Genomic DNA, 115,343 nt, shown 5'->3' with positions numbered 1-115,343 from the left:
CTTTTTTAGGGACATGGTCTTATTTGTAGATTATAGCACTCAATCAGAAAACTAGCTATAAAGAAAGGCGCCACTTAGCTACAATCAATAGAGAAACAACTAAAAATTCATGAAACAGAAGAGAGAGTGGGGAAAAATGAGCAATAAAAAATTAATTATCAACGCTGATGATTTTGGTTACACGCCAGCGGTAACGCAAGGAATTATTGAAGCACACAAACGTGGCGTGGTTACTTCAACAACCGCATTACCAACTTCTCCTTATTTTTTAGAGGCCATGGAGAGTGCTCGAATCAGTGCACCGACTTTAGCTATCGGTGTCCATTTAACATTGACATTGAACCAAGCAAAACCTATTTTACCTCGAGAAATGGTTCCTTCCTTAGTAGATGAAGCTGGTTATTTTTGGCATCAATCGATTTTTGAAGAAAAAGTCAATTTAGAAGAGGTTTATAACGAATGGGATGCTCAAATTATTTCATTTATGAAAAGTGGTAGACGCCCTGATCATATTGATTCTCATCATAACGTTCATGGAAAAAATGAAAAGTTATTGGGCGTAGCTTTGGCACTTGCTCGCAAATATCAATTACCTTTACGTAACGCCTCGAGAAGTATTGAAACAAAAGACTATTTAGAGTTATATCAGGATGTTCACACGCCAGATGAAATGTTGTACCAATTTTATGACAAGGCGATTTCAACTGAAACCATCTTGCAATTGCTTGATATGGTTGTTTGTAGTGAAGGAGAGGTCTTTGAAATCAATTGTCATCCTGCGTTTATCGATACTATTTTACAAAAGCAATCAGGGTATTGTATGCCTCGAATTCGTGAAGTGGAAATATTAACGTCCCAAGAAGTCAAAGAAGCGATTGAAGAACGCGGCATCTTGTTAGCCAATTATGAATCGCTAGCAATGTAAATCAAAGAAGCGTGAATAGCGTGTGAGTAAGTTCTTAATCCGAGCGCTTACTTACACGCTAAATTATTGAAAGAAAGAGGACGTACATGAGTAAAGAACAACCAATAAATCTGAATATCAGTGATTTTTTAAAAGTTTTCGCTGTAGCATCAGTTATTTTACAAACGGTTTTATCATATGTGTTGACACATTCTCCGCAAACGGAAGCAATGAATTCAATCGGTAGTTTTTACCGAATGTCTAAATATTCGGCACCCATGTTTATTTTTGCAATTATTTACAACATGGTGTTAAAGAGTCAAGCTGAATCGTATCTTGAATTTTTAAAGGAAAAATTTTATGAATTGGTGCTTCCTTATGTGGTCTGGTCCAGTCTCTATCTATACGCTTTTCCTAGTTTACAACAACGAATGCCCTATGAAACGCCCCTAGGATTTCTAGGAAAAGTTCTCAGTGGTGATGGCGCGGCACATCTATGGTATGCCGTAATGATGTTGCAATTCCAATTATTTATGCCGTATTTTATTTGGTTGGCAACAAGAATTACAAAAAACAAAAAAGTGATTTTACCAATTATTTTTTTACAATCGGTGCGCATATCCTTTGGTGCTTCTGGTACCAGAAAATGATTTTTCCATATGCAGAAACTTCTCTTTGGTACTTAATAGATCGTTCAGGGCTTAGTTATCTCATTTATGGTATTTTCGGGGTCATCGCAGCGAAGTATCAGGGGGAAATTTTTACTTTCTTGAAAAAGACGAGAGTGGTGCTATTTCTGTTGTTTCTTTTTATTTTTTGGCAGGCAGTCCAAGGGAATTTATTTGATGGAACACAGATGACACCGAACGATCTACCTTATTTGGATCCTCTTCAAAGTGCCTATTGTTTACTGATTATCGGGTTGGTTTTTTATTTGGGAACGCAAGGAATAGCCAAAAAGATTCGTCTTTTACCAATGGTTAAATGGGTAGCCACTTATGCGTATCGCAGTTATTTAGCGAATGTTTTTATTTTTCAAGTGGTCTTGAAACTGGTCCACCCGTTTTTAACCAATCAACCAGTCAGCTTGGTTATTCTTGTGTTGTATATGGGTACATTTTTTGGCTCATTTGGGTTAACGGTTGTAATCGAGCATTTTTTCAAAAGCATATTTAAGTTGGGACGCCTTGTATCTGTATAGGGACATGTTCTTAAATAGAAATCATCGTCCAAAATCATGGGAAAGCATACTCAATTGTTACAAGAATTGTTACACTCTTTGAGGAATAAGTTCTGCTTATCCAATTAAATAGTAAGCTCAGTAAATAGTTAGGGGAGAAAGAATAAATGATAGGTCTTATTTTAACGGGACATGGGGTATTTTCAACTGGAATGCATCAATCAGTTAGTATGATTGCAGGAGAGCAAGCAAATGTTCAGGCAGTCCCTTTTTTCAATGATACAGGGCTTGATGTATTAGAGTCAAACATTCGTAAAGCCGTTGACTCTATGCTGGAGACGTGTCCAGCAGTGGTCATTTTAACTGACCTTTTAGGTGGCACACCGTTTAGAATTTCAATGACTGTCGCAAGTAATTATCCAAATGTCGAAGTGCTAGCAGGAACAAATTTACCGATGGTTCTTGAAGGGCTTGCATTACGCACAATCAGCACGAACGTAGAAGATTTTGTTTCAATGGTCACAGATTCAGCCAGAGACGGGATTGTTCATAAAAAACTAGAACAACCACAAGCAAATACTCAAGAAGAAGCAGACGGAATTTAACCAATTAGAAAAGAGGAGGAAGCACTATGCCGAATATTTTATTAACAAGAATTGATAATCGCTTGATTCATGGTCAAGTCGCAACACAATGGAACGGTTCTTTAGGCGCCAACTTAATTTTAGTCGCAAATGATGCAATTTCTGAGGATACAATGCGCCAACAATTGTTAAACATGGCGGCCCCTGCAGAAGTACAAACCCGTTTTTTCTCCATTAAGAAAACGATTGAGGTCATTCATAAAGCCTCAGAAAGACAAAAGATTTTTCTGTTAGTTGATAATCCTGTTGATGCATTGCGCTTGGTAGAGGGTGGTGTGCCAATTGAAAAATTAAACATTGGTAATATGCATATGGAAGAAGGCAAAAAACAAGTAGCTACCGCTGTTGCCGTTAATAAAACAGATGTAGACGCCTTTAAAAAGCTACAAGAATTAGGTGTTAAACTTTCGATTCAACGTGTACCGTCAACGCCAGAAGAAAGTTTAGATGCATTATTTTCATAAAAAAGTAATGTTGGACAATAATTTTGAAGAGAAGAAGTGGGAAGAATGATTATTCAAAGTAAAAACGTATGGATTAACGAACAATTTCAACCAGCTCAAGTTGAAGTGTCAGAACAACGAATTGTTGCAATTCTACCGTACAATGAAAAAGCTGTCGATAAAGAATACGGAGCAAATCGCATTCTTCCAGGATTTATTGATATTCATGATCATGGTTGGCATGGTGGGGATGCCAATCATGCCAATCATGAATTTATCAAAGAGTGGCAAGCTTACCTTCCAGAAGAGGGGATTACAGCTTTTTTACCAACAACGTCAACAACATTTCCAAAAGACTTGGAACATTCATTTGAAGTGATTGGTTCATTTATTGAGGAAGACCAAGGAACCAACGGGGCACAAATCATAGGGATTCATGCGGAAGGACCAATGATTTCTGAAGAATTTCGTGGCTCTCATAATCCAGAGTTATTAGTAAAACCATCCGTTGAGACATTTAAAAAATGGCAAGAGTTAGCAAAAGGGCACATAAAATTAATGACGTTGGCACCAGAAAATGATGTAGAGAATGCCTTGACTACATATTGTCATGAACATGATGTAGTCATTTCAATTGGCCATACGGCTGCAACCTATGAACAAGCAATGGCAGCTGTCGAAGCAGGTGCAAAAAGTTTTACCCATACGTTTAATGGAATGGAAGATATCAGTCACCGGAAACCAACCGCAGTAGTTGCTGCTTTGGATAGTGAAGAAACGTTTGCTGAAATTATTGCTGATGGGGTACATGTTGATTATTCATTAGTACGTGTGTTAGCCAAACTAAAAGGCAAGGACTATTTAATTGCTGTGACAGATTCTATCTGGGCCAAAGGGTGTCAACCAGGCGTTTATCCAAAACCAGAAAAAGGGATCGAAATGGTTATTGATGAACAAAATGTGGTCCGTTTAGCCAATGGCAAGTTAGCTGGAAGTACGAACCATTTAAATAATATGGTTCGCAATCTTGTTGAAAAAGCGTTGCTTCCAGAAGTGATTGCTATTAATTCAGTCACGAAAAATCCAGCTCGTTTGTTGAATGTGAACGAATCTATGGGAGAAATCAAACTAGGGCTTTTAGGTAATTTTACAATTATTGATGAGAAATACGAAGTGCTAGAAACCTTAGTAAATGGTGAAACAGTTTATAAAAAGTAGACGAAGTCTAATAGGAGGAAAAAAATGTTAGTACAGGCAATTTTGGTAGGAATTTGGGCTGGGATAGCAGGGGTTGATAAGCTTGTCTTACAGACACATATTCATCGTCCGATTGTTACAGGGCTGATTGTTGGTTTAATATTGGGAGATGTCAACACAGGGTTAATCACTGGAGCAACGCTAGAGTTAGTTTGGATTGGTGCAGTAGCAATCGGCGGTGCGCAACCACCCAACGTAGTAATTGGGGGAGTTATTGGAACAGCGTTAGCAATTATCACAAAATCTGACCCGCAAGTAACCGTAGGGTTGGCTGTTCCTTTCGCAGTTGCAGCGCAAGCGTTAATTACCTTGTTATATACAGCGATGTCACCAATTATGCATAAATTTGATGCTTATGCAAAAAAAGCAGATACAAGAGGGATCGAAAGATTGTCTAATTTTGTCCCAATCGTTTTATTCATTTGTTATTTTTTTGTAGTGTTTTTATGTATTTTCTTTGGTGCTGATAAAGCATCTAGTTTCATTTCTATTCTACCTGAATGGAGTATTCATGGCTTGAGCGTTGCAGGTGGTATGATGCCAGCAGTAGGTTTCGCCATGTTATTAAAAACGATGTGGGAAACATCCTACGTGCCGTTCTTTATTTTTGGGTTTGTTATGGCTGCCTATTTAGGATTAGATACATTAGCGGTTGCAGGTTTAGCTGTCGCAATTGCTTTATATGAATTTTACGCACAAAGAAATAATACAGTCACTGCATCAAATAATAATGGAGGGTTTGAAGAAGATGGCATCTGAAGAAACATATAATGATACGATATCCGAAAAAGTAATAACAAAAAAAGAGTTAAAAAAAATAATGTTCCGTTCGTATCTGCTACAATCTTCATTTAATTATGAAAGAATGCAAGCAGGCGGCTGGACCTACTCATTAATTCCAGGATTGAAAAAGATTCATCGTGATAAAGAAGACTTAGCTCTTTCTTTGGAAAATCATTTACAATTTATGAACACGAATCCACAATTGGTGACATTCATGCATGGTGTGATTATTGCAATGGAAGAGTCAAAAGAATCACCAAAATCCATTCAAGCGATTAAAACAGCGTTGATGGGCCCGTTAGGCGGAATTGGGGATGCGCTATTTTATTTAACCGTTTTGCCGATTGCAGCAGCGATTGGTTCACAACTATCATTAGAAGGCAATATCTTAGGACCAATTGTTTTCTTGTTGTTATTTAATATTCCGTATATGGCTGCCAAAATTGGGTTAATTAATCTAGGTTATAAAATGGGCGTCAAAGCAATTTCAGTTTTAAGCGAAAGTACCAAAAAATTATCTCGTTCAGCAACAATTGTAGGAATTTCCGTGGTGGGCGCGTTGATTCCGAAGAGTGTACAATTAACGACAACTTTTGTTTTTCGCTTGAAAGATACTAAGTTAGACCTTCAAACACAATTGTTTGATACAATCATGCCCAATTTATTACCGTTAGTGTTTACGCTGTTTTGTTTTATTATGTTGAAAAAAGGACGTACGCCGATTGCTTTAATTATTTTTACTGTGATTTTTGGGTTGTTAGGTTCTTTAATCGGGATTATATAAAAAAGATTTGGAACAATAGCGATTTTGGCTATTGTTCCAAATCTTTTTCTAAATTTAATCGAGTGATTATTCTTTATACGCCCACTTGAAGTCGTATTTAGCACCTGTTGGATGATAAATAATTTCTTTCACGTTTGGTGCACGTAAGTGTGATTCTGCTTTTTGGTAAATTGGCACAACACCCATATCAGCAATTACTGTTTTTTCAGCGTTGATTAGATCTTCCCAGCGTTTTTCAGGATCGTTAACATCTGTGGTTTTGGACGCAGCAATGAATTTATCGTATTCAGGATTGCTGTAACGTCCACGGTTATTAGAAGTTGAGCTTTCTAATAAATCTAAGAAGTTAATTGGGTCTGAATAGTCGGCACTCCAACCACGAACAGCGATTTGGAAATCCCCTTTTAAGGTACGATCTAAGCGAACAGCCATAGGGACAGGTGTCACAGTTACTTTTAAGCCTTCCAAAGTATCAGACAGTGATCCTTGAAGATATTCGCCCATTTTTTTAGCGCCTTCAGAGTCGTCTACCATTAAATCAACCGTTAAGTTGGAAACACCAAGTTCTTGTTTCGCTTTGTTCCAGTATTCCACAGCTTTTTTCTTGTCGTATTTGACTAATTTGTCGCTACCAGCTTCTTTAACAAAGTCTTCACCCGTTTTTGGTGATTTCGCGACATCCACAGGAACGAAGCCTTGTGAAGGAAGAGAGCCATTGGCTAAAATGTTTTTAGCTAATGAATCGCGATCGATGGCATAAGACATAGCACGACGTAAGTTTGCGTTGGTCAATGGTGATTTTTCATCTGCTTGATTCATTTCTAAATAGAAAGAAGAAGCGGCTTTTAATTGGACCAAGTCAGGCGAGTTTTGCATTTGTTGGGCCAGTTCGCCAGATAAATACGTATCATCCACTTCACCGGTTTCATAAAGATTTAAGGCAGTTGGGGCTTCTTTCACCACGTTGATAGCGACTTTATCTAACTTGACAGTCTCTTTATCCCAATATTCTTCATTTTTAGTTAGAGACCATTTAGTATCTGTTCCAGGACCATCAAACTCAGTTAGCGTAAACGGACCATTGTAGACTGCTTTATCGCTACTCTTTGTATAATCTTTACCAAAACGTTCAACGATATCTTGACGTTGCGGCAAGAAAGAAGGGAAAGCCAATAAATCGTCAAAATATGGTGTTGCTGTTTCTAAGGTGATTTCTAATTCATGATCATTGATTGCTTTAATGCCCAATTCTTCTTTAGGTAGTTCCCCTTTAGAAATTTTTTCAGCATTTTTTACTGGTTCAAACATGTAGGCATATTCTGAAGCAGTGGCAGGATCCACTGTTCGTTGCCAACCGTAAACGTAATCTGCAGCAGTAACTGGTTTGCCATCAGACCATTTTGATTCTTCACGTAATTTAACTTTGTAAACTAAACCGTCTTCTGAAACAGTCGCTTTTTCGGCTGCACCAGCAGGCGCGGGTTTGTTGTCTTTATCTAAACGATAGATTCCTTCGTAGACATTATTTAAAGTGGTAAAACTCACTTCATCTGTCGCAAGGGACGGATCGGCACTAGGCATTTCTTGGGATTCAACCATTGTGTATACTTGGTTGTCGCTGCCGCCGTTGCTTGCTCCTTTATCGTCACTGCCACCGCCGCAGGCCGCTAAAGCTAAGCTTGATAATACAAGTAATGAAGTAAATAAAACAGATTTCTTCATTTGACACGCTCCTTTTCATTTTTAGCAATACTCTCAGTATAATGTAAAAATGAAAAGGAGAAATTAAAAAATCGTTAGAAATGATTATTCTTTTATCAATTTTTAAAAAATGTCTAATCTTTTTTATGAAAAAAGTGGACAAACGTTGATAAGTAAAGATTTAAGCTGATTTCCATGCAGAAAGCATTCGATTTTTGAGTATTTATTCATCATTGATTTGATTTTTTTGACATAAAATAAACATCCCTTTTACAAAAAACAAATGAGAAGAAAAAAAGATTGTTACAAAAGCAAATAAGTGCTTTTGTAACAATCTTTTTAATCTTTTAATCGTTGAATGTCAATGACAGTTCCTGTGTAGGCATCTGCAGTGAATTCGTATTGAACAATGCCGTCGTCTTCAATGCGGCAAATTCCTCCAGTATATGTTTTGGAGTGGATGGCGAATTTCCGCAAGGGCTTTTTCTCAAACTCAATCCACGAACCTTCAATCGGTCCTTCTTTTAAAAAAGCAGCTTTTACATTTTCTAAGACGAGATCAGCGGAGATTGTTTTTTTCTTATGGTAGAACAAGGTTGAGGCAATGCCGCCTACTAAACCAAGACCAACGCCTAGCGCTAAGCCGCCTTTAAAGTATGTCAACTCATTTTCTTCGTTCATTTGTATGACCTCCCTTGGTCGGTTTCTGCTTACTATTACTTTTGTCAGTATCACTCTTATTTTACCATAGAGAAGGGGCCGCTGAGAAATAAAAAAAGTTTTTCAATCATTCTTTTAGGGCATTCTCATTGTCACGTTTAAAAAGAGAAAGCGATGTGCATTTTCTAGTATTTGCGTTATAATAAGAGTGAAATCATATGAAAGGAGTACCTATTTTTATCGACAGGATAAAGTGACTTTTTAGAGAAAAAGTGACGCTTGGTTGGCGTAATTTCCAACAAATCAAAAGCAATAGGACATACATCTATGGAAGAAAAAACATTTCAACGAATCAAGGAATTAACTGAATTACAAGGAACCAGCGGATTTGAAGACGACATTCGCGCGTACATGAAAGAACATATCACCCCGTTAGTGGACGATGTTCAATATGATGGTTTAGGTGGTATTTTTGGGATTAAACGTTCAAAAGTGGAAGCAGCGCCACGCGTAATGGTAGCAGCCCACATGGACGAAGTTGGCTTCATGTTAACTCAAATTAACGATAATGGTTTATTCCAAGTAGTTCCTTTAGGTGGCTGGAATCCCTATGTTGTTTCAGCACAACGTTTTACGTTAAAAACAAGTAAAGGGAACTATCCATGTATTTCTTCATCTATTCCACCACACTTGTTGCGTGGTACGAGTGGTCAAAAACAATTAGAAGTCTCTGATGTGTTATTTGATGCAGGCTTCTCTTCAAAAGAAGAAGCTGAAAGCTTTGGTGTTCGTCCAGGGGATTCCATTGTTCCACAAACAGAAACGATTAAAACAGCTAATGGCAAAAATATTATCAGTAAATCATGGGATAACCGCTATGGTTGTACGTTGGTATTAGATGCATTGGAAACGTTACAAAATGAAGAATTAGGCCACACATTAATTGCTGGGGCAAACGTACAAGAAGAAGTCGGGTTACGTGGTTCTAAACCATCTGTTCATAAATTTAATCCAGATATCTTCTTTGCGGTGGATTGTTCAGCGGCAGATGATATTCACACGAAAAAAGGGACATATGGTCATTTAGGTGAAGGAACGTTATTACGGATTTTCGACCCAGGTTTGATCACATTGCCTCGCTTACGTGAATATTTATTGGATACAGCAGCGACACACAATATTCCGTATCAATATTTTGTTTCTAAAGGCGGAACGGATGCTGGGGCAGCGCACACAACTAATAACGGTGTACCAAGTACAGTCATCGGCGTTTGTGGTCGTTACATCCATACGCATCAAACAATGTTTAGTATTGCGGATTATGAAGCAGCGCGGGAAATGTTGTTACAAGCATTACGTGGCTTGGATAAATCAACAGTTAATACAATTGTTTACGGAAAGTAGAGGATGTTTAAATGATTTATCCCAATTCATTAGAAGAACTAGCAACTTATGTTGAAAAAGGTAAAAATGTTTTCTTCTTTACTGCTGATTGGTGCGGAGACTGTCGTTTCATTAAACCAGTCATGCCTGAAATTGAAGAAGCATTTCCAGCTTTTCAATTTATCGAAGTCGACCGTGATCAGTTTATTGACGTGGCTGCCGAGTGGAATATTTTTGGTATTCCGAGTTTTGTCGTAATTGAAAACGGTCAAGAGTTAGGACGCTTAGTAAATAAAGACCGAAAAACAAAAGAAGAAATCAGTGCATTTTTAACTAGCTTAGGCTAATTTTCATGAACCAGAGGAACCATTAAATTAAGAGAGAATCAGCTGGACAAAAGGGCGTTCTGCGTAAGGGTCCTAAATTCATTTTTGACTCTAGTTTCTTAGTCAAAGAAGCCTTTTAGATCAGCCTCCATCGGGAAGGTGACGAAAATGGAAGAACAAATGTATAAAAATATTCTTGTCGGCGTAGACGGTAGTGATCAAGCCAATTTAGCTTATGAACGTGCAATTGAGGTTGCTCGTCGAAACGGAAGCCGAGTCATTGTTGCAAATATTTTAGAAAATCAAGTGTATACAATGATGGGGTATTCGACGTTAAATGATCAATTAATTGATCAAGAAACAGCCGCTGCGGAAGAATTAATGGCCGATTGTAAAAAGTATGCTGAAAGCGTTGATTTTCATAATGTTGAAACAGTTACCATGTTTGGTTCACCCAAAGAAGTCATGAGTCATGAACTACCTGAAAAATACAATGTTGATTTAATTATGGTGGGACAATCAGGATTAAACGCAGTCGAACGTGTGGTCATGGGAAGCGTCAGTAGCTACATTATTCGTCAAGCCCCTTGCGATGTCTTAATTGTTCACTCTGAAGAAAAATAAGCAAAAAGAGTTATTGATTGAATAGAGAGTTGACCTAACGTTTCTTTTGTTTTTTCAAAGGATCAGCGGCTTGTCACTCAAAATTGAGGACTTGGAGAATAAGTCGTAGTGACATATTTTCCAAGTCTTTTAGTTTTTCGACAAAAAAGTATGCACAATGGGTCAATTTTTGATAAGATAAGACAGGAAAACGACAGAGGAGGAACAAAAATGATTTTTGCATATAATAAAGAACACGTTGGCGATGTCTTACTTGTCATCGTTGCGGACGATCAAGGTGCGGAAAACCAAATAAAACGTGTCGGCGATGTGGCACGTGTAAGTTTAGTTGAGGCGCCAGAAACAGTGGTAGCTTGGAATATTTTCAATGCTTCAGCGCTTCTAGGTGACATTAATGGCACCGGCCAAGTGACTTTAACAGACGAACAAATCAAAAAAGTCAATACAGCGATTAAAGATGCGGGATTTTCAGAAACCCTTGAAAAAGACGACAACCCTAAAATTGTGGTCGGCTTTGTCAAATCATGTAAAAAACACCCAGATTCAGATCATTTATCTATCACACAAACAGAAGTAGACAACGGCGAAATCTTACAAATTGTTTGTGGCGCACCGAACATCAAAGCAGGACAAAAAGTAGTTGTGGCCAAACCAGGCGCAATGATGCCTGATGGTTTAATGATTTGGCCAGGGGTTTTACGTGGGGAAGAAAGTTTTGGAATGATTTGCTCAGCAAAAGAATTACGTTTACCAAATGCACCTGCTAAAAAAGGAATCTTAGAATTGCCTTTTGATGCAGAAGTTGGTTCTGCATTTGCGGTAGGAGAATAAAAGAAAGAAACGACCTGTTGTTCAGACAACAGGTCGTTTCTTTCTTTTATTGATTGCTTCGATTATTTTGTTGTGTTAAAGCTGATTTATCAATGGTTAAATCGATGGTTGCTTTCATTTCTTTAGAACCACGATAATAAGTCACTTCCATTTTATCGCCAACTTTTTTCTTGTAAAGCGCGCTTTGTAAATCTGTAGTAGAGCTTACGTCTTGGCCGTCAACTTTCGTGATAACATCGTATTTTTCCAATCCAGCCTTTTCAGCAGGGGTCGCTGCTTCAACACCACGAACCACTACGCCAGTTTTTACAGAAGCTGGAATTTTTAAAATTTGTTCTTGTTGTTGTGAAGAGATACCTGTTAAATCAGACATCGTAATCCCAAGAGCTGGCCGTGTCACTTTACCATCTTTTTCTAATTGGTTGATAATGTTGACTACGTCATTACTTGGAATGGCAAAGCCCATCCCTTCAACGCTCACTTGACTAGTTGATTGCACAATTTTTACTGAGTTAATGCCAATGACTTGTCCTTCAATATTGATTAGTGGACCACCAGAGTTTCCTGGATTAATGGCAGCATCGGTTTGAATGGCATTAATATTGATGGTTTCACCGGATTCGTTTTTATTGGTAATATTTCTATTCACAGAAGAGATGATTCCTTGTGTGACAGAGTTAGCATAATCAGAACCTAGCGGGGAACCAATCGCAATCGCAGGCTCACCGACTGTGATTTTACTAGAGTTCCCAAACTCAGCGACTTGATCAACTTTGTCGGAAGAAATTTTAATCACGGCTAAATCCGTGTAAGCATCGGTTCCGACTAACTCGCCTTTCACTTTGGTACCATCAGATAAAACAACTTCCAATCCTTGTGCTTTATCCACGACGTGGTTATTTGTCACGACATAAGCCGTTTTACCATCTTTCTTATAAATAACCCCACTACCTTCACTGGCTGCTTCTAAATCGTTACCATTGTTGCCGGAAGAGTCTTGAGTACCTTCATTCCCACCGAACAATCCCCCAAAAGGATCATCTGCCGAAGAATTGTTGCTAGCACTTTGCATATTAATGACAGAAACCACAGAATTTTGAACTTTTTTCACGGCTTTTGTGACATCGCTAGAAACATTGTAACTCACATTGCTGACTTTTGTGTCGCCGTGATTAGTGGACGTCGTCGTCGCCGCATTATTTCCGCCGTTGGGTGTGGGAATAATCCCAGAATAAGCGCCTCCTAGAATAAGGGCGCCACCAAGTAAGCCGCCAGCTAAACCAATCCCAAATTTTTGCAATAAACTTTTTTTATCTGAATTAGGTGTAACATCTTTTCGTTGCATAAAATAACCTCCCAATAAGTGCATCTGAATTTTCTATATTAAGTATATCTGTTTCCTACTCCTTTAGTCTATCGAATAGCTTTGAATTTTTTATGAACAACTTAGGGAAAAATTACAGAAAAAATACGAATGAAAAAGTTATACACAGAAAAATGTGAACAAATCGGGAATAACTCTGTGTATAGTTTTTAAGAAAGTTATCCACAGAATGTGGATAATGTGGACAAATCAGTGGCGAATATGTGTTTGTATTGAAAAAGCTGTTAAATAAAGTAATTTTTTAGTTTGTTCTGTGGATAACTCTGTGTATATGTGTATAAGTATGTGGAAACGTTGTGGAAAGTAGCCAAACTTCGTGCTAAAATAAGAAAGAAGAGAAAACGAGAAAGTAGTGGAATAGGTGAAAATTAAACTAGTAACAGTCGGAAAACTGAAAGAAAAATACCTGATTCAAGGCATTAATGAATATCTGAAACGTTTAAATAGCTATGCCAAGATGGAAATCATTGAAGTACCAGATGAAAAAGCCCCAGAAAAACTCAGTGACGCTGAAATGCTTCAGGTCAAAGAAAAAGAAGGCCAACGTATTTTGGGGAAAATTAATGACAACGAATACGTCTTTGTTTTAGCCATTAATGGCAAACAATTATCTAGTGAAGAATTTTCAAAAGAAATTGAACAATTAGGGATTAGTGGTAAAAGTAATCTAACCTTTGTCATTGGTGGCTCCTTAGGTCTCAGTGATTCAGTCCTTCAGCGAAGTAACCAACAAATTTCTTTTGGCCGCTTAACTTATCCACATCAGTTAATGCGTTTGGTATTAGTGGAACAAATTTATCGCGGTTTTCGGATTATGAAAGGGGAACCGTATCATAAGTAGGGGGATGTTTATTTGTAAAGTTCAATTTTAGATGTTGAAAAAATAAAAATCAAAAAATTATGGAGGATTCATATGCCAAATTACAATTTTGAAGATATTTACGTTTTGCAAAATATTCTTAATAAACCTGTACTAAAAGCGAATTCGAAAAAGCTAGTTACTGGAGGGGCTTTTTGTCTTTATCTAAGAAATAAGGAAATTAATATTGCTAAAAGCATTTCGAAGCTTTTAGATGCTGAATTTATACGGGAAAGTACACCAAAAGAATTTTTAAAGTATTTCACTGTCTCAGAATTAAATCAACTTTTAAATAAAAAACCTGGACTAACAAAGAGTTTACTGATATCAGAAGCAAAAGCAATACTTACTGATGAAGAAATCAAGAAACATAATAAATATATGACTTTTTATATAGTAAGTGATTTAGGAAATGATATTCTAACAAAGTACAAGAATCTAATTTTATTTTTTGAAAAAAGTAACGACATTTTTCTTTATGGAGAAAGTAATGGAAGATTTGATGCTTCCTTTTTTTTCAAAAATTATACGCTTAATCCTTTAGATGAAATATTTAATTATTATAAGGATAAAAGACCTGATATAGCAGGACGTATATGTTATATCAAAGAGGATTATAATATAGGCATTTTATATGCTGTACAGTCAATATCTAAAATAGTGGCAACTGGAATAGATGATATGAAAGAGCGTTCGTACTTTTTTGATAGTTTCAACTTGAGAAGAAGATTTGTTGATGAGTGGATACTCGAAACATATTCTCGAGTAGATTTGAGTGAAGATAATATAATAGATTTAATTAAGCATGAATACAATCAACAGTTTCAATATGGTAATTTAATTAGCTATAACCTTTTTGAGGAATTACAATTCGCTACTATGATGAATGAATCTGAGAAACTAGAAAAAATATCATCAGAAATTAGTGAGTTAGTTTCTAATGAATACTTCAGGAAATCTACAGAGTCAGAATTAATGGAAAATGATAGAGATAGTTCTAGCATAATTGAAGAATACTATAAAAAAACTGCAAAAGATCTTGCCTTACTAGATATATTAATTGGTCACCTCGATTTAGAACTTCTATATGGTCTGAGAAATCGAGTGGACATAATGATTAACGAAAAAGAAGAAATAGAAAATTAATTTATACCCTTATTTTTATAAAGAAACAGAGCGGAATTTCCGCTCTGTTTAATATGATTTTGAGTCCTATCCATACAAGAAGTCTGCTTTTTCATTAATTACTCCGCTTCCGCATTTTGCAAGTCAGCGACATCAGTCAGATAAGTGGCTTCATCCAACAAATCTTCCGAATGTGCGACATAAATCGCAGTGGCGCTATCACCAACCACGTTTAGGCTAGTAACGAGCATTTCGATTGGACGATTAATGGCTAAAATCAATGAATACGTCGCAATCGCAATCTCATTGTTATAGTTTAAACCAGTTAAAATAGTGAAAAGGATAATTCCGCCAGCGCCAGGTGCCGCCGGTGTACCAATAGATGACATTAAAGCTAAAATGGCAATCAAGGCAATATTAGCTGGTGTCACTTCATAACCAGCTACGCCCGCCACAAAAATAGCCGCAATTACTTGCATAATCGCTGTGCCGTTCATATTAATAGTCATTCCTAACGGCAAGACAAAGGCGGCAACATCGCTGTCGACACCTAACTCTTCAACCGTTGTTTTTGTATTTAACGGTAAAGTGGCTGCCGAAGAAGAAGTAGAAAATCCAAAGACCACAACTTTCATAATCTTTTTAATAAAAGGAATAGGATTTAATTTTGTCGCAAATAAGATAAATAATGGGTAACCGATCATCAAAAAGGCTAAGAGCGTCGCTGTCGTTGTTACGACGTAGACTAACGCTGGTTTTAAATAATCAATCCCGTAAGAAGCAAACGTCCGAACTAACAACATAAAGACGGCGATAGGAGCAAATTTAGTAATTACAAAGGTTAAAAATAACGTGACCATCGCATTGACTTCTTCAATTAATTTTTTGAAAACACGAATTTTATCCCCTAATGCATTAATACATAAACCAGTAATCACTGCCAACACAACAACAGCTAAAATCGCACCATTGTCGCTAAATGCAGAACCGATATTTTTCGTGACAGCATTGACTATCACCATTAATGGGTTGCCGCTTGTACTTACTTCGACAGGAGCTAGCGTTTCAGATAACGACACATTAAAAGCGCCAGTTAAATATACGCTATAGCCCACAATTCCTGCCGTTAATAGAGCAATCAGTGACATCGATAAAAAGCCAAAAATTGTTTTATAAGAAATTCGTCCTAATTTTTGCGTATCGGTAATATGACAAATGGCTAAAGTAATTGAAGTAAAGACCATCGGCACAATCACTAATTGTAGGCCGTTGATAAATAGTTGACCAATAATATAGAAAAGCCCAATCGCAGATTGTCCTTTTTCAGGATCTGAAATATCTTGGAAAAGAATCTGATTGATTGTCTGCCACACAGCGCCTTGATTGCTGCGAATAAGGTGCTCTCTTAAAAATAAAAAGCCGAGCCCAACGATTAAACCTCCCACCAATGAAATCACCATTTTTTTGGTAAATGAGATACCTTTCACTTCACGTTTTTTCTTTTCCACTTTGTTGCCTCCCAAATAAATTGATTAAGCACCGCGCAAAAAAAGCCTTGCACACAAAAAAAGGGCAAGACATCTCGTATCATTCACTATACAAAAATACAGAATTTTACAGAACTTTGCCTTGTTAGCCTCTCGGACTATCTTAAAGGTACTTTTCCACATACTAAGGGAAACTACGAGAATTGTCAATTCTTTTTTACTTAGGGGGGTGTTATTTTTGAAGAAAGAAAGTGATCTTTACCCTTTCCGCAGATACCGCAGCCAAAAAAGAACTACAACGGATTCTTTTGCAGTATAATAGAAAATAGAAACGAAAGAACAGGCACCAACACAAAGGAGGTATTTTTATGAAAGTCACTCAACTTTCTAGTGAAACCCTTGACCGAGCGCACGAACGTTTTGAAGAAACACTTGCGCAAATGACCGTTGCCGAAGCAAACACGATGCCCGCACCATTAATTAAGTCTGTTACTTGGCTAATGTGGCACACAGCCAGAGAATTAGACCTACAAATTTCCGCACTTAATCATAGTGAGCCGTTATGGCTTAGCCAACACTGGACAGAAAAATTTGCCTTGGATTTGCCAGATGAAACAGAAGACTGGCATCACACACCAGAAGAAGCGGCGAAAGTCGTGGTGGCAGAAAAGCAATTGCTTAGTGACTATTTGGCTGCCAGTGTGGCACTTACCAAAAGCTATTTAGACCAAGTCAAAGAAGAACAATTGTCAGACGTGATTGATAAAAATTGGACCCCGCCGGTGACTAGACAAGTGCGTTTAGTTTCAGCGATTGATGATGCAGTGATGCATTCTGGGCAAGCCGTTTATACACGAAGATTAGTCATTGGAAAATGATAAATAAGAAAAAACAAAAAATGCTTCTGCCTAAGCAGGAGTATTTTTTATTGAGAGAAAAAATACATAAAAATAATGAACGAAGGACTGTCCACTTTTTCCCTAGTTGAAACGTTGTATAAGTGAAAGGAGAAATCAGATGAAAAAGGAGGCAAATTTTGACGAAGTACTATTTTCTTTGGGGCAAGAAGTCATCCAAGTCTTGATTCGCCGAGGAGCAAGTCTTGAAGATGCACAAGATGCAGTGTCGCAAACGTATACAACGATTTTTTCAATATTACCTGAAATTACATCAGAAAATCTACGCCCGTGGTTTTTCCGAGTAACATTTAATTACTACATTACGATGTATCGAAAAAAGAAACGAGAACGCACTTTTGTGGCAAACAGCCATCCTGTGCAATCAATAGAAAAAATGGAAGGGCAAGAGTTATTATTATTGATTGATTCCTTAAAAGATGAGGAACAAGAACTATTGCTTTTGAAATATTATTATCAATTATCGTATGCCGAGATTGCGTTGATTTTAGAATTATCTGTTGAAAATGTTCGCAAAAAATTGTATCGCACACGTCAAAAATTAAAAAAAGAACTGGAGGAATAGAAGTGGATTTAAAAAAAAGTATTCGTAAAGCGAAAAGAAAACAATTTATCGTGATTGGTGCCATAACCGTTGTTAGTTTTGCCGTATTGTTTGTCGGTTTTTTTGTGGGAATGGATAAACTTTCGACGAAAAACTATCATACCCTACTAGAAGTAATTAATGATCAAGAAATGATTGCTTCACCAAACACTCAATTAGATTCCCAAGTAATTGCTAATAGTTCGCCTTTTGGGGGCGAAGTTGTAACTAATCGTTCAAAAAATATTGATGGTTACACGGTGGAGTGGAGTAATTTACGTAGCAGATATAGCTTTTTCAGAAATTCGATTGACTGGAATGAAGTCTATCCTGGTAGCTATTATTCTTCTAAGAATTTTTATGAATACAACCGACAAACCAAGCAGAAAGTAGCATCTTTTTATAACCCAGCGATTACCAATTACTATGGTGGTATCAAAAACGAATTAAGTGAATTAGATAAAATGGAAAACCAAGTAGCGGAAGTGGCGATTTCTTTTGATAAACCTTATCCATATGAAGAAGTCCGCAAAATGTTACCGAGCAATGTCAACTTAGTTTGGCTCTATGTTTACTCCGAAACGGTTAATGAAAAAGAGGGTCCTTCTGGTACTCTGCCTTATGGTTTTCAATTAAGCATGGACGATCAAAACGAAATATTTGATCCTGAAAACGACAAGCAACACTTTTTTGAAACCTTAGAAAAATCCCCGTTGTTTGCTGACAATCAAGAAGGCCAAAAGTTTATCCAACAAAATAAAAATAAAAAAGTCGAAAAATTACCTATTTGGGGAGTCATGCTCACCGGACAAACCAAAAATTTCAAAGCCTTACAAAATGAACCTTTTGTTCGTGGGGCTTCAATTGGCGTGACCGCACCTATCGTTCCTTATATTCAGCCAGAGAAATAAACATTCTTCCAAACTCTAAGCCTTCCGACTGATTTTGCTTCAACGATATTGTCAGTAAAAATAGAAAACGTTATAATAGAATGGATCACAGGAAGTGCTTCTACAATGCGTGGGAGCACTTTTTTTACTTATCTATGAGGAGGGCAAGTGAATGTTTTTTAATTTTATTGGGTTAACGTTATTTTTTGGTATCGGGATCTTAGTTGCGAATGGCGCCAAAATTGTAGCGAATAAAGGGAAAAAGAGTAAGGGGACCATTCTATTAATGGTGATGGAATTGCTCTTGTTAGGTATCTTTTTATTTGTGACTTTGCCAAGTAAAAATCTTTCAACCGTGTTATGGATTAATCTGATTGGCGCAGTGATTGCTAGTGGGGTGTTATTAAGTACACGCTTAGCTAGTAAAGTCGAAGTTCCTGGTATCCAAAAGGGCCGCAAAGAAGTAGGGAAGAATACCAACAAAACGGCTAACAAAGACTGGTCTGGCAAAATTTTGGGTGTTGCCGTTTTGGCAATGATTTTGTTGACTATTGTCAGTAGTATTACCAGAATCTCTTCTATTGATGAAATTTATCAAACGATTCCTTTAAAAACGGAAGAAAAAGCTGAAGTTTTAACTTCGGCGAAAGAAACACCCATTGCGATTGCACCACAAACGGCGAAACGAAAAATGTTACAGAAATTTTCTGTCATTCCCAATTCCAATATGTTTACTTTGGATGGTATAACGGCACAAGTTGTCAATGGCGAGTATGTTTATGTAGCAACAGTCGAATTTAATGGCTTCTTTAAATGGCTAAAACTGGGGGAAGTACCTGGCTATTTCATCATTAGTGCGACAGATATCAACGCACAGCCAGAATTTGTAGAAAAACCAATTGTTTATACTCCTTCAGCTTACTTTGGCAAAGATGCCGCACGAAAAATTTACTCCGCTTATCCAGGTTATGCAGCAACTGGCACAATCAATTTAGAGCTGGACGACCAAGGGAATCCTTACTATATTCAAACGCTTTACAAAGAGTATGGGGTTTCTGGTCGCATGCACTATAATGAATTTAAAACGGCGGTATTAAATGCTACAACAGGAGAAGTTAACGTTTATGACAGTCAAAAAGCCCCAAGTTTCGTTGATGCGCCGATTACTAGCTCAGCGGCGAATAGCTTAAATGAATTCTTTGGTCGTTACAGTCAAGGCTGGTGGAACCAGACAATGTTTGGTGCCAAAAAAGATGTTAAAATTCCAACTGAAAATGGTATTTATGCATCAGGACAAATTACGCCGATGATGAACAAGGAAGGGAACCAGTTGCTTTATTTTACGGACTTTACAAGTAGTGAAAAAGACCAAGATTCCGCTTTAGGTTACTCCTTAATCAATGCCCGAACAGGTCAAGTTACGTATTATCGTGATACTAAAGTCGGCATTATGGATAGTGATGGCGCCATTTCTATCGCCTCAAAAATTTATCCAGAAAAGAAATGGAAAGCTAGTATGCCAGTCCTTTATAACATTGATGGCGTGCCAACGTGGATTGTTTCGTTAATGGACAGTAAAGGGATTTTCAAAAAATATGTTTATATAAACGCTGTAGATAATGATATTGTAATTGATGCAGACACGGCACAAGGCGCATTAGACGCTTATCGAATTGAGTTAGTAACCAAAGGAAGTAACAATGAAAATACAGACAAAGCCAACTTGAAAACGATGCAAGGTAAAGTAGCTCGTGTCTCAGTAGTAGCTGGGGAAGCGCAAACGGTAGTTTCATTTTTACTAGAAGATGAAAAAACCATTTTTAGCGTAACAACTAATAACAGTCCGCTGGCGCTATTCCTAAAAGAGGGCGACCAAGTGACATTTAAAGCCGTAGTGACTGAAAATGCTAAAGCAGCGAATGTTGAAGAATTGAAAATTGCAGGATTAAACTAAGAGGTCGGGACAGAAGTGTTTAACTCCGAGAAATAAGAAGGAATTTCCGAAAATTGTTCTTTAATTTTTGGAGAATTTCGGCTTATTTCCGAAGGAGTTGCTTTTGTTCCCGCCGTTTATCAATTTTTAAGCCTGGAACAAAAATCCAAAGTGATTTTTGTCCCAGGCTCTCTTGGAAAAGAAGAAAAATCCACCTATTTCTGCTATGATAAGAGAGAAAAAGAATACGAAGGAGCTTCGCCCATGCGCAACATAAAATTAACCATTGAATATGATGGTAAAAGATACTCAGGTTGGCAACGACTAGGCAATTCAGAGAAAACGATTCAAGGGAAAATTGAAAGTATTTTAACACAAATGACGGGTGAACTGATTGAAATTATTGGCTCAGGCAGAACGGATGCCGGCACACATGCACGTGGTCAAGTAGCGAATTTTAAAACGACTAGTTCACTAACAACAACCGAAATGTTATCCTTTTTAAATCGATATTTACCTGGCGATATTGTTGTTAAAGAAGTTACAGAAATGCCTGAACGTTTTCATGCACGGTATAACGCCACAGGCAAACAATACAGCTACTATGTTTGGAATAGCCCAATTCCTAATGCCTTTGAACGGTATCATAGTTTTCACTTTCCCAAAGCGTTGGATCAAGAAAAAATGGAACAAGCTTGCCAAAAATTAATAGGGACCCATGATTTTATTGGTTTTTCAGCATTGAAAAAAACCAAAAAATCGACTACTCGAACGATTGAAAAGATTACGATTGAAAGAAACGGCGAAATGTTACAGTTCACTTTTGTGGGCAATGGTTTCTTGCATAAAATGGTCCGCATCCTCGTTGGGACACTTTTAGAAATTGGTGCAGGCACCAAAGAATTAGCGATAATTGATGAATTGTTCGCAACAAAAGTCCGAGAAGGCGCAGGTGAAACGGCTCCTGCACAAGGGTTGTTTTTAGATGAAGTGTATTATAAATAACAAAAAAATAAATTTTCTTTAACCACACCAATTAAAAAGTTGAACTTCATCTAAAAAGTGCTAACGTTAAGAAGAGATTAACAATAGAAAGAGGTCATTTTTTTGCTATCTTTACTTATTTCTGTCAAAAAATTATTTTCATCTTTTTTAGGTATCTTAAAAAAAGAAGACACTCGTGCCTTGTTCTTTTTACTGGCAACCACGTTGTTGAGTGGGACTATTTTTTATTCAACAGTGGAAAAATTGTCGCCATTAGATTCGTTATATTTAAGTTTCATGACGTTAACCACGATTGGTTATGGAGATGTGCATCCAGTTACTGACTTGGGAAAAATTTTCACCATGATTTATGCTACAGTAGGCTTGGGGATTATGGCTATGTTTATTTCGGTCGTAGCAAAATCCTACTTGTATTCTAAACAAAGTCATCACCACCATCACCATAAAAACAAAGAACATTCAGCGGAAAAGTCTTCAGAAAAATAGACGAAATTGATGAGTTGACCAAGTGTTTCTCGAAAAATGAAAGTTTTTTGAGAAACACTCTTTTTTTATCTTAATAATTATGGTAGTATGTCCCAAACTGTATTTTATTTTAAAGGAGCGTGAAGTGAATGGTCAAAGCGATTCGGAAATTATCGTTAATTCAAAAAATCATGATAGGGATTGTGATTGGAACCACCTTGGGTTTCTTGGTGCCGGAATGGACCTTCATCAGCGTTCTTGGTGAATTGTTTGTGGGCGCCTTAAAAGCAATTGCGCCGATTTTAGTTTTTGTCTTAATTATTGCGTCGCTAGCCCAACAAAAGGCTGGGGCGAAAACATATGTTGGATCAATTTTAGTTGTGTATCTGTTAGCGACATTTTTGGCAGCTGTTGTTGCCGTGACGGCAAGCTATCTGTTTCCCGTTAAGATTGTCTTGGAGGCGGCGCAGGAAGCGCAAGCAGCCCCAACGCAACTTAGTGATGTTTTAAGCAATGTGTTAACAAGCGTTGTCCAAAATCCGATTCAAGCGATGATTGAAGGCAATTATTTATCTGTTTTATTTTGGTCCTCATTAATCGGTATTGGGTTACGTCAAAGTTCGGTCGCTACCAAGGATGTGATTGCCAATCTTTCAACAGGGATTACCACGGTCGTTCAAATGATTATCGGCATTGCGCCAATTGGAATTCTAGGTTTGGTGTTTCATTCGGTGGCAACAACAGGCATTGCAGGGTTAGCCAAGTATGGTCAGTTACTATTATTGTTAATTGGTACGATGGCCGTGGTTGCTTTAGTCGTTTATCCAGCGATTGTTTTTTGGAATATTCGGCAAAATCCGTATCCGTTAGTCTTTTTTGTATTAAAGGAAAGTGCGATTCCCGCATTCTTTACACGCAGTTCTGCGGCCAATATTCCCATTAATATGGAATTGGCGAAAGCAATGGATTTAAATGAAGAATCTTATGCGGTCTCTATTCCGCTAGGCGCAACGATTAATATGGGTGGCGCAGCCATTACGATTACCATTATGACATTGGCGGCAGTCCACACATTAGGCATGTCCGTACCAATCTATTTAGCATTATTGTTGAGCATCATCGCCGCTGTTTCTGCTTGTGGGGCTTCAGGAATTGCTGGCGGCTCCTTGTTGTTAATTCCGCTTGCATGTAGTTTGTTTGGCATTTCCAATGACATTGCCATGCAAGTCGTCGGCGTTGGCTTTATCGTCGGCGTAGTCCAAGATTCCATTGAAACAGCGTTGAACTCTTCTAGTGACTTGTTGTTTACCACCTCAGTTGAGTTAGCAGACCGACGTAAAAATGGTGAAATTATTGATGTCAAAGCATTAATTGGCAAAAGTCAATTGGTGGTCGAACAAGAAAATATTTAAAAGAAAGGAACAACCCGCTAAAATGCTGGTTGTTCTTTTCTTTAATAATCTCGGCCCCATTTTTTTCAGGGGCCACTGAAATTATCGACCATTTTGTGAAGAAAATCCTCTCTATAATAAAGGTATCAAGTAAATAGGAGGTACACGAAATGAAATGGTATCAACTTTCCTCAACAAAAGTAATCGAGCAGACTAAGACGAAGCAAACGGGTCTTTCTAGCGAAGAACGTCAGCAACGTTTACAAACGAATGGTCCAAATAAAATTGAAGAAAAACAACAACTGAAAACGTGGCAAAAGCTAGCCAAACATTTTACAGATTTACTAATGATGGTCTTACTCGCTGCCGCAATTCTAAAATTTGCCACAGGCGAAGTGGTCGAAGGAAGTATCATTTTTCTAGTGGTGCTTGTCAATGGCTTTGTCGGTTATTGGCAAGAGCGTAAAGCAGAAGAATCATTAGACGGCCTTAAACAGATGATGGGCCAAGAGGCAGTCGTTCTAATTGATGGACAAAAAACAACCGTTTCTTCTGAAACATTGGTTCTGGGAGATGTAGTCACGTTACAAGCTGGTGATGTAGTCCCAGCAGATTTGCGCTTATTTGATGTTCATAATCTGATGATTGAAGAATCAATTTTGACAGGTGAATCAGAAGCCGTGGAGAAAATTACCAGTTCCTTGAATGAAGAATTGCCAACAGGCGATCAAAAGAATTTGGCTTTTTCAGGAACACTTGTCCAAGCAGGTTCGGCCTTAGGTGTTGTAGTAGAAACAGGAGATTCCACTGAAGTTGGAAAAATTAATCACGCGTTGCAGTCAGTAGATCAAAAAACAACGCCGCTCGTACGGAAAATGCACCAATTAAACAAGCAAATTTTCCAAGGGATTATGGTCTTGATCGTGTTTCTGATTTTCTTTACCACTTTTCGTCATGGCATGGAATGGAGCCTCTTATTTTCTGCGATGATTGCATTAATTGTAGCAATGATCCCAGAAGGCTTACCTGCTGTGTTAACGATGATTTTATCGATGGGTGTTCATGAGATGGCTAGAGAAAATGCGATTATTAAAGGCATGCCTTCCGTTGAAACATTAGGTTCAATGACAGTTATCTGTTCAGACAAAACAGGAACACTAACTAAAAATGAAATGACGGTAATGGATGTAGTGACTGAAGAAATGACCATTGTCAAAGAGATTATGGCCAACTGTCAAGAATTGAAATTACAAGACCAACAAAAAATCGCCGACTTGCAAGGGAATCCTACCGAGTTAGCTTTACTACAATATGTTGATCAGGATCAACTGTCTTTACGCCCTGTAGAAAAGAAAATTCCGTTTAGTTCAAGTTACAAATACATGGCCACTCGCCATCCGCAAGCAGAAGGTTCAATTATTTATGTCAAAGGTGCGCCAGAAGTATTGTTACAACTTTCTACGTTATCTGATAATCAAAAAGGTGCTTGGCAAGCACAAGCTGCGCAATTAGCGCAAAAAGGACAACGGGTATTAGGTTTCGCTTATAAGGCAGTTACGTCACAACAGGAACTGACACATGAAACATTGTCAGGATTGACGTTTGCTGGACTGGCAGGCATCATCGATCCGCCAAAAGAAAGTGCCATTCAAGCCGTCAAAGAATCTCAAGAAGCAGGTATTTCCGTCAAAATGATTACCGGAGACCATAAAGATACAGCGCAAGCCATTGGCGAGCAAGTTGGTTTAAAGCATACGAAAAAAGTCCTTGAAGGATTAGAAATTGATGCTATGTCAGATGAAGAATTAGCTCAGCATGTTCAAAAAGTCGATGTATTTGCACGAACGACGCCAGAACATAAATTACGAATTGTCACGGCGTTACAAAACAATGGCGAAATTGTCGGAATGACCGGCGATGGCGTGAACGATGCGCCAGCACTAAAGAAAGCCGATGTCGGAATTGCCATGGGAATTAAAGGAAGTGAAGTAACCAAACAAGCCGCAGATATGGTTTTGGCAGATGATAATTTCCATACGATTGCTAAAGCCGTGAAAGAAGGACGCCGCATTTTTGATAACTTGAAAAAGACGATTACCTTCTTCTTGCCAACTTCTTTGGCACAAGGCTTAATTGTTGTCTGGGCGCTTTTAATGAATCATCCTCTACCGTTGACACCTGTCCAGATATTATGGGTAAACATGGTAACTACGATTACTTTGTCTTATGCATTAGGTTTTGAAAAAGCGAGTGCTGATACCATGAAACGACCACCAAGAGATGTCAACGAAGGCATTTTAACAAAGTACAGTATTTTTAGAATCGTCTATGTGTCGGTACTCATTATGGTACCAGGTTACCTTATGGCATTACAATTTGAGGGCCAAGCCTTACAGCAAACGTTCCTCTTACAAAGTATCGTCTTAGCGCAAGCAGCGTATATGATCAACTGTCGTAAGTTGGTTGATCCATCGTTAAGCACAGGCTTTTTCCAAAATAAAGTGTTGTTTGCTTCATTAGGAATCCTCTTTTTACTGCAAGCGCTAGTAGTTTACTGGCCAGTAGCGCAGCAATTAATTGGTACAACTTCTTTAAATGGCCTTCAATTAGCAATGATTTTCGTCCATGTTGTGAGTCTGTTTTTCCTTGTTGAAGGGGAAAAATATATAACCAAACGATTCATGACGAAAGAAAGCCAAAAAACTAGCGAATGTCCTCGCTAGTTCCTTTAAAAATAAGAATGAAGAGTGAGCTCTGCTAGTCGGCGGAGTTCATTTTTTGTTGGAATTAAAGAGAGATAAAAGACAGGAAAATCAAGATGATCCAAGGGGAAATTGGAAATAATTATGTCGGCTTCATTTAACGTCAACTGGCTTAGTTCCACATATTCAATGGCTTGTAATTTCACACGAGTACCTAAATAAGCAGCTAATTCTTGTTGCAAAAAAGCTTTCCAAGCAGGTTCCCCTTGAAAGAGGAAATAGGCGGTCATCGTTTGCGCCTGAATAGAATAACTGGCTTGTTTTTCTAACAAAGAAGCCAAACTAAGAAAATAAGTTGGTTCTTCAATCGTGGTGTAGCGAGATAAAATCTCCAAAAGTTCTTGGTTGCTCTTTGATAACGCAAGGTCCTCCGCGGCTTGTTCGGTCATTAATTCTTGATATTCCAATTGAAATTGCTCAGAAAGTGTTGGGGACTCGGTATATTTAATGAATAACAATAACAGATTATCCAATAAATTTGTTTGGATTAAATCTGGCCGGGCTTCTTCAGTGGACAAATTAGTGACAAACTGCTGTAACGACTTTCGCAGTTGACTGTAATGAGTGTGGAGCGCAGAAGCCAACGTTTCGCCATAGACATTATCGTAATTCCAGCTTTCTAAGAAACAAAAGAAGGCGAAAAAACTTTCTTCTCCTTGCAAATAGATGCCTTCAGAAGCATAAAGTTTTGCCAAGGACGGTTGATAAAGTTGAAACAAGACATCTTTTGAGTCAAAAGAAAATTGACTCACTCGGCAATTGGCTTTGTTGCGAATCGTGTTAATAAAAAACCAACAAGCGCCAAAAATTTCTTCCGTTTCCACCGTCAACTCACTACTGTAAACTTGTTTCAAAAATTGAAAATAATGCTCCTCATGAATAGAATAATCGTCAAAAAAATAATTATTATGAGTAAAAGGCACCAACAAACGATGATAAAAAATCCGAATATTGCTTTCTTCCCCGATTAGCTGAATGGTCGTCGTGGTTAGTTGAATCGTTAAATGAAAATCACGTAAGGCCTGATTCATTTTTTTGATATGTCGCTTCAAAGTTTCATAAGAAACACCACTAGTGCTCAAAAAAGAAGTTGTTACTAACTCTTTCGTAAATAGTAGCTCTTTTAATAGTTGAATACTAATGGATTGAGGTAAAAATAATGACCAAAGCTCATTGGTTTGCGCATTCCCCTGATTGCGTAACCGAATACCACTGCTATCGGTTTCAATGGACCAGTCGGCGGGTAATTGACTGCGAATATACTGTAAATCCGAAAAAACGGTTCGCTCTGTCGTCTGGATTTGCGTGGCTAAACGCTTGGCTGTCAGCTGGGGAACATTTAACAACTGTTCCAACAAACGAATTTGCCGAAGCAAATCTTTTTCCGTTATCACACGTTTTAACATGGAGTACATGGCAAAACCTCCTTTTGCTTAAGAATACGGATAAAAAGGGGATTGGTCAATTAAAAAAAGAAGCGAATCGTCATTCGCTTCTTTTTATTCACTATACAAAAATATCAAATGTATGCAAAACGGCTGACAATAAAATGGTTACAATAGCCATTCCTGATACAAAGCCGACAGCACCAGGAACAAACGGAGGTAATCGTTTAGCAATATAGCTACCGACAGGGGCCGCACTGATTCCTGCTAAAACGGCGATGGTCAGGGAAAGCCAAAAGCCACCACCCATCATTAAAATCACACCAGGAACAATGCTGACCAGTGGCATAAACGTTGGATACCAACCTTCTTCAGCGAAATGTTTTCGATAAAGAAAAACACCAACAGCCGAAGCAATCATTTGTCCCATTAAAATGTCAGGAACCAAGCCAGAACCATTTGTAATATGATTAATATTGACAAACCAATCTGTTAAAACGCCTAGAATTACCAAACCTCCAACTAACTCATTTCCATAAAACCAAGCTTCGGAGAAGTCAGCAAAAGTGCGTCGTATTGACCATTGAAAGGTTTGCGTATTTTCAATTTTAGGTTGTTTTTGCCGCTTCTGAGCGATTGGTGCAACAGAAGGAACCATCCAAGGAAGTTGATGACAGATGGCTGAAACAATCCAGCCAACAAAAGCCATTGTGGTAACGTTGGAAACTGTCCCAGGTACATTTAAAAGGGGCATCAATTGCGCATTCAGCCAATTGGCAAACGGAAAGGTGAAAAGCGCACTCAACAGAGAAATCGTTCCTAATTTTTTCCAGCCAGGACCATAAACGAGCGTTAAAGCTGGCGGCGTGCCGACAACCACAATAAACGTTGGTAACCACAACACTTCTTTTGTAAAAAAGCGTGTAAAATCAAAAACATAAATAGTTAAAAAGAGGGAAAGTAGCTGAGAAGCAAGTACCCAAGGCCAAGCACCAGAACCACCAGCAATTGCAAATCCCTGCCATTTTGAATTTTTCCGATAAAGTTGCCAAGCAATCAGACCGCCGATTAGTAAGAAAAGCGTTGTAAAAAGTCCACCGTAAAATTCCCCTTCCGTGAAGTTCATAACAAAATAGATAAATTTGTAAAATCCCTGCTGATTCACTTTGGTAACTACGTCATTGTAAGGAAAAAAGTTAGACACATGTCGAAAGTCATTCATGATCCAATACAGGAACATTCCCAAAAAAATTTTTACAACAAGAGCTAAAACGGCTTCGTAATTGATCGATTTATTTTTCATATGATCGCTCCAAAAAAATGACATTTTACTAAGTTTTTGAAATTAGTTTATTTTAGCTACTAAAGCTTTTAGTGCCTCGTTAAAGACATTTGCTGGCGGATTAGTCAATCCAGCGCCAATCATACCAATCCCCGGTTCTTTATGAGCAATAGCAGTATTAATGACAGGCAGCATCCCTGTTTCTAAGACTTTTAAGACATCGATGCCTGAAGGAATCCCCATAAAATCTAAAACAGGAATCGTGACATTGGGATTTTCTTTCGTAGTAATTTCCAGCATTTCTTTTGAATAATTCAATGCTTCTGCCACTGTTCCGCCAACTAATGGGACAATTGCTGGTGCAGCTGCCATGGCAAATCCGCCAACACCATACGTTTCTGTAATAGCACTATCGCCCATATCCAAACCAGCATCTTCTTGTGTGTAACCAGCAAACATCGGACCAATCACCCGTTGGGCAGGCCCCGTAAACCAGTGATTTCCACCAATCCCACTGACACGAATTCCAAATTCGACCCCATTGCGACACATGGTGGTGACAATTGTACTATTCTCCACATTATGCCCAGCATCTAACGCACATTTAGCGGCGCCCATCCAAGTTGGACCAGAAAAATAGTCAGAACTGCCAAGAAATTCAAATACTTCTTTTAATTGTTCACGAGAAAAATCAGTTTGAACCATGTAAGGCGTTAATGCTTGGACTAACAACGTACTTCCAGCTACATTGCGATTATGACACTCATCGCCCATATGCAAGGCTTGCGAAAGCATTAAGCGTAAATCAATGCCTTCTGGACAAAAAGTCATGGCATCATGAAGTAATGGACCTAAAACATCGCGCATCCAAATCAGGCGATCCACGACGGATTGATCATTTGCACCAAATCGTAAAACTTTCGCCAATTGTTCACTTAAATTAGTAAAAGCCGTGTTGCCGTACGTTTCATTTTTGATAATATGAACGTACATATTCGGAGAAGTCACGCCAGCCATGGAACCAACGGCATCATGTTCATGACAAGGAGAAAACGTAATCGCGCCAGAACGAGCAACCCGATCGGCATCAGCTAGATCTTTTGCTAATCCTTCAAAAACAAGCGCTCCTTGAACGGCACCTTTCATCGGTCCGCACATATTTTCATAAGTAATGGGTGGCCCAGCATGTAAAATGGTCGTTTCAGTCATATCGGGCATGACATTAATTGCTTTATCAAATCCCACTAAAATAGGTTTTGATTGAATAATGCGGGTAACCGCTTCTTCGTTGGCTTGTTGGATTTTTTCATAAAGTGTTGGATTTTTTAATTGATCCAATAATTTCAATAGCTCTGGGTCACCATTGGCTGGCGGTGCCCAATTTACTTGATGTGAAGGAATCCCTTGTTTTTTCATATCTTCATGAATAAAGTCAATGCCTACATTGATCGTATCTAAAGGCTGTTTAAAAAGATCATTTCTGCTCATGTTCGTTCGCTCCTTTTACAAAAGTTTTGGTGGCTTCGCAAAGTTGATGACTGCTGTCGACAACGAGAACCTCTAAATCTTCTAAAATTTTCCGCTGTTCATGAATATCTTGTGGATCTTCTTCGGTCCCTAAAACATAGCCAATAATGGCTAACTCACGACCATCTGCTTTCGCTATTGCTTTGGCTTCCTTTAACGCCTCCGCTAACACGCCAACGGGATTTTCGTGAGAACCATAACCTAATTCAAAATCTAACGCTAAAACTGTCACTTCAGGATCTTTGGCTTCTTGAAGAATACGAGTAATCCGAGAAGTCGGATCGATCATTGGATGTGGGCGGCCTTCTGTGAAACGATCATCACCGAAATCAATCAATGTATGTGCTTGGCTGTGGTCAGGATTTGCTAATTGTCGTTCAGGAATTTTATGAATATTACTATAAACATCATCAGAGACTTCTGTTAAAGCATATAAAAGTTCATCACAAAGAGTGCCACCACAGAACAACCCACGAACAAATTTTTGAGAAGGGGATTGTTGCTGTTGGATGGCTGTTAACGTTGCGCCTGTCGGATTTTGATAGAGGCTGGTTTCCGCTTCCTGTGTTTGACTAAATTGAATCACCTTTTGAACTGCATCCAGAGAAGAAGTAGCAAAAGTGACGTTGTCTATTTTTCGTTCCGTTTGTTCATTACCGATAAAATAAATAACAACTGGTTTAGTTGAAACAGCTAATTTTTTTAAAATTTTCTCTGTTACTTCTGGAGCAGGCGGTTTAGAAATAAGTAAAATTGCCTTAGTTTGTTCGTCAGCCATTAAAGCATCCAGCCCGTCAAGCATCATCAGCCCACCAATTTCAGCAGACAAATCACGGCCGCCAGTACCAATTAATTGTGAAATCCCATAACCATATTTATGGATTTGAACACTAACTTCTTGGCTGCCTGTACCAGAAGCGCCGACAATTCCAATATCTCCTGAACGTACCTCGTTAGCAAAACATAACCCAACGCCATTAATAATCGCTGTTCCACAATCAGGGCCCATCACAAACAGTTCTTTTTCGTGTGCTTTTTGTTTTAACGCTAATTCCTCGTCAACCGTCACGTTATCACTAAAGAGCATGACGTGTTTTTGCTGATCTAAAGCTTTATGCGCTTCTCGTGCAGCAAATTTTCCATTGACAGAAATTACAACTAAGTTGGCATCAGGCTCTTCATGAAAGGCTGAATCTAACGTCTTATAGGTTACTTCAGAAGAAGCGGTTTTCTTTTTCTTCGTAAATAACTCGTCGACTTGCTGTAAAATTTCTTCTGAGTTCGCTTGGTCATCAAGATCTAAAACAATTAATAAATCACCTGTTGTAACATGATCCAAGGCGGGTGTATATAAACCAACATTCCGAATCACTTCAAGATTCATGTCGGTTCCCATCCCAATCATTGCAGTTTTAACTCCAGCCAGTTCATTGGCTCGTGTTGAAATGGTCATTAAAGTAACTGAATCAAAATAGGCGTTCTCTTTAATTACTGTTTGAATTGTCATGATTATTCTCCTCACAAAATAGTTTTAAACCAAAAATAATGCCGCAAAGTATGTCGCTTCCTGAAGTTGAGCCCACCTCCTCTAAAGCTGAAACTTCTTGAGCCATTTCGTTTGTATTTCCGCTTTCAATTGATAAAAAAACACGCTGAACTAGCTGAGAAAACCGTCCGTTCACTGCTTCATGGATTTCCGCATAACTGACCGCATTCGTTCGTTCCTTGGCTAGCACAGCCAGCTGTTGGAAATTCGAGGGAAGCTGCTGTAAAGCAGAAAAACTAGCAAGTAATCCTGTGATAAAATCATCGCCAGTGGGAGTTAAACCAATCCCCAATCCCAAAATCTTCGTTAAACAATCAAGAGCTATTTTAAAAGATTTTTGCTCCCAAGCCTGTTGAAAATGAATCATTTCTTTTTGAATCTGGGTCCGACTATAAGAATCAAAAAGAAAGGTTGACGACGAAGCAGGAAAAAGCGTTTGCCAAGGATTGAAACGAGTTTGCTGAATATACGTTAAAAAAATAGCTATTTTTGTTTTACTGGGTGTTAAATAAAGTGGCGTTGGTTGCCAAATTTGGGCATCGGCTAGGGTTAATTGTCGTCGGCCTAACCGGATAAACAGGGGCTCAATTTGGACAGGTAAATCAGCGAAATGGCTAAGTTTTTTTTCATCGAGTATAATCGTGTTAGGTGCCATATGTTCGGGATGCGTTGAAATGGTCAAGAGAATTTCTTGGGTGTCTACATGACCATAATTAATAGCGTGCGTAAAACATTGCAAACTAGTCAATATTTGATGAGGGAGTTTCGATAAAATCGTTTGGTCATAAGCTAAAATTTTTGTCATTCCAACGACCTCCTTTTTAATAGCGCTTTCACGACTTCATAATAAAAGAATCCAGCACGCTAAACAATTGCTAAAAATGACATTGATTTACAAGTTTGAATGGACAATTTGTACATTGGGAGGATAAATGATGTTAAAAGTGAGTGATTTATTAACGTTAGAAGAATTACCTGGCATTACCTTAGTGGCAGGACATAAAAATCAGGACCAACCGATTTTAAAAGTCAATATTTTAGAAAATCCTGATATTTTAGATTGGCTAACAGCAGGTGAGCTGCTGTTAACGACAGGGTACATATTTAAAGATGATCGGAAATTACAGAAAAATTTTTTGAAAGAACTAGCCAAACACCATTGTGCTGCCTTGGGATTTAAAACCCAACGTTATTTTGAAGAAGTTCCACCAGACCTAATCAAATTAGCAGATGAAATGAACGTTCCTATTTTAGCAATTCCTTACAATTATACCTTTTCGCAAATTGCTGACGTGTTGAAAAGTCGTGTCACGTTAGAACAATTTGACATGAATGCGCAAGAAACCGCATTGCATAATAAAATTTATCAAATCTTAGAAACGGGAAGTAGCAGTTTTCATTTGCTGCAGGATCTAGCAGAAACCATTCAAAATCCTGTCTTGTTATTGAATGACCACTTTGAAGGAGTTAATTTTTTTGACTTGCCTAAAAATCCAATTCGTATTTCTAGCATTTTAGAAGATAGAAAAGAAACCTCAGAGTTCCAAAAACAATTACTTGAACAAAGTCATCCATCATTACGCTTTTATCAAGAACCGATTCATTTACAGTTGAAACTCCAGAACCAAGTGGTGCCAATTGAAATTTATCCAATTAAAAAGAAAAATGTTATTTTATATTATTTGCTCGTCTGGAACACCTTGGCCCCATTACGACCAGTCGACGTGGCTCATTTTAAAATCACAGCTCATTACTTACTTTTACAATTGCAATTGGAATACTCACGGAAATTTGAAGAATACCAACAACGAAACGAATTATTTTTTAAGCTGATTGCGCATGAAAAGAGGGACCAAGCTGTCTTCCAACAATTTCAACAATATTATCGCTTGGCAATAGATAAGCCCTATGCGATTTTGCTAATTTCATTAACCTTAAATGAACGCCAAAGGCAAGAAAGAATGTCTATTTTAGGTAACCAGCTAAACCAAGTTATCTTAGGGGACAAACAAAAAATTGTTTGTATTGAAATTGACAGTTCCTTTGTCTTATTAGTTGAAGATCCACCTGAAAAAGAAGGCGATTATCTGAAAATGATGCAACGCCTAGCGCAAAGTAGCATAAATCAGTTAATGAAAGTACAAGAAGATGTGGAACTTTTCCTAACAATAGGACCTAAGATTCAAGGTCTGACCCAGATTCATGAATCTTATCAACAAGCGATTGACGTTTTAGCCTTTCAACGCCAATTCATTGCAGAAAAACCTGAAATGAGGATTGCTTCCTACGCGAATTTTCATCTTAGACAGACATTGCAACGTTATTTTTTAGCAGAAGGACAAGCAACCCTCAGAAAAAAATATCTTCAACCATTGCAGAAAAGTGATCAACAGCAACATACCGACTTTGTCCATACACTGAATGTCTATTTTCAATCAAAACGAAACTTGTCTCAAACAGCCAAAAAGCTCTTTATTCATCGTAATACTTTGTTACAACGATTGGAGAAAATTGAACAGCTAGTGCTGTTGGATTTTGATAAGGAAGTGGACTTGTTGGCGCTGGAAGTGGCGTTGTTTGTGGGAACTTAAGAAGCAATATAAGTGGCGGTTTTTAATTTAATGGAATATATATATAGCTAAAAGAAACGATTATACAAGAAGAATAATTTAATCAATAAAAAATGGAATCTTTTCATAACCTTAATTTTTCAAAAAAACTAATCCTTCCCAAAATCTTCAAACACAAACCACTAACTATCTGCTACTATAAAAGAAACAACTATCATTTGGAGGAAGTATGCGTAACAGAAAAATGTGGACAATTATCGTCAGTGGGTTATTTTTAAGTAGTATCATCGCGGGAATTTCAGGAGCATTTTTAATCATTGAAGGAGAGCTAACGACTCTGCTCTGGGAGGTGTTGCCAGCGCAAATGAAATGGCCAATTCTCTATTATTTTGTCTTGTGTGTGCTAGGAGCGTTGGTATTGAGTTATCTGAAGAAACGCTTCGGGCAAGTACCACAAACGGCGCATGAGGCTCTGACAGAATTGAAGGCGAAACAATCGGTCGATTATTCAGGTGTGTTTAGAAATTTATTGGCCGCCTTGGTAATTTTAATTTTCGGGGCTGGTGTCGGTCCTGAAGCTGCATTGTTGGGAGCAATTATTTCGTTGTCAGTCTGGCAATCTGATAAGTTACGGTACCTTTATTTTCATTATGACGAGCAAGAACAGCAAGTATTTTGGACAAAAATTCAGCGCTTGCTACATCCGCAACAGTTTGTTCAGCGCTACGATACGAGGCTCGCTCCTGCGGATAAAAAGAAACTGAAACAAGTGATGAACGGGTTATTTATTGTGAACGGGTTGGTGGTGTTTACCTTTTTAATGAAATTGGTGGGACACCCATCGTTTATTACGAAGTTAGGAACTGGAAAAATTGAAATGGCTTCGTTATGGCTGATTTTACCAGCTTTATTAACTGCTTTTGTGATTGGTAACGCCTATCAATGGTTGCAAGCTGCTCTGGCTAAACTATGCCAACCTTTTGAAGAAAAGCAAAGCATACTGGTAAGCTTTGGTGCAGCCTGTATTTTTCTCTTTGTTATTTTAATGCCAAGATTACTATTTTCAGGACAATCTTTTATGCATTTAGTTCCTAGTTTTGGTAGTCAACAAGCTTGGTATATCTTGGTGATCGCTGCGATAATGAAACTAGTATTTCTACAAGTTTGTTTACAGACAGGTTGGATAGGTGGCGATATTTTTCCCGTCGTTTTTTCAGCTATTTTAATCGGGTTTGCGGTCGCGCAATTTTTTCCAACAATTGACTCACTTTTTGTTGTCGCAATTTTTGCTACGAGTTTAACAACCCAGATCTTAGGGACGATTCTTGTACCGGGTATTTTTGTGGGGCTCTTTTTCCCAATCACGCTTTGGCCAATTGTAGTCCTTGTGTTATTTTTACAATGGCTATTGAAAAATAAAATTATTAAGAATAACTAGAAGATACTAAAAAGAGGGAATAAAATGAACCTAACCCATCAAGACTTCAATCTATTCAACCGAGAAATCTTCACATTTAAACAACTCAAAGAGCAACAAACATCAGCAGAAATCGATGACTTAAAGCAAACCTACAAGCAACATTGGGAAAAGTGGAAAGCCTTAAACCTCGCAATCGCTCAAGGTTTACCAGCTGAACTCGGCATCACTAAGCCGAAAATCGAAAGCTGGACCAACGGCTGGAATTTACGCAGTCATTTCTGGGCTGCGTATCGCAGTGAGCAACGCCAAGCGGAAAATGCTTGTCTGGCGTTGTTATTAAATAAAAAGCAATTTCAAGTATATTTGATGTTTCAACATTACAAAAGTGAGGAGCGGGCAGGCTCAGTCGTCGCTTACAATCAATTGCTTAATCGTTTAGAAGCTTGGAGTCAAACCATCGACTGCGAAGGCTATTATATTTGGCCGCAGGAAGAGCATGAACTAGTGGACCATTTGCCTTTAAAAGATTATTTAGCAGATGAAAAACAACGGAAAATTTTAGAAGAGCGGATAGGCAATCGCTCATTTCAGATCGGTAAGTTGTGGTTTGCGACGGAAAAGCTTGAAACGATTGAAGAAAAAAGTTGTCAGGCACTTCAAGAATTAGCGCCGTTGTATAACGCATTATCTGAAAAATGAACGAAACAACGTCTTTGACCAAGTACCTGGTCAGAGACGTTGTTTGTGTTTTTATTGATTTAAATCTGTTAGTAGTAGCTCGTTAGAAACAGCAAAAGTAGTAACTTCTGTTACAGCTGGATCCAAAGTGTATTTTGTAAATGAGGTAGTACTTTCTGGTTGGACATACATGGTTAGATTAGTCACATCATATCCTGACCAATAATGTGTGAAATCAGACAGAGAATTACTTTGACCTAAATGGCCAATCCCCCGAGGAATCATCACTGTTTGGAAGGCGCGATAGAGTTGCATAATCCCTTCAGAGCTATCAAATTCTTGGAGATTGTCAGAATAGTATAACGCACGAATGAAGCGTGACGGCGAAGTGAAGTCTCCTGGGATTCCTAATAGTCCGTAAGAAGTCCCACCTTCAATTGGGTCAAGTGTTGCGCCTGATTTTAAAGTGTAAGGTTCCTTAATAGCATAGTTGCGCATCCCGATATAGTTTCGTGCATTGGTTAAATGATAATTGTATTCTGGGCTGTTTGTGACTACGCCAAGCGAATCATAAATGACGAACGCTCCGTTATCTGTTGGTTGCAAAACGATACTATTATTATTTTTATCATTAATGGTCCAGTGTAAGGTAAAATGAACTTCCCCCAATGAATCAAGTTGGAATTTTTGATCTAACAGGCCGATTTTTTCAAAAGCTACTTTTACTTCGTCAACGCTTTCAAAATTACTCAAAATATAAGCGAGTACTTCTTCTGCAATATGAGGTGTTAAACCACGATCTGCTAAACTTTCAGCTGGTGCTGTTGAAGATTCCATTAAATATTGAATATCACCAGATAAGCCGGCTTCGTTGATACCATCTGTGATAGCAAGGCTGACGGTTTTACCATCGTTCGCTGGTTGATCTGTGCCTGACATTGCTAGTCCCATAAAGGCATATTTTGCCGTCCAAGGATTTAGTTGGCTGTTTAGAACTGTACCTTTTGGAAATTGAGCAATTAGAGTAGGGATTTTTGGTGCAATTGGATCTTCGTTGCCAAAAAAGTCAAACGTAAAATCCATCGTACGTCCATAAAAAATATCATTTGTTTTGGAAATAATCTTGATGCCTGTACACATAATAGTTTCCCCCAATTAATGTAAGTTTGTGAAGCCTGTTTACTAGTTAAGCATATCATACTCTAGGAAACAGCGGTGGCTAAATTCCTAAAATATTAGACAATTTTGTCTAAATGAGGTGAAAAAAATTTTTTAGCGATTTCCTTCACAAAACACCTTATTATCTTTCCGAAAATATGATATCTTTAGAATGGAAATTTCATGAAAAGAGGATGCGAATGTTTAAAAAGTACACACAAATGATAAGGGATGAATTTAAAGGGTATAATCAAAAAAAATTGAAAAAAGATTTCTTGGCAGGTTTGACTGTCGCAGCCGTCGCGTTGCCGTTAGCGTTAGCGTTTGGGGTCTCTAGCGGCGCCACTGCAGCAGCTGGCATGATCACGGCGATTATCGCTGGAATTGTGATTGGGAGCCTTTCAGGTGGGTTTTATCAAATTTCAGGACCAACAGGTGCGATGGCAGCTATTTTAATGTCAATTGCGGCAGTGCATGGCATGCAAGGGATTTTGTTGGCCACCTTTTTGGCGGGAATTTTCTTGCTTTTGGCAGGGATTTTGCGCTTAGGGAGCTTGACTTCTTTTATTCCGTCACCGGTCATTACCGGGTTTACTTCAGGAATTGCTATTATTATTGCGTTGGGGCAGCTTGATAATTTCTTTGGGGTTCGTTCAGAAGGCCACAATTTAATTGAGAAAATCAGCAGTTATCGTTCATTGGGCTTTGATTTAAGTATACCAACGACGGTTATGTCGATTTTAGTGGTGCTTGGATTAGTATTCTTTCCGAAAAAGTGGAATGCGATGATACCAGCTTCATTGGTGATGATTATTTTAGCTACTTTAGCAACAGTGGTTTTTCAACTGCCAGTGGCCACTGTAGGGAAAATTCCGACAAGTATTTTTAGTGATACACGTTTGGAACTTGGTTCGCTTCAATTAAGTGCGTTTCAGGATATTTTGGTGCCTTCGATTAGCATTGCTATGTTAGGTATGATTGAAAGTTTGCTTTGTGGCGCTTCGGCTGGTCGCATGACAGGGAAGCCATTAGACAGTAATCAGGAACTAGTGGCACAAGGAATTGGCAACTTAATTTTGCCATTTTTCGGTGGCGTGCCTGCGACGGCAGCGATTGCCCGCACGAGCGTAGTGATTAAATCTGGTGCGCAAACACGTTTAGCGGGTATTTTTCATGCAGTCTTTTTATTGTTATCGATGTTGCTTTTATCGCCAGTCATGTCTAAAATTCCCATGCCTGCGTTAGCTGGTGTTTTAGTGGTGACAGCGTGGCGAATGAATGAATGGTCGGTGATTAAAGAATTCTTCCAGAAACGTTTCCACACAGCCTTATGTTTATTCTTTTTAACGATGGTAGCGACCGTTATTTTTGACTTGAGTTTAGCGATTGTTTTAGGGGTCTTAGCGGGTTGCCTGTTTTTCATTGCGAAAAGTGCCGTGATTACGATTAATGTCGAGGAAGTTGATTGGTCAAGAATGGGGCTAGTACCGACCGAGTGTACAGAAAATTGGGTGGTGGTTTATTTGAGTGGCCCGTTATTTTTCATGTCTTCTGAACGATTGAAACAAACGTTACTGCAATTGGAAACAAAAAGTGGTGTAGTATTTTCAATGCGAGGAGTTCCTAGCATTGATAGTACGGCGCTAGATATTTTAGAAGAATTTTGTCTCGCAGCAGAAGGTCGTGGACAACAAGTTCAATTTGCCGCTCTGCAACCAGAAGTTGAAAAAATGATTCGAACCATTCAAGGAAATCAAGAGAAAGAATACCATTTCTCAGTCGCAGAATTTTTACAAACGGTGCATGTTGCAGAACAATAATTCATTTTCAAATGAAATGTTCTATTTTCTATCGCGGGCTTAATGGGTGAAGAAATAAGAAAAATAAGTGGGGACTAAAACGAGTTTCTAGATGAGTTCCTAAAAAATAATGAAGAGAAAACTTCTAAGTATGAAGTTTTCTCTTTATTATTTTTTTTAGGTTATTTATTGAATTACTTCTAGCATAACGTCTTTTTGATCATCCGTAACATTGCCTGCGTAGTTAGGAGTGATTAAAGATATCGAACTATTTTTATTGTTGAATAAGTATAAAGTACCCGATCTATTTTGTTCATCGTTTGAAGAAATATTAGTTCCTAAAATTAACTCTGTATTTACTTTAACGGTGCGAATACTGTTATCGGCCGCTGAAAATATTCTAATCTCTTTTGTAGGAATTGTATTTATAGATAGCTCATATTTATTAATGGCTTCTTTCACTTGATCATTTCCAGCCCCAAACAATTTAGTTCGGAAGGTAGCAGTTGGTGTTGAATTTAAGTTCTCTAACGTAATTGAAGTTGGCACATTCATTCCTTTAAAATTAAATACTAGTGGATTGTTTAAGCTACTAAGATCGACAGCATAAGGTGTTGCTTCTAAAGAATTTGCTTCTTCGACATTTGTGGATACTTCATTTTTAGACTTTGCCGAAGCTTGAGTGGTACTGGCACTTTTTGAAGTTTCTTTTAGTTTATTATTAGAGCTTGTTTCTGTGCTAGAACTGTAATGATTAGCACTGCTTTTCATTGATGTTGTATGATTGGTAGAATTTTCTTGTTTTTTAGGTTCATTCGCTTTTTGAGAACTACAACCTGTTAAAAAAATAACTAAAATAACACAAAATAATTTTTTCATACTATTCCTCCTATAGACGCTATAACTAATTTTATCTTACTTGTTAATATAACAAAAGAAATAATTATTTTATTTTCACGAATGCTCAAATTGTTTAAATCTGTAGTTTTTATACTTATTTTTGTTGCATTTGCAACAAAAATAAGTTAAAGTAATGACAATCATAAAATATTAGCGAAAGGAAGTGTCCTAGTGACAGATATTTTAAGAGAAATTGGCATGATTGCGCGGGCCTTAGATTCAATCAGTAATATTGAATTTAAGGAATTATCTTTAACACGAGGACAATATCTTTATTTGGTCAGGGTCTGTGAAAATCCTGGAATTATCCAAGAAAAGATCGCCGAACTGATTAAAGTTGATCGAACCACAGCGGCGCGGGCGATTAAGCGTTTGGAAGAACAAGGCTTTATTTATCGTCAAGAAGATGCAATCAACAAAAAAATTAAGCGGATTTATGCCACAGAAAAAGGGAAAAACGTTTATCCAATCATTGTGCGCGAAAATCAACACTCGAATCAAGTTGCTTTGCAAGGCTTGTCAGAAGTGGAAATTTCACAATTGGCAGATTACTTAGTCCGGATGCGTAAAAATGTCAGCGAAGATTGGGAATTTGTCAAAAAAGGGAACACTCGAAATTATTAAGGAAAGGACGACTGATTGATGGGAGAAATAAAAAAATTAACAATAGAAGATGCACCAGCGTTACAAGAAATCAGCATTGAAACTTATACAGATACTTTCGGACCATATAATACCCCAGAAAATATGCAAGCCTATTTAGTAGAAGCCTACAATTTAGAAAAATTACAAAAGGAATTGGCTAATCCCCACTCTGACTTTTATTTTATCTTTGTCGATAATCAATTAGCTGGCTACATGAAATTAAATCGTGAGAAGGCACAAACGGAACCGATGGGGCCAGAAAAGCTCGAGGTTGAGCGATTGTATATTTTGCCTGCGTTTAAAGGAAAGAAGCTGGGAACACAATTGTTAGAACTGGCGGAAGAAAAAGCTCGTGAATTTGGTAAAAACGCACTGTGGCTAGGTGTCTGGGAACACAATGATGCGGCGCGGTCATTTTATAAAACGATTGGCTACCGCTATTACAGTCAACATTCATTTTTTATGGGAGACGATGAACAGACGGATTTTATTTTGTTAAAGGAATTATAGCAAGAAAATTTAGAAACAAAGATTTCTGATTTTATCAGAAATCTTTGTTTATTTTTTTGATTAAAATTAAGCAATTTTTTATTTTCAAAATGTTATTTTTAAAAACGTAAAAATTGAAAAAGAAGATTTTGAATCTGTGAAAAGTTGTCGATCTTGTGAGAAAACTCTTTTGTCAGTGTCTTTTTTCAGGATGGGTCTCTTCCTGAAAATCCACTTCAGTTTATCTGTTTTGTGTGTTTTTGATTAAAAAACGTTGTGTTGGATTTCATTTAACTGTATAATTTATTTATGTCATTTTTAATAATAAGCGTATTTTAGCATTTGAAAAGAGAAGTTGTACATAATATGTGAATAAAAAGATTTGTTTCTTACTTTCTAGAGTGAGAGGACGATATAAAAAAGGTTGCTATTTTTTCGTTCAAAGTGAACAAAGAATCGTTTGTTATTTAGTTGGGGTAACTAATGATTGTTGTTATAAAAAGCGCTTACAATTCGTGTGATGAGAGTAGTACGCATGTTTGTGCAAAAGTGACAAAAAAGAGAAGGCAGGGTGTTTTAATAGAAAAAAATTTTTAATAAAAAGGAGAGTTTGTCGTGGAGAAAAATGTGTCTCAAGTAACAGCTCAAGAAGAAACAGCGCTGAAAGCACGTGGCTACAATGAGGATTTGTTGCCAAGTAGCCCGAAACAACGGACGATGGGCGCGCGCAATTTTTTTACATTATGGATGGGTTCGATTCATAATATCCCGAATTATGCAGCAGTGGGCGGCTTTATTTTCTTAGGTTTATCGCCGCTGCAAGTTATGCTGGCAGTTGTGTTAAGCTCATTCATTGTAGCAACTTTCATGAATTTGAATGGCGTGGCTGGCTCTAAATATGGGATTCCTTTTGCGATGCACTTACAGTCTACTTACGGCAGTCTCGGAGCAAAACTGCCAGGGTTCTTAAGAGGTTGTGTGGCCGCGATTGCTTGGTTTGGTCTGCAAACATTTACAGGATCGCTGGCTTTATTAATTATTCTCGGGAAATTTTGGCCGAACTTTTTACAAATTGGTGGATCATTCCAGTTTTTTGGTCTTAGGCTACCTGAATTAATGGCGTTTACTCTTTTTTGGCTCTTAAATGTGGCAATAGGTTTCGGTGGTAGCAAAATTTTGAACCGTTTTACCGCCATTTTAAGTCCGTTGATTTATGTCGTTATTATTGGATTAACGATTTGGGCCATTCGAGCTGGGGGCGGTTTAACACCAATTTTGTCCTATCAAGTTTCTGGTGCGATTCGTTCAGTCAATCCACTGGTGGCGTATCTGATTATTTTTAACTCGGTTGTGGCCGTTTGGTCAGCGCCTGGTGCGAGTGTGGCGGATTTTACTAAGAATGCGCGCTCGACACGTGCTCAGGTTGTGGGGCAAACAGCAGGTTTAGTTGTTGGTTATGGGATTTTCGCTTTTTCCAGTGTGGTTATTCTGTTAGGTGGTTCGCTGTATTTTGGGATTCAAGAATGGAATATTTTAAACATTATTGATCGTTTAGATAATGTGGCAGTGGTGGTCTTAGCCATGTCGGTTTTCTTATTAACGACTATTTCAACGAATGCAACGGGGAACATCATTCCGGCAGGTTATCAATTGGCGGCGCTATTTCCTAAAAAAATGACATATAAAAAAGGCGTCATGATTGCCAGTGTTATTAGCTTTCTTATTATGCCTTGGAAACTGATGGAAAACGCCGATAGTATTTTTATTTTTCTGAACGCAATTGGGGCTGTTTTAGGACCAGTCGCTGGTGTGATGATTGCGAATTATTATTTTGTTCAAAAGCAACAAATTGATTTAAATGCTTTATACGTAGATAAACACAAAAAAGAGGAAGCCAATCCTTTTTACGGATTAAACAAGCCGGCATATGTTGCTACTATTCTAGCGTTGGTTCTTTCCTTAAGTGGTCAATTTATTCCGCAGGTTAAAATCATTGCTGATATTTCGTGGTTTGTGGGCTTTGCCACAGGTTTTGTGCTGTACTTAGTGTTAAAAAAATGGACTTGGGATTCAAAAAAAGTGAAAGAAACAGCTTATCAGGAGGGAAAATAAATGCAAGCAGAGTTAGTGATTAAAAACGGGTTAGTTATTTTAGAAACTGGAGAAGTCATTACGGATGTCGCCGTTCAAGGAGGAAAAATCGTAGCGATTGGGCAAGACTTGTCAGGAGAACGTGTGATTGATGCGACGGGTTTAGTCGTTAGTCCTGGGATGGTGGATGCTCATGTTCATATTACCGATCCTGGTGGTGGTTACCGCGATGAATGGGAAGGGTATGTCACAGGAACGGCCGCTTGTGCCAAAGGGGGCGTGACGACCTTTATGGAAATGCCTTTAAATCAGATTCCAGCAACTGTGGATAAGACCTCTCTTGAGATCAAATACAAGGCAGGAGAAAATAAACTAAAAGTAGATGTAGGGTCATTTGGCGGCGTGGTCCCGACCAACTTGGCTGGCGGGATTCAGGAACTTGATGAAGGAGGCGTTTCCGGCTATAAATGCTTTTTAGGAACGTGCGGCGATCGTTCAATTGAAGGAGATTTTCAAAATGTCGACGATTATTCGCTATATGAAGGAATGAAACAAGTCGCCAAAACTGGCAAAGTGCTAGCAATCCATGCAGAAAATGCGCCAATTACGGATAAATTAGGCGCGTTAGCTTATCAAAATGGCGAAACGACTTTAGCAGCATATGTAGCTACACGTCCTGTGTTTACCGAAGTTGAAGCGATTCAAAAATCTATTTTATTTGCCAAAGAAACAGGTTGTCGGATTCATATTTGTCATGTGGCTTGTCAAGAAGGCGTGGAAGAAGTTTTAAAAGCCCAAGCAGAAGGGGTAGATGTGACTTGTGAAACATGTACGCATTATTTATATTTTACCACGGATGAACTTGATGCCATTGGTCCAGTTGTCAAATGTTCACCGCCGATTCGTGACGCGGACCAACAAGCCGCATTATGGAACCACGTGCAAACAGGCGGCATCGCGTTTGTAACCTCTGACCATTCTCCTTGTACGCCAGACTTAAAAGATACAACCAATGCTTTTGAAGCTTGGGGCGGCATTTCTGGTGTTCAAAATAACGTCGATGTGTTATTCGATGAAGCCGTCCAAAAACGTGGTTTATCCTTGAAACAATTCGCGGATATGATTGCAGCAAACCCAGCTGACCGTTATCACTTAGCACAAAAGGGCCGCATCAGCATTGGTAAGGATGCCGATTTTGTACTAATTAAACCTAATGCGCCGTATATCTTAAAAGCAGAAGATTTAGAATATCGAAATAAAATTAGTCCTTACATTGGTCGTGAAATTGGGGCCCAAGTGATTCAAACAATTTTAAGAGGCGAAACAATTTACGCACAAGAAACTGGGGTAACCGAGGCGTTTAACGGCGTATTTATCAAAAATTAAACACTTATTTTAGAAATGTAAAGGGACAGAAGCGTGATTGAATTAGCACCTCTGTCCACGAGTTAGAGAATGTTCATTGGCTATTTTGCACAAAAAAGGCTTAATTTTGTTTGATAAGTACAATGAAGATAGCTAGGGAAACGTTTACAATCAGAGTGTAATCAGTCAGGAGGTTTTGTGATGGACTTGGAAAAAGTTTTAAAACAAAGAATCGAAGAGTTGTCAGCAATTGGGAGTGATCCTGCAGGAGGGATGACACGCTTACTTTATACAGATTCGTGGTTGGCAGCACAAAAGTATGTGCAAAGCCAAACTGAGGCGTTTGGACTGGAAACGCAATTTGACGAAGTTGGGAATCTGTTTTGTCGAGTGGCAGGAACGGAATTTCCTCAGGAAACGATTTTAACTGGGTCACATATCGACACCGTAGTTAATGGTGGGACCTTAGATGGTCAATATGGTGTTATTGCTTCCATGACAGCTGTTCAATATTTATTAGACAAATATGGGAAACCACGGCGTTCTTTAGAAGTGCTTTCCATGGCTGAAGAAGAAGGGAGTCGTTTTCCAACGGTTTTCTGGGGAAGCAAAAATGTCGTTGGTGAAGCCAAACGTGAAGAAGTAGTCGATATCTCTGACAACGAAGGCAAAAAGTTTGTTGATGAGATGCATCGCCAAGGCTTTGATTTTCGGCAAGAGCAAACTAGACGTGAGGACATTGAAGCATTTGTCGAAATTCATATTGAACAAGGCAATATTTTAGAGAACGAAAAGCTCCAAGTCGGTGTTGTTCATAGTATTGTAGGGCAACGTCGCTACACGGTTAACTTAAAAGGGCAAGCCAATCATGCAGGTACTACGCCAATGAGTTACCGTCATGATGCGGTATATGGCTTTGCTAAAATTTGTGCAGAAGCCATTGATCGTGCGAACGAAATTGGGGATCCGTTAGTTTTAACATTCGGTAAAGTCATTCCGAAACCCAATACAGTCAATGTGGTGCCTGGAGAAGTGGAATTTACAATTGACTGCCGTCATACCGACGCTGCTTTTTTACGACATTTTACAGGTGAATTAGAAGAACGGATGAAGACAATTGCTCAAGAATTAGGCTTGACGATTGCAATTGACCGCTGGATGGATGAAGCCCCTGTACCGATGAATCAAGCAATTGTAGAAGTTATTGAACAAAAAGCCAAAGAAGGCAAGTATCAGTATCGTATGATGCATAGTGGCGCTGGGCATGATTCGCAAATTATTGCGCCCCATTACCCGACAGCGATGATATTTGTGCCAAGTATTGGTGGGATTAGTCATAATCCAGCAGAAGCAACGGCATTTCCAGATTTGGTTGAAGGTGTCAAGCTTTTAGCAGATACCTTATATGAATTAGCGTATAAATAAGATAGAAAAGGAAGAATTGTGATGGGTTATAAAAATAATCGAGTTGGTTACCAAAAAGAATTGTTAACATCAAGAGCTGTGATAAAAAAAGACAATTACGCCATTATTCCCCATGATGGTTTGGTGCAAAATGCAGTACCTGGTTTTGAAAATGTCGATATTTCCATTTTGGGATCGCCTAAATTAGGTGCGACATTTGTGGATTACATTGCTACGTTTCATAAAAATGGTCAACAAACAACTGGTTTTGGTGGCGACGGGATCCAAACGTTGGTTTATGTCATTGACGGTCGTTTGCGCGTTTCAGATGGTCAAGAAACTCATGAACTTGAAGCCGGGGGCTACGCCTACTTTACGCCTGAAATGAAAATGTATTTAGCGAACGCACAGGAAGCGGACACAGAAGTTTTCTTATATAAAAAACGCTATCAGCCGTTGGCAGGCCATCAACCTTATAAAGTGGTTGGGTCAATTCATGACCAACAACCCGAAGAATATGAAGGAATGACAGACGTTTTACTTTGGAGTTTATTGCCGAAAGAGTTTGACTTTGATATGAATATGCATATCTTATCTTTTGAACCAGGTGCTAGTCATGCCTACATTGAAACGCATGTCCAAGAGCATGGCGCGTATTTAATTAGTGGCCAAGGGATGTACAATTTGGACAACGAATGGTATCCAGTGGAAAAAGGGGACTATATTTTCATGAGTGCCTATGTGCCACAAGCAGCCTATGCGGTTGGTCGTGAAGAACCGCTAATGTACGTTTATTCCAAAGATGCCAATCGTGAACCAGAATTATAAAGAAAAGCCGAATGTAAAGTAATGACCTCGGAACAATAGGATTTGAACACGCAGTGGTGAACGGTAGAGTCCTTTTTCTTGGTAGACGTTACTTTTATTCGGCTATTTTCCTGTTAATTATTTTTCTGAAAGTTCCAGCGCTACCCGTAAGAGTAAACTCGTCTCAGGCTCTTGAATAGAGGTGCCTAATAACTTTTCACATTGATTCATGCGATATTTAATGGTGTTTCTGTGAAGGTAAAGAGCGTTAGCCGTTTTAGTAATTTCGCAATTGAAATCTAAAAAAACTTTCAAGGTTTTTCGTAATTCTTGTAACGTCGGTTCCGTCGGATAGGCCAACTCTTTCAATTGTTGCTGGCAAAAGTATTCAACATCTTCAGTGCCAATCTTTTCGAAAAGTCCAGCTAGGCCTTTGGGATGGAACAATTGCACAGTCGCTGGTTTTTGAGCGTGTAAAGAAGCCTCTAATGTCGAGGAAGCTTCAATATAAGAATTAGGCAAATCTTCTAGGTTTTCATAAGCATTGCCTAAAGCAAAGCGAATGGTAATAGGCAAAGTCTGTTGCAAACGTTCAGCGAGGTTTTGCAAAATCATCAAATGGTCATTTTTCTTTGATTGAAAAATCAAGATACTTTTATTTTGATTTTTTAATTTAAACAAGGCGACATCTGGCAGGATTTCCGGCAATTGTTCTTTGAGCCATTGGAAAATTAGTTGCCCTTCTGCTTGCTGATAACGAATATGGGTTTCATTTTCTGGTTTAGTCACGCCGTAGACAATCGCTAATTGATAATAATCACTGTTGATTAAACGATAATTTTTCCAAAGTTCCAACCAATTTTGATGTTTACTCAGCGCTTCTTGATGTGTATCAAGCAAGCGGTCCAAAAAGTCTGTTTTGAGATGTTCAAAAGATTCAGCAATTTTCTGGTTTTTAAATAACATAAAAGTCAAAACTAAAATGGCCTGATCAATGGCAAATTCAGAAATAGGGTAAGGAATCTGTTCAGGAGATAAGACCAATAAATAATAGGGAAAATAATCGTTCACACGAATTGGAAAGCCAGCTACTTGAATGTTTTCTTGTCGCTCATCCTGTAAACGAAAGATTTTCTTTTCTTGTGCCAATTGTTGAAAGTGGTCTTTTGATAATTGTTCGATGAAAAACTCCGCCGATTTTTGATTGCCATAAAAATAATTCGAGTGGGCAATCACCTGTTGCCAAGGACTTAATAAAATAATTGGCGCATTTAAAATTTTCGCAAATTCAGCGATGAAGCGCGTAGCATCAACATCTTGCATTAATAATGTTGAAAAACGCTTTTGTATGTCAAATGCTACAGACATCTGTTCGGTTTTGCTATCACGAAGATAGCCTACAATTTCATGCAACAACCCGCCTAGTGGCTGTGTGCTAGGAATTTTAATCAGGGGCAAATCAACGGCACTGGCATAGGCAACAATTTCTGGTGAAATTTCGTCAAGGAACCGCCCAACTTTGATTCCTAAAGCCGTACACTCTGCTTGTTTTAGCGAGTCAATAAAAGGTTTCAATTTTTCTTGATCATCTTTATAAATCATTGCCGTTGTTAAAATCATGACATTTTTAGGGATAAAATCAGCCACATCAGGTGTTTCCGTGATTTCTACACTTTCCAAGGGCTGTGTTAAGTTTGAGTGAGACGATAATAATTGTAAGTCAGAAAATCTTGGTAAAGCCAAGACCTCAGCTAATATTTTCATCACAACAACCTCCTTTTTTTATAGTATATCGAAGAATAAAAAGGAGTACAAAAGATAGTTATTGAATATGTCTAAAAAACAAAGTCAAAATAGTGCAAATTGAACAATGAATTTCTGGGTTTTTCCAAAGATAATAAAAGAGAAGAATTAAAAATGAAGTGAGGGATTACTATGTATCAACAACCAAATTTTGTACGGCGAACAATCATGACGCCGGGACCAGTCGAAGCCCATCCATCGGTACTTCGTCAAATGGGTCAACCAATTTTAGGGCAATTTGATCCAGAATTTCTACAGATTATGGACGAAGTTCGGGAAATGATTAAAGTACCTTTTGCCACAAAGAATCAACAAGCCTTTGCCATTGATGGCACGTCACGTTCAGGCTTAGAAGCGGGGTTATTTGCATTGATTGAGCCAGGTGACAAAGTGCTTGTGCCTGCGTATGGCCGGTTTGCTTATTTATTAGGTGAAATTTGCGAACGCGCCCGGGCCGAAGTCATTTATTTAGAAAAGGACTGGCTCGCACCGTTTGAACAAACAACGGTGATTGAAGCGATTAAAGAACATCAACCAAAAATTGTTGCGATGGTCCACGGCGAAACGGCGAATGCACAAATGCAACCGCTGGATCAAATTGGCGCCTTTTGTCGGGAAAATGAAATTTTCTTCGTAGTAGATATGGTGGCGACTTACGGCGGTGTCGAAACAAAGGTCGATGATTGGAAGATTGATATTGCGGTAGCAGGCACTCAAAAATGTGTCAGTGTACCTTCAGGCCTTTCTTTGATTACTTACAACCAACGTGTGGCCGACTATCTGGCGGGCCGTTACCAAAAAGAGTTAGGGCTTGGCGCGGATGCGCGGAATGAACGGTTCATTCAAAGTAACTACTTGGATTTATCGCAATTAGAAAAATATTGGGGACCAGAGCGCTTAAATCACCATACAGAAGCGACTACAATGATTTATGGGCTACATGAAGGGCTGCGCTTGTTACTTCAAGAAGGCATGGAAAATGTCTACGCACGCCATCGGAAAAACGATCGTATTTTAGTTGAAAGTCTGCAAAAAATGGGCTTAGAAATTTTCGGGAAGTTAGACACAAAAACACCAACAGTCATTCCTGTGGTCATTCCAGAAGGAATTGATGGTGAAAAAGTGCGGAGCTTATTACTGGATCATTTTAAAGTTGAAATTGCCTCTTCCTTCGGTGATTTAAAAGGAAAAATTTGGCGGGTCGGTAATATGGGTTACAGCAGTCGCGAAGACAATGTGTTGCATTTCTTAAGTGCCTTTGAGACTGTATTGAAACACCAAGGTTATCAATTTGAAGGCGGTAGCGGTAGTACTCATGCATTGGCTGAGTATTTAAACTAAAAAAGAAGGTAGGACAAAGGTCACTACGTAAAAAAAGCGTAGTGCTTTTGTTCCTTGTGAAACGTTAACCAAAAAAATGATTGGTGGAGGAAAAGAAAATGACAGACAAGACAAAAAGTTCGTTGGCTTATTGGAAAAAAATCGTTATTTTACTATGTATGGGCTGGGTAACAATCTGGATTTATCGTTCCGCGCTTTCTCCCGTTTATCCACAAATTCGCGCGTCTCTAAATGGTAACGCTTCCGATACGGCACTAGGGTCCATTTCTAGCTTTTATTTTCTCGGTTACGTAGTCATGCAGATCCCTGCAGGCTTCTTGGTAGACAAGATTGGGAAAAAACGTGTATTAATTCCAGGATTTATCTTGTTTGCGCTGGCAGCATTACTGATTGCCCAAGCCCAAACGATTGGAACAATTTACTTAGGTAGCTTATTGGCAGGCTTAGGATGTGGTTCTTTCTATGGCTCGGCTTACTCGTTGACGTCGCAAAACATTCCTCAAGCCAAAAAAAGTTTTGCAACAGCTATTGTCAACAGTGGTTCAGCAGTTGGTTCAGGTTTAGGGATGATTTTATCTAGTTATTTAGTTGCCCAAAAAGGATTACCTTGGCAAGTGATGATGTACATTTCCGCCTTTATGATTATTTGTATGTTAGTGGCTTTTCAAGTGATTATTCGCAATCATAAAGAAGACATGGCCTTGATTCAGCCAACCGTTGTTGATGAAAAAGATAACGGAGCGGTAAAAGAAAAAGTGCCCTTTAAAAAACTGTTTGCGCCACATATGCTATTTGCGTATATTTTATATTTTGGCACTTGTTATGCATATTATATGATTGTGACTTGGTTACCTAATTTTTTAAGTACCGAACGCGGTTTCCAAGGAGCGGCAATTGGATTGTCCTCTTCGCTGGTCGCATTTGCCTCTATTCCAGGAGCGTTATTTTTTAGTCGGTTGGCGGATAAGTACATGCATAAAAAAGTTCAATTCATCGTTGTTTTAGAATTTTTAGCAACAGCTATGCTCTTGTTAACTGTACAAGTAAGTAATGCAACGTTGTTATTAATTGCTTTAATTATGTATGGGTTCTTAGGAAAATTAGCTGTAGAACCGATTATTATTTCTTGGCTAGGTGAAAATGCACCAAAAATTGGAATTGGCACTACTTTGGGCGTGTTTAACTTTTTCGGCATGATGTCATCTGTGATTGCCCCAGCTTTAACTGGGAAAATTTCTGACACAACGGGTTCGAAAGTCATGGGCTTTTATATCGCCGTCGTGATTTTACTAATTGGCACGATTCTTTTTATGCTTGTTAATTTAAAAAAACGCGGGGCAGATTCGTCTAATAAATAAAAAAACAACGCAAACTTATCTTTCGTTGAATAAGTTTGCGTTGTTTTACTTTTTGACAATCATATTAATCGCTTGTGCTAATCGCTCTTCTTGTTCTTTAGGATCTTTTTCAGGATTTTCAAAGCAATGCTTTAGATTCTCCGCAACTATCATTCCCATTACGCGATCAATACTAGAACGGACCGCACTCAACTGAGTGATAACATCGATACATTCTTTTTCTTCATCAATCATTTTTTGAATCCCGCGAATTTGACCTTCTGTGCGGCGTAAACGATTCAGCACTTTCTTTTTTTCTTCAGTCATTTTGCCCCTCCTTAAGAGTAGTGATTGGTTTAAAATATACCTATACGAGGTATTTTTGTCAACTATCTTTTCTTTGAATCTAAAAAGGGCAGAAATCTCTTCAGTTGACAAGTCTAACTTTTTCATGTTAAACATACCCCATAAGGTATATAAGAGAAGGAGAAAAAGATGTTATTTCAATTGTTTAAAAAAACGCCAAGTATTTCAACAAAAGAATTGCAGTCACGTTTATCTAAAGAGATAACGTTATTAGATGTCCGAACACCTAGCGAATACCGCACAGGGCATATTCCACAAGCGATTAATGTCCCACTTAACAAAATTCCCGCCTACAACAAATCCGCTAACGAAGTCTATGTGATTTGCCAGTCCGGCATGCGCAGCAAAAATGCGGCCAAAATTTTAGCGAGAAAAAACTATCACGTGATTAACGTTCGTGGCGGGATGTCCCAATGGTCTGGTCAAATTAAAGGAGGAAAATAAATGAAAATTGTAATTATCGGAGGCGTGGCTGGTGGTATGTCAGCAGCGACGCGTTTACGTCGCTTAATGGAAGATGCTGAAATTGTTGTCATGGAAAAAGGCCCTTTTGTTTCATTTGCAAACTGTGGTTTGCCTTACTACGTTTCTGGCGAAATCGCAGAAAGAGAGCAACTGCTTGTTCAAACACCCGAAGCGTTAAAGGCACGGTTTAATTTAGATGTTCGTCCTCACCATGAAGTCGTGGCTATTGATCCAATAGAAAAAGTGATCACAGTGAAACATGAAACAGAAATTTTAACAGAACACTATGACAAATTAATTTTATCACCAGGGGCGAAACCTTTTGTGCCACCAATTACAGGATTGGCAGAAGCCAAAAATGTTTTTTCATTAAGAAATGTTCCTGATTTAGATCAAATTATGACAGCCTTGACACCAGAAACAAAACGATCCGTCGTAATTGGCGCAGGCTTCATTGGCTTGGAAATGGCAGAAAACTTGCAAAAACGCGGATTAGAAGTCACTCTCGTGGAAAAAGCGCCTCATGTTTTACCGCTATTAGACGAAGAAATGGCCGCTTTTGTCAAAGCTGAATTAAGCAAAAACAATGTTCAAGTAATTACGGGACAATCTGCGGTTGCTTTTGAAGAAGAAGGGCAAGTGATTCGCTTAGAAGACGGTCAAACATTAGCTTCTGATTTAACCATTTTGTCGGTGGGGGTCCAACCAGAAAATACCTTAGCAGTTGAAGCAGGTGTAGCAACTGGTTTACGTGGCGGTATTGTTGTTGATGAACACTATCAAACGAATCAACCCGATATTTATGCGGTTGGGGATGCTATTGTAGTGAAACAACAAATCACTCAAGAAGATGCGCTGATTTCTTTAGCTTCTCCCGCCAATCGCCAAGGACGTCAAGTAGCGGATGTGATTGCTGGGTTAGATAGAAAAAATCAAGGAAGCATTGGGACCGCCATTGTGCGAGTCTTTGATTTAACCGCTGCTTCAACTGGTTTAAGCGAACGGGCTGCTAAAGCTGCTGGACTAACAACAGCTGTTGTGCATATCAGTGGAAAAGACCATGCGGGGTATTATCCTGGCGCAACAGATCTTCAGTTAAAATTAGTTTTCCATCCTACGACAGGGGAAATTTATGGCGCACAAGGAATTGGGGCAAAGGGCGTAGATAAGCGAATTGATATTCTTGCGACCGCTATTAAAGGACAGTTAACTATTTTTGATTTGCCTGAATTAGAGTTTACCTATGCGCCGCCGTTTGGTTCAGCGAAAGATCCTGTGAACATGTTAGGCTATGCAGCGATGAACCTTGTAGAAGGATTGAGTGAAAACGTTCAATGGTATGAGTTATCCAACGAATTAGCTAATGGAGCTGTTTTATTAGATGTCCGTAATCCCGCCGAACGAGCCAATGGTCAATTTAAAAATGCTGTGTCTATTCCTTTAAATGAGTTAAGAGAACGTTTGGAGGAATTAGACAAGTCAACGAAGTACATTGTTAGTTGTCACAGCGGTTTGCGTAGTTATATTGCAGAACGGATGCTAAAACAAGCAGGCATCTCAGCCAAAAATTTAGATGGTGCTTTTGCGCTATATCGAATGGTAAAACCGGAGGAACTAGAAAATGTATAACACGATTGGCATGCCTGAATTTTATCAGGAAGCAAAACGAAAAAAATTATCGATTATTGATGTACGAGAAGAAATGGAATACCAACTGGGGCATGTCCCCCAGGCCATCAACTTACCTTTAAGTACTTTAACCGAAAATTATCAGCAATTAGATAAAAAACAACCCTATTACCTGATTTGTCAAATGGGGTCGCGCTCCGCACAAGCATGTGCGTTTCTCAGTCAACAAGGGTATCAAGTAACCAATGTTCTAGGCGGTACATCTGGCTGGTTGGGTCAATTAGAACAATAAAATAACAAAAAACGTTTATCCTTTTACACAGGATAAACGTTTTTTTGTTAGATAAAGATGTGTCAAAACTGTAAGAGGAATGATAGGAAGATGAAGGGACCAGTTTTTTTATTCATTATATACTAAATAAAATGACAAACTCGTCAACAGAAATCAAGGAGGAACAAATAAATGAAAAAGTCAGGCCAGAAGAAGCGAAATAAAAAAGTGTGGTTCGGTATTGGTGCCGCAGTGGTCGTCGTCGGATTTATCGGAGCAAAAACAGTTTTTTCTTCAAAAGAAGTTGAACCTGAATACACAACGTATACCATTACAGAAATGGCCTCATTAAAATTAGATGGTCAAGTGAGTTTTCTAGATACTCGGGATATTTTCTTTGATCCTTCTTTAGGAAAAATTGCCGAAATAAATGTTGAAAATGGTAAAGAAGTCAAGAAAGATAGTCCATTGTTAACGTACAATAACTCAGACATCCAAGCCACAGAAACAGAACAAGCGAATGCCGTTAATCGGAACAATCTTCAAGTCCAACAAGCACAAGAGAACGTTAACTTAGCCACTCAAAAATACAATGAAGCCTTAAACAAAGTTGCTGCAGCCAAGCAAAAATTAAACACCGCAAAAGAGGCTGAAGAGAAAGAAACACTAAATGCGGAAATTCAGCAATTGAATGAAGCTGTTAGTGCTGCGAATAGTGAAGTCGCCCAAGCTAACCAAGCCCTTCAATTAGCCAACAGTGATGCCGTCGGAGCAGCAAACACGCTTGAACAAACACGTGGCAAAGTCAACACAGTCGTTACAGCACCAATTGATGGCCAAGTCACTGTCGATGCTAGTGCCATGAGTAGTACCGACAAACCAGTCATTAAAATTGCAACACAAAAGAAAAATATTCAAGGAAAAGTAACCGAATATGATTACGATAAATTACAGACAGGGGAAGAAGTAACAGTGACGACCGTTGGTTCAGGTAAATCAGCGCCAGGCAAAATTGTTTCCATTGCGCAAACCCCAATAGCTAAAAATGAAGGCAATCCAGTAGTGAGTTATCAATTTACAGTAGAAGGTGATTTTCCTTGGGCAGAAGGCTTGTCTACTAGCATCGCTGTGCCACAAAAGCAAATGATTATACCGACAGCAGCAATCCAAAAAGAAGGCGAAAAAGAATTTGTCTATGTTTACAAAGCGGGCAAAGCGAAAAAAACACCGATTGAAACAGAAACAAATTTAGGTCGTAAAGTTGTCAAAAGTGGCTTGAACTGGAAAGACCAAGTGATTGCCAATCCCAATAAAGAATTAAAAGATAATCAAGATGTTCAGGTAGCTGCCAATGATTAAGCTAGCCCATATTCATAAATATTATTATTCCGAAGAAGAAACACTGCATGTGTTAGATGATATTAACCTCCAAGTAGACGCTGGAGAATTTTTAGCGATTATGGGTCCTTCTGGTTCTGGGAAATCGACTTTGATTAATTTGCTAGGTTTTATTGATAAAAAGTTTGAAGGAACGTATTTATTTGAAGACCGTGAAATTGGCGACTTTTCTGATAAGGAATTATCCCGAATTAGAAATGAAGCAGTCGGCTTTGTCTTTCAGAATTTTAGTTTAATTGAAACACTAACAGTTGAAGAAAACATTGAATTACCTCTTTTATATAGTGGGTTAACCCCAAAAGAAGCCAAAGATCGTGTCCACGAAGTTCTGACAAAAGTCGGCTTGCCAGATAAAGGCAAGAAGCATCCAAAACAACTTTCGGGCGGACAACAACAACGTGTGGCCATTGCGCGTGCGATTGTCAATCGGCCAAGTTTTATTATTGCAGATGAACCAACTGGGGCTTTAGATAGTAAAACATCGGAAGAAATTTTAACGCTCTTTCAGCAATTAAACAATGAAGGTGTCACCATTATTTTAGTGACACATGATGAAGAAACAATTGAATACTGCAATCGTTTGATTAAAGTTCGTGATGGAAAGATTTTAGAGGAGGTGCTGACATGAAACGTTCAATTATTTGGAAAACCGCCTTCCGTTCCATTTTGAAAAATAAGCGACGCAGCTTGTTAACGATGCTAGGGATTGTCATCGGGATCGCTTCGGTGATTACCATCGTGGCTATCGGTAACGGCTTTAAAGAAGACATGGTCGATAAATTATCCGCTGAAAAACAAAAAGAAAATGTGAAAAAGATTTCTTTTTCGGCCTACAACACTTCGGATATGTTTAGTGACCAAGCGATGTTTACCGACAATGATTTAGGGGTCGTGCGCATGGTTCCTGGCGTAGAAAAAATTGATTTTGATCAAAGAGAAGTTGATGGCGCCCAAAAAGGTACACTGAATTTTCAAGCAGGACCGAAAAATCTTTCCGTAACCTATGAACTTGCCGACAAAACCACCAAAGAATTGTTGGTGGGACGCCAACTGAATGATGGAGACAATGCAAAACTGGATAAAACAGTTGTGGTGGATGAACTGGTTGCCAAAGAACTCTACCAAGACCCAACTGCAGCAGTTAATCGAACTTTTCCATATAAAGAGCAACTTTTTACCATTGTTGGCGTGACAACCAATACCAGCGGTGCCATTGGTCCAGGTAATGATGACTCATTGCTTTATTTTCCCAAAAAGACCTATGAACATTATTTCGGCAAGCTAAAAGATACATCTACATTGAAGCTAACAGTAGCACCTGGCTATCAACCAGATCAAGTATTGAAAGAAACAATAAAAACTCTCTCTCAACAAGGAACCATGAAAAACAGCGGGACGTATCAAGAATATAATGTTAAAGATACCATCAAAGAAATGGGCTCTTTATTAAATAATTTAACCTTGTTTATTTCCGCAATTGCGGCTATTTCACTGGTAATTGCTGGGGTCGGCGTTATGAATATGATGTACATTTCGGTCTCAGAACGGATTAAGGAAATTGGTATCCGACGTGCATTGGGCGGGACAGCCAGTGATATTAAAAAGCAATTCTTAACAGAAGGGATTGCCTTGACCTTAATCGGCGGAATTACTGGTTATCTTTTAGGAATGATTATTGCCTACTTAGCATCAATGGCACTACCGTTTTCTGTTCGTCCAGATTTAATGACGGTTTCATTAGCCATCGGGATTTCTGTCTTTATCGGGGTTGTATTTAGCTATTTCCCTGCCTCGGCAGCTTCAAAAAAAGACTTAATCGATATTATGAAATAAATATAAATAGCAAAGAAACAGCCATTTTTGGCTGTTTTTTTTAGTGAAAGTAGAAAAAAATCCAAAGATTTCAAGAGAAAGTAGCTAACAAACGTCAAAAGGTTGGTATTAGCTACCAACCTTTTGACGTTTGTTAGCTAAATAAAAAAGAAAAAAATTAAAAAAATAGCACGTTGAGGATTAAATAACAAACATTTTTTAAATAAGACTATTGGAAATCCTTTATAAATCGGGGATTACAGGAATGACTGTTAATGACTGATTTGCTTGTAAATTTCTAAATTTTAATTCGAAAAATTTCCAGTATACTAAATATATCAAAACAAAACACAAAAATTGAGAAAATTTTGAACTAAAAAAGAATTAAGGAGGAATCAAGAATGAAAATAATGGTCATCACAAAAAATATTTTATCAGAAACTGCTTTTCAAAACCGCTTACAGCATTTAGATCACCAAGTTTTTTGTACGACGTGTCTGATTGGTGAAATTAAGGAAAGTCATTTGTTTTATCGAAAATTTGATGCCATCATTCTCAGCGAAACGATTCCTCGCAAAGAACAATATTTATATCTAAAGGAATTAGCCAGAGTTAAAACGCCGTTGTTTCTTCGCTCGGAAGACATTCCTACCTCGGAAGAATTGAGCATTAGCTATCAATATGGCATTCTCAATTGGTTATGATTGGATGCGACTTTGGATACATTAAGAGAAAATCTCCTTTTGGCAGAATTAAATAAACCCATCCAACGAGAAGATGAAAAGTTAGATGTAGAGGGGATAAAGCTAACAGCCGCAGAACGTGCACTACTGGCTGTCTTGTATAGTACGCCAAAAGAACACTTACCAATGGAACGCCTTTGTAAATTAATATATGACACAGAAGAAACAGCCAATAATCGAAAAAAAATGACCAAACAGCTGACAAAATTAAATAAAAAAATTCAAGTAGGGGGCTTTAAAAAACAAGGTATCCAAAATACACGTTATAAAGGCTACAAACTGCATCCGCAGTTGCTTCCTTATATTGGCGAATTATTTACTTAAAATAGAGAAGCACTTGACGAATGAAAATCACCATCACAGGATGACCCCTAAAAACCATGCTATACTAATAAGGAATAGTATAGGAGGTGGGTCTGTATGAAAGACGGACTATATTGGGTACAACAATTAAAAGAACAGAAAGTAAGTCACACAGAACTCTTAAAGGATATTGAGAAAAAAGTCCAAAAGTTAAATCCAAAGATCAATGGCTTTGTAACCTTTGACAGCCAAGAAGCAGTAGTAACTTATCAAAAAAATGAACAGCAGGACACACTATTTGCTGGTTTGCCATTTCCTTTGAAAATGTTAGGCCAAGAAAAAGCGGGGTGGTCAGCAACGGCCGGCTCGCAACTTTTTAAAAATAGTACTGCAACAACGACCTCTAACTTTGTCAAACAAGCAGAAACGATTGGTTTGATGCCCTTAGGACAAACCAACGCCCCAGAGTTTGGCTTTAAAAATATTACGGATCCTGCGCTTTACGGGCCAGCCCGCAATCCTTGGAACCTGGAACATTCGCCAGGCGGTTCCAGTGGCGGCGCTGCCGCAGTTGTCGCTAGCGGGATTGTTCCTATAGCCGGCGCTAGCGATGGCGGTGGCTCCATCCGAATTCCCGCCTCTTTTAGTGGCTTAATTGGCTTAAAACCTAGCCGTGGCTCCATGCCTGTCGGCCCTGAAGGCTGGCGAGGCTGGCAAGGTGCCTCGATTGACTTTGCGTTGACTATTTCTATGAGAGACACCAAAGCGTTATTCTATGGCCTACGTGGTAGCCACAGTGGCGCCCCCTACCAAGCGCCCTTGGCAGAATGGCAAACACACCCTAAAAAACAACGGCTAAAAATTGCTCTGTGTACCGCTTCGCCTATCGGCTCAATGATTTCGCCAGAAGCAACACTAGCGGCGAAACAAGCGGCTGATTTTCTGGCAGCCGCTGGCCATGAAATCATTGAAATTCCTTATCCAGTCGATGGTGCAGCGCTGATTCGCTCCTATTATCAAATGAACGGCGCAGAAACTACAGCGATGATGAACAGCATTCAACAGGGGCTCGGGCGCCCAATTCGTAAAGAAGAAATCGAACCTTTTTCATGGACCATGCATCAATTCGGCCAAAAGATTCCAGCAGCCACCTATGTTCATTCATTACAGTTGTGGGATCAAGCAGCAGTAACGATGGAAGAACTTTTTCAAAAATTTGATCTGTTTTTATCACCAACAACGGCTTTTTCAGCACCAAAAATTAACGAAGATTTGCAAAGTGAGCACATTCGTCAACGAATGGCGCAAGCAGCAGAATTAACAGAAGCAGAATTAGCTGAATTAATCTATGATTATTTTGATAAAAGTTTACAGCTAACACCGTATACTCAACTAGCTAACTTGACAGGACAACCAGCCATCAGCTTGCCCACACATGTTACGGCAACGGGGTTACCCTTAGGCATTCAATTGCTGGCTGCTCGTGGACGTGAAGATCTCTTATTCCAAGTAGGCGAACAGTTTGAGCAAGAAGGCAAATTTAAATTACCAGAAAGTTACCGCTAAATAGGGTGTTATTGTGACCAAATTTCAGATAAAATAGACACAAGACAAAAAACTGAGGTGGAAAAATGCTGTACGTAGTGAGACATGGTGAAACAGATTATAATGTGGCCCGTAGAATTTGTGGTCATGCGGAAGCGCAATTGACCGAAAAAGGCTATCAACAAGCAGAATTGGTAGCTGAAAAAATTGCCAAACAAGGAATTCAAATCGACCGTTTACTGGCGTCGCCTTTAAAACGGGCGCAAGAAACAGCACGTAAAATTGCGGAACGAAATCAATTGACGATTGAAACAGAACCTCGTTTAATTGAGATGAATTTTGGTATTTATGATGGTGAACCGATTGAAACAACGGCTTTCCAAGAAAATCGTTCTGAGATTTCCTTGCCGTTTCCAGAAGGGGAATCAGTCCTAGATGTCGCGGGTCGAATTTATCCCTTGATTGAGGAAGTCTTGGCTTCAGAGGAAACTTACCTATTTGTTTGCCACAATGCGGTCATGCGAGTCATTGATAACTACTTCAATGGTAAAAAAATCCAAGATTTCTTGGACTTTCATTGTGAAAATACACAACTTGTACAATACGGAGAATAAAAATCAAGTCTTTAATCTTTTGGTTAAAGACTTGATTTTTTTATGGTAGATAAGAAACCGCTTCCGTTTTAATGTATAATAAATTAACTTTTGGATCAAAAAAGAAATGGGGAAAAGACTATGAGAATTGATAATATTCATCAAGCGTTAAAACAGTTTCACGTACAAAATCCAAGTAGCAAAGCAACCTTGTTGCCCGCAACGGCTTCGCAATTAAGTCAGGCCTCTGGCTATACCCGAACCGCTGTTAGTGAAGAGCTTTCAGAATTAGTGAGAAAAGACCAAGTCGTTAAAGTTAAATCTAGACCAGTGTTATTTTTTGATAAAGACTACTTAGAGGAACAGTTTCCTTTTTTTAAAAGTAGCACGTGCTACGATTCCCTCGCTTCGCTGCAAGAGGACATTTATCAACAGACAGAACAGATACATAAGAAAAAGCAGCTACTGAAAATGAATCCATTTGCGAACGTAATTGGTTTTGATGGGAGCTTAGCAGACGCCATCAAGAAGTTGAAAGCCGCTATTTTATATCCGCCTAATGGCTTGAATATTTTACTTACTGGAGAATCTGGGGTGGGGAAAACCTTAATTGCAGAACAATTACACCAATTTTATCAAGTTAAAATGAACCAAGAAGTTCCGTTTATTTATTTTAATTGTGCAGAATATTTCAACAATCCAGAATTATTAACTTCGCATCTGTTTGGCTATAAAAAAGGCAGTTTCACTGGTGCCGTCAATGACCAAAAAGGCTTAGTGGAGTTGGCAGATGGCGGTTTTTTATTTTTAGATGAAGTCCATCGATTAACGAGCGAAGGCCAAGAAAAATTGTTTACAGTTTTGGATAAAGGGTATTTTACACGGATGGGCGAAGCCGAAAAACAAAGAAATGTATCGATAAAATTTATTTTTGCAACAACCGAAGCCGTCAATCAACATTTTTTGAAAACGTTTTTAAGAAGGATCCCTGTGACATTAGCCATTCCAGCTTTAGCCGAGCGCTCTTTGAAAGAAAAAATTCAATTGATTTTGTCCTTTTTCTTAGAAGAAAGTCAACGGATTCAAAAGAATATCCATATTCGTTATGAGGCGTTGAAACAATTAACGTTTACTCATTTTGAAGCCAACGTTGGCGAATTGAAAGCGGCGATTCAATTTATGAGCGCACAAGCCTATTTAGAGGTGTTCGATCAATTAACGGAAACTATTTGCATTGAAGCAAACGAGGGGACAGTCAAAGAGCAACCTGATGTAGAAAGTCTGCTGGCTTTTAATGAGTGGATACCTAACGATGGCCTCACGATTCAATACAACCATTTTTATTTAAGCAGTCAAGAGTTACTTAAATCAGAAAGTCTGAAAAATGATCGTTTTTATAATTTTCTATTGAAAGAATATGCGGATTTGAAAAAATTAACTCTTTCGACAGAGGATGCGCTAGCAATCATGCAAAACAAAGTCGAGCAACTTTATGATATGGATATTTTTGCTCAAGAACCGCTAGCCTTAGAGGCCATTGACGAAACATTGCAGCCAAAAATTCAAGAAGCCATTGTCTTTTTTGAACAATTAATCCAAGAAAAATTGACAGAGGATTTCCAGAATATTTTAATTGTCCACCTTTATTCTGCTGTTTTTTATTCTGCACAAATGAATGAAACATTTTATTCAGATACCAAAAATATCTATTCTGGCAAAGTAACCCAGTATCAAGCTGCTAAGGCCATGGTGGACTTTCTACAAACGTTGTTTGGGATTTCTTTTGCTGATACGGAAATCCTCTTTTTTGATCTATTTATTCGTAAAGTCACAGCTAAAAAAAGAGCGCACTCAGTTGAAGAAAACTGTGGCGTTATCGTCGTTGCACATGGTGCCGCGACGGCTAGCAGCATGGTTGAGTACACCAACCTTCTGTTCTCAACAACTGTCATGCGTGCAGTTGATATGCCGATTAATCAATCAGTGGAAGAAACATTAGAAAAAGTCCGTACAATTGTAAAGCAAAATCAGTATAAAAAAATTATTTTGATGGTGGACATCGGTTCCCTGGTTTACTTTGGTAATGCTATCAGTCAAACGTTTCAAATGGAAGTGCTGCTAATTAGCAATATCAATCTCTTAACATTGCTAGAAGTGGCGCGAGAAGTCATTTATGAATCGACGGCGTTTGAGTATCTATTACCAGTCTTAAAAGAAAAAAATCATCGCGCCTTGATTTGCAGTAAAGGTCGCTTCAACGAGGCAAAAGTTCTCATTATTTCCTGTCTAACTGGCATGGGGACTGCTATTAAAATTGAACAGTTGTTACTAAAAACTTTTCCTAATGAATTACTAACGAATGTACGCATCATTACTTTAGAGAAAAGAGAAGTAGAAGACATTGATCGTTTGCATTCTTTTGTTCGGAAAGAAGAGAAAATCGTTGGCATCATTGGCACCGTAAAGACAGAAGTGCCAGATATTCCGTTTATTTCTTTACAAGATTTACTATCGAAGCGGGGCATTCAGCTAGTTTTTGAATTATTAGGCCATCATTTAGAAGAAAAACAAAACCAAGAGTTACTAAAGAAAGTTTCAGCTAAATACATTCAAGGATTATCAATCGAAGCTATTACAGACTTACTAACGGTTTTGAATCCTACAACCATTTCAATCGAATTAGCTAAGATTTATTCAGACATTTGCTTGCAAACCAAAATAAAAAGTGACGAAAAGATTTTACTTCGTTTTATCATTCATTGTGCCTGTATGTTAGAACGGCAATTATTGAATCCAGAATATGACCCGACAGCTTATGAAGTGTCATACCGAGAGTTGCCAGAAGCAGTATCTGTCATAAAAATGGCGTTTCGACCGCTTGAAGTGTCCTATAATTTGTTGATTCCACCTTTGGAAGTGCGCTATATTTATGAATTGCTCTTTGAAAAGGCTTAATTCAAACGGAAATGAAAGTTGGCACACTTATTGCTTTTAATAAAATGATTAATTAGCAAAGGAGTTTGTTTATGGAAAATGAACCAATTTTACTTTTAACACACAATGGTTGGGGCTTGGAATTAGTCAAAAGCGTCCAGATGATTGTTGGAGAAGTCACAAATGTACATGAAGTTGCATTACAAGCAGAGGATTCACTGGGGGATTATTTAGAACGAGTCACAGAAAAAATTGACCAATTAACGTGGCACAACCAGTTGCTAATTTTAACAGATGTTAAAGGCGGCACACCTAGTAATGTTGCATTGCGTTTATCAAAAGATTATGACCTCCTGATTGTGTCCGGATTATGTACATCGTTATTATTAGAATCCGTCATGAAACAAAGTGGTTCTGGATTTCGTTTACAAGATGCAGAGATGATTCAACAAGCAGCAGTAGACAGTTGTCAAATTTTAGAAATTCCAAAATAAGAAAGTACAGGTGAACAGAATGTCAAAAATCGTATTAACAAGAGTCGATAGCCGTTTAATCCATGGACAAGTAGTGACTAAATGGTTACAACAATCAGGTGCAAATGAAATTTTGGTAGTGAGTGATGAACTAGAGCAAGATGAATTTTTACAAAGTATTTATTTAATGGCGGCGCCTCCAGGGGTTTCTGTAGTAATTAAAGGGATTGAAAGTGCCAAAGAATATTGGGAATCGCAAGAAAATGAAGAGAAAAAGGTGTTATTTTTAGTGCCAGATTTAACGACTTTAAAAGCGATGGTGGACCAAGAAATTATTAAAGAGGAGATTCAAGTTGGTGGCTTAGGTGGCGGACCAAATCGGAAAAATGTTTTAAAAAATATCAATTTATCTGAAGAAGATGTTGCAATTTTGACTGAACTTTTAACGAAGGGCATTCATGTTTTCTTCCAAGCGATTCCCGAAGAAAATCCCCTACCAATTCAAAAATTAATTGAAAAATATCAATCACTATAATCAGAGAAAAAGGAGAGAATCATATGGGCATTTTAGGTGTTTCAATTATTATGGGACTTTATTATTGGTTTGCACGTTTGCGTTTTGGGTACACATTTTCAGGCATGCTGTCTCAGCCATTAGGTGCAGCGTTGGTGGCTGGTTTAGCAACAGGAAAACTTAGTGAAGCAATGGTTGTGGGTGCGGGGATTCAACTTGTTTATCTAGGAGTCACCTCCACACCGGGCGGCAATGTACCTAGTGATCCGGCTTTAGCTTCAGCAATTGCGATTCCAATTGCTTTAGGTGTGGGAATGAATGCCGAGGCGGCTGTTGCACTAGCTGTTCCTTTTGGTGTGTTAGGCGTCTTTATGGATCAATTACGGCGCACCATCAATGCGACGTGGGTGCATATGGCTGATAAATATGCGGAAGAGTTAAATTATGGGGGGATTTACCGAGCTGCGTTTGTTTATCCAGCTTTAGCGGGATTTTTAATTCGCTTTCCGTTAGTTTTTGCGGCGAACTTTTTTGGTCAATCCGTGGTGAATAAAGTCTTAGAAGTTATCCCAGCATGGTTGATGCACGGCTTTGAAGTAATGGGTGGTATTTTACCAGCGTTAGGATTCGCCTTAACAATTATGGTAATTGGCAAGAAAAATTTGATTCCTTATTTTTTAATCGGTTTTGTTGCAGTAGTATATTTTGGCGCAGAAGTTATGGCCGTCGCTATTTTAGGAATCTGTATTGCCTTTTTAGTTAGAAACAAGGCATTGAGTGAGGAGGCAGCATAATGGAACAAATGACACAAGCAAATGAACAACAATTGGAACAGAAAAAAATTACTAAAAAAGAATTATCCAAAGCCTTTTGGATTTATCAACTAGGCTGTGAATTATCAAATTCTTATGAACGTCTTCAAAGTTTAGTTTTTTGTGCATCGATGATTCCTGCAATTAAAAAACTTTACGCAGACGATGAAGAACAACAAAGAGAAGCTCTGAAACGTCATTTGAATTTTTTTAATACTGAAGGAACAGTAGGGGCTTCCATTCAAGGGATTGCAATTGCTATGGAGGAAGAAAAATCCAATGGCGCAGCGATCTCTGATACGGCGATCACATCGATTAAAACTGGGCTGATGGGTCCACTGGCTGGGATTGGCGATTCGATTATTTGGGCAGCATTAATGCCGTTAATCATTTCCATTTTTATTCCAATGGCTAAAGGAGGTAACGTGATTGGAAGTATCGGTCCGTTGGTTCTGTACACAGCCATTACATTATACATCAGTTGGACGTTAGTGAATAAGTCCTATACATTAGGGCGTAATTCAATCTTAAGTTTGTTAAAAGACGGCAAAATTAAGCAAGTCATTTATTCAGCGAATGTTTTAGGAATGATGATGATGGGCGCTTTAAGTGCGAGTTATGTTAAAATTGCTAGCCCGATGACGTTTAAAGTTACTGGCGGTGCCACAATTGTTTTACAAGATATCCTAGATCAAATTATGAAAGGCTTACTTCCTTTAGCAGCAGTCATGGCTATTTATTTTTTCATGGTAAAAAAAGGCCCACGTTACGGTATCATTATCGGCACGATAGTCTTAGTTAGTTTGGTCACTTCATTCTTTGGTTTGTTATAAAGGAGAAAATAATGAATAGTTACGAAAAATTTTACTTAAAAGAAGTCATTAATGCTTCTGGCAAAATGACCATTCTAGGTGTCTCCAAAGTTTCGGAGGCAGTCCTCGCGGCTCAACGATTCGGTGGTGAACATTTCTTTGAAATGAGTGAACTTAGTCTGCAAACAGGGGCCTTTTTAGCCAACTTGTTGAAGGTAGAAGATGCCCAAATCGTTTCCTCGGCTTCGGCGGGGATTGCCCAATCGGTGGCTGCCCTGATTGGAAAAGGCAGCTTGTACCACGCGTATCATCCCTATACAGAAAAAATTGAACAGCGGGAGATTGTTTTACCTAAAGGGCACAACGTGGACTACGGCACGCCTGTAGAAGTCATGGTAGCGCAAGGCGGCGGCCAAGTAGTGGAAGCTGGCTACGCCAACATGTGCAGTCCAGAACACGTGGAAATGATGATTTCCGAAAAAACAGCGGCCATTCTATACATCAAAAGCCATCATACCGTGCAAAAAAGTATGCTGACGGTGGCCGAAGCGGCCAAAGTGGCGCAACGCCACAAGGTGCCGCTAATTGTTGACGCGGCAGCAGAAGAAGATCTTTTCAAATACACCGAAGCAGGCGCTGATTTGGTGATTTACAGCGGCGCCAAAGCCATTGAAGGGCCAAGTGCCGGTTTAGTGGTCGGGAAAAAAGAATACATTGACTGGGTGCGCCTACAAGGCAAAGGCATTGGTCGAGCAATGAAAATTGGCAAAGACAATATCTTGGGCTTTACGCAAGCAGTGGAAGAATACTTGGCACATGGCAGTGAATCAGGGGCTTCGATGCAAGAGCGCTTAAAACCGTTTGTTGAAGCTATCAACAACTTGTCAGATTTAACCGCCAAAATCGTCCAAGATGGCGCTGGCCGAGACATTTATCGCGCCAGTGTCAAAGTAGACGGCAGAAAAACCGCTAAGGAAGTCATCCAAGCATTAAAAGCAGAAAGTCCAGCCATTTATACGCGAGAATATCAAGCCAACAATGGCATCATTGAATTTGACATTCGTTCTGTCAATCAAGAAGAAATGAACAAAATCGTGCAACGATTACAAGAAATTATGGACACAAAGGAGAAATAAGTCATGTCATTAAAACCTAATTATTTAGAAGAACGCATTTGTTTAAACGTCTTAGCCAATTCAGTAGAAAATGCCCAAGCCTGTTATGAAGCAGCAGAAGGGCATGTTGTGTTAGGCGTCCTTTCAAAAAACTATGAAACCGATGAAGCAGCCATTGACGATATGAAAAAATACCAAGCAGCAACCAACAACGCTTTATCTGTCGGCTTAGGGGCTGGCGATCCTAATCAAAGTCAAATGGTGGCTCGCTTATCAGAAGTTCTACAACCGCAACACGTGAACCAAGTCTTCACAGGTGTCGGCGCTTCGCGGGCCTTACTTGGTCAAGACGAAACAGTGATTAATGGCTTAGTTTCACCCACAGGCAAAGTTGGCTATGTCAACATTGCGACAGGTCCGTTAAGCTCGGGTGCGCCAGCGGCGGAAGTGCCTATCGAAACTGCCATCAAATTGTTGAAAGACATGGGGGGCAGTTCCATTAAATATTTCCCGATGAAAGGCTTGGCTCACAAAGAAGAATACCAAGCAGTAGCAGCAGCTTGTGCCAAGTATGACTTTTATTTAGAACCAACAGGGGGCATTGATTTAGAAAACTTTGAAGAAATTGTTCAAATTGCGGTGGATGCCGGCGTTAAAAAAATCATTCCTCATGTCTACAGCTCAATTATTGATCAAGAAACAGGGGACACTAGAATAGAAGACGTGAAAACGTTACTAACCATGATGAAAAAGACATTGAATAAGTAAAGGGCCAATCTTTATTTGACTTTCTTCGCCAGATTTGCTACTCTCAAGTGGAGAATAAATAAAAACCAACAAATGAATGTGGGGTATTTTGGTGAGTGTCGTAGGTATCTAATTGATAAGTTGAATAACCAGTGAACCAAGCAAGGTTTATTTGGTGTGCTCAGAAAGTGATACCTGTCAGTCATCTCAATTACTAAATACCTCCTTTAAAAGAGGTTTCTTTAGTAACCTTTATCCAATGATAAAGAGGACAGCGGTAGAACGCTGTCCTCTTTTTTCTGTAGAAACTGGTTTTTATTTAAAGGCGCCAGGTATTCTTTTCGTGATAGAAAGGAAGAAAAAACAAATGAACCATGAAACCATTCAAAAATTACAATTTACAACAATTCTTAAAGAAGTTCAAACACGTGCGATTGGCGAGTATAGTAAAGAACGGTTGGCGAAAATGGTCCCTGCAACACGTTTAGAAACAGTGCAGTCCCGCTTAACGGAAACAACCGAGGCCCGCTTAATTATTGATAGCGGACAACACGTCCCTTTCATGGGCTTGAGCCAAATTACCCGCTTGCTTCAACAAGTGAAAAAAGGCTTAATCCTTACACCAAACGAATTGATTGAGGTCGCTGACTTTTTAAGAAGTAGTCAGCGAATCCAGAAGTTTTTTGAAAAAAATCAATACCAAACACCACGCCTATTTAGTTACAGTCAGCACTTAGCTGATTTCAGAGCAATCGAAGAACAAATTTATACGAAAATCCATAACCAAAAAGTTGCCACCGATGCTTCTCGACAACTTCGGAAAATCCGGCGTCAAATCAATGAATGCCAACAAGAAATTGAAACAAAAGTCACCAAATTTTTACGCAATAAAAATAATCAACTGTATATTCAAGAAAATATGATGGTGAAAAAAGGGGAACATTACACGGTACCAATCAAAGCTAGCTATAAAAATAAGGTTTCAGGCACAATCATTGAGCAATCCAATAAAGGACAAACGGTCTTTATTGAACCTGTAGCAATTAGTAAATTAAATGAACAATTGACACTCTTAAAAGCGGAAGAAACAGCGGAAGAATATCAAATTTTGGCAGAACTAACAGGGTTAATCAATGAGCAAGAACGACTAGTCGATCAAGCCGTCGATACAATGACCACCTTAGATATTATTTTTGCACGAGGAAAGTATAGTCGCGAAATTGGTGGGATTACGCCAAAAGTAAACAAAGAAGAACGCTTGCGCATTGTTCAAGGAAAACACCCTCTTTTATTAGAACACGCAGTACCATTGACGTTTTCTTTAGGAGCAGAGTATCGAGGACTTGTCATTACAGGTGCCAATGCTGGTGGTAAAACGGTTGTCTTGAAAACAGTTGGCTTATTGACTGTCATGACACAATTTGGGTTGCAAATTCCAGCACAAGCGGGCACAGAGATTCCAGTATTAGATGAAATTTTTGTCGATATTGGTGATCAGCAAAATCTGGAAAATGCGTTAAGCACTTTTTCTGGGCACATGAAAAATATTGCGGAAATGTTGCGTAATGTTAAGCGACACACGCTTGTTTTATTAGATGAAATTGGCAGTGGTACCGAGCCGAACGAAGGAGCTGGCTTAGCGATTGCTATCATGGAAACGATGTATCAAAAGGGAGCCTTGGTAGTTGCAACGACCCATTATGGTGAAATTAAACGTTTTGCCCAAGAGCATGACGATTTTGTGCCCGCCGCAATGGCCTTCGATCGTGAAACATTAACGCCCAAATATCAATTGAAAATTGGTGAAGTTGGCGATAGTCAGGCGCTTTGGATTGCACGTAAAATGAAGATGGAGCCACAGCTCATTGAAAAGGCGGCCCATTATATTCAGCGGAAAGAATACCCTACTAATCGAAGTTTATTTAAATCCCTGAAAGCAAGAGAAACGACCTTTGCCACGTTTGTAGAAGAAACACACCGTTATCAAAAAGGTGATCGTGTCCTATTGACAGAAACACAACAAATTGGGTTGGTTTTTACAGATGAGGGTGAACAAGAAATCCAAGTATTTGTGAATGATAAAATTGAAAATGTACCACGAAGACGGTTGAAATTACAAGCGAAAGCACAAGATCTATATCCGCAAGACTATGATTTAGAAAGTTTATTTACAGATTTCCATGAACGAAAGAAACTCAAAGATATTGAACGCGGCTCAAAAAAAGCGCAGAAACAATTACGCAAAGAAGCCGAAAAAAGAGCAGCAAGACGCGACAAATAAGTAACTTAACAGAAGCAATATAACAACTTAACACTTTGTTTACTTGTTATTTATCAGAAATCAACTAAGACTTGTTATAGTCAATGTATGGACAGATATGAAGGAGGAAACAAGGAAATGAAGAAAAGAGCTTTGCTAGGGGTTACCTTATTAACATTCACAACATTAGCGGGTTGTACAAATTTATCTGAACAAAAAAGCGGCGAAAAACAAACAGAAGTTGCTGAAGCGAAGGCAAATGAATCTGAAAAAGCACCAGTAAAAAATGTTATTTTTATGATTGGAGATGGCATGGGGAATCCGTATACAACGGGCTATCGCTATTTCAAAGCCAATCACTCAGACAAGCGTGTTCCTCAAACAGCTTTTGATACCTATTTGGTCGGACAGCAAGCCACTTATCCAGAAGATGAAGAAGAGAATGTCACTGATTCAGCGTCCGCAGCGACAGCGATGGCTGCTGGAGTGAAAACCTACAATAATGCTATTGCACTCGATAATGACAAGTCCAAAACAGAAACAGTGCTCGAACGTGCGAAAAAAGTGGGGAAATCAACGGGGCTTGTAGCAACATCTGAAATAACACATGCAACCCCTGCTGCATATGGCGCCCATAATGTTTCACGCAAAAATATGGCAGAAATCGCCGATGACTATTTTGATGATCAAATCGACGGACAACACAAAGTCGATGTGTTACTTGGCGGTGGCTCCGAATTATTTGCGCGGAAAGATCGTGATTTAGTCAAAGAATTTTCCAAAGCGGGTTATGGTCATGTCACAGACAAAAAGTCGTTAAATGAGAACCAAGACGACAAAATTTTAGGCTTGTTTGCACCAGGCGGGCTACCTAAAATGATTGACCGAACGGAAGAAGTCCCTTCATTAGCTGATATGACAGAAGCGGCTCTTCAACGATTAGATAAAAATGAAAAAGGTTTCTTTTTAATGGTTGAAGGTAGTCAAATCGATTGGGCCGGGCATAGCAATGATATTGTTGGCGCGATGAGCGAAATGCAAGACTTCGAAGCGGCGTTTGAAAAGGCCATCGATTTTGCCAAAAAAGATGGTGAAACATTGGTGGTTACAACTGCAGATCATTCAACAGGGGGCTTGTCTTTAGGCAAAGGAGATCAATACAACTGGTTGACGGAGCCTTTACATGCGGCAAAACGCACGCCTGATTTCATGGCAGAAGAAATTATTAAAAATGGTAATGTGGAAAAAACAGTGACTGAGTATATTGATTTTCAATTAAGTGAGGCTGAATTGAAAGCAGTGAAAACAGCGGCGGAGTCAAAAGATGTTGAAAAAATCGCTCAGGCATTAAGAAAGATTTTTGATGAACGTTCGAATACTGGTTGGACTACTGGCGGACACACAGGAGAAGATGTAAATGTCTATGCTTATGGCCCACAAGCAGAAGCTTTTTCAGGACAAATTGATAATACAGACCAAGCGAAGATTATTTTTGGCTTAGTAGATGGCACCGGGCAAAAAGCTGAGATTAAAGATAAAGGTATTGGCAAATAACAAAATGAAGAAAAAGCAGAACGTATAGAAGTTCTGCTTTTTCTTCATTGAAGGCATAAAAATTTTATCTCTGTTATAATGAAGGTAACCAGATAAAAGTGAGGTCAAATAATGAAAAAAATGCATGTTGAAAGTGAATTTGCACCGTTACGTTCAGTTGTTTTAGCACAATCGCAATTTTGTTTACCAGATAAATTTGATGAAGCGGATACGACTTTTTTAACAGAGGAAAATGCCCGTTTAACACAGAATAATGAAGGGCGCGATTTAGCAGACTTTGCACCAGAACAACAAGTGCGTTGGGAAAAAGAAAAAGAAGTCATGCAAGGAGTATTAGAATCTTATGGCGTAGAAGTATTTCGTCCGCGTTTATTGACAACCTATGAAAAAGAACATGGCAAGGAATTGGGCGTAGGATATAGTAACTTCTTTTCACGAGACCCTTTTTTTACAATTGGCAATCTCTTAATAGAAGGAAACTTAAGATTTCAACACCGTCGACAAGAAATTTTACCAATTCGTCCGATTATTCAGCAGTGGACACAAGAAGCAGAAGGCTATTATTTTGCTGCGCCACAACCTGACATTTCTGAAGGGGCTTTAAGTGAAGCAGGTCCCTTTATTGAAGGCGGCGATGTTTTAGTTCTAGGAACAATAATTTTTGTGGGCTACTCTGGCTTGGCAAGTAACCTAGCAGGAATTCAGTGGTTAGCCAATATGATTGGTCATTTTGGTTATGAAGTGGTGCCGGTTCGGTTACATCCTCATATTCTCCACTTAGATTGTGCGTTAAGCTTGTTGAGAGAAGGCTTGATGATTGTTTGTGAAGAGGCCTTTTTGGATGGACTTCCTGCGCAATTAGCCAACTGGGAAAAAATTCACGTTACTTTGCAAGAAGCAGCGTATTTAGTGACAAATGGTCTACCGCTTAACGAAGAAACGTATATAACGGACCAATCGTTTACAACCTTAATTCCTCAAATAGAAGCAAAAGGTATCAAAGTTGAGGCAATTGATTACCATGTTTCTAGAATGTTAGGTGGTTCTTTCCGTTGTACAACGCAAGCTTTGATTAGAGAATAGTCAGCGAGTGATTATCAATTTTCGTAAGAAAAAATGTACGTTTTGTCTATGAAAACGATATAATTTTAGTTTTCACTATTTTTTTTAAAAATATTGAGGAAATTTTGATTTAATAAATGCGAGAAAACGTCAAAATGTTAGTGTTTGTTACTAATGTTTTGACGTTTTCTCGCTGTTTTTTTATAAAATTACCACTTTATATATGAAAAAAAACAATATCTTTTTTGAAAATTACGTTTTCAAAGACACAAAAAGTCGTTGGAACCTTGCTGTTATAGTAAATTCATTTTTTTTGCATGAGGTGTTTAAAATTTGAAATCACAAGCAGTCTTTTTTTCGCTATACTTAGTTTACGTTCTACTGAGATAGAAAAGTTTTTCACTTTTTTATTCATTAATTAACCAAGATATAAAGGAGAGAGTAAAATGAAGAAAAAAACATTGGTAACTTTATTTGCAGGAACGGCAATTTTAGGGGCAAGCATTGCTCCTGCAGCAGCACATGCAACAACGACTGGTACAACACCAGCAAACGTAGAGATGACAAGTGGTTCATTACCAGGCGGTACGGGTGATGGAGATGACGGAAGCACACAAGAGCCAGGACCAGGTACGAATACTAACTTTGATTTGTTATATGTTCCAACAGAATTCAAATTTGCTTCGACAGAAGTTAGTTCTGATTTATCAGCGATTTCGTTAGATGCGACAGGTACTCAAACAAAACGTTATGGTGTCGGAGATGTTCGTGGAACACAAGCGGGTTGGTCAGTTACTGCAGGCGTTGCTGAAATGAAAAACGGTACTGCTACGTTAGAAGGTTCAATTACCTTTGCACAAACAGGAGCAGTAGCGAAATACGATGAAACAGCAAAAACATACTCACGTGATGTAGCTGCCTTTGCAGCAGATCCAGGAAGTCCTGAATTTGCTGGAACAACTATTCCAGTAGGTGGAGCAGCTGTATCAATTGCTACAGCAGCAGTTGGTAAAGGTCAAGGTACATGGGATTCTGAATTATCAAATGTAAAATTAAACATTACAACACCTAGTTCACAAATTACAAATGGTGCGTATACAGGTAACGTAACTTGGACATTAGTGGCTGCGCCATAAACAGTTACTAACGAGAATACTGCATTACTAGAAAAGGAGCTGCGCAGTGGTGCACGGCTCCTTTTCGATACATAGGAGGAACAAATAATGAAGACAATGCGCTGGCTAATCGTCACAATTTTTATTTGTGTGATGGCATTAAGCATCCCTTCTGCTGTACAAGCAGAAGAAGCGGATGACAACATGAATACAAAATTTACAGTTAAACCCAATATTCCTGAGAATCAAGCGAAAAATACGCAATCCTACTACGATCTCATTGTAAAACCAGGACAGAAACAAGAAGTCGAATTATCATTAATTAATAAAACAGATGAAGAATTGACGATTGATTTAAATTTGGCGAATGCTGTGACGAATGACAATGGTTTAATTGTGTACAATGATTTCGAGAAAAAACCAGATTCAAGTTTAAAAGTACCCTTGACAACATTAATTAAATTACCTGAGGAACATGTAAAAGTTCCCGCTAAGAAAACCGTAACAGCTAAAATGACTGTCGAAATTCCAGCGAATGGTTTCCAAGGATTAGTTTTGGGTGGTGTTTATGCTTCGCTTGCAGAAGATGAAAAGGAAGAAAAAGGAAAATCAACGGGTTTAACCAGTCGATATGGATTTAATGTAGCAATTGCTTTACGAATGTCAGAAGATACACCGATGTATCTAGCAGAGACTCTTCAATTAGTTAAATTAGTTCCGACCATTGCTTTAGGAAATAAATCGGTCCAAGCGGTTATTCAGAATCCGACATCCGCTATTTTTCCTGAAGTACGTTTAGAAGGAAAAGTAACGAAAAAAGGCGAAACGAAAGAATATGCCAAACGGATTTTACCAAGTGTTCGTTTTGCACCAAATTCGACGATGAACTTCCATTTAGATTTCGGGAAAGAAGATGTTCGTCCAGGAACCTATATTTTTGAAGGAAAAGCGGTCTTGAAAGAAGATGAACAACAAGTGTGGCCGTTTAAGCAAGAATTTACCATCAGTAGTCAAGAAGCCAAAAAATTAAATAAAGAAGCAGTAGTGAAATTGGTCCTACCGACTTGGTGGAATCAAGCTTTTTATGGCTTGTTAGCTGCAACAATTGTGAGTCTAATTCTAGCTATTTGGCGTTTTACGCAACAGAAAGCAACACTGAAACAACAAGCCTATTTACAACAAGAAAAACAGGCAGCCTTGAAAAATAGACAAGGAGCACGCTATGATGACAATGAAAAGTAAAGGGTCACTTCTGGTGACATTGGGAATACTTTTAACCGTCAGCATTGCGATTCTGACCGCTTCTTCTGAGAGCTTTGCAGAAGAAGCGGGACAAACGAATATCGGTGTGACGTTTTATGGAGGGAAGGCACCCCTAAGAACGAAAGGTGGCACTAAGTCAACAGAACAACCAGTCACTAATAAAGATAAAAAAACGTCACAACAACAAGACAAAGTGAGCAGAAAAACCACTGCTAAAACGAATCCGACTAATGCACAGACGTCATTACCAAGGACAGGTGAACGAAATAGCACGTGGCTTTACAGCCTTGGTATTGCATGTTTACTCGTAGTACTAACAAGTTTCTATTATTTGAATAAAAAAAGGAAAAAGGAAAAATAATGTGCTGTTTTTATAAACAGAGTCAATTGTAGAAGGAGGAATATAGATGGAGATTACGATGTGGATTTGGATTTGTGCTGGCTTGGCCGTCCTTTGTTTTGCTTTATTTTTACTGTTCTTAGTAAATAGCATGAATTTTGTTCATCAAGCAAAGCCTAAGCAGTCTTTAGTAAAACAATCAATGTTTAGTTGGCTGCTTCTGGTGATGTGTGGTGGCTGGGTAGCAATAGCTATCTTGCTGAATATCGCATTACAAACACAATTAACATAAAGAAAACCCGTTGTAAGTTTTTAAGAAACTTGCAACGGGTTTTTGTTAACTTTAAAATAAAGAACGGTACAATTTATCAAAAAAGTACAGTAGACATTTGTACCCAACTTAGATAGAAAATAAAGCGCTATCATTATATGATGATTACAGGAGGAGGACACAGCTGTGAATTATAAAATAAGTTATCTCCTTGACGAGTATGCAGGGCAAAAAATTGCGCTCTCTTTGGCTCAACAAATAACCGATCTTTCGCAACGAGAATTAGTGACACAACTTTCGACAATAGGCGGAGCAGTTCAACAGAATACCGTCAGCATTCCAAACCTTTCCGCAAATGAATGGGGAAAACAACTTTTTCAACAACGTCAAGTGATTTATAGCGAAACAGAAAGACAAGCACTTATTTTTTTACTCACTTATTCAGAAATCGAAGAACTATCGGTGTATCATTACCAAAATTTTTTAGATGTTTCGAAAGGTACTATTTTAGCGGACATCAAAAAAGTACGACACCAACTAGCAACTGAAAACATTGCTTTATCCTACGAACGAAAACGAGGGTTTTACCTAGAAGGAGATGAATTTCGGATTCGTCGTTTCGGGAAAAATTGGCTTGCCCGCCTCTTACAACAAAAGTCGGGCACCTTCGCTTTATTTTGCTGGCTCAGTCAGCATCAAATGAGCCAATACGCAAAAATGCGTGACGGCATTCAATTAGCCGTCCAGGAAGCGCAGCTTCAACTGGTACCCAGCAGATTGGATGAAATTAGTTACTTTCTTGCTTTTTCTCAAAAAAGATTAGGCAAATATGGAACAGTCGTCTGGCCTGAGAACCAGTTAATTCAGTCCTTACGCGCTTATCCCGTCAGTCGTCGTATTTTAAGTGATTTAGTTGGGCCAGTGGCGAATGTAGAAACTGAGAGTCTTTTTTTCACGATTTGTTTAATGACAGCCTTGCAAGGAGAATTGCGAGATACGAAGTTAGAGTTTTTATTAGATATTTCTGGTGAAATTATTCGGAAAATGGAATTGTTGGCCGTTGTTCAATTTGAACAGCCTCGTGAATTGCTCATGAATGTGTATTATCATCTGGTTCCTGCCTATTTTCGGATTAACTATGGCTTTTACTTGCCGAATGTTTTAATCAAGGATATTCGACAATCGTATCGGTCGCTTTATCATCTTTGTGAACAAGCGTTAACTCCTTTAGAAAAATTAACGAAACGGTCAATCCCGTCAGAGGAAATCGGTTTTTTTACCATATTATTTGGTGGAGAAATTTTCGGCCAAAAAAATGAGCAGCGGCAAGAAAAGCTAAAAGCGCTAATTGTTTGTCCCAGTGGTATCAGTTCTTCGTTGATTTTGCAATCGGAATTGCGTCGGCTATTTCCAATGATTGAATTTAAAGAAACGAATGCGGTGAGGGAAATAGAGAATGTATCTGAAAAAAGCTATGACATCATTTTCTCAACGGTCCCTATTGAAACAGCCAAAAAGGTTTATCTTACCAAGCCCATTATGAGCTCTTTGGAGAAAAATCAATTGATGCACCAAGTTCAATCAGATTGGCTATTGCCAGGTATTTCCATGCCAGATGTTAAAGATATTTTAGATGCGTTAAAACCTTATATTTCCTTAAAAAAAGGAGTCACAGAAGCGCAGTTATATCGTGTCTTGCATCGTAAAATGAACAAAATTTTAGAAAAAGAGGAGGATCTGCGTCCAATGTTATCGGAATTATTAACAACAGAAACAGTCCAAGTCCTGCCTGAAGTTGCAGACTGGCGAGCGGGAATTACAGAAGCTGCCAAGCCGTTATTAAAAAATGGCAGTATTACGGAAAAGTACATTGATGCGATGATTCAAAAAGTCGAATCGTTTGGGCCATTTATCCATATCTGTCCAGACGTAGCATTGCCTCATGCGCGACCAGAAGATGGCGTTAATCAGTTAGGCATGTCATTACTAAAAATCCAAAAAAGTGTCGATTTATTAGAAGATCCTAAGCATGAAATTCACCTTTTTATTTGTTTAGCTGCTTCAGATAACGAAACACATTTACGGGCCTTATCTAGTCTGACAAAAATTCTATCAAAAAAAGAATCATTACATCGCTTAGTGGCGGCTGAAACCGTCCCAGAAATACTATCAATTATCCAAGAAGGAGAGAAATAAGATGAAGATTTTTACAGTTTGTCAAAGTGGTTTAGGAACAAGTTTTATGGTGCAAATGAATATCCAACAAATTTTAGAGGAAGTCGGTGTTGATACAGATAATTTTCAAATTGATCACACAGATGTCGGGAGTGCCAGTGGTGATATGGCTGATTACTTCTTTGTCGAAAAAACATTGCAAGATGCTTTAGGGTCAATTCCTGCTGAAAAAATCATTCCTTTAAATGCGATTATTGATTACGAGGAAACGAAGGAGAAAGTCTTGAAAGTTTTAGATGACAATGGCATTGCACATCAATAAGAAGGAGGAAAAACATGGAAACTTTATTGAATTTATTTGTTTCAATTGTTAGCCAGCCAGCGATTCTGGTTTCATTAATTGCTTTGTTGGGATTAGTTTTACAGAAAAAGAAATTTTCTGATGTTGTTCAAGGAACGTTGAAAACATTCGTCGGCTTCTTAGTTTTAATTGGTGGCGCAGGGCTATTGGCGAACTCATTAACGCCCTTTGCGGAGATGTTCCAAACCGCATTAAATACACAAGGCGTGGTACCTAGTAATGAAGCAGTTGTAGCGATTGCCTTGCAACAATATGGGACACCAACTGCTCTGATTATGTTGGTGGGCATGGTTGTTAATATTCTGTTGGCGCGTTTTACACGTTTTAAATATATCTTTTTGACAGGTCAAGCGATGATGTACGTTTCGTGTTTGACAGCCGTTATTTTAGTGGGGGCCGGTTTTAGCGTTAGTTTACCAATGATTCTTTTAGGTGGTTTATTTGAAGGAACTTTATTAACAGTGACACCTGCTCTTTGTCAGCCCTTTATGAAACAAATTACTGGAAATGATAAAGTAGCAATGGGGCATACAGGGAATATTGGTTATGCGGCAAGTGGCTTTATTGGAAAAGTCTTTGGGAATAAAGAAAAGTCAACGGAAGATATTAAAATTCCTAAAAGTTTTGGTTTTTTAAGAGACTCAACCATCTCAATTATGATTTTGATGTCGATTGTCTATGTGATTTTGGCTTTGCTGGCTGGGACAGGCTATGTCGAGCATGAGTTAAGCAATGGCGAAAATGCGATTATCTTTTCATTAATTCAAGCAGGAACCTTTACGGCTGGTTTCGTAGTGGTTTTACAGGGTGTGCGGATGGTTTTAGGAGAAATTGTGCCAGCTTTCCAAGGAATTGCTAAAAAATTAGTGCCTAATTCTAAACCAGCACTTGATGTTCCCATTATCTTTCCTTATGCGCCAAATGCTGTCTTGATTGGGTTCTTTGTGAGCTTTATTGTGGGAACTATTTCAATGTTAGCGATGGTTGGTCTGAATACCACCGTGATTATACCAGGCGTTGTTGGGCACTTTTTCTGTGGTGCCGCGGCAGGTGTTTTTGGAAATTCCACAGGGGGACGTCGGGGAGCGATTTTAGGGGCTGCGTTTAATGGCTTATTAATTAGTTGGTTACCGTTATTCATTTTACCAGTCTTGGGTGATCTACAGTTAGCATCCTCAACGTTTGCGGATACGGATTATTTAATCCCAGGCCTATTTTTAGGCAAATTAGGTGAGGCAGGTCCGAGTCTTTTAGTAGGAGGAATCATTGCTTTTGTAGTGGTTGTTCTTTTGGCTAGCGCTGTTTTGACTATGCGGGAGAAAAAAGTCGCCGAAGAAAACTAAGTGTTTTGTTCTAAAAAGGCAAGTGGGACAGAAGTCGTTTTGACTTCTGTCCCATTTGCCTTTTACCATTGTTCTTGGATAAATTGTGCAATTTGTTTCCGCGCTTGTCGTCCTTCTGGCAAGTACTGTTTCATTGCGAAAACGTGTTGCATGCCAGGCACCAATCGGCAAGTATCTTGTGGTCGTGGCCCTAATTGTTTTAAAAATTGGTGATAGGAAGGGCAAAAAACTTCATGTGTGCCGCCCACGAAAAAAAGTGGCGGAAATTTTTGATAATCAAAGGACAAGCAATTTAAAGAAAGCGTGGAGTGATTGGCTGTGTCGTCAATCTCTTGGGCAATTAATTGTAAATAGTTCATGCCAATCATTTTGTCCTTTTTTTGATAACTTTTGGCAACGGGAATGTCTAAATGTCCATCTAACCAAGGAGAAATTAAAACAGCAGCTTTGGGTAAGCGTTCAGGGAAATCGATGGCTAAATTCTGCAATACGTTTAAAACCAATGTACCACCAGCAGAATCACCTAATAAAATAACATCTTCGGGATCATAATGCTGTAAAATTTCTTGGTAAGCAGCATAGCAATGATTATAAATATCAGCAAAAGACTTATTTGGTGCTAATGGATATACAGGGATAAAATAATCTGTTGCAAAAGAGAGATCTTCAATTAGTTTATAACTAAAGTCTAATTGGCTATAGGCGAGATTCAATGTAAAGCCCCCACCATGCAGGTACAGTACAGCTTTCTTGGTAGGCGCAATAACGGAGTTTGACATGCGATACATCGTAGGAAATTGAGTCGTTTCTTGAAGAGGAAAAAGATGACGTAAATGTTTTGGCAAAGTTACTTGTTCATTTAATGATCGTTGCCAATGATAAAAAGCCTTGGTGACTTTCGGATTTCGTTCAAGTCGAGCAATTTGGGAAAGACGTAAAGAATCTTCAAAAAGACAGGCTTTTAAGGATTTTTGACGAGAACGTGCGTGAAACAAATATGGCTAGCTAACAACAAACCAATCGATTTCTTTTTCAATTAAGGCCCTCCATTCAGCAAAAAGTAAATCATTTTTTCTACAGTATAACATTTTAAAAGTAGAACAACGAAATTTGTTGAAGGGATGAAAGGACGGTTTAAACGAATGTACGTATTTATTTGTGGTTGCGTAAAGTAAATGATTGTAGTAAATTAAATGAGATTAAGAGGTCCGGTGAATGTGCGCGTTCACGGCAAGGAGAGAAGTAGGATGACAAATAAAAAGGTTACAATTAAAGATGTTGCCAATGACTCAGGGGTCTCCATTACTACCGTTTCACAAATTTTAAACGGGAATGGGGCACGGTTTAGTGGGAAAACGGTCGAAAAAGTATTGGCTGCAAAAGAGCGATTAAACTATCAGCCCGACTATTTTGCGCAACGTATGGTGATGAAAAAAAGTAAGACGATTGGCGTAATCGTACCTGATATTACTAATCCATTTTTCGCGCAATTGATTCGAGGAATTGAAAGTGTTTTATACAAAGAAAATTTTATACTGATGTTATGCAATGCGGACCAAGACGTTACAAGAGAACATGAATATTTAACAGAGTTGATTCGTCGTAGTGTCGATGGCTTTGTGATTGCAAGTTCTGAAATTTCCAATCAAACGATTAATGAAACGCTACGTGCGAAAAAGATTCCGTTTATTGTACTTGACCAAAAAAAAGCAGAAGGCTTTAGCGATGCTGTTTTGACAGACGATTATAGAGGTGGGCAACTAGCAGCAAAACATTTACAAGAGCAACGACATAAACAGGTCGTCGTGGTAATGCCACCACATGCGCCAGTCAATATTCAGCAACGGTTAAAAGGTTTTTGTTCTGTTTATACGGAAAAGGTCCAGTTGATCGAAACAGAATTATCAAAAATCGGTGGCTACCAAGCTGTCCCCGAAATTTTAAAAACAGAGAGCACCGGAATTTTTGCTATCAATGATGAAATTGCTTTTGGTTTATATCGAGGATTAGCAGAAGCGGGCAAAAAAATTCCTGAGGATTATAGTATTATTGGTTATGACAATGTTGATATGTGCGAGTATGTTTCGCCGCCGCTAACAACAATTGCTCAACCTGTTTTTCAATTGGGGCAAACTACGGCGACTTTATTATTGGAAAGAATCCATCAGCCTGCAAAAGATTGGGAGGAGCAAACCTTGCCTGTCCAACTGATTGAACGATTTTCGACAGCACCCTTGAAATAGCTTTCAAGGTGTGCTATATTTTTGTTGTGGAATTAAAACGTTTTACTAAAACGTTTTAATTAGAATGAAAAAATAAATTTTATTGAGGTGGATGAAAATGAACGCGGTTACAATTATCGGAAGTATCAATTTAGACACAACATTAAGAGTCAAAGAAATGCCAAAACCAGGCGAAACAATTCACGCCATTGAACATTTTACAGCGGGTGGTGGTAAAGGAGCAAACCAAGCAGTTGCAGCGAAACGTTCAGGCGCAGAAACATATTTTATTGGTGCTGTGGGAAATGATGGCGCTGGAGCTATTATGACTGATTTAATGAGTCAAGATGAAATTAATTTAACTGGGGTCACCACTTTAGAGAAAACAGCTACTGGCCAAGCCTTTATTATGGTAGATAACGCTGGTGAAAATAGCATTATGATTTACGCAGGAGCCAATAACGCCTTTACGCCAAAACAAGTCCAGGAACATCAAGAAATTATTGAAAAAAGTGATTTTGTGATTGCCCAATTTGAAAGTGCGATTGATAGTACGATTGCAGCGTTTAAAATTGCTAAAAAAGCAGGCGTCAAAACGATTTTAAATCCCGCACCTGCGTTAGAACAAGTTCCTGAAGAATTACTAAACGTGACAGATATGATTGTACCAAATGAAACAGAAACTGAAATTTTAACAGGCATTAAAATCACAGATGAAGCGAGTATGCGTAAAGCCGCAGAAGCACTTCATCAATTAGGGATTGAAGCAGTAATTATTACAGTAGGTAGTAAAGGCGCCTTTTATGACGTCAATGGACGAAGTGGTATTGTGCCTGCTTTTAAAGTGAAAGCGGTTGATACAACGGCTGCTGGCGATACTTTTATTGGCGCATTAAGTAGTATATTAGAAAAAGATTTTAGCAATTTGGAAGAAGCTATTCGTTATGGAAACAAGGCGTCCTCGTTGACTGTTCAACGTTTTGGAGCCCAACCTTCGATTCCTTATCAACACGAATTGGCAGACAAATAAAAAGGAGCGAGCGACATGAAAAAAACAAAAGTTATTAATTCAGATATTTCCCGCGTTATCGCACAAATGGGTCATTTTGATAAATTAAGTATTGGTGATGCAGGCATGCCAGTGCCTCGGACTACAGAAAAAATTGATTTAGCAGTTACTAATGGTGTCCCTAGTTTTATGGAAGTTTTAAACAATGTCCTTGAGGAATTGGCAGTTCAACGAATTTATTTAGCAGAAGAAATTAAAACAGAAAATCCTGACATGTTGGCATCAATTAAAACTCGTTTACCAGAAACTCCCATCAGTTTTATTCCTCATACAGAAATGAAACAAGAATTAAACAACTGCCATGCCTTTATTCGGACAGGGGAAATGACCCCATACGCAAATATTTTATTAGAAAGTAACGTTGTCTTTTAAACGAGAGAGGGGAAATAGAGATGAATGCGACTGCATTGTTAATCGGTTTAGGACCGCTTCTAGGTTGGGGGCTTTTCCCAACAATCGCTTCCAAAATTGGTGGTCGTCCAGTAAATCAAATTCTCGGTACCAGTTTAGGAACATTGATTTTTGCCGCTATTTTTTCAATGATTAATGGTTTGGCTTTTCCAGCGGGCATGGATTTATTCTTTTCAATTTTATCTGGTGTCGGTTGGGCCTGTGCGCAAATCATTACGTTTAAATGCTTCACGATGATTGGTTCATCACGTGCCATGCCAGTAACGACCGCGTTCCAACTTTTAGGTGCTTCTCTCTGGGGTGTCTTTTTCTTAGGAAACTGGCCAGGTGCGACAGCCAAATTGTTAGGCGCATTTGCCTTAGTGTTAATCATGATTGGTGCCAAAATGACGGTCTGGTCGGAAACGGAGTCCGCTGAGAGTGCTGGGATTATGAAAAAAGCAGTTCTTCTATTAGCCGTTGGTGAAATCGGCTATTGGGCGTACTCTGCAGCACCCCAAGCGACGGCAATTGATGGCATGCATGCCTTTTTACCACAAGCAATAGGCATGGTAATTGTCGCAGTTATTTACTCAGCGGTTGTCACTATTAAGGGTGGGGAAACATCCCCATTTATAGAAGCTGTTTCTTACAAACAAATTTTTTCAGGCTTTTTCTTCGCCTTTGCAGCGTTAACTTATTTAATTTCAGCGCAGCCAGATATGAACGGCTTGGCAACTGGCTTTATTCTATCCCAAACATCAGTTGTGCTTGCAACGTTGACAGGTATTTGGTTCTTAGGTCAAAAGAAAACAGCCAAGGAAATGACCGTAACGATTATCGGCTTAGTTTTGATTTTGGCAGCAGCTACGATCACAGTGATGATTTAAGTAAAGCCAAGCTAGACGTCTTGGTTTCGAGAAGTAAGAAGGAATTTCGGTGGAGCTACTTCTATTCAGCTAATTATTTAAAATATATAGAGTAGGGCATAATTCGTTTCGAATTATGCCCTACTCTATATGAAAATAAAGAAGGTTTATAATAGGCGTACTAGTAGTTCCTGAAAATGCAGCAACTTCTTTAATAGATATATCAGATTGAGGAAATAAACTTTCGTGTGTATGTCTTAATAGTATGATATGAAGTTATACTAATTCTGCGATTATTAGAAGATATTTTAAATACATTAATGAGTATATTTCTAAGTTTATCTTCTACTATTTTTTAGATATGCTGAACAAAAGAGCAATATCTAAGGATTTCCACTGCAAAACTAAAATTTACTTAGCATGAATGAAAATTAGGTGAATTTAGAATTCTCTTAAAAACAATGAAAGTCAAGACTTGACCTAAATTAAATGGACAACTAAAATGGATAAAGAATACCTCATGTTTAAAAGAAGTTTAAGTAAAGGATTGAAAAAAATGAATTTAACTGATGCTGATATAAGAGAAGCACTCATTCAAAAATTAAAGATGGAAAATACTAAAAAGAGTTATAGGATTATTGAAGAGTTTGTAATTTGTAACGGTGAAGCGAGAGCGGATGTAGCAATAGTAAATGGTATAATGAAAGGGTTTGAAATTAAAAGTGATGTTGACTCGCTTTTAAGGTTACCTAATCAGATTGAAAAGTATGATGCTACTTTTGATAAGTGTACAATTGTGGTTGGCTATAAATTTAGAAAAAAAATAGAAAATTTAATACCAGAACACTGGGGAATACTATGTGCATATAAAAATCGGTTTGGAAAAGTTTCTTTAAAAAATATTAGATCAGCAACATTTAACAAAAATGTTACAAATAAAGCTTTACTAGATTTGTTATGGAGTAGTGAGATTAAAAGTTTTCTAAAAAACAACAAAATTAGAGGTTATTCAAATAAAAATAAATTTCAGTTAATTGAATTAATGGATGCTAATTTTAGATTGCCTGTGGTAAAAAGTTTTACAAGGGAAACTCTTAAAAATCGTCAAGATTGGCGCATTGCATAACAGTTACCTCAATGTGGTGGTTTGTACCGATAGATCTCCATGTAGTGGAATTACCACCTCTTCCTTTTACTCCATTCGCGATATCACTAACAGTCATGTCTCCCCATGAATAGTCTTTTCCAAAAAATTCTTGTCTTTCTATCAGTTTCTTACATACTTCTTGAACATTTTCATAAGAAAAACCTCCTGTTTTTGAAGTTTTTCCTTTGTAAACTAAATAACTATCATATAAAGTGTAACGAACATTAAATGATACTTGCATACCCAATATATATTCAAATAACTCCCAGTGATTTACACAATAATCGCTATAGATAAAAGGTATTTCAAACTTTTCGCTAACTAATTTATAGTATTCTATTTCCAGTCTTGGGAGCGCTATGAATTGTTCCTTTTCTATTGCTAAAGTCTTTGGAAATGATCCAGAAGAAATAATTATATTTTTAAATAAATCTAAATTTGCAATCTGATTTAGGCAGTATACTGTACTTCCAGCTTGTTTTTTATAGTTAGCTTCATTTATTTCTTGAGCATCTATTATGATGTCTGTTTGTTTTGAATCTAACATATTTCTTAGTTGAGAAAATTCATTTTGGAAATCTTCTTCAAAAAACTCATCAACCGTTATTCTAATTGCAACTCTATTATTAGCAGCTTGAAGTACTTTGCGTATTCTTTCTTCTTCATAGGATAAATGTAAGACGGGAATCATAAAGTTAAAATCTTGATTCATGATCCAGGAATCAAATATACCTTCTTCTATACCTTCTGATACGGCTTCAATTGGAAAGTCTAAATAGTATGATTGATTTAGCCAAAATTTTTCAATACTAAATTTAGCTGGTGTATCTATGTGCTCTATAGGAATCTCAAGAATAGGTCTTACTTTTTTGATAGTTTCCTTTTTTAAATGGAATAAGGCATCTTTTTCTCCTTGTTTTGCCTTTAATATTGGTACGTACATAACTACTCCTTCCTTTATTTGAACAACCTCTATAATATATTTTACCATTAATTTTCTAAAAAACTAAATAAATTTAAGTGTTGATTATTTTTTTTTTGGAAATGTTGTTTAGAAATTGTGATTGTAAGTTGTTTACTTTAAAAATTGAAACTTAAATAAAAGTTCAATTGAACTGTTACAGACTGATGGATTTATCTGAGTTTTTAGTAAAAACTAAATGTGTTTAAGTAATAACTACTTATTGAAAAAAGCTATTATATCAAGTGAAATTTAGATTATTCGTGCTTAATAATAGCTCTTTAAAACAGCACATTGTTTCATTAAAAAAATTGAATTTTTCACAATTGTTGTAATAAATTCTTAAGTTTGAGACAAAAATCCGAAGTGATTTTTGTCTCAAACTTTTTTCGTGATTGTTCGTTTTTTACAGAATTTAGAATTTGATATTTACTTATTTGTTGGTTTATTATATGATTAAACACGTTGTTTCATTAATAAATTGAATATTTTACGAACATTGTAAAATATTTAGATTTTAGGAGGACGGAACATGAAAGAAAAAATAAGTTCATATTTTGAACTTGAACAATTGAATACGAATATGAAACGAGAAATGTTAGCTGGTTTCACCACATTTATCTCAATGGCGTATATTTTGTTCGTTAATCCAACCGTACTTGGTGCTTCTGGCATGGACGAAGGCGCTGTTTTTACTGCCACCGCTTTAGCGAGTGCCTTAGGTTGTATTTTAATGGGTGTGTTGGCGAAATATCCGATTGCGACAGCACCAGCTTTAGGAATTAATGCATTCTTTGCTTATTCAGTCTCTGTTGGTATGGGGATTCCTTGGCAAACGACATTAGCAGGCGTTTTTGTGGCTTCATTGATATTTATTTTAATTACAATTTTTAAATTACGCGAGCTAATTATTGATGCAATTCCTGCAGACTTGAAATTTGCTATTTCAGGTGGGATCGGGTTGTTTATTGCTTTTCTTGGTTTAAGCCAAGGTGGCTTAATTGTGGCTAATGATGCGACACTCGTTGGCTTAGGACCTTTGAACGTTGGCTCAACGTGGGTCACCATTGTCGGCTTAGTCGTAACTGCAATTTTGTTAGTTCGTCGAGTACCGGGTGGTATTTTTATTGGGATGGCGATTTCAACGATTGTTGGTTTAGCGACAGGGGTTATTCCAATGCCTGATAAGATTATTTCAAGCGCGCCAAGTTTAGAACCAACATTTTTAGTGGCGTTAGGACATGTGAAAGATATCAATACGATTCAAATGTGGGTCGTGGTTTTAACGTTCCTATTAGTAACATTCTTTGATACCGCTGGTACGTTGGTGGGCTTAGCCAATCAAGCAGGTTTTATGAAGGACAATAAAATGCCGCGTGTGGGGAAAGCTTTAGCCGCTGATTCAACAGCGATGTTAGCTGGTTCTCTATTAGGGACATCACCAGTTGGCGCGTATGTCGAATCATCTGCGGGGATTGCTGTGGGTGGTCGTTCAGGAATCACAGCTATTACAACCGGGATTTTATTTATTTTCAGTTTGCTATTTTCTCCTTTGTTAGCAGTTGTCACTTCGCAAGTTACAGCACCAGCGTTGATTATTGTTGGTGTTTTGATGGCACAATCCTTAAGCAAAATTAAATGGAACGAGATGGAAATTGCGATTCCTTCCTTCTTAATCTTGTTAGGAATGCCATTGACATACAGCATTTCAGATGGGATTGCCTTAGGCTTTATCTTCTATCCAATTACAATGATTGCGGCAAAACGTGGGAAAGAAGTTTCGCCAATTATGTATGGCTTGTTCTTTGTTTTTGTCGGATTCATGTGGATCCTGAATGTGCAATAAGCAAGAGAGAAAGTTATCAAATAGTTGATTCATAAGACAATGAACTTATGAATCAACTATTTTTTTTCGACTAAGCACTAGAAAAACGCCCCTTATTTGATGTATAATTTGCAAAGACATTGACCTGTGAAGATACAGGAACAGAGAGGAATTAATTGAGTGAAGTATACAGAAATTATGATTTCAGGTAGTAGTTTCTGCTGAAATGTATTGAGAATACTGGTTTTTAATGTCTTTTTTCGTACAGTAAATAAGTTCAAAAAGCAATGATTGTTAGCTCTTGTGTTAGCGGTTGTTGCTTTTTAAATACTTAAATATGTTTTGTTATTAAACAATATGCTTTCCTTATAGTAAGTATCAATTCATAAAACTAGGTATTCACAATTGTTATTAAAGAGGTAAAATCCGAAAATATGCGAATATGCATTGTATATTATAATTTTAATGTGATAAAATAAATATTTTAAAAATTATTTTTGTTAGAATTTTCATTGATATAAAAATAGAAAAATTAATGATAGTTGTTTTGTTATTAATTTTTTTGTTTTTGTTGTCTAATCAAAGAATTTTAGATTTTTCAGTATAAAAATACGTTTTTTAATTAGAATAAGATGAGTTTTTGCTTGAAAATTGATTGGATAGTGGTAAAATAATTTCATCAATATTGATAAAATTATAACGGAGGTGTATTAAAATGAATGTTGAAGAAGTTTTAGTGTCGCAAAAAACCCCAAATGCAATTAATGAAGAGACTGAATTATATGGGTTTGGGTATGGTTCTGTCGTTGAGAACATTACTGTCTCTAAAGGTGGAGGCGGTGGTGGAGGCGGCGGTGGCGGTGGCTGTTGTTGTTGTTGCTGCTGTTGTTGTGGGGGGGCCACAGGATTAGAAGAATAGAAACTTCATAAGGTAAGTGGACGCACTTACCTCTTTACATACTCAAGTAAAAAGGAGTGAAAAAATGTATAAAGTAAACCCTTTTATATGGCATGATCTTAGTGAAAAAGAAACATTCTTTCAAACAAAACTATCTTCGATAATTATTACTAATAAAAATTTAGTTAGAATGTTAAAAGATTTAGAAAAAAATGAAGTAATAAATTTTGAGGAATCTCTATTATCCAATTATTTTAGGAGCAACATGATTAATAATGTACTGGTCTTTTTAGAAGAAAATAAATTAATTAAAAAGCTAGATATAGAAAATAATAAGGTTAATGAGGTTTTGGTATATACCGATGATTCTGAATTTTCTGAATTATTCGATTACGTGTTTTCCGAAAAATTTACAATTAGTCATCAGAGCAGTATTTCCCACTTAGAATCTAAAAATATGGATGGTAAATTGCTTATAGTATTTTTAAAGGCTTTCAATTTTAAAGAATATGAAAATATTGTAAATATAGCCAAGGAAAAGAATGTAGTCATTAAAATAATTTTTAGCTATAATCATCATATTTATTTTTCGAATTTCTATAAAAGAGAATGGTACAATCCATGTCCAATATGTTTTTTTTCTGAACTAGAAAGCCAATTAAGAGGAGAAATAACTTCTGATACAGCTAATTTTCAGACAATTATAGATTTACTTTATACAAAATCACAAAATTTTGCTATAGAATACCCGTTGCAAAAGGATGATTATTTTACGATAGTTTATACCATAATGAGGAATTTGGATAGCGATTTAATGAAATGTGACTTAGATGAAGTTTTATCTATTGATTTAAATAATCATTTAGTTACAAAAGATATTGCTTATCATTGGGGGTATTGTGATTGCTATGAGTGATTATTATTGGAATGAATATAAGAATGTACTATTAGATGAAGCATATTTAATTGATACGTTAAAATATCAACAAAGGGTAGTGAATAAACAAGTAGAAGAGAATAATTTAGATGAATTGAGCGATGTTTTAGGTCTTTATAATGTGAAATACTCGGATATTAGGTTAGCGGTATATCCTTTTGATGAGTTACCTGTCTTTATAAAAACGTTAGTTAGTGATTTACAAAAAAATTATGCTTCCTTTATATATAAAGTTAGTATGCCAATACTAGCCATAACAAAAAAAATAGGGAATGTAAATACTGGTTGTTATTCTTTTGATTTTAAAAATAATTTTTTGATTCTATATGAAACTAATGTAACTAAGATTAGAGAAATAGTAAATGATAAACTGGTATTAGCTTTTTTTTTAAACATAGAGGATGCAATTTGTTTATATAAAAAAAAGGCGTACACAAATGGTATAAAAGAAATTGGTTATGTTTCTAAAAGCAGTCAATTAGCGATTAGTAAAGAAAAAAACATAATAATAAACGAAATGCTAGTACCAGAGCAACAACTGACAAATGGATTAGGTATAAACTTGAGAAAATGTTTGTTAATGGAAGCTTTAATTTTAGAGGTGTTAACTAATGATATTCACGAATAAAAGTTCCTACGGTGTGAAAAGTGATATGTTTTTATCAAATATAAATATTGGATATGTGAATTTTTCACGTGTCAAGATTAAGCAAGGAACGACAGCAGGTAGTGCTTTCTCAGTTGACGAAAATAAACAGTTATCACTTATTAAAAGTTATAATGAATATTTAGAAAGACTTTTCTTAGGGATACCATTAAGTACAAATAAAACTATTTCTTCTGTAAATTTAGAAAAAAATATTGTAAGTAGCAGAAAATATTCAGAATTTGGATATGGAAATCATGAGTTTGGATTTAATGATACGACAGGAACTTCATCTGGAAAACTTTCAGAAGTAATAATCCAAAAGGCACTAACAGAATTGATTGAGAAAAATGAAGTATTTTGTTTTTGGTATGGTTTGAAAGGGGAAAAGTTAAAACAAGATAAAGAAATTCATGACTTAATTAATGATTATAATTTTATTTCAAATATGTTTAAAATTTATGTAGTTCGTGAACTTAGTAATTATTCAACAGTGATCGTGATGGGGTTTTTAGAAGGGAAATTACTAACCTCAGGTGTATGTTGTAGTATTACTATGGAACAATCTCTAATTTTGGCCTTGAAAGAAGCTAAGGGAATAGAGTGGCAAACTTTTAATAATCCCTTAGCAAAAGCAAATAAATTTTCTGATAAATTGCATAAACAAATTTTAAAAAAAGTAAAGTTTATGGATGAAACATACAAAGTTATTACAAAAGATTCTATACAAGCTACGAAATACATTGAAACTGCTGATTGGATTAACCATGTTGAGATATCCGTAATTGGAGATGACATAAATAGAGGAGTTAAAACAATAAAATGTATATCCAAACAGTTACTAAATTCTGTACCAATTAAGATAAACATTGAAAGACAAAAAGATAAAGAGATTATTAAGAGATATTTAATTGATTATTCTATTGATTGTCCTATCCAATGATAGAAAGGAGAATACTTTTGAAAGGTTTTTTAAGAAATAAGGTGAATTTTGTTTTAAATGAGGATTTATTTATGTCACATCACTATAACGTATATATAGAAAAATATTCTAAAAGACCTATCAAAGCCTATGAGGTTGATTTAAAGAATAAAAGGCAGCATATTCTTTCAACTTTAGGAGAGTATTTGGAGCGAGAAACACTCATCAACGAAAATTCACCAAAAGAGCATACGGTTATTGCTACGAATTTAATTGATGGAAGCATTAAACAAGTTAATCTTGATATGATTTTGTTTAAGAATAGTTTTGTTGATTCTTCTGGTATGGCCTCGCATAAAAAATCAAAGCCATTAATATGGACAGCGTATAAAGAATTCTTTGAAAGACAGAGCTATATTACTAACTTCTTGTTTCATACTAAGGCTCAGCAATTAAATATAGATAAGATAGAAGAAATAAAAAAAATAGACAGATATTTGACTAATTATTTAGACAATGTCAAATATTATAATATATCTTTAAGTAAGAACCTTTACGTGGTACTTGCCGTTGGGTATGGTGAAAAATACAAAGCAGTGGGTTTGGGAACTAGTCAATCAGCAAGAAAAGCAGTAATAAAATCACAAAAAGAAATATTACAATATTTTGCTACATCGCATTCAAAATATAAAGAAGGAAAAGTTAGTCAAGGCTCTGGATTAGTAATTGACAATAAGGACATTTATCATGACTATTTTGATAGATTGAGCTCGAAAGAAGTTAAAGATTTATATGCATATCTTGAAGGTAGTGAATTTATTATTCTGAATAATGAAGAGAAAATAGAAAAAGTTAGTCATACATTTACTATCAAAAATATAAGTAATTCTCTTAATATGTATCCGTATATTACAATGTTTGAAAATAATCATGCTAAGAATGTGAAAGTAGTGAAGGTATTTGACCCAAAGTGGTTCCCCAACATGGCACCAAGAAATTTTTCGAAAGAAATAATATTAAATGTAGAGAATATATTAAAATTAAAAAGAAAAAATTTTTCAGAACTGTTACCATTTCCGTAAGGAGGAGTGAAAATGTTTATCTCAGTTAAATCATATGCATTGTTTAATATTAAAATGTTACTGAAAGATAAAATTCCTTTATTGTGGTCAATAGCCTTACCTGTAATTACTTTTTTTATGAATTATAGAAGTGTAACAAATGAATGGGAATTGGCATATTGGTGGGTATATATTGTTGTTTGTTCCTATGTTTATGGAGTAGGAGTTTACGCATTACAATTAAAGGAATATGGAAGCTTAAAAACAATTTTTTCAATAAATAATTCACCTTGGGCATTTTTTTTAGGCAATCTATTGACGCAAATTATGTTTAGCTTTATCAGTGTAAACTTACTTAATTTAATTGTGGTTATTTTACTACCATTATCGTTTCTCCGTCTTTTTTTATATAGCTTTATTACTATTATAGCGTGTTTACCAGTTGCATTTTTTAGTTACAATTTAACTCTAATAAAAAAAGTGCATGCTAATACTATAAATTCAATATTTACAATGCTAATTTTTGGTTTATTTATATTGTTAAATACGAATATAGAGTTAAATAAATATAACCCTCTGTCAATTTTATCTAATGTTTTAATTGAACATAAAAATATGGATGTCTTCAAATATGTTACTTTTTCAATATTTTTAGTTTTTATTAGTATGTATTCTATAGTTAAATTTGAACCGATTTCAAATGAAAGAAGGTAAAGCTATGATCGAAATAAAGGATTTAAATATTCCTTATGTAGATAAAAAAATAAGTATGAATATTTTAAAAGAGTATAATTTATTTACTGGTGATAATGGTAACGGAAAAACCTTACTATTAGATTACATTTCAGGAGTAAAAAAGGCAAAAAGAACTGTAATTAAGGGGAATGAAAGTATCATATATATTAATCAAAACATATATTTTTCTGATCGTTTATCAGGAATGGACTTTCTGAAATTTAGTTATGGTTTGGACGGAAAAAAAAGTATTCAATCTTTTTATCAATTAAGCGATAAAATTCTTAAGCGTGAAGATATTGATAAGTTGCTTAAAAAACAATGGGGAATGCTTTCAGGAGGGGAAAAAAAGTTCCTTTATGCTCTTATTTTGATGTCTTTAGAAAGAGAATGGTATATTTTAGATGAACCGTTTGCTTTTGTAGATAAGAAAAGAAAAAAAATGTTATATAAGATTATAGATATTAAGATATCAGAAGATAAGGGTATTATTTTAACTACTCATGAAGAAGATGAAGTAGTATTAAAATCAGTTAGCAAGGTTTTTGAAATATAACTGTAAGAAGTAGTGTCATCATTTTAGAATATTTAATGTTGTACGATAAAAGAATGAATTATAATAAGCTCAGACTGTAGTTTAAATTATAGTAAATATAAAATAATTATGTTTTTGTATAGTAGTTTTTTTGGAAAGTATAGATAATACTGGTTTTTAATGTTTTTGTTTGTATAGTAAATAAGTTCAAAAAGCAACGATTGTTAGCTCTGCTGCTAGCAGTTGTTGCTTTTTGAACTTAGTTAAATAGTGTAGTCTATGAAAATTAAAGTGCTAGTGACAAATCTACTCTACTAATTTAAATAACGTTTGTTTTTTTGTTTAGATTAACTCATTAAATGTACAATCGTTTCAAATTAATGAGAGTTTTCGTAATAAAGTTTTACCTCTTTTGGTAAGTTATTTGGAATTTTTGATTTAACAGCCACCTCGTTCCCTTGCTTAAGGACTTCATCGTAGTACCAGCATTTAAATTTAATCATATCAAGAACTTTTTCCATTTGTCGCAATTCTTTTTCTACGCTTACTTTTTGTCGTTCAAATAGTTCTTTTCGAATTTTGAAAGTTTCTGACCCTAATTTTGTCCATTTCATAAATTGTTTAATATCTTTAATTTCTAATCCAGATTTCTTCAAACACTCAATCACTCTTAAAGCTTCAATTTCGTTATTAGAAAATTTTCGAATACCGGAAACACGCGTTATTTCAGGAAATAATCCTTCTTTATCATAATAGCGGAGAGTTGAAACTGGAATGTTAAACATTTTTGATATTTCGCCGATTGAATATGCTGTCATAGCTCCTCCTGAAAAATTTTTATAATCAGACTTGACCTAAAGTTAAGTTTAGGTAGTAAGATTGTATTATTAAAAAAATTAAATGTCAACTATAGGAGGGAAAGCAAGGATGCTAGAAGATACTACAATGATTCAAAAATGGGATAAGGTATTCCAAAAAAGCGATAAGGTTAATCATCGTAAAGTGACTTTTACTAATCGATTTGGAATAGCTCTAGTTGCTGATTTATATGAACCAAAAAGACAAGCGGAAGAGTTTCCTGCAATTGCTGTGTGCGGTCCGTTCGGGGCAGTTAAAGAACAATCATCAGGACTTTATGCTCAAACAATGGCAGAACGGGGCTTTTTGACGATAGCTTTTGATCCGTCATTTACTGGAGAAAGTGGAGGGATCCCACGTAATGTTGCTTCTGGCGATATTAACACTGAGGATTTCCAAGCGGCTGTTGATTTCTTGTCGGTCCAAAAAAATGTTGCTCAGGATAAAATTGGAATTATTGGTATTTGCGGTTGGGGCGGCATGGCACTAAATGCAGCTGCAATTGATACAAGAGTAAAAGCAACCGTTGTTTCGACTATGTATGATATGTCTCGTGTAACAGCTAATGGTTATTTTGATTCTATTGATGTAGATGGTCGATATGAAATGCGTCAACAACTCAATGCACAACGTATTGAAGATTTCAAAAATGGGGATTATGCTCGTTCGGGTGGTGTTCCAGATAGTTTGTCAGAAAGTGCGCCTTATTATATTAAAGATTATTTCGATTATTACAAAACAGACCGCGGCTATCATAAGCGATCGTTGAACTCAAATGAAGGTTGGAATATGACGTCTGCTCTTTCATTGTTAAATACTAAATTTCTGTCTTATAGTGATGAGATTTTTAGTGCGGTGTTAATTATTCATGGTGAAAAAGCTCATTCTCGATATTTCGCAGAAGACGCTTTTAAGAAGTTGCAAGGAGATAACAAGGAGTTGCTAATTATTCCTAAAGCAACACACACTGATCTCTACGACAAAATAGACATCATTCCATTTGATAAAATGACCGAATTTTTTTATCAAAATTTGGAAGTAAGATAGGAGGAATTTGTAAATGATTGAGAAACAAACTGCTGGAAGAGATGTTTTAGGTGAATTTGCACCCAAATTTGCTGAGCTGAATGATGATGTGTTGTTTGGTCAAGTATGGGCAAGAGAAGATAAACTTTCTTTGAAAATGCGTTCTATTGTGACAATAACGGCGCTCATTTCAAAGGGAGTTATCGATTCATCTTTGAACTATCATCTGGAAACTGCTCGGAAAAATGGTGTAACTAAGACAGAAATGGCTGAATTATTAACACATCTTTCATTTTATGCAGGATGGCCGAATGCTTGGGCAGCGTTTCGATTGGCGAAAGAAGTGTATGTGGAGGACCATAACAAAGAAGAACATGGGGGATTGTTTGGTCAAGGGGAATTAAACACAGCTTATTCAGAATACTTTATTGGTCAAAGTTATTTGAAACCATTGACTGATCCAAAAGAAACAGTGTTTATTGCCAATGTCACGTTTGAACCAGCTTGCCGTAATAATTGGCATATTCATCATGCGAAATCAGGAGGAGGCCAAATCTTGATATGCGTAGATGGTGAAGGTTGGTATCAAGAAGAAGGAAAAGAAGCACAAAGCCTGAAGCCAGGGGATACCATTACAATACCTGCCAATGTAAAGCATTGGCACGGTGCAAAGAAAGATCGGTGGTTTAGCCACTTAGCGATTGAAGTGCCTGGGGTAGAAACATCAAACGAATGGCTAGAGCCTGTTAAAAATGAATTTTATGATAGTCTAAAGGAGTGTTAATAATGAAAGTAAGTATTGAAGATGTTATTAATGGGTACAGAAGTGATGCTCCTGTTGATTTAGAGCGAGATGCGTATGCTGAGGAGCTTTATCAAGAAGCGATAAAAATTGGAATATAAATGAATACCAAGTATCATTCAGAAGAGGAATTACGAGAAATTATGAGTTACTTGATTGGAAAAAAAGTAGATGAAACTTTTCGTATATTTCCACCTTTTTATACGGACTTTGGTAAAAACATTACACTTGGCAAAAATGTCTTTATAAACTCAGGGACACATTTCCAAGACCAAGGTGGGATTGTGATTGGTGATGGTGTATTTATAGGACATAATGTAGTACTTGCTACAATTAATCACGACCTATTTCCAAAGAATAAACGTAAAAATCATTATGCGCCAATTGTGTTAAAAAATAACGTATGGATTAGTTCAAATGCTACGATTACTTCAGGTGTAACGATTGGTGAGTGGTCAGTAGTTGCAGCAGGTGCGGTCGTCACAAAAGATGTTCCACCCTACACTGTAGTAGGTGGCGTTCCCGCTCGTGTGCTAAAATTAATAGATAAGGAAGAGGATGGTAATGATTGATAAAACAACAAAGTCAAAAGCAGATGAGACTGATAATATGAAGAAACTTTATCTTATGCGACATGGTGAAACGCTATTTAATAAATTAGGGAAAATTCAAGGAGCAAGTGACTCACCTTTGACTGAAGTAGGAATAAAACAAGCAAGAATTGCAAAAGAGTACTTCCAAAATCGTAATATTAAATTAGATGCTTATTATTCCTCTACACAAGAGCGTGCATCAGATACACTAGAGATAATTATAGGAAATAAAAAATATAAGCGAATGAAGGAACTAAAAGAATGGAATTTTGGTATATTTGAAGGAGAAAGAGAATATTTAAACCCTAAAAGACCTATTGGGGAAACTTCATATGGTGATTCTTTTGTGCCTTATGGCGGAGAGTCTTCAAAAGTGGTGCAGGAAAGAATAAACGAAGGACTTACTAAAATTATGGAACAAGAAAACAATCAGAACGTTTTGGCAGTTAGCCATGGGGGAGCTATGTATCTATTTATTCAAAAATGGCTAGCGTATGAAAAAGTTTCGAAGATAAAATTTTCAAATTGTTGTATTTTAGAGTTTGGGTATAAAAATAATAGTTTTGTATTTTTACAAGCGATAAATCATGATTTCTCTAATTTAGTTTAAATGTTTTTTTATGTATAATTTTTGGATGTAAATATTTTCCTTTTTTCAAAAGAAGATTAACTATAAATCATCCGTACACGATTGAACAAACATACACTCTTAATGTTTGTTCAATCGTGTATTTTAGTATGAATAATATTAGGTCTCATTTAAATAACTTACAAAATTGATATATGTTTAAATCTTTTTATCTATTGTATTAGGACTACACATCAAGTATAGTGGTTGATGTTCTAAAATTTTGTTGATTTAGTACTTCGTATTTGAATCCTATCTTTATTGGAATCTTATTTTTGGTATATACAACTCAAAATATAGCTGATAAGAAGGAGAATTTATATGAAACTAGATAAATTAAAAAATCTTGTATTAAGCCAAACGCAATTAAAGAGCTTGGTTGTAGTTTATAATCTGTATCCTAGAGGCAAACAAATGAATGAGCTGGAAAACCTCTGCCAAGTTTCTAAAAATGAATTAAAGAGAGTCCTAAAAGTATTGGATGAAGAAGTCAAAAGCCTTCACTTCTTTGATAAGGTTAACAATATAATAGTAGTTAAAGATAAGTTTGTTTCATTTAATTCTGAAATAAATGAGGCAACTTATACAATGTTGCTTATGCAGTTAAGAAAAAAATATTTACTTTCTTCAAGTGTTTACAAAGCATTGCTATTCGTATTAGAGCAACGCTATTTTTGTTTGCAAGAATTAGCTGATCACTTGTTCTATAGTGATTCTTATACTTATAAAATAATAAAAAGATTGAAAAATTTTTTCTATTACTTAGAAACAGATTTAAAATTAGTGAAAGTTAATAAATCTGATCTCTATCTTGAGGGGAGGGAATCTTCTAAAATAATTTTCCACTATTTATTAGTCATGTTGGTTTCCCATGAAAATGATTGGGTATTTCAAGACAGTGAAAAAGAAGTGGTGTTGTCTTACCAGCCCACAAAAATTTTAGATAGCTTAGAGTTACTCAGCGACTGTAATAGAGATAAAATTTTGAATCTTTTAGCAATCTATAAAATAACCTCTCACGTTAAGGACCCCTTATTTTGCCTATCTAAAAATATTATTGAAATAGGTGAACTGATGGATAACGATGGTGAATTTCCATTTTATATAAATCAAACTATCGACGTATTAAATGATGATCGAAACCTTCATTTCTTATTCATGGTTCATTATTTCATACAAGAATTACGTGATAGAAATCAGAAAATTCTAGTTGGAAAGAATTATACGACACTTGAAAAAAATGAAATCATACAAACGTGTATGTATTTTCTAGAGGATATAAAACAAAACTTTTCGATATCTCAAGATTGTTACTATGAACTGCTATATACGTTATGTAAAAGGTTAGTTGTTGTTCATCATTTAGGGTTGCACCAGTTTATGTTTGAGAGACATACTGTAGAATTTAAAGGTGTTGTTGATAGGCGTGTTGAAGTATTATTTGATAAATATTTTTATGGTTATCAAAATGAAAGGTCATACGCAAAATTAAAATATAGCCTAATTCCTTTAGTCACTAGTTATGTGAAGTTAGCTGTGGAACAGCCTCTAAAAATATACGTTGAATTCCAACATCATTCAGAAGACAGAATGATTGTTGTAAATGCATTAAAACACAGATATAGTACAAAAATTTTAGAAATAGTGGAAAGTTATGAATTGGCAGATATTATTATTTCTGATACCCCTTCGATCTCTTTTAAAGAAAAAACTTATTTTTTAATTCGTCATGCTTTAGATCCACATACTTGGTGTTCTTCCATCGTTGAATATGTTAACAGTATTTTAAATACTAAATAAATTTAAGCGAAACCTCAATTAATAAATTTGAGGTTTTTTTGTGTATCAATATACAGCTGCACCTTACTAGTTATCACAGAAGACTAGTCTTTCGACTTAGACTATCAGACAGGTTTTTATCCAAAAAGTAACAAAACTAAAAAAACAAGATAAGACTTTGGCGGAAAAAGATGCTATTTTTTTTGTGAGGTATCAGTATACACATAATCATCTATTTATTTAGGCAACTGTTTGATAAAGGATAAAGATTCATATACCAAGTAAATAATAAGTCAACACTATGATTTTAGGCAGTTACTATCATTAAATACTGTATCTCATAAGGATAAATAGGTGTATACCAAACATATATGTCCAGTGTGTAAGCACAAAATATTACTCTATCCATAGTAGATGTATAAGAAAATTCCCCCTATTTTTATTTTTGAAGCAAGTACAAACTGACATATGTGTTTGGTTATCTTATTAAAGTAAAGGAGGAATAAAATAAATTACACACGAAAAAGTCATTATGTGTAGCGAACAACTATGCTATGACAGACAAGTTATTTTGAGGATAATTCTTGTCCATACAAAGAAAGAGTGAAAACCATTTAGCACTTTTAAAAGACAAACAAAACAGGAGGAGAAATATACGTATGAAAAAACTATTTTTAGGAACCAGTTTACTTATTACTTCACTTTTCGTTGGCGTTCAAACTACACATGCGGAAATGAAAAGTGATGCGGAATCAAAAAGTACAGTAAAGACAGTTGCAGGTGAAACTACTGAACCGATACCCCCAGTAGATCCCACTGATCCGGAAAAACCAAATCCAGACCCAGAAGTACCTGGTACAGGAAATACTGGACCTCTTACAATTGATCATGTTTCTAGCATTGATTTCGGAGAACAGGAAATTAAAGAGAAAGAAGCTATTTATAATGCGAAGACAGAACATCCTTATGTACAGGTAACTGACCGGCGAGGCACTGGAGCTGGTTGGACACTAAAAGCATCTATTGATGAATTTAGCAATGAAGATAAGACAAAAATATTAAAAGGAGCAGAACTCTCTTTAAAAAACGGTAGCATTAAATCAATAAGTGGAAATGTGTCTGAAAAACCTCTAGGATATGATGTCAACTTGAACAAAGACATGCAAGTAATTATGCAAGCGGGAACAGATCAAGGCATGGGGACCTGGCTAGATGTATTTTCTGGAACAAAAGATGATAATGCGAATGTACAATTAAAAGTACCAGCTGGTTCAGCGAAAGCTAAACAAAACTATTCAAGCGTTATCCGTTGGGAATTAACCGATGCACCAGCTTAATAAAATAGATTCTCTAAAGCTAATAACTAGTTATTAGCTTTAGAGAGTAAATTACATACATCATATAGATTAGTTAGAGGTGAATAAATATGAAAAAGCTAGTAGTACTCTTAGTTATATTAAGTGGATTTTTAATCAAAGAGGATGGATACGCTTCTAATACACAACAAAAATCAAATGCTGAGAGTCAAGTTACAATTACATTTGTAGAAAGCTCAGAGAAGCAAGAACAGACGGAAAGTAAAAATTCTCAGAAGATGGCTTTTGATAGAAGTTCAAAAACACTTTTGCCTAGTACGGGTTCAAAAATGAGTGGACTATTATTTATATTGGGTATGTTAGCATTTTTTCTAAGTGCTATTATTCTATCAATGAGAAGAAAACATAGGAGGAATAACTTATGAGAAAAATCATCTATTCACTCTGTATCATTTGTTTTATTACAATATTACCGGTCGATGGAGCCTATGCAGCGGATATGGCATATAGCGTCAAGGCAAACTTACCAGAAAATCAGCGAAACGATGAACATACGTATTTCGATTTATTCATGCAACCTAAACAAAAGCAAACAATCAGCATTACCTTTGAAAACCATTCCGAAAACCCAATTGAATTAGAAGTGAATTATCATGCAGCACAAACGAATGACAATGGTGTCATTGATTATAAAGGAACAAAAGAAAGAAAAGATAGTAGTTTAGCTTACGATTTAAAAGAACTTATCACAGGTGACCAAACCGTAAAGTTGAATAGTAAAGAAAAAAAAGAAGTACCCTATACTATCACAATGCCTGAACAAAAATTTGAAGGAATTCTTTTAGGCGGTTTCCATATTCATAAGAAAGATAAAGAAGCTTCTACGAATCAGAAAGTTCAAATCAAAAATGACTATTCTTATGTCATCGGGTTACAGCTGACAGAAACAGAGAAAAAAGTAACGCCAGAATTAAAACTAAACACAGTGGAGCCTGGTTTAAATAATTATCGAACGACATTGTTTTCGAATCTTCAAAATACGGCTGCGACAATGATTACAGATATGACTGTTACCGCTGAAGTCTATAAAGAAAATGGTACAGAAGTCCTTCATAAAACGGTCAAAAACAATCAATCAATGGCTCCAAACTCAAACTATAACTTTCCAATTTCATGGGACAATCAAGCATTCCAACCAGGTAAATATAGATTGAAATTAAACGCAGTTGATAAGGTAGGTCACAAGTGGTCGTTTACTAAAGAGCTTGAGATAAAAGATAATGTAAAAAAATATAATGAAGACGCAGTCAATATAAAAGATTCAACCAATAAAAATAATTATATAGTGTATGTTTTAGCGCTCATGCTTATTTTAACTGTAGGGATTATTATCTATTTACTGTTAAAAATAATTAAGAGAAAGTGAGGTAGAACTACTCATATGAGAAAAAAATTTATATTACTTCTATTTGTGCTGATTTTTTCTATTAAACAAGAAGAGGTGGTTTTTTCGGAAATAGAGACCGTATCTACTCAAGCAAAAATAATAGAATCTTATGACAATACACTTCGTTATGGACTTCATGATATGCAAATAATAAATCCGTATTATATCGATGAAGGAGAGGTTTTTAATCACATAAAGGTTGTTTTAGATGCAACGGATGAAGAAGGTTTTAAGGTTCCTTTTTTTGAAATTAAATATAAATGGGAGGATAAAGCCCTTGACACAAGCAAAAAGGGTAATACAGCAGTAGCTCTATTATATTGGGAAAAGGACCCTTTTATAACTTATCGTGCAACTATTAAAGTTGCATATGATTTAATCTTGCAAACACAAAATAGTACAATATACCAAGGAGAAATATGGGATCCAGTGACTAACTTTGTGAGAGCAAATGATGAAGATTCAGATCCTGTTTATTGGAATGATGATCGAATTAAGACTAATAATGCATCCATTGATACAAACGTACCCGGTGTCTACTATCGCAGATATACTTTGAAAGGACAAAATAAAGAACAAAATAAAGAAGTGTCCTCTACATTTAAAGTAACAGTAAAAGAAGACCAAACAAAAGCAGAATTAAAAGATACAGAGTTACACGTAGGCCAGAAATGGGACTTAGGAAGTATCTTTAAGAATGTAGTAGACAAAGATGGGAATCCCATTAAACCAGAAGAAATAGAACGTGTTTGGATAGATGATCAAGAAACAAGAGAAATAGATACCAGTAAGCCAGGTAAGCATACTGTACAAATCGCTGTATTGAAGGCAAATAATGAGTGGAGCTACAGTAATAAAGTTACAGTAACAATAAAAGAAGACCAAACAAAAGCAGAATTAAAAGATACAGAGTTATACGTAGGCCAGAAATGGGACTTAGGAAGTGTCTTTAAGAATGTAGTAGATAAAGATGGAAACCCAATAAAACCAGAAAAAGTAAACTATGTTTGGATAGATGGAAATAAGACAAGAGAAATAGATACCAGTAAACCGGGTAAGCATACTGTAAAAATTGCTATATTGAAGGAAAATGACGAGTGGGTATATAGTAATGAAGTTACAGTAAAAGTAAAAGAGGACAAAACAAAAGCAGAATTAAAAGACACAGAGTTATATGTAGGTCAGAAATGGGGCTTAGGAAGTGTCTTCAAATATGCGATAGATAAAGACGGAAATCCAATTAAACTCGAGCAAGTACCCTGGGTATATATAGACGGAAAACAAATTGATTTACGTGAAAATAAAACAAAAGAATTGATAGATACTAATAAGCCAGGTACGCATACTGTTTCAATTGCTATACGAAATGCAGCTGACGTTGGCCATGCTTATGAATGGGCACATAGTAATGAAGTTACTGTAACAGTAAAAGAAGAACCATTTACTATTAAACAGGTGCCATACTTTGACTTTGAAGATCATATTCTTGTATCAACAAATAAATCAGTAGTTAATAAGAAAGAAGAACCTATAATTGAAGTAGAAACCCCTTCAATTAATGGCAAAGATTGGCATTTGCAAGTTGAACTATCTCCGTTTCTAGATAAAAAGAATAGTAAAAGTATTTTGAAAGGAGTGAGCTTATTTATTCCAAAGGGGAAACTAGAATCTGATTTAGAAACAGAGGAACCTACTCAATATGACTGTCAATTAGAAGCAAATGGAAAAGCGAGTATTTTAATGCATGGAACAAAAACAAAAGGTAAAGGTCGTTGGAAAAATAAATTGGAAACAAAAGGAATAACCTTGTCTATACCATCAGAAAATAAAACAGGTAACTATGAATCAACATTACATTGGACACTATTGGATGTACCTGGATAATAAAAAAATAACTACTTCATCTGGATATAATTTACTAAACCAACTATAACAAATATCAAAAGGAGAAATAAGATGAACAAAAGAAAATTATTAAACAGTCTATTTGCAACATCAATTTTATTGGGTGCTGGGCTAATTTTAAATTCAGAATCTGCATTAGCACATGGATATGTAGAAACCCCTCCAGCACGAGGTTACCAAGGTCAGTTAGACAAAGAAGCTGTGGGGTGGACAGCTGCACTTAATATGTATGGAAATGTTATTACTAATCCACAATCATTAGAAGCACCTAAAGGATTTCCCAAAGAAGGACCATCAGATGGCCGTATTGCATCTGCCAATGGCGGCTTCGGACAAATCGGAGACTTTGTACTAGATAACCAATCAAGCGACAGATGGAAGAAAACTGATATTAACACTGGAGTTAATACATTTACTTGGCACTACACAGCGCCTCACAGAACAACAAAGTGGCATTACTACATGACTAAATCTGGGTGGAATCAGAATGCACCATTGAATAGAGATGAACTTGAACTTATTGGAACAATTGAGCATGATGGATCATCCGCATCAAACAATCTAAGCCATACAATTAATGTTCCTCAAAACAGAATGGGATACCACGTTATATTAGCCGTTTGGGACGTCGCAGATACGTCTAATGCGTTTTACAACGTGATTGATGTAAATGTTAAAAATTCTGAAGTTCCTGTGTTTCCTAGCAAACCGACAAATGTAAAAGTAACAAATGTCACTAAGAGTACTGTTTCATTATCTTGGGATGCTCAAACTACAGCAGAAAAGTATAATGTCTATAGAGACGGAGTTAAAATTGCTACAGTAAAAGAAAATCTATTTGAAGATAGCAATTTAAATGCATCAACTGAATATAAATATGAAATTCAGGCAATTGGTCAAGCAGAAAAACTATCAGAGAAAAGTGATCAGATTGTTGCTAAAACCCTTAGCGAAGACGCTCAAGAGAAACCAATTGCACCTAGCGGATTGCACTCGATGGGTGAAACAGATAGTACAATTTCGCTTATGTGGAATAAGTCGACACATCCGATTGGCATTAAAGAATACTTAGTATACAGAGATGATAACTTAATTGGTAAAACATCTGATATTCAATATAAAGATAAAAGTTTAAATGCAACTACAAAATATAAATATACAGTAAAAGCAATCAGTAACGACGGAATTGAATCTGACATGAGTAACGAACTTACAGTATCTACAAAATCGTCAAGTAATTCTAATCCTGAAACTTTAAGAGAGTTTAAAGTTGGTTCATTCACTAAACCTGAATTATATACAAAAGGTGATATTGTTTCATATAAAGGTAAAATTTATATTTCTTTAGTGACCCATTACAATTATGGAGATGGTTCATGGAATCCGGAAGAAGCATCTAGTTTATTTAAGACTAAATATTAAAATTAGAGAAGTTAGTCCAATCTACAATTTACGGTTATGAAATATTGTATAAAAAATTAATAGTGAGTATTTTGAATGTGAAAAAATATTTAACAGGATTTCAATTAAAGATTATCGGATTAATCACAATGGTAACTGATTACTTAGCAGAATTTTTTTGTTTTTTAGGAATTCCACAATGGTTTCATTGAATAGGAAGAATTAAGCCCCTTATTTTTTATTGGAAAGCTCAGAAAGATTTCATCTATACGAGTAATCGGAAAAATAATGTTACGATTACTCGTAGGCTTTTGGGTAATGAATTTAATAAATCTAGTATTGAATCAATACTTTGTAGTTATTCGTTGTTTGAATTGAGGTGAAGAGAAAGATGAGAAAGACTTTATATAGTATATTAATTTATATATTTTTTTTTTATGGAACAGTATCTTTTGCGGAAACAGCTAACATTATAACTACAGAACAGTCAGAGAAGTATGAAGACAGTACTTATAATATATTTAAACAGACTCCAGTAATATCGGTACAGGACCCTTACTTTGTTATTGAAGGAGACAAGTTTAGTTTTAGAGATATATTTATTGGGTTAATAGATGAAAATGGAAATAGTGCACCTTTTGAAAAAGTAAAGTTTTACTGGATAAATAATTCCATCGATACAAGCAAGGTAGGCAGTACTGCAGAGGTTGGCTATTCATATTCATATTCAGAAGGTGATGTAAAGGGATCTTCTAAAGTGATAGTAAAAAAAGATAGGACAAGTATTAAGGCAAAAGATATTACAATGTATGAAGGAGATCCGAATTCAATTATTAAACATAGTTTTCTAAGTGCAACAGATGAAGAAGGAAATCCTATCTATTGGAATGATCCACGTATTACTTTTAGAACGTTTGGGCAGGATAAAGAAAAACCTGGTGTTTATAGTGCCGTGTTATTTCTTAAAGGGAAATTTAAAATGGTTAATTCACAGTACTTTAAGATAACCGTTAAGAAAGACAGGAGTAGTATCAGCACAAAATCTAGTACATTATATATTGGTCAAAAATGGAATCCTAAAGATAATTTTGTCACTGCAACGGACGAAGAGGGAAAATTTTTTCCATATGAAGACTCACGTGTTACTGTTGAAAATGCTAATGAAGTCGATACATCTAAACCAGGTATTTACAAAATTAAATATACTTTTAAAGGTAAATTGAAAAATGTGTATTCTTATGCTCAAGTTACAGTAAAAAAAGACCAAACAAAAGCAGAATTAAAAGACACAGAGTTATATGTAGGGCAGAAATGGGACTTAGGAAGTGTTTTCAAAAATGTAGTAGACAAAGATGGAAATCCCATTAAACTAGAAGAAGTAGAATATATCTGGATAGATGGAAAGAAAACAAGAGAAATAGATACCAGTAAACCAGGTAAGCATACTGTACAAATCGCTGTATTGAAGGCAAATAACGAGTTGGTATATAGTAATAAGGTTACAGTAACAGTAAAAGAAGACCAAACAAAAGCAGAATTAAAAGACACAGAGTTATATGTAGGGCAGAAATGGGACTTAGGAAGTGTTTTCAAAAATGTAGTAGACAAAGATGAAAATCCCATTAAACCAGAAGAAGTAGAATGTATCTGGATAGATGGTCAAGAAAAAGTCAGAGAAATAGATACTAGTAAACCGGGAAAGCATATTGTAGAAATCGCGGTACTAAATGCATACAACAAGTGGGTCAATAGTAATAAAATTACAGTAACCGTAAAAGAAGAGCCATTTACTATTAAACAGGTGCCGTACTTTGACTTTGAAGATCACATTCTTGTATCAATAAATAAATCAGTAGTTAATAAGAAAGAAAATCCAACAATTGACTTAGAAACCCCTTCAATCATGGGAAAAGATTGGCAATTACAAGTTGAACTATCTCCGTTTTTAGATAAAAAGAATAGTAAAAGTATTTTGAAAGGAGTGAGCTTGTATATTCCGAAGGGAAAATTAGAATCTGATTTAGAAACAGAGGAACCTACTCAATATGACTGTCAATTAGAAGCAAATGGAAAAGCGAGTATTTTAATGCATGGAACAAAAACAAAAGGTAAAGGTCGTTGGAAAAATAAATTGGAAACAAAAGAAATAACTTTGTCCATTCCGCCAGAAAATAAAAAAGGCAATTATGAATCAACATTGCATTGGACACTACTAGATGTACCAGGACAAAGTGTTAATGGCGACTTGGTTTAGAAACAAAGATCATTTAAACGAATAATATATATGATCAAGAACAAAGATATATTTTTGAAATAAATGTAAGTAAAGAAGCTATCAAGAAGTTAGAATTTCAACTTCTTGATAGACTTGAGAAACTGATAGTGAGGCTTGTAAATATGAAGAAATATTTAACAGGATTTCAATTAAAGATTATCGGATTGATTACAATGGTAATTGATCACTTAGCAGAATTTTTCAATTTTTTAGGAGTTCCATTATGGTTCCATTGGGTTGGAAGAATTACCGCCCCTATTTTTTTATTTGAAAGTTCTGAAGGTTTTGTTCATACGAGTAATCGAAAAAAATATATGTTGCGATTACTCGTAGGCTTTTGGATAATGAATTTAATAAATCTAGTATTGAATCAATACTTTGTGGTTAATGGAGAAATTATAGCAAATAATGTTTTTAGTACATTATTTTTAGGAACAGTTTATATGCAATCTATTGCATATCTTAAAGAAAGAAAATTTGTTGCAAGTTTCTTTTGGTTCATCATTCCTATCTTAATAGGATTAATTTCATTTATATTTACAATAGGTGAAATGAGTACGATAAAGATGATTAGTTTACAACTATACACCTTATTTTTACCATCTTTATTTGTTACAGAAGGTGGGTTTTTGATGGTAATATTAGGAGTATTGTTCTATATATTTCATGCAAAAAAACACTTTCAGGTTTTATCATTAGGAATTGTGTCTTTTATTTCAGCAGCAGCAAACGGTTTTTCAGATTTATTTTCTAGTAACTATCAATGGATGATGTTCTTCTCAGCAATTCCTATTATTTTATATAACGGAGAAAAAGGAAAGGGGTTAAAAAGTTTCTTCTATTATTTTTACCCTGCACATATTATCTTATTTGCCATTCTTTCTTTTCTACTTCGCCAATAGGAACAGTTCAGAATTAAAATTTGTTAACCCATATAAAGAAATCTATGAGTGAGTGTCTGTAGTCGTTAAATCCTGAATTTTATATGTTATTATTCTTAAACTAAATTGGTAATACTTTTGAGAAAAACAATAAAAGGTGTACTTCATGTATTTCCACTTTCTACTGAAATTATAGTATCACGGAATAGTTCATTTCAAAATATTGTAGCAAAACTATTAGTATGGACTTAGAGTCAATCTTTCATTTTTGTTAGCAGAATGTCATATTGTTCAATAGACAAGTGCACCTTGAATATATTTTAATAAGATTAAGTACTTTGAAATTAAGGAAAGTTGATATAAAACCTGTTGAAAGATAAATAGATAAAGGAGAACTTAGGTTGTTATTCATACTATCATTAAAATTTGTTTCGATGATAGCAATTATTTTCATCGGGATTAAGGCACATTGCGAAAATCATGATGACTATTTTTGAAAATGAGTATTGATTATTAGTAACTTAAATAATAAGTGATTATAAAAATATGAAATTTATTTTCTCTTCTGGATGTATGTGATCTTGTCTATCAGGCACCAGTAAATGGAAAATATTTAAAATAGATAAATAAAATTTATTTTATATAAACTTCCAATTAGATTATCAAAGAAAGGACTAAAAAAGTATGTGTATGAAAAAAGATATTATTGAATTACTCAGGAATCCAATGATCTCGTCTTATTCTATTGAAAAAATGTCTAATGGACGAATATCTACTACTACAGCATCCAAATATCGGAATCGTGTAAAACAAGAGATAGATCCATTCCTTATATTCACTAATATGTCTTATAGAACTATAAAAAATTTCGAGGAATTAGCTAAAGAATTAAAAGAAGTGAATCCTAAGACAAAAGAAGAAGTTACAATGATGATTGACAATTATAGTTTGAGAAATTACTACAAATTATAAAGTATCAAACTTTAATAAAACTAATTACCATTTTTAGATATAATATCATGATAAATATAGGTTAGGAGCTGACTGTATTGAATTTAAAAAGAATCTTTTTTGTCGTAGCAATGTTAGGAGGGATCGTTGTTTTTACTGGCTGTGGATTGGGTAAGGATGAGGTAACAAACACAAACTATAAGGTAACTGTTGAAGACGCAGCAAATATTTACCAAAAAAATACGAATAATTCAGAAATTCTGTCTATTAACTTTGACATTGGTGAAAGCTCTAAAGAATATGAGTATATGTTTGTTAACAAGACTGAAAAAATATATATAAATCCACAAAACGAAAAAGTAAAAAAAGAAAGCATTACTAGCGGTGGAGAGAATAATAAAGAACCATTTAATGCAAAAGAGCTTGAAGGGACTAAATCTACAAAAAAAGTTCTAGAAGAAGCTAAAAACAAGGTAGGAGGGATTTCTCCACGAGTATTGGATTGGCGATTAGAAAAAAAAGACGGAACATTAGTTTATGATATCAATGTTAAGACAAACACAGGCTCTGAAAGAGTTCTATTAAGTGCAAAATAATTTATAAGTGTTATAAATTATGTAACATGTAACAAAAAGGAAGGGAATGGTTAAATGAAAAGTTCAGCTAAGTTATTTATTTTAGGAATAGGACTAACTTTTGGAGGTCTTATAACGAGTGTTCCAGCAGAAGCAAAAAATATCGTGACGAGTAACTATGAATTAGGAAGTTTTGCTCAAAATGACCCTGTCAATCAACCCTTGCTAAGAAGTAAACGTAGTCTCAGTGAAACACCTCCGAGAGTGGATTTTATCGATATTTCCTCTCACAATGGAGAGATTTCTGTAGAACAATTTCAAAAGATGAAAAACATGGGAATTAAAGGCGTAGTAGTCAAATTAACTGAAGGAACAACCTACAAAAACCCGTTAGCCCCTTGTCAAATTACCAATGCTAAAAAAGCAGGTCTAACTGTTTCAACGTATCATTTTTCTTGGTTTGAAAATCAACAAGAAGCAATTGATCAAGCCAATTACTATGCGGATTACGCAGAAGAATTAGGGCTATCCCCAAATAGCGTCATGGTTAATGATGCAGAAACCACGCCAATGATTAACGCAGATGCCACAAAAGTTTCTGTCTACTTTAGAGATCAATTAGCAAAACGTGGCTTCAAAAATGTTGTCCATTATTCTAGCGCTAGTTGGTTCAATAATAATTGGATGGAATATGACGTTTTAGGTAAAGAAAATAGTTGGGTAGCAGAATGGCCGGCGAACCCAAGTGCTAATAACTTACTACACACAGATACAGCTGCTTGGCAATGGAGTAGTCAAGGCTCTTTTGATTTTGTTCCTGGAATTAACTTTGATTTCAACGTGGATTACTTAGGACGCTTTACGACTAAGTGAATAAAAGAGATTAGGACATAAGGGTTAAAAATCATAAAAAAGAAGACTGAAAATCTTTTTACGATTTTTGGTCTTCTTTTTATTTTAGTTGTTTATAATTTGAATAAAGTTAATTCCATTAATATAAGTGAAGTCTAAAATAAAAGCACTATTGGCAAATAATAGTGTTTTTAGAGCAAAATCTATTCGATTAGTGAATAAAATTTTTTTTACTACTTATACATATACATGAGTTCCTTGCAACGATTAATTGCGTGATCAAGGCTCTTATATTTATCAATATCAATATCTAATATGGATAAACGTAATTCAATATTTTTTATCTCCCTTAAATTTAAAACGGCATAGAAAGGATCAACTGTTTGATTATTGTTTATTTTTTTTGTTAAAAAAGCTTTTGAACGTGAAGAATATAGATTGTAGTTTAAAGAGTAAACTTTTATTGGAAAAAATTAGTATTCATATGAACACCTACTTTCTGATACAAGTAAATTCTAACATTAATTTTCATATTAGTTACTTTTATTTATAAATGTAATTGAATCTTAATAAATTCGAATTAAGTACTATCTAAATTATTTCAAGAAGACTTAGTTTTGTTTATTCCTTATTAATGTGTTATAGTGAACAAGTAATCAATTTTGATAAGTAATTTGAGTTATACATCTAAAAACTATACTTCTCCTTTTACCACTCAACATTTTTTGCAATAATTTGCATGATTTAGTGCACTAGGAGGAAATATTCATGAACAATGGTACAGTAAAATGGTTTAACGCAGACAAAGGTTTTGGATTTATTACAGGTGAAGATGGCAATGATGTATTTGCCCATTTTTCAGCTATCCAAACAGATGGATTTAAAACTTTAGATGAAGGACAAACCGTAACGTTTGATACTGAAGAAGGTCCGCGTGGGCCACAAGCCACTAATATCGCAAAAGCTTAATTACGAGTAATAACGGATCAATTTTTGATCCGTTATTTTTTAATATTTATTGTATGAAAGAATTTGAAATTACAGAAAAGAGGAAATTATATGGGATTTAATGGATGGAAACCAAGTGTGCCTTCTGAAAGTAGTAAACAATTTTCTGAAAATCAACATGTGTCTTTTATGTATAGAAAAGAAATAAGAAGTGGTAAGATAAAAGATTTATTGACCAATTCAGCAATTATAGAATTGGACAGCATCAAAGGTCATAAAGAAAAAAATGAAACAATTGTGATTGGATATGACAAATTATATGGATCTAAGCATGAATGATAAATAGTTACTATTAATGAATTATTAAAATCTAAAAAACTTTATGCAAACTAGTATTAACTAGTAGTTATACTGGATAATTTTTTTGCGTAATTAGATTATTAAATTATAACAGGTTATTTATCACATAAAACAAATTGAATAAATGTTTTTAAATAATAGTTTACAATTATAGGAAATCAAAATATTTGTATAAATAAATAACATCCTATAAAATTTTATTGTAAATAAAAATTAGGAGGATATATAAAATGAAAAAAAGCAATACAAGATTCAGAACTTATTTTACAGACGATGAAGCGGGGACAAACATTTCTTGGGGATCAGTTTTTGCTGGAGTAATTACATTTCTATCTATTTTTATGACTCTTGGACTTATTGGATCAGCGATTGGGTTCGGTACTTTAAAACCGACATCAAGTAACCCTTTAGATGGAGTTGGGACTGGACTCATTATTTGGACGATTATTACTATTGTGTTATCTCTGATGGCTGCAGGATTTGTATCTGGTGTAGCGGCTAAAAGAATTGGTTTATTGCACGGTTTCTTAACATGGGCAACAAGTATGATTGTAGTAATGCTTTTAGTGAGTTATACAGCAGTTAGTACATTTTCAGCAATCGGTTCCCTTTTAGGAAATGTTGCTTCTGGTGTAGGGGATAGTGTTGGGGCAGTTGCTTCTACTGCTGGCGATGCGATTTCAAAAGGTTTTGATAAAGTAACTGATGAAATTGGCACGGTCAATACACGAGAACTACAAAACAATGTAAATAAATATTTAAAAGATACGGATGTTCCAGAACTTCAACCAGATTATTTAAAAGATCAAATGAGTGAAGCGACTGATAAAATCAAAGATGCTGGTAAAGAAATTATAAAAAATCCTGAAAATGCAGATAAGGTTTTTGATTCTACAGCGGATTCTTTACAAGACCAAGCGAAAAAAATTGGCGATTCCGTAGATAAAAACGCGATTGCGAATGCTGTAGCGAAAAATAGCGACTTATCTCAAGAAGAAGCACAACAAGCAACAGATAATATTTACAATGAATTAAAAACAGCTAGTGATGAAGCGCAAAAACAAATTGACACTGCGCGTACTAATTTAGATAAAGCTAAAGATGATTTGAAAGAATCAATCGATGAAGCAAGAAAAGCGGCAGAGGATGCGTCAAACACGACAGCTAAAGCATCTATTTGGGGATTTATTGCAATGGTCGTTGGCTTAATTATTACTTCCCTATTTGGATTATTAGGGGCTAACTTAGTAAAAAATCCTGAAAGAGAGCATAAAATGTAAGAACATTAAAGTAATTTAAGTGTTAATAATCAATGTAATGAATATTTTGAACTGCTTATAAAAAAAGTCTGAGAACATTATTGTTAATGCTTTTCAGACTTTTTTATTGCATGCAATTGTTATTATTTAATCGAATTTTATAATTTTTAAATCTTTAAAAAACGCTTCTGTACCGATATCAACGAACAATCCTATACTACCAGAAGCAGCCTCCCCGAGTTTCATGTTCTCTACAACCAAAGAAGGAGTTTCATTATTGTTTAGATAAAATTCACCTCTAGATTCTTGAATTATGGCTTTTAAAGTAATCCATTCGTTAAGCTGAATATCAGCTGGACCTTCATAATCTGCTATATTAAGATTTCTAAAATATTCAAAGGTATAGTTAGGGTATGAAAAATATTGTACTGCTCTATTCTTTCTTATAGGATCTTCGCTATGACCATTGGTAGGGCGTATATAAAAAGATTCAAATTTAGAATCACCATCATTTATCCTGAATGCAATACCGATAAAACCTCGAGCAAAGTTTGGAGCATTCGACAATAACCTACTTAACATTTTTACTTCAATTATACCATTATGAAAAGAAAAATTAGTTACTTTGGCGTAGGTGTTTTCATCAAACTCCATTATTTTATTTGATTTTACAACTCTTAAAACAATATCTTTTTTTAAAGTAGTAAGTTTGGCATTTACATTTACTTGCTCAAAATCAAACATTTCTATATCCATGTTTTCACGCTCCCTAATTTTCTATAATATAAGGATAGCTTATTTTTTTTAGAATGAGAAGTAGGTACAAAAATGTAACTATATGTTAACTTGTGTTTTGTAGAATTCTCCCCACTCTCTCATAGATTCAATTACAGGTAATAATGTATTTCCTAGTTTAGTTAATTTATATTCGACATGGGGTGGATTTTTTTTAAAATCAATACGTTCAACAAGGCCATCTTTAATCATTGACTTTAAACTAGCTGTTAAAACTTTTTGTGAAATTCCACTCAATGATCTTTTTAACTCACTATTTCTTTTGGAACCAGTCATTAAATCCCGGATAATCAAGACCTTCCATTTACTATTAACTAGTTTAACTGTTGTT

General features: G+C 36.6%; 103 protein-coding genes and 4 pseudogenes (1 of these 107 running past the window's edge). 89 read left to right on the top strand and 18 right to left on the bottom strand.

The window, feature by feature from the left end; genetic code table 11:
- Positions 1 to 109: 109 nt before the first annotated feature.
- The 7 genes and pseudogenes from IGJ24_RS12060 to IGJ24_RS12030 all read left to right on the top strand — a co-directional run bounded on the left by IGJ24_RS12060 (position 110) and on the right by IGJ24_RS12030 (position 5,995).
- On the top strand, positions 110 to 925 hold the full coding sequence (locus IGJ24_RS12060) for a carbohydrate deacetylase (protein ID WP_353890761.1): 816 nt from the start codon (positions 110 to 112) through the stop codon (positions 923 to 925).
- Between the two features lie 86 nt (positions 926 to 1,011).
- Positions 1,012 to 2,105, top strand: a pseudogene (locus IGJ24_RS12055) (acyltransferase family protein).
- A gap of 146 nt (positions 2,106 to 2,251) precedes the next feature.
- The gene (locus tag IGJ24_RS12050; protein WP_002361048.1) at positions 2,252 to 2,689 is read left to right on the top strand and encodes a PTS sugar transporter subunit IIA; all 438 of its coding nucleotides are present in this window, start codon (positions 2,252 to 2,254) and stop codon (positions 2,687 to 2,689) included.
- A gap of 26 nt (positions 2,690 to 2,715) precedes the next feature.
- Positions 2,716 to 3,192, top strand: coding sequence for a PTS N-acetylgalactosamine transporter subunit IIB (gene agaV / locus IGJ24_RS12045; RefSeq protein WP_002355007.1), 477 nt, complete (start codon positions 2,716 to 2,718; stop codon positions 3,190 to 3,192).
- 45 nt (positions 3,193 to 3,237) lie between these two features.
- Entirely contained in the window at positions 3,238 to 4,389 is a 1,152-nt protein-coding gene (gene nagA, locus IGJ24_RS12040) for an N-acetylglucosamine-6-phosphate deacetylase (protein WP_010821890.1), read from the top strand.
- 24 nt (positions 4,390 to 4,413) lie between these two features.
- Entirely contained in the window at positions 4,414 to 5,187 is a 774-nt protein-coding gene (gene agaW, locus IGJ24_RS12035; RefSeq protein ID WP_202562659.1) for a PTS N-acetylgalactosamine transporter subunit IIC, read from the top strand.
- Positions 5,159 to 5,995, top strand: coding sequence for a PTS system mannose/fructose/sorbose family transporter subunit IID (locus tag IGJ24_RS12030; RefSeq protein ID WP_002396861.1), 837 nt, complete (start codon positions 5,159 to 5,161; stop codon positions 5,993 to 5,995). Before agaW ends, IGJ24_RS12030 begins: the two co-directional genes overlap by 29 nt.
- A 66-nt stretch (positions 5,996 to 6,061) precedes the next feature.
- Here the strand turns inward: IGJ24_RS12030 and IGJ24_RS12025 are convergent, their stop codons facing one another.
- On the bottom strand, positions 6,062 to 7,717 hold the full coding sequence (locus tag IGJ24_RS12025; RefSeq protein ID WP_002355011.1) for a peptide ABC transporter substrate-binding protein: 1,656 nt from the start codon (positions 7,715 to 7,717) through the stop codon (positions 6,062 to 6,064).
- A 318-nt stretch (positions 7,718 to 8,035) separates the two neighbouring features.
- The gene (locus tag IGJ24_RS12020; protein ID WP_002355012.1) at positions 8,036 to 8,377 is read right to left on the bottom strand and encodes a PepSY domain-containing protein; all 342 of its coding nucleotides are present in this window, start codon (positions 8,375 to 8,377) and stop codon (positions 8,036 to 8,038) included.
- A gap of 306 nt (positions 8,378 to 8,683) precedes the next feature.
- On the opposite strand from IGJ24_RS12020, the gene pepA reads away from it, so the two are divergent.
- From pepA to ytpR, 4 genes are all read left to right on the top strand, one after another.
- Positions 8,684 to 9,760, top strand: coding sequence for a glutamyl aminopeptidase (gene pepA / locus IGJ24_RS12015; RefSeq protein WP_002355013.1), 1,077 nt, complete (start codon positions 8,684 to 8,686; stop codon positions 9,758 to 9,760).
- A gap of 11 nt (positions 9,761 to 9,771) precedes the next feature.
- Positions 9,772 to 10,086 carry a thioredoxin family protein gene (locus IGJ24_RS12010; RefSeq protein ID WP_002355015.1) on the top strand — a complete coding sequence of 105 codons (315 nt, stop codon included), beginning with the start codon at positions 9,772 to 9,774 and terminating at the stop codon, positions 10,084 to 10,086.
- A gap of 147 nt (positions 10,087 to 10,233) precedes the next feature.
- The gene (locus IGJ24_RS12005) at positions 10,234 to 10,689 is read left to right on the top strand and encodes a universal stress protein (RefSeq protein WP_002385249.1); all 456 of its coding nucleotides are present in this window, start codon (positions 10,234 to 10,236) and stop codon (positions 10,687 to 10,689) included.
- Between the two features lie 210 nt (positions 10,690 to 10,899).
- On the top strand, positions 10,900 to 11,520 hold the full coding sequence (gene ytpR, locus IGJ24_RS12000) for a YtpR family tRNA-binding protein (RefSeq protein ID WP_173951597.1): 621 nt from the start codon (positions 10,900 to 10,902) through the stop codon (positions 11,518 to 11,520).
- A 46-nt stretch (positions 11,521 to 11,566) separates the two neighbouring features.
- Here the strand turns inward: ytpR and IGJ24_RS11995 are convergent, their stop codons facing one another.
- Positions 11,567 to 12,865, bottom strand: a complete 1,299-nt coding sequence (locus tag IGJ24_RS11995) for a S1C family serine protease (RefSeq protein ID WP_002368406.1) — start codon at positions 12,863 to 12,865, stop codon at positions 11,567 to 11,569.
- A gap of 400 nt (positions 12,866 to 13,265) precedes the next feature.
- Here IGJ24_RS11995 and rlmH point away from each other — a divergent pair, with 400 nt between their 5' ends.
- Positions 13,266 to 13,745 carry a 23S rRNA (pseudouridine(1915)-N(3))-methyltransferase RlmH gene (gene rlmH / locus IGJ24_RS11990; RefSeq protein WP_002355021.1) on the top strand — a complete coding sequence of 160 codons (480 nt, stop codon included), beginning with the start codon at positions 13,266 to 13,268 and terminating at the stop codon, positions 13,743 to 13,745.
- Between the two features lie 72 nt (positions 13,746 to 13,817).
- On the top strand, positions 13,818 to 14,909 hold the full coding sequence (locus tag IGJ24_RS11985) for a hypothetical protein (RefSeq protein ID WP_284955209.1): 1,092 nt from the start codon (positions 13,818 to 13,820) through the stop codon (positions 14,907 to 14,909).
- Between the two features lie 98 nt (positions 14,910 to 15,007).
- Here the strand turns inward: IGJ24_RS11985 and IGJ24_RS11980 are convergent, their stop codons facing one another.
- Positions 15,008 to 16,411: a dicarboxylate/amino acid:cation symporter gene (locus tag IGJ24_RS11980; protein WP_002394017.1), complete on the bottom strand. Its 1,404-nt coding sequence runs from the start codon at positions 16,409 to 16,411 to the stop codon at positions 15,008 to 15,010.
- Positions 16,412 to 16,743: 332 nt separating this feature from the next.
- On the opposite strand from IGJ24_RS11980, the gene gst reads away from it, so the two are divergent.
- The 8 genes from gst to IGJ24_RS11940 all read left to right on the top strand — a co-directional run bounded on the left by gst (position 16,744) and on the right by IGJ24_RS11940 (position 26,282).
- Complete coding sequence (gene gst / locus IGJ24_RS11975; protein ID WP_002409189.1) at positions 16,744 to 17,253, top strand: DinB family glutathione transferase; 510 nt, start codon at positions 16,744 to 16,746, stop codon at positions 17,251 to 17,253.
- Between the two features lie 139 nt (positions 17,254 to 17,392).
- On the top strand, positions 17,393 to 17,857 hold the full coding sequence (locus tag IGJ24_RS11970; RefSeq protein ID WP_002383292.1) for an RNA polymerase sigma factor: 465 nt from the start codon (positions 17,393 to 17,395) through the stop codon (positions 17,855 to 17,857).
- A gap of 2 nt (positions 17,858 to 17,859) precedes the next feature.
- A complete protein-coding gene (locus IGJ24_RS11965; protein WP_002359103.1) occupies positions 17,860 to 18,786 on the top strand; it encodes an anti-sigma factor in 927 nt (308 codons plus the stop codon).
- Between the two features lie 151 nt (positions 18,787 to 18,937).
- Positions 18,938 to 20,719 (top strand): hypothetical protein, encoded by a 1,782-nt coding sequence (locus IGJ24_RS11960; protein ID WP_002378931.1) that lies wholly within the window; start codon positions 18,938 to 18,940, stop codon positions 20,717 to 20,719.
- Positions 20,720 to 20,962: 243 nt separating this feature from the next.
- The gene (gene truA / locus IGJ24_RS11955; protein WP_002378930.1) at positions 20,963 to 21,703 is read left to right on the top strand and encodes a tRNA pseudouridine(38-40) synthase TruA; all 741 of its coding nucleotides are present in this window, start codon (positions 20,963 to 20,965) and stop codon (positions 21,701 to 21,703) included.
- A gap of 102 nt (positions 21,704 to 21,805) precedes the next feature.
- Positions 21,806 to 22,189 carry a potassium channel family protein gene (locus IGJ24_RS11950; protein WP_002367385.1) on the top strand — a complete coding sequence of 128 codons (384 nt, stop codon included), beginning with the start codon at positions 21,806 to 21,808 and terminating at the stop codon, positions 22,187 to 22,189.
- 128 nt (positions 22,190 to 22,317) lie between these two features.
- Positions 22,318 to 23,580 (top strand): serine/threonine transporter SstT, encoded by a 1,263-nt coding sequence (sstT, locus tag IGJ24_RS11945; protein WP_002355037.1) that lies wholly within the window; start codon positions 22,318 to 22,320, stop codon positions 23,578 to 23,580.
- 149 nt (positions 23,581 to 23,729) lie between these two features.
- Positions 23,730 to 26,282: a cation-transporting P-type ATPase gene (locus tag IGJ24_RS11940; RefSeq protein ID WP_010777972.1), complete on the top strand. Its 2,553-nt coding sequence runs from the start codon at positions 23,730 to 23,732 to the stop codon at positions 26,280 to 26,282.
- A 5-nt stretch (positions 26,283 to 26,287) separates the two neighbouring features.
- Here IGJ24_RS11940 and IGJ24_RS11935 read toward each other — a convergent pair whose 3' ends face one another.
- The 5 genes from IGJ24_RS11935 to IGJ24_RS11915 form a co-directional block, all read right to left on the bottom strand.
- Positions 26,288 to 27,727 (bottom strand): helix-turn-helix domain-containing protein, encoded by a 1,440-nt coding sequence (locus IGJ24_RS11935; RefSeq protein ID WP_289865708.1) that lies wholly within the window; start codon positions 27,725 to 27,727, stop codon positions 26,288 to 26,290.
- Positions 27,728 to 27,827: 100 nt separating this feature from the next.
- Positions 27,828 to 29,009 carry a hypothetical protein gene (locus tag IGJ24_RS11930; protein WP_289865679.1) on the bottom strand — a complete coding sequence of 394 codons (1,182 nt, stop codon included), beginning with the start codon at positions 29,007 to 29,009 and terminating at the stop codon, positions 27,828 to 27,830.
- Between the two features lie 42 nt (positions 29,010 to 29,051).
- Positions 29,052 to 30,476 (bottom strand): DUF1116 domain-containing protein, encoded by a 1,425-nt coding sequence (locus IGJ24_RS11925; protein ID WP_002355045.1) that lies wholly within the window; start codon positions 30,474 to 30,476, stop codon positions 29,052 to 29,054.
- Positions 30,463 to 32,022 (bottom strand): acyl-CoA synthetase FdrA, encoded by a 1,560-nt coding sequence (gene fdrA, locus IGJ24_RS11920; RefSeq protein ID WP_289865678.1) that lies wholly within the window; start codon positions 32,020 to 32,022, stop codon positions 30,463 to 30,465. The genes IGJ24_RS11925 and fdrA overlap by 14 nt, the downstream gene beginning before the upstream one ends.
- The gene (locus tag IGJ24_RS11915) at positions 32,000 to 32,866 is read right to left on the bottom strand and encodes a DUF2877 domain-containing protein (RefSeq protein ID WP_289865677.1); all 867 of its coding nucleotides are present in this window, start codon (positions 32,864 to 32,866) and stop codon (positions 32,000 to 32,002) included. Before IGJ24_RS11915 ends, fdrA begins: the two co-directional genes overlap by 23 nt.
- Before the next feature lie 127 nt (positions 32,867 to 32,993).
- Here IGJ24_RS11915 and IGJ24_RS11910 point away from each other — a divergent pair, with 127 nt between their 5' ends.
- The 3 genes from IGJ24_RS11910 (at position 32,994) to IGJ24_RS11900 (ending at position 36,750) form a co-directional block, all read left to right on the top strand.
- The gene (locus tag IGJ24_RS11910) at positions 32,994 to 34,652 is read left to right on the top strand and encodes a PucR family transcriptional regulator (RefSeq protein ID WP_289865676.1); all 1,659 of its coding nucleotides are present in this window, start codon (positions 32,994 to 32,996) and stop codon (positions 34,650 to 34,652) included.
- A 208-nt stretch (positions 34,653 to 34,860) separates the two neighbouring features.
- Entirely contained in the window at positions 34,861 to 36,069 is a 1,209-nt protein-coding gene (locus IGJ24_RS11905; RefSeq protein ID WP_033594885.1) for a chloride channel protein, read from the top strand.
- Between the two features lie 24 nt (positions 36,070 to 36,093).
- Positions 36,094 to 36,750: a glucose-6-phosphate 1-dehydrogenase family protein gene (locus IGJ24_RS11900; RefSeq protein ID WP_002355050.1), complete on the top strand. Its 657-nt coding sequence runs from the start codon at positions 36,094 to 36,096 to the stop codon at positions 36,748 to 36,750.
- 51 nt (positions 36,751 to 36,801) lie between these two features.
- Here the strand turns inward: IGJ24_RS11900 and IGJ24_RS11895 are convergent, their stop codons facing one another.
- Positions 36,802 to 37,869: a choloylglycine hydrolase family protein gene (locus IGJ24_RS11895; protein ID WP_116495178.1), complete on the bottom strand. Its 1,068-nt coding sequence runs from the start codon at positions 37,867 to 37,869 to the stop codon at positions 36,802 to 36,804.
- A gap of 176 nt (positions 37,870 to 38,045) precedes the next feature.
- Between IGJ24_RS11895 and IGJ24_RS11890 the strand changes: the two genes are divergently transcribed.
- The gene (locus tag IGJ24_RS11890; protein WP_033594880.1) at positions 38,046 to 39,707 is read left to right on the top strand and encodes a SulP family inorganic anion transporter; all 1,662 of its coding nucleotides are present in this window, start codon (positions 38,046 to 38,048) and stop codon (positions 39,705 to 39,707) included.
- 165 nt (positions 39,708 to 39,872) lie between these two features.
- Here IGJ24_RS11890 and IGJ24_RS11885 read toward each other — a convergent pair whose 3' ends face one another.
- Entirely contained in the window at positions 39,873 to 40,565 is a 693-nt protein-coding gene (locus IGJ24_RS11885; RefSeq protein WP_289865675.1) for a hypothetical protein, read from the bottom strand.
- 192 nt (positions 40,566 to 40,757) lie between these two features.
- Here IGJ24_RS11885 and sylA point away from each other — a divergent pair, with 192 nt between their 5' ends.
- From sylA to allE, 6 genes are all read left to right on the top strand, one after another.
- Complete coding sequence (gene sylA / locus IGJ24_RS11880; RefSeq protein ID WP_010823229.1) at positions 40,758 to 41,210, top strand: transcriptional regulator SylA; 453 nt, start codon at positions 40,758 to 40,760, stop codon at positions 41,208 to 41,210.
- Between the two features lie 18 nt (positions 41,211 to 41,228).
- Positions 41,229 to 41,741, top strand: coding sequence for a GNAT family N-acetyltransferase (locus IGJ24_RS11875; RefSeq protein WP_010823228.1), 513 nt, complete (start codon positions 41,229 to 41,231; stop codon positions 41,739 to 41,741).
- Positions 41,742 to 42,335: 594 nt separating this feature from the next.
- The gene (gene allW / locus IGJ24_RS11870) at positions 42,336 to 43,832 is read left to right on the top strand and encodes an allantoin permease (RefSeq protein WP_033594876.1); all 1,497 of its coding nucleotides are present in this window, start codon (positions 42,336 to 42,338) and stop codon (positions 43,830 to 43,832) included.
- Positions 43,833 to 45,197: an allantoinase AllB gene (gene allB / locus IGJ24_RS11865; RefSeq protein ID WP_033594874.1), complete on the top strand. Its 1,365-nt coding sequence runs from the start codon at positions 43,833 to 43,835 to the stop codon at positions 45,195 to 45,197.
- A 180-nt stretch (positions 45,198 to 45,377) separates the two neighbouring features.
- Positions 45,378 to 46,601, top strand: coding sequence for an allantoate deiminase (gene allC, locus IGJ24_RS11860; protein ID WP_002383320.1), 1,224 nt, complete (start codon positions 45,378 to 45,380; stop codon positions 46,599 to 46,601).
- Positions 46,602 to 46,622: 21 nt separating this feature from the next.
- The gene (allE, locus tag IGJ24_RS11855) at positions 46,623 to 47,408 is read left to right on the top strand and encodes a (S)-ureidoglycine aminohydrolase (protein ID WP_002384779.1); all 786 of its coding nucleotides are present in this window, start codon (positions 46,623 to 46,625) and stop codon (positions 47,406 to 47,408) included.
- A 117-nt stretch (positions 47,409 to 47,525) separates the two neighbouring features.
- On the opposite strand, the gene IGJ24_RS11850 is transcribed toward allE, so the two are convergent.
- The gene (locus tag IGJ24_RS11850; RefSeq protein WP_033594870.1) at positions 47,526 to 49,151 is read right to left on the bottom strand and encodes a PucR family transcriptional regulator; all 1,626 of its coding nucleotides are present in this window, start codon (positions 49,149 to 49,151) and stop codon (positions 47,526 to 47,528) included.
- Between the two features lie 171 nt (positions 49,152 to 49,322).
- Between IGJ24_RS11850 and IGJ24_RS11845 the strand changes: the two genes are divergently transcribed.
- Positions 49,323 to 50,531: a pyridoxal-phosphate-dependent aminotransferase family protein gene (locus IGJ24_RS11845; protein WP_002355061.1), complete on the top strand. Its 1,209-nt coding sequence runs from the start codon at positions 49,323 to 49,325 to the stop codon at positions 50,529 to 50,531.
- A 98-nt stretch (positions 50,532 to 50,629) separates the two neighbouring features.
- A complete protein-coding gene (locus IGJ24_RS11840; RefSeq protein WP_002368361.1) occupies positions 50,630 to 51,889 on the top strand; it encodes an MFS transporter in 1,260 nt (419 codons plus the stop codon).
- A gap of 45 nt (positions 51,890 to 51,934) precedes the next feature.
- On the opposite strand, the gene IGJ24_RS11835 is transcribed toward IGJ24_RS11840, so the two are convergent.
- Positions 51,935 to 52,195: a metal-sensitive transcriptional regulator gene (locus IGJ24_RS11835; RefSeq protein WP_002355063.1), complete on the bottom strand. Its 261-nt coding sequence runs from the start codon at positions 52,193 to 52,195 to the stop codon at positions 51,935 to 51,937.
- Between the two features lie 168 nt (positions 52,196 to 52,363).
- Between IGJ24_RS11835 and IGJ24_RS11830 the strand changes: the two genes are divergently transcribed.
- The 26 genes and pseudogenes from IGJ24_RS11830 to IGJ24_RS11705 all read left to right on the top strand — a co-directional run bounded on the left by IGJ24_RS11830 (position 52,364) and on the right by IGJ24_RS11705 (position 80,144).
- Positions 52,364 to 52,678 carry a rhodanese-like domain-containing protein gene (locus IGJ24_RS11830; protein ID WP_033594868.1) on the top strand — a complete coding sequence of 105 codons (315 nt, stop codon included), beginning with the start codon at positions 52,364 to 52,366 and terminating at the stop codon, positions 52,676 to 52,678.
- On the top strand, positions 52,679 to 54,328 hold the full coding sequence (locus IGJ24_RS11825) for an FAD-dependent oxidoreductase (protein WP_289865672.1): 1,650 nt from the start codon (positions 52,679 to 52,681) through the stop codon (positions 54,326 to 54,328).
- Complete coding sequence (locus IGJ24_RS11820; RefSeq protein ID WP_002378915.1) at positions 54,321 to 54,620, top strand: rhodanese-like domain-containing protein; 300 nt, start codon at positions 54,321 to 54,323, stop codon at positions 54,618 to 54,620. Before IGJ24_RS11825 ends, IGJ24_RS11820 begins: the two co-directional genes overlap by 8 nt.
- Positions 54,621 to 54,791: 171 nt before the next feature.
- On the top strand, positions 54,792 to 55,958 hold the full coding sequence (locus IGJ24_RS11815) for an efflux RND transporter periplasmic adaptor subunit (protein ID WP_002361088.1): 1,167 nt from the start codon (positions 54,792 to 54,794) through the stop codon (positions 55,956 to 55,958).
- Entirely contained in the window at positions 55,951 to 56,625 is a 675-nt protein-coding gene (locus tag IGJ24_RS11810; protein ID WP_002365285.1) for an ABC transporter ATP-binding protein, read from the top strand. The genes IGJ24_RS11815 and IGJ24_RS11810 overlap by 8 nt, the downstream gene beginning before the upstream one ends.
- Positions 56,622 to 57,830 carry an ABC transporter permease gene (locus IGJ24_RS11805; RefSeq protein ID WP_033594866.1) on the top strand — a complete coding sequence of 403 codons (1,209 nt, stop codon included), beginning with the start codon at positions 56,622 to 56,624 and terminating at the stop codon, positions 57,828 to 57,830. Before IGJ24_RS11810 ends, IGJ24_RS11805 begins: the two co-directional genes overlap by 4 nt.
- Positions 57,831 to 58,210: 380 nt before the next feature.
- Positions 58,211 to 58,876 (top strand): annotated as a pseudogene (locus IGJ24_RS11800) (helix-turn-helix domain-containing protein).
- Between the two features lie 96 nt (positions 58,877 to 58,972).
- The gene (locus IGJ24_RS11795; RefSeq protein ID WP_289865670.1) at positions 58,973 to 60,421 is read left to right on the top strand and encodes an amidase; all 1,449 of its coding nucleotides are present in this window, start codon (positions 58,973 to 58,975) and stop codon (positions 60,419 to 60,421) included.
- Between the two features lie 65 nt (positions 60,422 to 60,486).
- Positions 60,487 to 61,014, top strand: coding sequence for a histidine phosphatase family protein (locus IGJ24_RS11790; RefSeq protein ID WP_002368353.1), 528 nt, complete (start codon positions 60,487 to 60,489; stop codon positions 61,012 to 61,014).
- A 120-nt stretch (positions 61,015 to 61,134) separates the two neighbouring features.
- A complete protein-coding gene (locus tag IGJ24_RS11785; protein ID WP_202496395.1) occupies positions 61,135 to 63,948 on the top strand; it encodes a sigma 54-interacting transcriptional regulator in 2,814 nt (937 codons plus the stop codon).
- 71 nt (positions 63,949 to 64,019) lie between these two features.
- Positions 64,020 to 64,421 carry a PTS sugar transporter subunit IIA gene (locus IGJ24_RS11780; RefSeq protein ID WP_289865669.1) on the top strand — a complete coding sequence of 134 codons (402 nt, stop codon included), beginning with the start codon at positions 64,020 to 64,022 and terminating at the stop codon, positions 64,419 to 64,421.
- A 19-nt stretch (positions 64,422 to 64,440) separates the two neighbouring features.
- Entirely contained in the window at positions 64,441 to 64,935 is a 495-nt protein-coding gene (locus IGJ24_RS11775; protein WP_002372941.1) for a PTS system mannose/fructose/N-acetylgalactosamine-transporter subunit IIB, read from the top strand.
- A gap of 23 nt (positions 64,936 to 64,958) precedes the next feature.
- Positions 64,959 to 65,708, top strand: coding sequence for a PTS mannose/fructose/sorbose/N-acetylgalactosamine transporter subunit IIC (locus tag IGJ24_RS11770; RefSeq protein ID WP_156194041.1), 750 nt, complete (start codon positions 64,959 to 64,961; stop codon positions 65,706 to 65,708).
- A complete protein-coding gene (locus tag IGJ24_RS11765) occupies positions 65,708 to 66,559 on the top strand; it encodes a PTS system mannose/fructose/sorbose family transporter subunit IID (RefSeq protein ID WP_002359140.1) in 852 nt (283 codons plus the stop codon). Before IGJ24_RS11770 ends, IGJ24_RS11765 begins: the two co-directional genes overlap by 1 nt.
- Positions 66,560 to 66,570: 11 nt before the next feature.
- A complete protein-coding gene (locus tag IGJ24_RS11760; RefSeq protein ID WP_142423440.1) occupies positions 66,571 to 67,674 on the top strand; it encodes a DgaE family pyridoxal phosphate-dependent ammonia lyase in 1,104 nt (367 codons plus the stop codon).
- A gap of 3 nt (positions 67,675 to 67,677) precedes the next feature.
- On the top strand, positions 67,678 to 68,421 hold the full coding sequence (dagF, locus tag IGJ24_RS11755; protein WP_024041619.1) for a 2-dehydro-3-deoxy-phosphogluconate aldolase: 744 nt from the start codon (positions 67,678 to 67,680) through the stop codon (positions 68,419 to 68,421).
- 346 nt (positions 68,422 to 68,767) lie between these two features.
- Positions 68,768 to 70,681, top strand: a complete 1,914-nt coding sequence (locus IGJ24_RS11750) for an endonuclease MutS2 (protein ID WP_425268161.1) — start codon at positions 68,768 to 68,770, stop codon at positions 70,679 to 70,681.
- A gap of 87 nt (positions 70,682 to 70,768) precedes the next feature.
- A complete protein-coding gene (locus IGJ24_RS11745) occupies positions 70,769 to 72,214 on the top strand; it encodes an alkaline phosphatase (RefSeq protein WP_025190623.1) in 1,446 nt (481 codons plus the stop codon).
- 111 nt (positions 72,215 to 72,325) lie between these two features.
- Complete coding sequence (locus tag IGJ24_RS11740) at positions 72,326 to 73,297, top strand: dimethylarginine dimethylaminohydrolase family protein (protein WP_289865668.1); 972 nt, start codon at positions 72,326 to 72,328, stop codon at positions 73,295 to 73,297.
- Between the two features lie 425 nt (positions 73,298 to 73,722).
- Positions 73,723 to 74,412 (top strand): WxL domain-containing protein, encoded by a 690-nt coding sequence (locus IGJ24_RS11735; RefSeq protein ID WP_002425427.1) that lies wholly within the window; start codon positions 73,723 to 73,725, stop codon positions 74,410 to 74,412.
- An 87-nt stretch (positions 74,413 to 74,499) separates the two neighbouring features.
- Entirely contained in the window at positions 74,500 to 75,633 is a 1,134-nt protein-coding gene (locus tag IGJ24_RS11730; protein ID WP_289865666.1) for a DUF916 and DUF3324 domain-containing protein, read from the top strand.
- The gene (locus IGJ24_RS11725; protein WP_048737540.1) at positions 75,614 to 76,015 is read left to right on the top strand and encodes an LPXTG cell wall anchor domain-containing protein; all 402 of its coding nucleotides are present in this window, start codon (positions 75,614 to 75,616) and stop codon (positions 76,013 to 76,015) included. Before IGJ24_RS11730 ends, IGJ24_RS11725 begins: the two co-directional genes overlap by 20 nt.
- Positions 76,016 to 76,061: 46 nt before the next feature.
- Positions 76,062 to 76,286 (top strand): hypothetical protein, encoded by a 225-nt coding sequence (locus tag IGJ24_RS11720; protein ID WP_002378909.1) that lies wholly within the window; start codon positions 76,062 to 76,064, stop codon positions 76,284 to 76,286.
- A 165-nt stretch (positions 76,287 to 76,451) separates the two neighbouring features.
- Positions 76,452 to 78,461, top strand: coding sequence for a BglG family transcription antiterminator (locus IGJ24_RS11715; RefSeq protein ID WP_048737545.1), 2,010 nt, complete (start codon positions 76,452 to 76,454; stop codon positions 78,459 to 78,461).
- Between the two features lies 1 nt (position 78,462).
- Positions 78,463 to 78,762 (top strand): PTS sugar transporter subunit IIB, encoded by a 300-nt coding sequence (locus IGJ24_RS11710; RefSeq protein ID WP_142957664.1) that lies wholly within the window; start codon positions 78,463 to 78,465, stop codon positions 78,760 to 78,762.
- 14 nt (positions 78,763 to 78,776) lie between these two features.
- Positions 78,777 to 80,144, top strand: coding sequence for a PTS ascorbate transporter subunit IIC (locus IGJ24_RS11705; protein WP_002355097.1), 1,368 nt, complete (start codon positions 78,777 to 78,779; stop codon positions 80,142 to 80,144).
- A gap of 62 nt (positions 80,145 to 80,206) precedes the next feature.
- Here IGJ24_RS11705 and IGJ24_RS11700 read toward each other — a convergent pair.
- A pseudogene (locus tag IGJ24_RS11700) lies at positions 80,207 to 81,180 on the bottom strand (alpha/beta hydrolase).
- Between the two features lie 211 nt (positions 81,181 to 81,391).
- Here IGJ24_RS11700 and rbsR point away from each other — a divergent pair.
- The 5 genes from rbsR (at position 81,392) to IGJ24_RS11675 (ending at position 85,820) form a co-directional block, all read left to right on the top strand.
- Positions 81,392 to 82,387 carry a ribose utilization transcriptional repressor RbsR gene (gene rbsR / locus IGJ24_RS11695; RefSeq protein ID WP_002365271.1) on the top strand — a complete coding sequence of 332 codons (996 nt, stop codon included), beginning with the start codon at positions 81,392 to 81,394 and terminating at the stop codon, positions 82,385 to 82,387.
- A gap of 91 nt (positions 82,388 to 82,478) precedes the next feature.
- Positions 82,479 to 83,396: a ribokinase gene (rbsK, locus tag IGJ24_RS11690; RefSeq protein WP_025186416.1), complete on the top strand. Its 918-nt coding sequence runs from the start codon at positions 82,479 to 82,481 to the stop codon at positions 83,394 to 83,396.
- A 15-nt stretch (positions 83,397 to 83,411) separates the two neighbouring features.
- On the top strand, positions 83,412 to 83,807 hold the full coding sequence (rbsD, locus tag IGJ24_RS11685; protein WP_289865665.1) for a D-ribose pyranase: 396 nt from the start codon (positions 83,412 to 83,414) through the stop codon (positions 83,805 to 83,807).
- A 20-nt stretch (positions 83,808 to 83,827) separates the two neighbouring features.
- Positions 83,828 to 84,715, top strand: a complete 888-nt coding sequence (gene rbsU, locus IGJ24_RS11680) for a ribose/proton symporter RbsU (protein WP_002355103.1) — start codon at positions 83,828 to 83,830, stop codon at positions 84,713 to 84,715.
- 481 nt (positions 84,716 to 85,196) lie between these two features.
- Entirely contained in the window at positions 85,197 to 85,820 is a 624-nt protein-coding gene (locus tag IGJ24_RS11675) for a sce7726 family protein (RefSeq protein ID WP_129194230.1), read from the top strand.
- Here the strand turns inward: IGJ24_RS11675 and IGJ24_RS11670 are convergent.
- A complete protein-coding gene (locus tag IGJ24_RS11670; RefSeq protein WP_164980861.1) occupies positions 85,789 to 86,784 on the bottom strand; it encodes a beta family protein in 996 nt (331 codons plus the stop codon). The genes IGJ24_RS11675 and IGJ24_RS11670 overlap by 32 nt on opposite strands.
- 550 nt (positions 86,785 to 87,334) lie before the next feature.
- On the opposite strand from IGJ24_RS11670, the gene IGJ24_RS11665 reads away from it, so the two are divergent.
- The 8 genes from IGJ24_RS11665 (at position 87,335) to IGJ24_RS11630 (ending at position 94,382) form a co-directional block, all read left to right on the top strand.
- Positions 87,335 to 88,648 carry an NCS2 family permease gene (locus IGJ24_RS11665; RefSeq protein ID WP_129194232.1) on the top strand — a complete coding sequence of 438 codons (1,314 nt, stop codon included), beginning with the start codon at positions 87,335 to 87,337 and terminating at the stop codon, positions 88,646 to 88,648.
- A 694-nt stretch (positions 88,649 to 89,342) separates the two neighbouring features.
- On the top strand, positions 89,343 to 89,546 hold the full coding sequence (locus IGJ24_RS11660) for a hypothetical protein (RefSeq protein WP_002410046.1): 204 nt from the start codon (positions 89,343 to 89,345) through the stop codon (positions 89,544 to 89,546).
- 64 nt (positions 89,547 to 89,610) lie between these two features.
- Positions 89,611 to 90,441, top strand: a complete 831-nt coding sequence (locus IGJ24_RS11655; RefSeq protein WP_002365265.1) for an McbB family protein — start codon at positions 89,611 to 89,613, stop codon at positions 90,439 to 90,441.
- Positions 90,434 to 91,090: a hypothetical protein gene (locus IGJ24_RS11650; RefSeq protein WP_010823210.1), complete on the top strand. Its 657-nt coding sequence runs from the start codon at positions 90,434 to 90,436 to the stop codon at positions 91,088 to 91,090. Before IGJ24_RS11655 ends, IGJ24_RS11650 begins: the two co-directional genes overlap by 8 nt.
- The gene (locus IGJ24_RS11645) at positions 91,074 to 92,051 is read left to right on the top strand and encodes a hypothetical protein (protein ID WP_002399541.1); all 978 of its coding nucleotides are present in this window, start codon (positions 91,074 to 91,076) and stop codon (positions 92,049 to 92,051) included. The genes IGJ24_RS11650 and IGJ24_RS11645 overlap by 17 nt, the downstream gene beginning before the upstream one ends.
- 17 nt (positions 92,052 to 92,068) lie before the next feature.
- A complete protein-coding gene (locus tag IGJ24_RS11640; RefSeq protein WP_010711509.1) occupies positions 92,069 to 93,112 on the top strand; it encodes a YcaO-like family protein in 1,044 nt (347 codons plus the stop codon).
- A 12-nt stretch (positions 93,113 to 93,124) separates the two neighbouring features.
- Positions 93,125 to 93,805 carry a hypothetical protein gene (locus tag IGJ24_RS11635; protein ID WP_002365261.1) on the top strand — a complete coding sequence of 227 codons (681 nt, stop codon included), beginning with the start codon at positions 93,125 to 93,127 and terminating at the stop codon, positions 93,803 to 93,805.
- On the top strand, positions 93,792 to 94,382 hold the full coding sequence (locus IGJ24_RS11630; RefSeq protein WP_002394296.1) for an ATP-binding cassette domain-containing protein: 591 nt from the start codon (positions 93,792 to 93,794) through the stop codon (positions 94,380 to 94,382). Before IGJ24_RS11635 ends, IGJ24_RS11630 begins: the two co-directional genes overlap by 14 nt.
- 356 nt (positions 94,383 to 94,738) lie before the next feature.
- Here IGJ24_RS11630 and IGJ24_RS11625 read toward each other — a convergent pair whose 3' ends face one another.
- Entirely contained in the window at positions 94,739 to 95,179 is a 441-nt protein-coding gene (locus IGJ24_RS11625) for a MerR family transcriptional regulator (protein WP_002401936.1), read from the bottom strand.
- An 82-nt stretch (positions 95,180 to 95,261) separates the two neighbouring features.
- Here IGJ24_RS11625 and IGJ24_RS11620 point away from each other — a divergent pair, with 82 nt between their 5' ends.
- The 17 genes and pseudogenes from IGJ24_RS11620 to IGJ24_RS11540 all read left to right on the top strand — a co-directional run bounded on the left by IGJ24_RS11620 (position 95,262) and on the right by IGJ24_RS11540 (position 114,238).
- Complete coding sequence (locus tag IGJ24_RS11620) at positions 95,262 to 96,266, top strand: alpha/beta hydrolase (RefSeq protein ID WP_373465613.1); 1,005 nt, start codon at positions 95,262 to 95,264, stop codon at positions 96,264 to 96,266.
- A gap of 13 nt (positions 96,267 to 96,279) precedes the next feature.
- Positions 96,280 to 97,029, top strand: coding sequence for a carboxymuconolactone decarboxylase family protein (locus IGJ24_RS11615; protein ID WP_002365247.1), 750 nt, complete (start codon positions 96,280 to 96,282; stop codon positions 97,027 to 97,029).
- A 2-nt stretch (positions 97,030 to 97,031) separates the two neighbouring features.
- A pseudogene (locus IGJ24_RS11610) lies at positions 97,032 to 97,619 on the top strand (acyltransferase).
- The gene (locus tag IGJ24_RS11605) at positions 97,612 to 98,250 is read left to right on the top strand and encodes a histidine phosphatase family protein (RefSeq protein ID WP_010712825.1); all 639 of its coding nucleotides are present in this window, start codon (positions 97,612 to 97,614) and stop codon (positions 98,248 to 98,250) included. The pseudogene IGJ24_RS11610 and the gene IGJ24_RS11605 overlap by 8 nt, the downstream one beginning before the upstream one ends.
- A gap of 339 nt (positions 98,251 to 98,589) precedes the next feature.
- A complete protein-coding gene (locus IGJ24_RS11600; protein WP_279259475.1) occupies positions 98,590 to 100,068 on the top strand; it encodes a helix-turn-helix domain-containing protein in 1,479 nt (492 codons plus the stop codon).
- A gap of 638 nt (positions 100,069 to 100,706) precedes the next feature.
- Positions 100,707 to 101,384 carry a WxL domain-containing protein gene (locus tag IGJ24_RS11595; protein WP_010815605.1) on the top strand — a complete coding sequence of 226 codons (678 nt, stop codon included), beginning with the start codon at positions 100,707 to 100,709 and terminating at the stop codon, positions 101,382 to 101,384.
- 89 nt (positions 101,385 to 101,473) lie between these two features.
- On the top strand, positions 101,474 to 101,788 hold the full coding sequence (locus IGJ24_RS11590; protein WP_202255096.1) for an LPXTG cell wall anchor domain-containing protein: 315 nt from the start codon (positions 101,474 to 101,476) through the stop codon (positions 101,786 to 101,788).
- Positions 101,785 to 102,789 carry a DUF916 and DUF3324 domain-containing protein gene (locus IGJ24_RS11585; protein ID WP_131769122.1) on the top strand — a complete coding sequence of 335 codons (1,005 nt, stop codon included), beginning with the start codon at positions 101,785 to 101,787 and terminating at the stop codon, positions 102,787 to 102,789. Before IGJ24_RS11590 ends, IGJ24_RS11585 begins: the two co-directional genes overlap by 4 nt.
- 15 nt (positions 102,790 to 102,804) lie before the next feature.
- Positions 102,805 to 104,694 (top strand): bacterial Ig-like domain-containing protein, encoded by a 1,890-nt coding sequence (locus IGJ24_RS11580; RefSeq protein WP_289855589.1) that lies wholly within the window; start codon positions 102,805 to 102,807, stop codon positions 104,692 to 104,694.
- A gap of 72 nt (positions 104,695 to 104,766) precedes the next feature.
- The gene (locus IGJ24_RS11575; RefSeq protein WP_010827776.1) at positions 104,767 to 106,137 is read left to right on the top strand and encodes a lytic polysaccharide monooxygenase; all 1,371 of its coding nucleotides are present in this window, start codon (positions 104,767 to 104,769) and stop codon (positions 106,135 to 106,137) included.
- 370 nt (positions 106,138 to 106,507) lie between these two features.
- Positions 106,508 to 108,370: a bacterial Ig-like domain-containing protein gene (locus IGJ24_RS11570; RefSeq protein ID WP_202255092.1), complete on the top strand. Its 1,863-nt coding sequence runs from the start codon at positions 106,508 to 106,510 to the stop codon at positions 108,368 to 108,370.
- A 143-nt stretch (positions 108,371 to 108,513) separates the two neighbouring features.
- Positions 108,514 to 109,293 (top strand): TraX family protein, encoded by a 780-nt coding sequence (locus IGJ24_RS11565; RefSeq protein WP_010777939.1) that lies wholly within the window; start codon positions 108,514 to 108,516, stop codon positions 109,291 to 109,293.
- Between the two features lie 1,028 nt (positions 109,294 to 110,321).
- Entirely contained in the window at positions 110,322 to 110,819 is a 498-nt protein-coding gene (locus IGJ24_RS11560; protein WP_010711496.1) for a PepSY domain-containing protein, read from the top strand.
- Positions 110,820 to 110,873: 54 nt separating this feature from the next.
- The gene (locus IGJ24_RS11555) at positions 110,874 to 111,671 is read left to right on the top strand and encodes a GH25 family lysozyme (protein WP_010711495.1); all 798 of its coding nucleotides are present in this window, start codon (positions 110,874 to 110,876) and stop codon (positions 111,669 to 111,671) included.
- A 747-nt stretch (positions 111,672 to 112,418) separates the two neighbouring features.
- Complete coding sequence (locus tag IGJ24_RS11550; RefSeq protein WP_002371724.1) at positions 112,419 to 112,619, top strand: cold-shock protein; 201 nt, start codon at positions 112,419 to 112,421, stop codon at positions 112,617 to 112,619.
- A 90-nt stretch (positions 112,620 to 112,709) separates the two neighbouring features.
- On the top strand, positions 112,710 to 112,937 hold the full coding sequence (locus tag IGJ24_RS11545) for a hypothetical protein (RefSeq protein WP_002380886.1): 228 nt from the start codon (positions 112,710 to 112,712) through the stop codon (positions 112,935 to 112,937).
- A 251-nt stretch (positions 112,938 to 113,188) separates the two neighbouring features.
- Complete coding sequence (locus IGJ24_RS11540) at positions 113,189 to 114,238, top strand: hypothetical protein (RefSeq protein WP_279259472.1); 1,050 nt, start codon at positions 113,189 to 113,191, stop codon at positions 114,236 to 114,238.
- A 126-nt stretch (positions 114,239 to 114,364) separates the two neighbouring features.
- On the opposite strand, the gene IGJ24_RS11535 is transcribed toward IGJ24_RS11540, so the two are convergent.
- Both IGJ24_RS11535 and IGJ24_RS11530 read right to left on the bottom strand, forming a co-directional pair.
- Positions 114,365 to 114,973: a hypothetical protein gene (locus tag IGJ24_RS11535; RefSeq protein WP_002380884.1), complete on the bottom strand. Its 609-nt coding sequence runs from the start codon at positions 114,971 to 114,973 to the stop codon at positions 114,365 to 114,367.
- Between the two features lie 78 nt (positions 114,974 to 115,051).
- A protein-coding gene (locus IGJ24_RS11530; protein ID WP_002365236.1) for a winged helix-turn-helix transcriptional regulator crosses the window boundary here: on the bottom strand, positions 115,052 to 115,343 show its 3' portion. The gene runs 38 nt beyond the window's last position; 292 of the gene's 330 nt are visible here — the last part of the coding sequence; its start codon lies off the right edge, out of view — the gene reads right to left on this strand; it ends in the stop codon at positions 115,052 to 115,054.

The sequence above is a fragment of the Enterococcus sp. DIV0546 genome (assembly GCF_051712785.1).
Taxonomy (GTDB): Bacteria; Bacillota; Bacilli; order Lactobacillales; family Enterococcaceae; genus Enterococcus; species Enterococcus faecalis.
Note: the sequence above shows the minus strand (reverse complement) of the source record. Positions and strands in the feature narration are given on the sequence as shown.

Excerpts from the sequence above, each read along its gene's own strand:
- IGJ24_RS12060 (WP_353890761.1), top strand. The coding sequence starts at position 110 with ATGAAACAGAAGAGAGAGTGGGGAAAAATGAGCAATAAAAAATTAATT.
- IGJ24_RS12050 (WP_002361048.1), top strand. The coding sequence starts at position 2,252 with ATGATAGGTCTTATTTTAACGGGACATGGGGTATTTTCAACTGGAATG.
- agaV (WP_002355007.1), top strand. The coding sequence starts at position 2,716 with ATGCCGAATATTTTATTAACAAGAATTGATAATCGCTTGATTCATGGT.
- nagA (WP_010821890.1), top strand. The coding sequence starts at position 3,238 with ATGATTATTCAAAGTAAAAACGTATGGATTAACGAACAATTTCAACCA.
- agaW (WP_202562659.1), top strand. The coding sequence starts at position 4,414 with ATGTTAGTACAGGCAATTTTGGTAGGAATTTGGGCTGGGATAGCAGGG.
- IGJ24_RS12030 (WP_002396861.1), top strand. The coding sequence starts at position 5,159 with ATGGAGGGTTTGAAGAAGATGGCATCTGAAGAAACATATAATGATACG.
- IGJ24_RS12025 (WP_002355011.1), bottom strand. The coding sequence starts at position 7,717 with ATGAAGAAATCTGTTTTATTTACTTCATTACTTGTATTATCAAGCTTA.
- IGJ24_RS12020 (WP_002355012.1), bottom strand. The coding sequence starts at position 8,377 with ATGAACGAAGAAAATGAGTTGACATACTTTAAAGGCGGCTTAGCGCTA.
- pepA (WP_002355013.1), top strand. The coding sequence starts at position 8,684 with ATGGAAGAAAAAACATTTCAACGAATCAAGGAATTAACTGAATTACAA.
- IGJ24_RS12010 (WP_002355015.1), top strand. The coding sequence starts at position 9,772 with ATGATTTATCCCAATTCATTAGAAGAACTAGCAACTTATGTTGAAAAA.
- IGJ24_RS12005 (WP_002385249.1), top strand. The coding sequence starts at position 10,234 with ATGGAAGAACAAATGTATAAAAATATTCTTGTCGGCGTAGACGGTAGT.
- ytpR (WP_173951597.1), top strand. The coding sequence starts at position 10,900 with ATGATTTTTGCATATAATAAAGAACACGTTGGCGATGTCTTACTTGTC.
- IGJ24_RS11995 (WP_002368406.1), bottom strand. The coding sequence starts at position 12,865 with ATGCAACGAAAAGATGTTACACCTAATTCAGATAAAAAAAGTTTATTG.
- IGJ24_RS11985 (WP_284955209.1), top strand. The coding sequence starts at position 13,818 with ATGCCAAATTACAATTTTGAAGATATTTACGTTTTGCAAAATATTCTT.
- gst (WP_002409189.1), top strand. The coding sequence starts at position 16,744 with ATGAAAGTCACTCAACTTTCTAGTGAAACCCTTGACCGAGCGCACGAA.
- IGJ24_RS11970 (WP_002383292.1), top strand. The coding sequence starts at position 17,393 with ATGAAAAAGGAGGCAAATTTTGACGAAGTACTATTTTCTTTGGGGCAA.
- IGJ24_RS11960 (WP_002378931.1), top strand. The coding sequence starts at position 18,938 with ATGTTTTTTAATTTTATTGGGTTAACGTTATTTTTTGGTATCGGGATC.
- truA (WP_002378930.1), top strand. The coding sequence starts at position 20,963 with ATGCGCAACATAAAATTAACCATTGAATATGATGGTAAAAGATACTCA.
- sstT (WP_002355037.1), top strand. The coding sequence starts at position 22,318 with ATGGTCAAAGCGATTCGGAAATTATCGTTAATTCAAAAAATCATGATA.
- IGJ24_RS11940 (WP_010777972.1), top strand. The coding sequence starts at position 23,730 with ATGAAATGGTATCAACTTTCCTCAACAAAAGTAATCGAGCAGACTAAG.
- IGJ24_RS11935 (WP_289865708.1), bottom strand. The coding sequence starts at position 27,727 with ATGTTAAAACGTGTGATAACGGAAAAAGATTTGCTTCGGCAAATTCGT.
- IGJ24_RS11930 (WP_289865679.1), bottom strand. The coding sequence starts at position 29,009 with ATGAAAAATAAATCGATCAATTACGAAGCCGTTTTAGCTCTTGTTGTA.
- IGJ24_RS11925 (WP_002355045.1), bottom strand. The coding sequence starts at position 30,476 with ATGAGCAGAAATGATCTTTTTAAACAGCCTTTAGATACGATCAATGTA.
- fdrA (WP_289865678.1), bottom strand. The coding sequence starts at position 32,022 with ATGACAATTCAAACAGTAATTAAAGAGAACGCCTATTTTGATTCAGTT.
- IGJ24_RS11915 (WP_289865677.1), bottom strand. The coding sequence starts at position 32,866 with ATGACAAAAATTTTAGCTTATGACCAAACGATTTTATCGAAACTCCCT.
- IGJ24_RS11910 (WP_289865676.1), top strand. The coding sequence starts at position 32,994 with ATGATGTTAAAAGTGAGTGATTTATTAACGTTAGAAGAATTACCTGGC.
- IGJ24_RS11905 (WP_033594885.1), top strand. The coding sequence starts at position 34,861 with ATGCGTAACAGAAAAATGTGGACAATTATCGTCAGTGGGTTATTTTTA.
- IGJ24_RS11900 (WP_002355050.1), top strand. The coding sequence starts at position 36,094 with ATGAACCTAACCCATCAAGACTTCAATCTATTCAACCGAGAAATCTTC.
- IGJ24_RS11895 (WP_116495178.1), bottom strand. The coding sequence starts at position 37,869 with ATGTGTACAGGCATCAAGATTATTTCCAAAACAAATGATATTTTTTAT.
- IGJ24_RS11890 (WP_033594880.1), top strand. The coding sequence starts at position 38,046 with ATGATATCTTTAGAATGGAAATTTCATGAAAAGAGGATGCGAATGTTT.
- IGJ24_RS11885 (WP_289865675.1), bottom strand. The coding sequence starts at position 40,565 with ATGAAAAAATTATTTTGTGTTATTTTAGTTATTTTTTTAACAGGTTGT.
- IGJ24_RS11875 (WP_010823228.1), top strand. The coding sequence starts at position 41,229 with ATGGGAGAAATAAAAAAATTAACAATAGAAGATGCACCAGCGTTACAA.
- allB (WP_033594874.1), top strand. The coding sequence starts at position 43,833 with ATGCAAGCAGAGTTAGTGATTAAAAACGGGTTAGTTATTTTAGAAACT.
- allC (WP_002383320.1), top strand. The coding sequence starts at position 45,378 with ATGGACTTGGAAAAAGTTTTAAAACAAAGAATCGAAGAGTTGTCAGCA.
- allE (WP_002384779.1), top strand. The coding sequence starts at position 46,623 with ATGGGTTATAAAAATAATCGAGTTGGTTACCAAAAAGAATTGTTAACA.
- IGJ24_RS11850 (WP_033594870.1), bottom strand. The coding sequence starts at position 49,151 with ATGAAAATATTAGCTGAGGTCTTGGCTTTACCAAGATTTTCTGACTTA.
- IGJ24_RS11845 (WP_002355061.1), top strand. The coding sequence starts at position 49,323 with ATGTATCAACAACCAAATTTTGTACGGCGAACAATCATGACGCCGGGA.
- IGJ24_RS11840 (WP_002368361.1), top strand. The coding sequence starts at position 50,630 with ATGACAGACAAGACAAAAAGTTCGTTGGCTTATTGGAAAAAAATCGTT.
- IGJ24_RS11835 (WP_002355063.1), bottom strand. The coding sequence starts at position 52,195 with ATGACTGAAGAAAAAAAGAAAGTGCTGAATCGTTTACGCCGCACAGAA.
- IGJ24_RS11830 (WP_033594868.1), top strand. The coding sequence starts at position 52,364 with ATGTTATTTCAATTGTTTAAAAAAACGCCAAGTATTTCAACAAAAGAA.
- IGJ24_RS11825 (WP_289865672.1), top strand. The coding sequence starts at position 52,679 with ATGAAAATTGTAATTATCGGAGGCGTGGCTGGTGGTATGTCAGCAGCG.
- IGJ24_RS11820 (WP_002378915.1), top strand. The coding sequence starts at position 54,321 with ATGTATAACACGATTGGCATGCCTGAATTTTATCAGGAAGCAAAACGA.
- IGJ24_RS11815 (WP_002361088.1), top strand. The coding sequence starts at position 54,792 with ATGAAAAAGTCAGGCCAGAAGAAGCGAAATAAAAAAGTGTGGTTCGGT.
- IGJ24_RS11810 (WP_002365285.1), top strand. The coding sequence starts at position 55,951 with ATGATTAAGCTAGCCCATATTCATAAATATTATTATTCCGAAGAAGAA.
- IGJ24_RS11805 (WP_033594866.1), top strand. The coding sequence starts at position 56,622 with ATGAAACGTTCAATTATTTGGAAAACCGCCTTCCGTTCCATTTTGAAA.
- IGJ24_RS11795 (WP_289865670.1), top strand. The coding sequence starts at position 58,973 with ATGAAAGACGGACTATATTGGGTACAACAATTAAAAGAACAGAAAGTA.
- IGJ24_RS11790 (WP_002368353.1), top strand. The coding sequence starts at position 60,487 with ATGCTGTACGTAGTGAGACATGGTGAAACAGATTATAATGTGGCCCGT.
- IGJ24_RS11785 (WP_202496395.1), top strand. The coding sequence starts at position 61,135 with ATGAGAATTGATAATATTCATCAAGCGTTAAAACAGTTTCACGTACAA.
- IGJ24_RS11780 (WP_289865669.1), top strand. The coding sequence starts at position 64,020 with ATGGAAAATGAACCAATTTTACTTTTAACACACAATGGTTGGGGCTTG.
- IGJ24_RS11775 (WP_002372941.1), top strand. The coding sequence starts at position 64,441 with ATGTCAAAAATCGTATTAACAAGAGTCGATAGCCGTTTAATCCATGGA.
- IGJ24_RS11770 (WP_156194041.1), top strand. The coding sequence starts at position 64,959 with ATGGGCATTTTAGGTGTTTCAATTATTATGGGACTTTATTATTGGTTT.
- IGJ24_RS11765 (WP_002359140.1), top strand. The coding sequence starts at position 65,708 with ATGGAACAAATGACACAAGCAAATGAACAACAATTGGAACAGAAAAAA.
- IGJ24_RS11760 (WP_142423440.1), top strand. The coding sequence starts at position 66,571 with ATGAATAGTTACGAAAAATTTTACTTAAAAGAAGTCATTAATGCTTCT.
- dagF (WP_024041619.1), top strand. The coding sequence starts at position 67,678 with ATGTCATTAAAACCTAATTATTTAGAAGAACGCATTTGTTTAAACGTC.
- IGJ24_RS11750 (WP_425268161.1), top strand. The coding sequence starts at position 68,768 with ATGAACCATGAAACCATTCAAAAATTACAATTTACAACAATTCTTAAA.
- IGJ24_RS11745 (WP_025190623.1), top strand. The coding sequence starts at position 70,769 with ATGGACAGATATGAAGGAGGAAACAAGGAAATGAAGAAAAGAGCTTTG.
- IGJ24_RS11740 (WP_289865668.1), top strand. The coding sequence starts at position 72,326 with ATGAAAAAAATGCATGTTGAAAGTGAATTTGCACCGTTACGTTCAGTT.
- IGJ24_RS11735 (WP_002425427.1), top strand. The coding sequence starts at position 73,723 with ATGAAGAAAAAAACATTGGTAACTTTATTTGCAGGAACGGCAATTTTA.
- IGJ24_RS11730 (WP_289865666.1), top strand. The coding sequence starts at position 74,500 with ATGAAGACAATGCGCTGGCTAATCGTCACAATTTTTATTTGTGTGATG.
- IGJ24_RS11725 (WP_048737540.1), top strand. The coding sequence starts at position 75,614 with ATGATGACAATGAAAAGTAAAGGGTCACTTCTGGTGACATTGGGAATA.
- IGJ24_RS11720 (WP_002378909.1), top strand. The coding sequence starts at position 76,062 with ATGGAGATTACGATGTGGATTTGGATTTGTGCTGGCTTGGCCGTCCTT.
- IGJ24_RS11710 (WP_142957664.1), top strand. The coding sequence starts at position 78,463 with ATGAAGATTTTTACAGTTTGTCAAAGTGGTTTAGGAACAAGTTTTATG.
- IGJ24_RS11705 (WP_002355097.1), top strand. The coding sequence starts at position 78,777 with ATGGAAACTTTATTGAATTTATTTGTTTCAATTGTTAGCCAGCCAGCG.
- rbsR (WP_002365271.1), top strand. The coding sequence starts at position 81,392 with ATGACAAATAAAAAGGTTACAATTAAAGATGTTGCCAATGACTCAGGG.
- rbsK (WP_025186416.1), top strand. The coding sequence starts at position 82,479 with ATGAAAATGAACGCGGTTACAATTATCGGAAGTATCAATTTAGACACA.
- rbsD (WP_289865665.1), top strand. The coding sequence starts at position 83,412 with ATGAAAAAAACAAAAGTTATTAATTCAGATATTTCCCGCGTTATCGCA.
- rbsU (WP_002355103.1), top strand. The coding sequence starts at position 83,828 with ATGAATGCGACTGCATTGTTAATCGGTTTAGGACCGCTTCTAGGTTGG.
- IGJ24_RS11675 (WP_129194230.1), top strand. The coding sequence starts at position 85,197 with ATGGATAAAGAATACCTCATGTTTAAAAGAAGTTTAAGTAAAGGATTG.
- IGJ24_RS11670 (WP_164980861.1), bottom strand. The coding sequence starts at position 86,784 with ATGTACGTACCAATATTAAAGGCAAAACAAGGAGAAAAAGATGCCTTA.
- IGJ24_RS11665 (WP_129194232.1), top strand. The coding sequence starts at position 87,335 with ATGAAAGAAAAAATAAGTTCATATTTTGAACTTGAACAATTGAATACG.
- IGJ24_RS11660 (WP_002410046.1), top strand. The coding sequence starts at position 89,343 with ATGAATGTTGAAGAAGTTTTAGTGTCGCAAAAAACCCCAAATGCAATT.
- IGJ24_RS11655 (WP_002365265.1), top strand. The coding sequence starts at position 89,611 with ATGTATAAAGTAAACCCTTTTATATGGCATGATCTTAGTGAAAAAGAA.
- IGJ24_RS11650 (WP_010823210.1), top strand. The coding sequence starts at position 90,434 with ATGAGTGATTATTATTGGAATGAATATAAGAATGTACTATTAGATGAA.
- IGJ24_RS11645 (WP_002399541.1), top strand. The coding sequence starts at position 91,074 with ATGATATTCACGAATAAAAGTTCCTACGGTGTGAAAAGTGATATGTTT.
- IGJ24_RS11635 (WP_002365261.1), top strand. The coding sequence starts at position 93,125 with ATGTTTATCTCAGTTAAATCATATGCATTGTTTAATATTAAAATGTTA.
- IGJ24_RS11630 (WP_002394296.1), top strand. The coding sequence starts at position 93,792 with ATGAAAGAAGGTAAAGCTATGATCGAAATAAAGGATTTAAATATTCCT.
- IGJ24_RS11625 (WP_002401936.1), bottom strand. The coding sequence starts at position 95,179 with ATGACAGCATATTCAATCGGCGAAATATCAAAAATGTTTAACATTCCA.
- IGJ24_RS11620 (WP_373465613.1), top strand. The coding sequence starts at position 95,262 with ATGTCAACTATAGGAGGGAAAGCAAGGATGCTAGAAGATACTACAATG.
- IGJ24_RS11615 (WP_002365247.1), top strand. The coding sequence starts at position 96,280 with ATGATTGAGAAACAAACTGCTGGAAGAGATGTTTTAGGTGAATTTGCA.
- IGJ24_RS11605 (WP_010712825.1), top strand. The coding sequence starts at position 97,612 with ATGATTGATAAAACAACAAAGTCAAAAGCAGATGAGACTGATAATATG.
- IGJ24_RS11600 (WP_279259475.1), top strand. The coding sequence starts at position 98,590 with ATGAAACTAGATAAATTAAAAAATCTTGTATTAAGCCAAACGCAATTA.
- IGJ24_RS11595 (WP_010815605.1), top strand. The coding sequence starts at position 100,707 with ATGAAAAAACTATTTTTAGGAACCAGTTTACTTATTACTTCACTTTTC.
- IGJ24_RS11590 (WP_202255096.1), top strand. The coding sequence starts at position 101,474 with ATGAAAAAGCTAGTAGTACTCTTAGTTATATTAAGTGGATTTTTAATC.
- IGJ24_RS11585 (WP_131769122.1), top strand. The coding sequence starts at position 101,785 with ATGAGAAAAATCATCTATTCACTCTGTATCATTTGTTTTATTACAATA.
- IGJ24_RS11580 (WP_289855589.1), top strand. The coding sequence starts at position 102,805 with ATGAGAAAAAAATTTATATTACTTCTATTTGTGCTGATTTTTTCTATT.
- IGJ24_RS11575 (WP_010827776.1), top strand. The coding sequence starts at position 104,767 with ATGAACAAAAGAAAATTATTAAACAGTCTATTTGCAACATCAATTTTA.
- IGJ24_RS11570 (WP_202255092.1), top strand. The coding sequence starts at position 106,508 with ATGAGAAAGACTTTATATAGTATATTAATTTATATATTTTTTTTTTAT.
- IGJ24_RS11565 (WP_010777939.1), top strand. The coding sequence starts at position 108,514 with ATGAAGAAATATTTAACAGGATTTCAATTAAAGATTATCGGATTGATT.
- IGJ24_RS11555 (WP_010711495.1), top strand. The coding sequence starts at position 110,874 with ATGAAAAGTTCAGCTAAGTTATTTATTTTAGGAATAGGACTAACTTTT.
- IGJ24_RS11550 (WP_002371724.1), top strand. The coding sequence starts at position 112,419 with ATGAACAATGGTACAGTAAAATGGTTTAACGCAGACAAAGGTTTTGGA.
- IGJ24_RS11545 (WP_002380886.1), top strand. The coding sequence starts at position 112,710 with ATGGGATTTAATGGATGGAAACCAAGTGTGCCTTCTGAAAGTAGTAAA.
- IGJ24_RS11540 (WP_279259472.1), top strand. The coding sequence starts at position 113,189 with ATGAAAAAAAGCAATACAAGATTCAGAACTTATTTTACAGACGATGAA.
- IGJ24_RS11535 (WP_002380884.1), bottom strand. The coding sequence starts at position 114,973 with ATGGATATAGAAATGTTTGATTTTGAGCAAGTAAATGTAAATGCCAAA.